This is a genomic window from Enterobacter sp. R4-368 (assembly GCF_000410515.1).
Classification (GTDB): Bacteria; Pseudomonadota; Gammaproteobacteria; order Enterobacterales; family Enterobacteriaceae; genus Kosakonia.
This window is the reverse complement of record NC_021500.1, coordinates 2473280-2583953: the sequence shown is the minus strand read 5'-3', so window position 1 is coordinate 2583953 and position 110674 is coordinate 2473280. Positions and strand designations below refer to the sequence as shown.

Sequence of the window (110674 nt, the reverse complement as noted above, 5' to 3'; positions counted from 1 at the left end):
CGCAACAAGGCTTTCCGCACATCATCAAGCTGGCGCTGCCGCAGTTGCAGCACAGCCGCCAGCGCGGCAGCAACGAAGCGCAGGCCAGGCTTGATGCGCTGATGGCCATCATGACCTCGCTCAGCGATACCTGCGTGCTTTCCCGCGCGGGTCTGGAGGGGCTGGATGCGATGCGCCAGGGCGCGAGCGCGGTGCTGCAAGCCGGGGGCGTTGCGTCGAAGGCCGGTCAGCAAGCGTTAGCCGAACTGGATGCGCGGATGCTGGCGCTGAACGCGTCGCCGGGCGGCGCGGCAGATTTACTCGCGGCGACACTGTTTCTCGATCGCATGACCACGCCTTATTTAGCGAATTAAGAGGAAGTTATGGAACACATTACGATAACCGTGCCTGCTGGCCGCGCATTACGCGGTAAAGCGCTGGCGGGCGTTGTGGGCTCCGGGGATATGGAGGTGTTATTCACCGCCGACCAGGGGCAAACACTGACAATTGAGATCACCACCTCCGTGGATAACAGCCGTGGACGCTGGGAAGCGTTGTTCAACCGTCTCGGTCTGGTAAGCACGCTGCCTGCGGGCCAGCTTGTGATCCACGATTTCGGCGCGACGCCCGGTGTGGCGCGCATCCGTATCGAACAGGTATTCGAAGAGGTGAGCTATGCGTGACGATCGCAGTTTTATCGAACTCAAAGCGCGCCAGCGCGCACAGGCACTGCTTGATGATGGCAGCTACCGCGAATTGCTGGATCCGTTTGAAGGCATTATTTCGCCGTGGTTAGGCCCGCAGGGCATTGTGCCGCAGGCCGATGACGGCATGGTGGTCGCCAAAGGCACCATCAACGGTCAGCCGGCGGTTGTGGTGGCGATTGAAGGCGCGTTCCAGGGCGGCAGCATGGGCGAAGTTTCCGGCGCGAAAATGGCGGCGGCACTTGAGCTGGCGGCGGAAGATAACCGTAACGGCATCCCGACTCAGGCGGTGCTGTGCCTCGAAACCGGCGGCGTGCGCTTGCAGGAAGCCAACCTTGGGTTGGCGGCGATTGCCGATATTCACGCGGCGATTGTTGACCTGCGCCGTTACACGCCGGTTATCGGCATCGTTGCCGGTACGGTTGGCTGCTTCGGCGGGATGTCTATCGCCGCTGCGCTCTGTAGCTACCTGATTGTGACGCGCGAAGCCCGTCTTGGTCTGAACGGCCCGCAGGTTATCGAACAGGAAGCCGGGATTGAAGAGTACGACTCCCGCGACCGTCCGTTTATCTGGAGCATGACCGGCGGCGATGTGCGTTATCGCAGCGGGCTGGTGGATGCGCTGGTCGGCGATGGCATCCAAGCGGTGAAACAGGCGATGAATGAGGCGATTGCCAAAGGCGTACCGGCCAAACATCGCACCGATAACTACGACGATTACCTGCAACGTCTGACCCACTTCGACACCCGCAAACAAGCGGATGCCGAACAGATCAGCGCGTTGTTTGCCGGGGAGGGGAAAGCATGAGTACGACAGTAAGCCGCGGCGCGTTATGGCTGGAAAAACTGGCGCCGAATGCAACACGTCTGAGCGGGCTGTGCCCGTCTGTACAGGCAGCCGATGGCAAGGTTAATGGCGAAGCGGTGCGTTTCATTGCCGTGGTGCCGGATGCCAACAACCATTATCCGCGTGCGGCAAAAGGTGAAGTTGGTCTGCTGGAGGGCTGGACGCTGGCGAAAGTGGTGAGCGAAACCATTGCCGCCGATGCCAACAACAGCGTGAAGCGCCCAATCATTGCGGTGATTGATGTGCCAAGCCAGGCCTATGGTCGTCGTGAAGAAGCCTTTGGTATTCACCAGGCGCTAGCCGGTGCGGCTGCGGCTTACGCCAATGCGCGGCTGGCGGGGCATCCGGTGATTGGTTTGATCGTCGGTAAAGCGATGTCCGGGGCGTTTCTGGCCCACGGCTACCAGGCGAACCGCCTGATCGCCTTTAACGATGCCGGTGTGCTGATCCACGCCATGGGCAAAGAGTCGGCGGCGCGCATTACCTTGCGTACCGTGGAAGCGCTGGAAAAACTGGCGGCCACCATTCCGCCGATGGCTTATGACATCAGTAACTACGCGACACTGGGGCTGCTTGCCGATCTGCTGAACATCAGCAACCCGGACGCGCCGTCAGACGCCGACCTGGCGCAGGTGCAGAGCACCTTACACCAGGCCATCAACGACGCTCGTCAGGACACCACGTTGAAAAACCGTCTGGGTGCCGACAACCGCCGCAGCTCCGCTCTTGTGCGCGAACGCATGAAAGCGAGCTGGTAAGTAAAAAGAAACCTGCCAGATAGCAACGCATGGGCGCGCACGCCGCGCTCATGCGCTACTGAAAATAATAACCATCGCGCTAGTGCTATTTCTTTTCCTTTTAAAGGCTTACAGGTGATTTATGACTTACGTAATTGTTCATGCCCTCGCACCGATATTTGTCATCATGTTGCTGGGTTTCTGGGCGGGAAAGGCCAAAATGGTCGACAACAAAAACGTTTCCCTGCTGAATATCTTTGTAATGGATTTTGCTCTGCCCGCTGCGCTGTTTAGCGCTACCGTGCAGACGCCGTGGACCGGGATCATCGCGCAGTCACCGCTGATTCTGGTGCTGACCCTCTCCATGTGGATTACCTATGCCGCCATCTATTTTCTGGCGACCTCGGTTTTCAAAAAATCGCCGCAGGATGCCGCCGTACTGACGCTGACTGTCGCGCTGCCGAACTACGCCGCGCTCGGCCTGCCAATTCTGGGCAGCGTGCTGGGTGAAGGCCCGTCGACATCGCTCTCCGTTGCAGTTTCCATCGCCTGTGGTTCCGTGCTGATGACGCCGTTCTGCTTACTGATCCTTGAGCGTGAAAAAGCGCGAGCCGCGGGTGACAACACCGGTTCTACGCTGGGCATGCTGCCGGTACTGATGTGGCGCTCGGTGAAAAAACCGATTGTCTGGGGGCCGCTGCTGGGCGTGGTGCTCTCCGCTATCGGTATCAAAATGCCGGAACTGGTACTGGCATCCATCAAACCGCTTGGTCTCGCTGCGACGGCTGCGGCGCTGTTCCTGACCGGTGTGATCCTCTCGGCGCGAAAACTGGCGATTAATACCATGGTTATTTCTGCCACCATCACCAAACTGCTGATCCAACCAGCGATTGCGTGGGGGATTGTGCTGGTGTTGGGTCTGCACGGTTCGGTGGCAATCACCGCTATCCTGATGATTGCCCTGGCGGCAGGTTTCTTCGGTGTGGTATTTGGTAACCGCTTTGGCGTGCAATCGCCGGATGCAGAAGCCGTGCTGCTGTTGAGCTCTGTGCTCTGTATCCTGTCGCTGCCGCTGTTTATCTCGCTGACTTCAGGAATGTAATCATGACCGCAACATTACGCCCGCACGATCTGCTCTGGCTTCGCGCACAAGATGCGCTGGAAGGGGTAACCGAACCCTGGGTCGCAGAGATCTGGCACGCCGGTTTACCGGTGGTGGTGCGGCGTGATGTTGCCCAAAACGGACGCATCCCCGTTGGCGTGCGCGGCCTGCGCCGCGACCAGCGCGCGGCGGGGTGGGTAAAGCCTGAACAGGTTATCCGTGTGGTCTCACCCGAACAACTGGTCGCACCGCAAGAACTGCCGCGTTCGCCGTTTATCTCCCAGCCGCCGGTACAACTGGCGCTGCAACTGGCGCAGTTTAGCTGGCCGTGGACGTGGGGAGTGACCGGCAGCAGCGGTTATGCGCTGGCGACCGGCATTCCGGTTATCCATGCGACCAGCGATCTCGACGTGCTGATCCGCGCGCCGGAACCGCTCTCCACCCGTGATCTGGCCCGTTGGCAACAGCAGCTTAGCGGCGGGCTTTGCCGGGCGGATACCCAGGTGGAAACGCCGAACGGCGGCTTTGCCTTAGCCGAGTGGCTGCGTGACGGGCGGGTGATGCTGAAAACCAACCACGGGCCGCGTATGGTGAGCGATCCGTGGCAAAGGGAGGATTCATGAAAATCATCTTTACTTTTCCGGGGCAGGGGACACAACGCCCGGGAATGTTACAAGCGCTTCCCGGCAGTGAAATGGACCAGGCCCGCGACCTGTTGGGCGCGGAGATCGACACCCTCGATACCGCCGAATCGCTAAAGCATACCCGCGCGGTACAACTGGCGCTGCTGATTGCCGGTGTCGCCTGGGCGCGCGAATTACAGCGGCGGGGCGTGCAAGCGGATATCACCAGCGGCCTGTCGATTGGCGCGTATCCGGCGGCGGTCGTGGCCGGCGCGCTCGATTTTCAGGATGCGCTGCGCCTGGTGGCCTTGCGTGGTGATTTGATGGAACAGGCGTATCCGCATGGTTACGGGCTGACGGCGATCATGGGGCTGACGTTGCCTACGGTGGAAACGCTGATCGAAGGCAGCGGATCCTATATCGCTAATCTCAATGCCGAAACGCAGATTGTTATTGCCGGCAGCGATGAGGCGATGGCGCAGGTGGCGCAACGGGCATTAGCAAAAGGGGCCAGCAAGGCGCAGCGCCTCGCGGTCAGCGTACCTTCCCACTGTGCATTGCTGGAAAAACCCGCCGAAAAACTGGCGCAGGCGTTTGCAGATGTGACGCTCCGCCGCCCGCAGTGCGCTTATTTAAGCGGTAGCACCGGGCGCGTGTTATGGCAGCCGGAGAAAATCGCTGACGATCTGGCGTGGAACATGGCGCGCACCGTGCGCTGGCAGGAGGCGGTCGTTGCCGCTAATGAACGTGACGCGCGGCTGGCAATTGAAATGCCGCCGGGCGGTATTCTGACCTGCCTGACCCGGCAAGCCGCGTGGAACGGCGAAAGCATTTCGCTGGAGCGCAGCGGTGTGGAGGTGGCGGTACATCTGGCGAATCGCCTCAGGATGCAGGCGTAATGTTTTCTTGCAGGCTGCGGGCGTACATGCGGCCTTCCGCCGCCAGCGCCAGCAAGTTGGGATCGCGCTCGCGATTGCGGGAAAAGACAATGGCGATCAACTGCTGCATTTGATACGGCTCGGCGAGGCGCAACATTTGCACTGATCCTTCGTAGACTTTCTTCATTCTTCCCGGTATCAGCGTAAAGCCGACGCCCGCCTGCACCAGGCTCAGCATAGAGAAGATGTCATTGACGCGGGTGACAATTTCCGGCTCAAAACCGGCAATATGAAACGCTTCCTGAAAACCGGCATAGGTGGCGAAGCCTTCGGCCAGCGAGACAAATTTTTGCGTGCGGTAGTCGCGCAGATCGGCCAGCGTATCGGTTTCAAGCGTTGCGCTCGCCGGTGCGGCAAGGAAGATGTCGTCATGAAACAGCGGCAGAACTTCGAGGTTGTTGCGGTCGATTTCGCTTTCTGAAATGGAGATCAAAATCGCGTCGAGCCTGCCTTCCTCAAGCATCTGCAACAGCGCTTCGTTTGAGCCCATCGTCAGATCCATCTCCAGATCCGGACGCCGCAATTTCATTCCCATTATCAGCCGCGGTACGGTTTCCAGCGTCAGGGAGTAGAGCGTGCCAACGCGCAACCGCCCCTGGCCAACGCCGGCAGTTTTACGCGCCTCATCCAGCCCACGCTCCATTAACTGCGTCACTTCCTGGCAATACTCCAGCAGCGTCCACGCGGCAGGCAGCGGGATGAGGTTACGGCCTTTGTGGGCAAACAGCGGGCAACGGACATTTTCTTCCAGCGTGTGCAGCGCACGGTGTACGCTCACGCCGCTGAGATTGAGCGCTTCGGCGGCGCGCGCAATATTGCCTTTTTCCATAAAGGCCATGAAGATGCCCAGCTTGCGAAACGTAATGTCGTTGGTGATATCCAGATTCATAAGCTCTCCCGCCGCCGTTGTTGCGTGTTACTCCCCTTGCAACATGGCTTCCAGTTGCTCGTGCGCTTCCAGCCAGGCCATCTCGCACGCTTCGAGGCCCGATTTTGCCGCCGCCTGCTGTTGCAGACAGGCGGTGAGCTCTGCTTTACGGCTTTGATCGTAAAGCCCGCTGTCACCGAGTTTCTCTTCGGCCTGAGCAAGCTGAGCGTTGAGTTTTTCCATCTCTTTTTCCAGCCGGGCAATCTCTTTTCGCAGCGGCTGAGTTTGCGTGCGCAGCTCGGCTTCCCGGCGCTTCTGATCTTTGCGCGCCTGAGCGCTGTTGGCGCTCTCTTTTACCGTATCCGCAGGCTGGCTCTCCTGTTTTTGCACGTCGCTCAGCCACTGCTGATAATCTTCCAGATCGCCTTCGAACGGCTCTACTTTGCCGTCGTGCACCAGGTAGAGATCGTCTGTGGTGGAGCGAATCAGGTGGCGGTCATGCGACACGACCACTAACGCGCCTTCAAACTCAATCAGCGCTTCGGTCAGTGCCTGGCGCATATCGAGATCGAGGTGGTTGGTCGGTTCATCGAGCAGCAGCAGGTTTGGACGCTGCCAGACGATCAATGCCAGCACCAGACGCGCTTTTTCCCCGCCGGAGAAGCGTTCGGTTATTTCCGTGACTTTATCGCCCTGGAAACCAAAGCCGCCCAGGTAATCGCGCAGTTTCTGCTCCAGCTCCTGCGGTGCGAGGCGCGCCAGGTGCTGCAACGGCGACTCGTCGGCGCGTAAAAATTCCAGTTGATGCTGGGCGAAGTAACCGAGCTTAATACCTTTCGCCAGCCCGATTTCACCGCTCTGCGCCGCCAGTTCACCGGCCAGCAGTTTGATAAGCGTGGATTTACCTGCGCCGTTACGCCCCAGCAGGCCAATGCGCGAACCCGGCACCAGGTTGAGCTTAATAGCGTTCAGAATGGTGCGATCGCCGTAACCGGCGCTCACTTTTTCCATCTTTAATAGCGGGTTAGGCAGACTTTCCGGCGGGCGGAAGCTGAAGTGGAACGGGTTATCAACATGCGCCGGGGCAATCAGCTCCATACGCTCAAGCATTTTGATACGGCTTTGTGCCTGCTTCGCCTTGCTGGCTTTCGCTTTGAAGCGGTCGATAAAACTTTGCAGATGGGCAACGCGCTGCTGCTGGCTTTCGTAAGTGGCCTGCTGCTGAGCAAGGCGTGTGGCGCGCTGGCGCTCAAACGAGCTGTAGTTGCCGGTATATTCGAACAGGTTTTGCTGCTCAATATGCAGAATTTTGTCCACCACCGGATCGAGGAAATCGCGGTCGTGGGAAATCAGGATCAGCGTTCCCTGGTAGCTTTTCAGCCATTTTTCCAGCCAGATCACCGCATCGAGATCGAGGTGGTTGGTCGGTTCATCAAGCAGCAGTAAGTCGGAGCGGCAAATCAGCGCCTGCGCGAGGTTTAAACGCATACGCCAGCCACCGGAGAAGTCGCTTACCGGGCGCTCCAGTTGCTCGTTGCTGAAACCCAGACCGTGCAGCAGACTGGATGCGCGCGCGCGAATGGTCCACGCGTCGATGGCGTCGAGCTTTCCGTGCACGGTGGCGATGGCGTGACCATCGTTACGTTCGTTGGCGGCGTTCAGTTCGGCTTCAAGCTGGCGGTATTCGCGATCGCCATCGATTACATAGTCTATAGCCGCTTCATTCAGCGCTGGCGTTTCCTGGTTCACCCATGCCAGTTGCCAGGTGCCGGGAAACGTGAAGCTGCCGCCGTCGGCACCGATCTCGTTTTTCAATAGCGACAGCAGCGTTGATTTGCCGCAGCCGTTTTTACCCACCAGGCCTACTTTCTGGCCCGGGTTAATGGTGGCTGTGGCGTTATCCAGCAGGACACGCACGCCGCGACGAATTTGTAACGAGGAGAAAACAATCATAAGGCGCCGTATGTTCAGACTATGTTAATTTGTCATTATGATAATGTAAGAGTGCGGCCAAAAGACGCACCGGGGCCGCAATGGTAGCCCAAAATGAAGATGATAGACAAAATCATTCTGGCAGCGCCCACAGGCCGCTCGCCAGAGTTTGACACCCGGGAGGGGAATGATGTCGCAGACAGCGAAAGTGTTGCTGCTGTATGCCCATCCGGAATCACAGGACTCGGTGGCTAACCGGGTTTTGCTTAAGCCGGCAACGCAGCTGCAAAATGTCACGGTGCACGATCTTTATGCCCGTTACCCTGACTTTTTTATCGATATTCCTTATGAACAGGCGTTGCTGCGTGAGCATGACGTCATTGTGTTTCAACATCCGTTATATACCTACAGTTGCCCGGCGCTGCTCAAAGAGTGGCTTGATCGTGTGTTAAGCCGTGGCTTTGCCAGCGGCATTGGCGGGAACCAACTCGCGGGAAAGTATTGGCGTAGCGTGGTCACCACCGGGGAACCGGAGGCCGCGTATCGCCACGATGGGCTTAACCGCTACTCCATGAATGATATTTTGCGCCCGTTTGAGCTGACTGCCGCCATGTGCCGCATGCACTGGTTAAGCCCGATTATTGTGTACTGGGCGCGCCGGCAACAGCCGCAGGAGTTGGCGAGTCACGCCAAAGCGTATGGTGACTGGCTGGCGTCACCGTTGCCTGTGGGAGGCCGTTAATGGAAGGTTCCGCGCTTTTACTGGCCGGTGTGTTATTTCTTTTTGCGGCGGTGGTCGCTGTTCCGCTTGCCGCGCGTTTAGGGATTGGCGCGGTGCTCGGCTACCTGCTTGCGGGTATCGCGATTGGCCCGTGGGGGCTGGGGTTTATCAGCGATGTTGATGAGATCCTCCATTTCTCCGAGCTGGGTGTGGTGTTTCTGATGTTTATCATCGGGCTGGAGCTGAACCCGCGAAAACTTTGGGAGCTTCGGCGCTCCATCTTTGGCGTCGGCGCGGCGCAGGTGCTGCTGAGCGCGGCGATCCTCGCCGGGCTGCTGATGCTGACGCAATTTTCCTGGCAGGCGGCGGTGATTGGCGGTATCGGCCTGGCGATGTCTTCCACCGCGATGGCGCTGCAACTGATGCGCGATAAAGGCATGAACCGCAGCGAATCCGGCCAACTGGGATTTTCGGTGCTGCTGTTTCAGGATTTAGCTGTGATCCCGGCGCTGGCGCTGGTGCCGTTGCTGGCGGGCAATGGTGATGAGCATCTCGACTGGATGAAGGTTGGCATGAAAGTGCTGGCGTTCGCGGGCATGTTGATTGGCGGGCGTTATTTGCTGCGGCCTGTGTTTCGCTTTATTGCCGGTTCCGGCGTGCGTGAAGTGTTTACCGCCGCGACCTTACTGTTGGTGCTTGGCTCGGCGCTGTTTATGGATGCACTGGGGTTATCGATGGCGCTGGGAACCTTTATCGCCGGTGTGTTGCTGGCTGAAAGTGAATATCGCCACGAGCTGGAGATCGCCATCGAGCCTTTTAAAGGGCTGTTGCTGGGGCTGTTTTTTATTTCCGTTGGCATGGCGCTGAACCTTGGGGTGCTCTATACCCATCTGTTATGGGTGGTACTGAGCGTTGCGGTACTGGTGGCGGTGAAATCACTGGTGCTGTACGGGCTGGCGCGAATATACGGTTTGCGCAGTTCGGAGCGTATGCAGTTCGCCGGTGTGTTAAGCCAGGGTGGTGAATTCGCGTTTGTCTTGTTCTCCTCGGCGACTTCTCAGCGCTTGTTCCAGAACGATCAAATGGCGCTGCTGCTGGTCACCGTCACGTTGTCGATGATGACCACACCGCTGCTGATGCGTGGCGTGGATAAACTTCTCTCCCGGCGTTTTAACACCCCGGAAGATGAAGATGAGACTCCATGGGTGGAAGACGACAAACCGCAGGTGATTGTGGTGGGGTTTGGGCGTTTTGGTCAGGTGATTGGCCGCTTGTTAATGGCGAACAAGATGCGCATTACTGTGCTTGAGCGCGATATCAGCGCCGTCAACCTGATGCGTAAATATGGTTATAAGGTCTATTACGGGGATGCAACCCAGGTGGAGCTGCTGCGCTCGGCGGGCGCGGAGGCGGCGCAATCGATCGTCATCACCTGTAATGACCCGCTGGATACGATGAAGCTGGTGGAGATTTGCCAGCAGCATTTTCCGAACCTGGCAATCCTGGCTCGCGCCCGTGGGCGTGTGGAAGCACATGAACTCCTGCAGGCCGGTGTGACGCAGTTTTCCCGCGAGACCTTCTCCAGTGCGCTGGAGTTAGGACGTAAGACGCTTATTTCGCTGGGGATGCATCCCCATCAGGCTCAGCGTGCGCAACTGCACTTTAAACGTTTAGATATGCGTATGCTGCGCGAGCTGATGCCGGTGCATACCGATACGATGCAAATTTCCCGTGTCCGCGAAGCGCGGCGCGAGCTGGAGGAGATTTTCCAGCGTGAAATGCAGCAAGAGCGTCGCCAGCTGGATGGCTGGGACGAGTTTGAATAAGGGGAATCGAATGGCTGTACGAAAACGTTTTATCGCCGGGGCGGTTTGCCCGGCATGCCAGGCGAAGGACTCAATGGCAATGTGGCGTGAGAATAATGTTGATATTGTTGAGTGCGTTAAGTGTGGGCACCAGATGCGTGAAGCGGATAAAGAAGCCCGCGAGCATGTTCGCAAAGATGAGCAAGTGATTGGCATTTTTCATCCGGACTAGCGAGATCGGGCAGCTTTTTTTAAGCTAGAGGGTACACGGGTGCAGAATTCCGCTACAATCTGCGCCAGTAATTTTCCCACGCTCAGGAGATATCATGAAAGTAGCAAAAGACCTGGTGGTCAGCCTGGCCTATCAGGTACGTACAGAAGACGGTGTATTGGTTGATGAGTCTCCGGTGAGTGCGCCGCTGGACTACCTGCACGGTCACGGTTCCCTGATCTCTGGTCTGGAAAACGCGCTGGACGGTCACGAAGTCGGCGACAAATTCGATGTGGCTGTTGGCGCGAACGACGCTTACGGTCAGTACGACGAAAACCTGGTGCAGCGCGTACCGAAAGACGTCTTTATGGGCGTTGATGAGCTGCAGGTTGGCATGCGCTTCCTGGCGGAAACCGACCAGGGCCCGGTACCGGTAGAAATCACCGAAGTGGAAGACGACCACGTTGTTGTTGACGGCAACCACATGCTGGCTGGCCAGAATCTGAAGTTCAACGTTGAAGTTGTCGCTATCCGCGAAGCAACCGAAGAAGAGCTGGCTCATGGCCACGTTCACGGCCCGCATGGTCACGATCATGACCACGACCACGATCATGACGGTTGCTGCGGCGGCCACGGTCACGATCACGGCCATGACCACGGGAAAGGTGGTTGCGGCGGTAACGGTGGCTGCGGCTGCCACTAATACGCGTCGTCTTTCGCGTCGCAGGGGCGTTGGCTTCGCTTTTAAACCCCGGTCGCATAGTTTTCTGTGCTCCCGGGGATTTTCAAGTTTGCCGCCTGCCTGCAACACGAAATCCATAGCGTTAGTGATGAGCGGGGAAACCCGCTTTTTTTTACGCCTTAATAATGGGGCGGCGGCGTCTCTTCGGAAGGGGAGGCCATGTGCGAAGGCTGGCTGGCTTTGAGCTTTTCTGCCATTAACCGCAGATGTTCGCGCAGCTTCGCCATTTCCAGTTCATGGGCGACAACCGTCTGGTTCAATTCCTCAATGGTCTTCTCCTGAAAAGCCAACCGGCTTTCCAGTTCCGCCAGTCGCGCTTCTATTGTTAACTCATGCATACATCACCTCTGGATTGCGTCCGGCCCGATTTTCATTAAACGGGCGAATTTTACTGAACTTTGCCGCCAGGTACAGCTCTGGCAAAGAAAAGCAGAAACTTATTTAAACAAAAATAGTCAGAAAACAGGTGAATTCAGGTGGTGTCCTTATGTTGATTTCCACCGCAACGCTTTATAGTACGTCTCTTACTTTTTGTTTAACCCTGGGGCGAGATGCCCCGGCCCCTGGAGAAATGGATGAAATCACTGTTTAAAGTCACGCTGCTGGCGACCACGATGGCCGTCGCCCTTCACGCACCGATCTCTTTCGCTGCCGATGCTGCTGCAAAGAAAGAACCGGCTGCAGCAGCTGACAGCAAAGCGGCATTTAAAAATGACGACCAGAAATCCGCCTATGCGCTGGGCGCTTCGCTGGGCCGCTACATGGAAAACTCGCTGAAAGAGCAGGAAAAACTGGGCATCAAACTGGATAAAGCTCAGCTGATCGCTGGTGTTCAGGACGCGTTTGCTGATAAGAGCAAACTGAGCGACCAGGAGATCGAACAAACCCTGCAAGCGTTTGAGACCCGTGTGAAAACTGCCGCGCAGGATCGCATGGAAAAAGACGCTGCTGACAACGAAGCGAAAGGCAAAGCCTTCCGTGACACCTTCGCTAAAGAGAAAGGTGTGAAAACGTCCGATACCGGTCTGCTGTACAAAGTAGAGAAAGAAGGTACCGGCGATGCGCCGAAAGACAGCGACACGGTTGTTGTGAACTACAAAGGTACGCTGATCGACGGTAAAGAGTTCGATAACTCTTACACCCGTGGTGAGCCGCTCTCTTTCCGTCTTGATGGTGTTATCCCTGGCTGGACTGAAGGCCTGAAAAACATCAAGAAAGGCGGCAAGATCAAACTGGTTATCCCGCCGGCACTGGCTTACGGAAAAACTGGCGTTCCGGGTATTCCGGCTAACTCCACGCTGGTATTCGATGTAGAGCTGTTGGATATCAAGGCCGCGCCGAAAGCCGATGCCGCAGCGCCGAAAGCTGACGCCCCGGCGGCAGATGCTGCTCCGGCAGCTGGTGATAAAGCTGCAGACGCGAAAGCCGCAGACACCAGTAAGAAATAAAATTTGCAATAACGCCGCCTTCGGGCGGCGTTTTTTTTTGCAGCAGGGATATAATTCTGGAAAGCTTAACCTACGATGTATTAATTTATATCCCCATATAAATACTGAGCCTGCCCTGAAAACATAACGACAGGTTCCTGAAAAGGAGTGTTTTTTTTCATGTCCAGGTCGCTATTAACCAACGAAACCAGTGAGCTTGATTTACTGGATCAACGTCCTTTCGATCAGACCGACTTCGATATCCTGAAATCCTATGAAGCGGTGGTGGACGGGTTAGCGATGCTCATTGGCAGCCACTGTGAAATTGTTTTGCACTCCCTGCAAGATTTGAAATGTTCCGCAATCCGTATTGCCAATGGCGAACACACAGGGCGTAAAATTGGCTCGCCCATCACCGATCTCGCCCTGCGCATGCTGCATGATATGACCGGTGCCGACAGCAGCGTATCGAAGTGCTACTTCACGCGTGCGAAAAGCGGTGTGCTGATGAAGTCCGTCACTATTGCTATCCGTAACCGCGATCACCGCGTGATTGGCCTGTTATGCATCAACATGAACCTTGATGTGCCGTTCTCACAGATCATGAGCACCTTTGTGCCGCCGGAAACGCCTGATGTTGGCTCTTCGGTGAACTTTGCTTCCTCGGTGGAAGATCTGGTCATGCAAACGCTGGAGTTCACCATTGAAGAGGTCAACGCGGATCGTAACGTTTCCAACAACGCCAAGAATCGCCAGATCGTACTGAACCTCTATGAGAAGGGAATCTTTGATATCAAAGATGCTATCAACCAGGTCGCCGATCGCCTCAATATTTCCAAGCACACCGTTTACCTCTATATCCGCCAGTTCAAAAGCGGCGATTTTTCCGTACAGGATCGTTAATGCGTTTTGCCCTGATGGTCACCGGCCCGGCGTATGGTACGCAACAGGCCAGCAGCGCGTACCAGTTTGCGCAGGCGCTACTGGATGCCGGGCATACACTAGCCAGCGTCTTTTTTTATCGCGAAGGGGTGAGCAATGCGAACGCGCTCACTGCGCCCGCCAGTGATGAATTTGACCTGGTTCGCGCCTGGCAACGCCTGCATGAGGAACATCAGGTCGAGCTGCATATCTGCGTTGCCGCCGCATTGCGTCGTGGCGTTGTTGATGATGCCGAAGCACAACGTCTGGCGCTGCCTGGTGCAAACCTGCAAGCCGGTTTTTCACTGACCGGCCTTGGCGCGCTGGCGGAAGCCGCGCTCTCTTGCGATCGGGTGGTGCAATTCTGATGCAACGTATCGCCTTTGTGTTTACTTCAGCGCCGCATGGCTCCTCTTCTGGTCGCGAAGGGCTGGATGCGTTGCTGGCGACTTCTGCGTTTACCGACGATATCGGCGTGTTTTTTATTGGTGATGGTGTATTCCAGTTGCTGGCCAATCAGCGGCCGGATGCGGTATTAGCGCGCGATTACATCGCGACGTTTAAAGTTCTGCCGCTTTATGACATCGAACAGTGCTGGCTGTGTGCAGATTCGCTACGTGAGCGTGGGTTAGGCGAGGAGACAACCTTCGTGTTGCCGGCTCAGCGCCTGGAACCGGACGCGCTGCGCGAAAAGCTCGATAGCTACACCGTCGTTCTGACCTTTTGAGGCATTTATGCTGCATACCTTGTCCCGCTCTCCCTGGCAGTATGATATGGCGTCGATGCTCCGTTTGCTGCGCCCCGGCGACGATCTGCTGCTGCTTTCAGATGGCGTAACGGCGGCCTTGCAAAACGGGCGCTATGTTGAGTTATTGCTAAACGCCCCCATAACTGTGCACGCGCTGAAAGAAGATATCGATGCCCGTGGTCTGGGTGGTCAAATTTCAAGCAGCGTTGTCAGGGTTGGCTATACTGATTTCGTTAGCCTGACGGTGAAAAACGCTGTTCAGATGCATTGGTAATGTGTGATCGCTGTATATTTCTTGACACCTTTTAAGCACAGCCATAAAATTCCGCGTCCTCATATTATATGAGGTCGTTTTATTACGTGTTTACGAAGCAAAAGCTAAAACCAGGAGCTATTTAATGGCAACAGTTAACCAGCTGGTACGCAAACCACGCGCTCGCAAAGTTGCAAAAAGCAACGTGCCTGCGCTGGAAGCATGCCCGCAAAAACGTGGCGTATGTACTCGCGTATATACTACCACCCCGAAAAAACCGAACTCCGCACTGCGTAAAGTATGTCGTGTTCGTTTGACCAACGGTTTTGAAGTGACTTCCTACATCGGTGGTGAAGGTCACAACCTGCAGGAGCACTCCGTGATCCTGATCCGTGGCGGTCGTGTAAAAGACCTCCCGGGTGTTCGTTACCACACTGTACGTGGCGCGCTCGACTGCTCCGGTGTTAAAGACCGTAAGCAATCTCGCTCCAAATACGGCGTGAAACGTCCTAAGGCTTAATGGTTCTCCGTTAAGTAAGGCCAAACTGTTTTAACTTTAATGTCAAACTAAACTCTTAGAGTTTTGGACAATCCTGAATTAACAACGGAGTATTTCCATGCCACGTCGTCGTGTTATTGGTCAGCGTAAAATTCTGCCGGATCCGAAGTTCGGATCAGAACTGCTGGCTAAATTTGTCAATATCCTGATGGTAGACGGTAAAAAATCTACTGCAGAAGCAATCGTATACAGCGCGCTTGAGACCCTGGCTCAGCGTTCTGGTAAAAATGAACTGGAAGCTTTCGAAGTAGCTCTCGAAAACGTGCGCCCGACTGTCGAAGTTAAGTCTCGCCGCGTTGGTGGTTCTACTTATCAGGTTCCGGTTGAAGTTCGTCCGGTTCGTCGCAATGCTCTGGCAATGCGTTGGATCGTTGAAGCTGCTCGTAAACGCGGTGATAAATCCATGGCTCTGCGCCTGGCGAACGAACTTTCCGATGCTGCGGACAACAAAGGTACTGCAGTTAAGAAACGTGAAGACGTTCACCGTATGGCCGAAGCCAACAAGGCGTTCGCACACTACCGTTGGTAATCCCTTCGGAGTTTTAGTCACATGGCGGGCGCTTCAAGCAAGTGGCCCGCCGTTTGGCAACTTAAATCTGAACGCCTAAAGAGACAAACGAGGAATCAAATGGCTCGTACAACACCCATCGCACGCTACCGTAACATTGGTATCAGTGCGCACATCGACGCCGGTAAAACCACGACTACCGAACGTATTCTGTTCTACACCGGTGTAAACCACAAAATCGGTGAAGTTCATGACGGCGCCGCAACCATGGACTGGATGGAGCAGGAGCAGGAGCGTGGTATTACCATTACCTCCGCAGCGACTACTGCATTCTGGTCTGGTATGGCGAAGCAGTATGAACCGCATCGCGTAAACATCATCGACACCCCGGGGCACGTTGACTTCACCATCGAAGTTGAACGTTCCATGCGTGTTCTTGACGGTGCGGTAATGGTTTACTGCGCCGTTGGTGGTGTTCAGCCGCAGTCTGAAACCGTATGGCGTCAGGCAAACAAATATAAAGTTCCGCGCATTGCGTTCGTTAACAAAATGGACCGCATGGGCGCTAACTTCCTGAAAGTTGTTGGTCAGATCAAAACCCGTCTGGGCGCGAACCCGGTTCCGTTGCAGCTGGCAATTGGTGCTGAAGAAGGTTTCACCGGTGTTGTTGACCTGGTGAAAATGAAAGCCATCAACTGGAACGATGCAGACCAGGGCGTTACCTTCGAATACGAAGATATCCCGGCTGAGATGCAGGATCTGGCTGACGAATGGCACCAGAATCTGATCGAATCCGCTGCTGAAGCTTCTGAAGAGCTGATGGAGAAATACCTGGGTGGTGAAGAACTGACTGAAGAAGAGATCAAAAAAGCTCTGCGTCAGCGTGTTCTGAACAACGAAATCATCCTGGTAACTTGTGGTTCTGCATTTAAGAACAAAGGTGTTCAGGCGATGCTGGATGCGGTAGTTGACTACCTGCCGTCCCCGACTGACGTACCTGCGATCAACGGTATCCTGGACGATGGTAAAGATACTCCGGCTGAGCGTCACGCAAGTGATGAAGAGCCGTTCTCTGCGCTGGCGTTCAAAATCGCTACCGACCCGTTCGTTGGTAACCTGACCTTCTTCCGTGTTTACTCCGGTGTGGTTAACTCTGGTGATACCATCCTGAACTCCGTGAAAGCTGCACGTGAGCGTTTCGGTCGTATCGTTCAGATGCACGCTAACAAACGTGAAGAGATCAAAGAAGTTCGCGCTGGCGACATCGCTGCTGCTATCGGTCTGAAAGACGTGACCACTGGTGACACCCTGTGTGACCCGGATCATCCGATCATTCTGGAACGTATGGAATTCCCGGAACCGGTAATCTCCATCGCGGTAGAACCGAAAACCAAAGCTGACCAGGAAAAAATGGGTCTCGCTCTGGGCCGTCTGGCGAAAGAAGACCCGTCATTCCGCGTATGGACTGATGAAGAATCTAACCAGACCATTATCGCCGGTATGGGTGAGCTGCACCTCGACATCATCGTTGACCGTATGAAACGTGAATTCAACGTTGAAGCGAACGTCGGTAAACCTCAGGTTGCTTACCGCGAAGCGATTCGTGCGAAAGTTACCGATATCGAAGGTAAACACGCTAAGCAGTCTGGTGGTCGCGGTCAGTACGGTCATGTTGTTATCGACATGTATCCGCTGGAGCCGGGCTCTAACCCGAAAGGTTACGAGTTCATCAACGACATCAAAGGTGGTGTAATTCCTGGCGAATACATCCCGGCCGTTGATAAAGGTATCCAGGAACAGCTGAAATCTGGTCCGCTGGCGGGTTACCCGGTAGTTGATCTCGGTGTGCGTCTGCACTTCGGTTCTTACCACGACGTTGACTCCTCTGAACTGGCGTTTAAACTGGCTGCGTCTATTGCCTTTAAAGATGGCTTTAAGAAAGCGAAACCAGTTCTGCTTGAGCCGATCATGAAGGTTGAAGTAGAGACTCCGGAAGAGAACACCGGTGACGTAATCGGTGACCTTAGCCGTCGTCGCGGCATGCTGCGCGGTCAGGAATCTGAAGTTACTGGCGTTAAGATCCACGCTGAAGTTCCGCTGTCTGAAATGTTCGGATATGCAACTCAGCTGCGTTCTCTGACCAAAGGTCGTGCGTCTTATACTATGGAATTCCTGAAGTATGATGACGCGCCGAACAACGTTGCTCAGGCCGTAATTGAAGCCCGTGGTAAATAAGCCGCAGGGTTAAAACCAAAGTCCCGTGCTCTCTCCAAAGAGGGAGAGCACTATAGTAAGGAATAAAGCCGTGTCTAAAGAAAAATTTGAACGTACAAAACCGCACGTCAACGTCGGTACTATCGGCCACGTTGACCATGGTAAAACTACTCTGACCGCTGCAATCACTACCGTTCTGGCTAAAACCTACGGTGGTTCTGCTCGCGCATTCGACCAGATCGATAACGCGCCGGAAGAAAAAGCTCGTGGTATCACCATCAACACGTCTCACGTTGAATATGACACCCCGACTCGCCACTACGCACACGTAGACTGCCCGGGCCACGCCGACTATGTTAAAAACATGATCACCGGTGCTGCGCAGATGGACGGCGCGATCCTGGTTGTTGCTGCGACTGACGGCCCGATGCCGCAGACCCGTGAGCACATCCTGCTGGGTCGTCAGGTAGGCGTTCCGTACATCATCGTGTTCCTGAACAAATGCGACATGGTTGATGACGAAGAGCTGCTGGAACTGGTAGAGATGGAAGTTCGTGAACTGCTGTCTCAGTACGATTTCCCGGGCGACGACACGCCGATCGTTCGTGGTTCTGCTCTGAAAGCGCTGGAAGGCGAAGCAGAGTGGGAAGCGAAAATCATCGAACTGGCTGGCTTCCTGGATTCCTACATTCCGGAACCAGAGCGTGCGATTGACAAGCCGTTCCTGCTGCCGATCGAAGACGTATTTTCCATCTCCGGTCGTGGTACCGTTGTTACCGGTCGTGTAGAGCGCGGTATCATCAAAGTGGGTGAAGAAGTTGAAATCGTTGGTATCAAAGACACCGCGAAATCAACCTGTACCGGCGTTGAAATGTTCCGCAAACTACTGGACGAAGGCCGTGCTGGTGAGAACGTAGGTGTTCTGCTGCGTGGTATCAAACGTGAAGAAATCGAACGTGGTCAGGTACTGGCTAAGCCGGGTTCCATCAAGCCGCACACCAAATTCGAATCTGAAGTGTACATTCTGTCCAAAGATGAAGGCGGCCGTCACACTCCGTTCTTCAAAGGCTACCGTCCGCAGTTCTACTTCCGTACAACTGACGTGACTGGCACCATCGAACTGCCGGAAGGCGTAGAGATGGTAATGCCGGGCGACAACATCAAAATGGTTGTTACCCTGATTCACCCGATTGCGATGGACGATGGTCTGCGTTTCGCAATCCGTGAAGGCGGCCGTACCGTTGGCGCGGGCGTTGTAGCAAAAGTTCTGGGCTAATTAATTAGCTTTGAATTGAAAAAAGGGCGCATCGGCGCCCTTTTTGCTGTCCGCTATTTACGGTCGAAATACTTTTTCGAAATTAAGCTACGCACCGGGCGAGCAGCTTTACAGTTGCGCTATTGTAATCGCAACTATTCTCATTTACACTTTGCGCAGAAATTGAACGGGAGTGATCATGTACGTTTGTTTGTGTAATGGTGTGAGTGATAAAAAAATTCGTCAGGCAGTGCGCCAGTTTCATCCTCAATCATTTCAGCAACTCCGCAAATTTGTTCCGGTTGGAAATCAGTGTGGTAAATGTGTTCGCGCAGCAAGAGAGATCATGCAAGACGAACTTACCCGGATGCCGGAATATAAAGAGATTGCCTGAGTCCGTATCTTTTTTTTGACATCCTTGTAGCCCCATCTACGCTTCAATGAGTGGAAGCGGAGGGACTACATAATGAAAGGTGATGTTAAAATCATAAATTATCTCAATAAATTATTGGGAAATGAGCTTGTCGCAATAAACCAGTACTTTCTCCATGCGAGAATGTTCAAAAACTGGGGTCTGACGCGCCTCAACGATGTCGAATACCATGAATCTATTGATGAAATGAAACACGCCGATCTCTACATCGAGCGTATTTTATTTCTTGAAGGTATCCCTAATTTGCAGGATTTGGGCAAACTGGGCATTGGTGAAGACGTTGAGGAGATGCTGCAATCGGACCTCCGACTGGAACTGGAAGGCGCGAAGGATCTGCGCGAAGCCATCGCTTATGCGGATAGTGTCCATGACTACGTTAGCCGCGACATGATGATCAAGATCCTTGCTGAAGAAGAGCATCATATTGATTGGCTGGAAACAGAACTGGATATGATAAGCAAAATTGGTATTCAGAACTATCTCCAGTCGCAAATCAAAGTGGAAGAGTAGTTGGTATCACAGAATGGTATCCTGTCAGTAAACCCGCTGCCGCCAGAAATGGCCCGAAAGGCAGTGGGTTTTTTAATGCCTGCAAACTTCGCAATCGGAGCGCGTTAATACTTACCACACTGCAGGCCAACAAGGCGGCTATAAAAACCAGTCCAGGTAAACTCTGCCAGCCATGCCAGGCCCCGAGAGCCGAAAGATATTTTACGTCACCGTAGCCAAGCCCTTCCTTACCGCGCAACATTTTGTAGCCCCAATAAATAACAGCAAACCCTATGTAACCTGCCGCTGCGCCGATAACCGCTTGCTTCAATAATTCAGCATTTGCGAAGCAGTGCCAAAGTAGTCCCGCCCAAAGAAGAGGGCAGGTGAAACGATCTGGCAATAACCCGTTACGGATGTCGTACCAGGCAAGCATTAGATTGAGTAACAAGTAAACCGCGAGAAAAAACATGGCGTCCTGCCAGAGTCAGTAACGGGTGGCATGCAGAATGCGAAATTGCGGTGTGAAAGCCAATTAACTATTACTGATGTTGCGTGGCAGCTCGTGAGAAATGATGCCGACTTTATTGTCGTTATGTTCGTTCTGCGAGCATGCTCGCAGCACTGCTTAATTTCTAAACTACGCTTGCGTCTGGCTCAGATTTACGTATAATGCGCGGGCTTGTCGTAAATGACGGCGGGTTCAATCTGAACCACAACGGTGCTGTTTGGCCGTTACAATGCTCCCAATCGGGGGGCTACGTAAGAACGATTACACTCCCCCATCAATCGTAATGGGTGTGAGGAGTAATTATTTTCGTCTATAAATAATTGGAGCTCTGGTCTCATGCAGAACCAAAGAATCCGTATCCGTCTTAAAGCGTTTGATCATCGTCTGATCGATCAATCAACCGCGGAAATCGTCGAGACTGCTAAGCGCACTGGTGCGCAAGTCCGTGGTCCGATCCCGCTGCCGACCCGCAAAGAGCGCTTCACCGTTCTGATCTCCCCGCACGTTAACAAAGACGCGCGCGATCAGTACGAAATCCGCACTCACAAGCGTCTGGTTGACATCGTTGAGCCAACCGAGAAAACCGTTGATGCTCTGATGCGTCTGGACCTGGCTGCCGGTGTAGACGTGCAGATCAGCCTGGGTTAATCAGGTCATCGAGCGATTGAGAGGTTGAAACAATGATTGGTTTAGTCGGTAAAAAAGTGGGCATGACCCGCATCTTCACTGAAGATGGCGTATCTATCCCAGTAACCGTAATCGAAGTTGAAGCAAACCGCGTTACTCAGGTTAAAGATCTGGCTAACGATGGCTACCGCGCAATCCAGGTTACCACCGGTGCTAAAAAAGCTAACCGTGTAACCAAACCGGAAGCGGGTCACTTCGCTAAAGCTGGCGTTGAAGCTGGCCGTGGTCTGTGGGAATTCCGTCTTGCTGACGGCGAAGAATTCACCGTAGGTCAGGACATTAGCGTTGAGCTGTTTGCTGAAGTTAAAAAAGTTGACGTAACTGGCACCTCTAAAGGTAAAGGTTTCGCAGGTACCGTTAAGCGCTGGAACTTCCGTACCCAGGACGCTACCCACGGTAACTCCCTGTCTCACCGCGTTCCGGGTTCTATCGGTCAGAACCAGACTCCGGGCAAAGTGTTCAAGGGCAAGAAAATGGCAGGTCAGCTGGGTAATGAGCGCGTAACCGTTCAGAGCCTGGACGTAGTACGTGTTGACGCTGAGCGCAACCTGCTGCTGGTTAAAGGTGCTGTCCCGGGTGCAACCGGTAGCGACCTGATCGTTAAACCAGCTGTGAAGGCGTGAGGAGATAGCAATGGAATTAGTATTGAAAGACGCGCAGAGCGCGCTGACTGTTTCCGAAACTACCTTCGGTCGTGACTTCAACGAAGCGCTGGTACACCAGGTTGTCGTTGCTTATGCAGCTGGTGCTCGTCAGGGTACTCGTGCTCAGAAGACCCGTGCTGAAGTAACTGGTTCCGGTAAAAAACCGTGGCGCCAGAAAGGCACCGGCCGTGCTCGTTCTGGTTCTATCAAGAGCCCGATCTGGCGTTCTGGTGGCGTGACCTTCGCTGCGCGTCCGCAGGACCACAGTCAAAAAGTTAACAAAAAGATGTACCGCGGCGCGCTGAAAAGCATCCTGTCCGAACTGGTACGTCAGGATCGTCTGATCGTTGTCGAGCAGTTCTCTGTTGAAGCACCGAAAACCAAGCTGCTGGCTCAGAAACTGAAAGACATGGCTCTGGAAGATGTGCTGATCATCACCGGTGAGCTGGACGAGAACCTGTTCCTGGCCGCGCGCAACCTGCACAAGGTTGATGTTCGCGACGCGACTGGTATCGACCCGGTTAGCCTGATCGCCTTCGACAAAGTCGTAATGACTGCTGATGCTGTTAAGCAAGTTGAGGAGATGCTGGCATGATTCGTGAAGAACGTCTGCTGAAGGTGCTGCGTGCACCGCACGTTTCTGAAAAAGCGTCTACTGCGATGGAAAAAACAAACACCATCGTTCTCAAAGTTGCTAAAGACGCGACCAAAGCAGAAATCAAAGCTGCTGTGCAGAAACTGTTTGAAGTCGAAGTCGAAGTCGTTAACACCCTGGTAGTTAAAGGGAAAGTTAAACGTCACGGACAGCGTATCGGTCGTCGTAGCGACTGGAAAAAAGCTTACGTCACCCTGAAAGAAGGCCAGAATCTGGACTTCGTTGGCGGCGCTGAGTAAGTCGGAGGAGTAATACAATGGCAGTTGTTAAATGTAAACCGACATCTCCGGGTCGTCGCCACGTTGTTAAAGTGGTTAACCCTGAGCTGCACAAGGGCAAACCTTTTGCTCCGTTGCTGGAAAAAAACAGCAAATCCGGTGGTCGTAACAACAATGGCCGTATCACCACTCGTCATATCGGTGGTGGCCACAAGCAGGCTTACCGTATTGTTGACTTCAAACGCAACAAAGATGGTATCCCGGCAGTTGTTGAACGTCTTGAGTACGATCCGAACCGTTCCGCGAACATCGCGCTGGTTCTGTACAAAGATGGCGAACGCCGTTACATCCTGGCCCCTAAAGGCCTGAAAGCTGGCGACCAGATTCAGTCTGGCGTTGATGCTGCAATCAAAGCAGGTAACACCCTGCCGATGCGCAATATCCCGGTTGGTTCTACCGTTCATAACGTAGAAATGAAACCAGGTAAAGGCGGTCAGCTGGCTCGTTCCGCTGGTACTTACGTTCAGATCGTTGCTCGTGATGGTGCTTATGTCACCCTGCGTCTGCGTTCTGGTGAAATGCGTAAAGTCGAAGCAGAATGCCGCGCGACTCTGGGCGAAGTTGGCAATGCTGAGCATATGCTGCGCGTTCTGGGTAAAGCAGGTGCTGCACGCTGGCGTGGTGTTCGTCCTACCGTTCGCGGTACTGCGATGAACCCAGTCGACCACCCACATGGTGGTGGTGAAGGTCGTAACTTTGGTAAGCACCCGGTAACTCCGTGGGGCGTTCAGACCAAAGGTAAGAAGACCCGCAGCAACAAGCGTACTGATAAATTCATCGTACGTCGCCGTAGCAAATAATTTTAGAGGATAAGCCATGCCACGTTCTCTCAAGAAAGGTCCTTTTATTGACCTGCACTTGCTGAAGAAGGTAGAGAAAGCGGTGGAAAGCGGAGACAAGAAGCCCCTGCGCACTTGGTCCCGTCGTTCAACGATCTTTCCTAACATGATCGGTTTGACCATCGCTGTCCATAATGGTCGTCAGCACGTTCCGGTATTTGTTTCCGACGAAATGGTCGGTCACAAACTGGGTGAATTCGCACCGACTCGTACTTATCGCGGCCACGCTGCTGATAAAAAAGCGAAGAAGAAATAAGGTAGGAGGAAGAGATGGAAACTTTAGCTCAACATCGCCATGCTCGTTCTTCTGCTCAGAAGGTTCGCCTTGTGGCTGACCTGATTCGCGGTAAGAAAGTGTCGCAGGCCCTGGATATTCTGACCTACACCAATAAGAAAGCGGCTGTACTGGTCAAGAAAGTTCTGGAATCTGCCATTGCTAACGCTGAACACAACGATGGCGCTGACATTGACGATCTGAAAGTTGCGAAAATTTTCGTAGACGAAGGCCCGAGCATGAAGCGCATTATGCCGCGTGCAAAAGGTCGTGCAGATCGCATCCTGAAGCGCACCAGCCACATCACTGTGGTTGTGTCCGATCGCTGAGACTCTGGAGACTAGCAATGGGTCAGAAAGTACATCCTAATGGTATTCGCCTGGGTATTGTAAAACCATGGAACTCAACCTGGTTTGCGAACACCAAAGAATTCGCTGACAACCTGGACAGCGATTTTAAAGTACGTCAGTACCTGACTAAGGAACTGGCTAAAGCGTCTGTATCTCGTATCGTTATCGAGCGTCCGGCTAAGAGCATCCGTGTGACCATACACACCGCTCGCCCGGGTATCGTTATCGGTAAAAAAGGTGAAGACGTTGAGAAACTGCGCAAGGTCGTAGCGGATATCGCTGGCGTTCCTGCTCAGATCAATATCGCCGAAGTTCGTAAACCTGAACTGGACGCAAAACTGGTTGCTGACAGCATCACTTCTCAGCTGGAACGTCGTGTTATGTTCCGTCGTGCTATGAAGCGTGCTGTACAGAACGCAATGCGTCTGGGCGCTAAAGGTATCAAAGTTGAAGTTAGCGGCCGTCTGGGCGGCGCGGAAATCGCACGTACCGAATGGTACCGTGAAGGTCGCGTTCCGCTGCACACTCTGCGTGCTGACATCGACTACAACACCTCCGAAGCGCACACCACTTACGGTGTAATCGGCGTAAAAGTGTGGATCTTCAAAGGCGAGATCCTTGGTGGTATGGCTGCAGTTGAACAACCGGAAAAACCGGCTGCTCAACCTAAAAAGCAGCAGCGTAAAGGCCGTAAATAAGGAGCGTCGCTGATGTTACAACCAAAGCGTACAAAATTCCGTAAAGTGCACAAAGGCCGCAACCGTGGTCTCGCGCAGGGCACGGATGTGAGCTTCGGCACTTACGGTCTGAAAGCTGTTGGCCGTGGTCGTCTGACCGCTCGTCAGATCGAAGCAGCACGTCGTGCTATGACTCGTGCTGTTAAGCGTCAGGGTAAGATCTGGATCCGTGTATTCCCGGACAAACCGATCACCGAGAAGCCGCTGGAAGTTCGTATGGGTAAAGGTAAAGGTAACGTAGAGTATTGGGTTGCCTTGATTCAGCCGGGTAAAGTCCTGTACGAAATGGACGGTGTTCCGGAAGAGCTGGCCCGTGAAGCCTTCGAGCTGGCAGCAGCAAAACTGCCGATTAAAACCACCTTTGTAACTAAGACGGTGATGTAATGAAAGCAAAAGAGCTGCGTGAAAAGAGCGTTGAAGAGCTGAACACCGAGCTGCTTAACCTGCTGCGCGAGCAGTTCAACCTGCGTATGCAGGCTGCAAGTGGCCAGCTGCAACAGACTCACCTGTTGAAGCAAGTGCGTCGTGATGTCGCACGCGTTAAGACTTTACTGACTGAGAAGGCGGGTGCGTAATGACCGATAAAATCCGTACTCTGCAAGGTCGTGTTGTTAGCGACAAAATGGAGAAATCCATTGTTGTAGCTATCGAGCGTTTCGTGAAACACCCGATCTACGGTAAATTCATCAAACGTACGACTAAACTGCACGTACATGACGAGAACAACGAATGCGGTACCGGCGACGTGGTTGAAATCCGCGAATGCCGTCCGCTGTCCAAGACTAAGTCCTGGACGCTGGTTCGCGTTGTAGAGAAAGCGATTCTGTAATAGAGTACGCGTTCTCAAACGAATAAACGGCTCAGCGATGGGCCGTTTATTTTTTCTACCCATATCAAGGAAGCGGTGTTATAATGCTGCGCCCCCGATATGGGGCTTTTTATCGACCCTGATTTTAGGGTCTTCAGTAGTAGTTGACATTAGCGGAGCACTGAAATGATCCAAGAACAGACTATGCTGAACGTCGCCGACAACTCCGGTGCACGTCGCGTAATGTGTATCAAGGTTCTGGGTGGCTCGCACCGTCGCTACGCAGGCGTAGGCGACATCATCAAGATCACCATCAAAGAAGCAATTCCGCGTGGTAAGGTCAAAAAAGGTGATGTGCTGAAGGCGGTAGTGGTGCGCACCAAGAAGGGTGTTCGTCGCCCTGACGGTTCTGTCGTTCGCTTCGATGGCAATGCTTGTGTTCTTCTGAACAACAACAGCGAGCAGCCTATCGGTACGCGTATTTTTGGGCCGGTTACTCGTGAACTTCGTTCTGAGAAGTTTATGAAAATCATCTCTCTGGCACCAGAAGTACTCTAAGGAGCGAATCATGGCAGCTAAAATCCGTCGTGATGACGAAGTTATCGTGTTAACCGGTAAAGATAAAGGTAAGCGCGGTAAAGTAAAAAATGTTCTGTCTTCCGGCAAGATCATTGTTGAAGGTATCAACCTGGTTAAGAAACATCAGAAGCCGGTTCCGGCCCTGAACCAACCTGGTGGCATCGTTGAGAAAGAAGCTGCAATTCAGGTTTCTAACGTTGCAATCTTCAATGCGGCAACCGGCAAGGCCGACCGTGTAGGCTTTAGATTCGAAGACGGCAAAAAAGTCCGTTTCTTTAAATCTAACAGCGAAACTATCAAGTAATTTGGAGTAGTACGATGGCGAAACTGCATGATTACTACAAAGACGAAGTAGTTAAGAAACTCATGACTGAGTTTAACTACAATTCTGTCATGCAAGTCCCTCGGGTCGAGAAGATCACCCTGAATATGGGTGTTGGTGAAGCGATCGCTGACAAGAAACTGCTGGATAACGCAGCAGCTGACCTGGCAGCAATCTCCGGTCAAAAACCGTTGATCACCAAAGCGCGCAAATCTGTTGCGGGCTTCAAAATCCGTCAGGGCTATCCGATCGGCTGTAAAGTGACTCTGCGTGGCGAACGCATGTGGGAGTTCTTTGAGCGCCTGATCACTATTGCTGTACCGCGTATCCGTGACTTCCGTGGCTTGTCCGCTAAGTCTTTCGACGGTCGTGGTAACTACAGCATGGGTGTCCGTGAGCAGATCATCTTCCCAGAAATCGACTACGATAAAGTCGACCGCGTGCGTGGTTTGGATATTACCATTACCACTACTGCGAAATCTGACGAAGAAGGCCGTGCTCTGCTGGCTGCCTTTGACTTCCCGTTCCGCAAGTAAGGTAGGGTTACTTCATGGCTAAGCAATCTATGAAAGCACGCGAAGTTAAACGCGTAGCTTTAGCTGAAAAATACTTCGCGAAACGCGCTGAACTGAAAGCGATCATTTCTGATGTGAACGCTTCCGACGAAGATCGTTGGAATGCTGTTCTCAAGCTGCAGAGTCTGCCGCGTGATTCCAGCCCGTCTCGTCAGCGTAACCGCTGCCGCCAAACTGGTCGTCCGCACGGTTTCCTGCGGAAGTTCGGGTTGAGCCGTATTAAGGTCCGTGAATCCGCTATGCGCGGTGAAATCCCGGGTCTGAAAAAGGCTAGCTGGTAATTGTCACCAATTGAATCACGGGAGTAAAGACAGATGAGCATGCAAGATCCGATCGCGGATATGCTGACCCGTATCCGTAACGGTCAGGCCGCGAACAAAGCTGCGGTCACCATGCCTTCCTCCAGGCTGAAAGTGGCAATTGCCAACGTGCTGAAGGAAGAAGGTTTTATTGAAGATTTCAAAATTGAAGGCGACACCAAGCCGGAACTGGAAGTGACTCTTAAATACTTCCAGGGTAAAGCTGTGGTAGAAAGCATTCAGCGTATCAGCCGCCCAGGTCTGCGCATCTATAAGAAAAAAGATGAGCTGCCGAAAGTTATGGGTGGTATGGGTATCGCAGTTGTTTCTACCTCTAAAGGTGTTATGACTGATCGTGCAGCGCGCCAGGCTGGTCTTGGTGGCGAAATTATCTGCTACGTAGCCTAATCGGAGGAAAAAATGTCTCGTGTTGCTAAAGCACCGGTCGTTATTCCTGCCGGCGTTGACGTAAAAATCAACGGTCAGGTTATCACGATCAAAGGTAAAAACGGCGAGCTGACTCGTACTCTCAACGATGCTGTTGTAGTTAACCAGGCAGACAATGCTCTGACTTTCGGTCCGCGTGATGGTTACGCAGACGGTTGGGCTCAGGCTGGTACCGCGCGTGCCCTGCTGAACTCAATGGTTATCGGTGTTACCGAAGGCTTCACTAAGAAGCTGCAGCTGGTTGGTGTAGGTTACCGCGCAGCGGTCAAAGGGAATGTAGTAAACCTGGCTCTGGGTTTCTCTCATCCTGTTGATCATCAGCTGCCGGCCGGTATCACTGCAGAATGTCCGTCACAGACTGAAATCGTGCTGAAAGGCGCGGATAAGCAAGTGATTGGCCAGGTTGCAGCAGATCTGCGCGCCTACCGTCGTCCTGAGCCTTACAAAGGCAAGGGTGTTCGTTACGCCGACGAAGTCGTGCGTACCAAAGAGGCTAAGAAGAAGTAAGGTAACACTATGGATAAGAAATCTGCTCGTATCCGTCGTGCGACCCGCGCACGCCGCAAGCTCAAAGAGCTTGGTGCGACTCGCCTGGTGGTACATCGTACCCCGCGTCATATCTACGCCCAGGTAATCGCATCGAATGGTTCTGAAGTTCTGGTAGCTGCTTCTACTGTAGAAAAAGCTATCTCTGAACAACTGAAGTACACCGGTAACAAAGACGCGGCTGCAGCTGTGGGTAAAGCTGTAGCTGAACGCGCTCTGGAAAAAGGCATCAAAGATGTTTCCTTTGACCGTTCCGGGTTCCAATATCATGGTCGCGTCCAGGCACTGGCAGATGCTGCCCGTGAAGCTGGCCTTCAGTTCTAAGGTAGAGGTGTAAGATGGCTCACATCGAAAAACAAGCTGGCGAACTGCAGGAAAAGCTGATCGCGGTAAACCGCGTATCTAAAACCGTTAAAGGTGGTCGTATTTTCTCCTTCACAGCTCTGACTGTTGTTGGCGATGGTAACGGTCGCGTTGGTTTTGGTTACGGTAAAGCCCGCGAAGTTCCGGCAGCGATCCAGAAAGCGATGGAAAAAGCCCGTCGCAATATGATTAACGTCGCGCTGAACCACGGCACCCTGCAGCACCCGGTTAAGGGTACTCACACGGGTTCTCGTGTATTCATGCAGCCGGCTTCCGAAGGTACCGGTATTATTGCCGGTGGTGCAATGCGCGCCGTTCTGGAAGTCGCTGGGGTTCATAACGTTCTGGCTAAAGCATATGGTTCCACCAACCCGATTAACGTGGTTCGTGCAACGATTGATGGCCTGGAAAATATGAAATCCCCGGAAATGGTCGCTGCCAAGCGTGGTAAATCCGTTGAAGAAATTCTGGGGTAATTGACCATGGCAAAGACTATTAAAATCACTCAAACCCGCAGTGCAATCGGTCGTCTGCCGAAACACAAGGCAACGCTGCTTGGCCTGGGTCTGCGTCGTATTGGTCATACAGTTGAACGTGAGGATACTCCTGCGGTTCGCGGTATGGTCAACGCGGTTTCCTTCATGGTTAAAGTTGAGGAGTAAGAGATGCGTTTAAATACTCTGTCTCCGGCCGAAGGCTCCAAAAAGGCGGGTAAACGCCTGGGTCGTGGTATCGGTTCTGGCCTCGGTAAAACCGGTGGTCGTGGTCACAAAGGTCAGAAATCTCGTTCTGGCGGTGGCGTACGTCGCGGTTTCGAGGGTGGTCAGATGCCACTGTATCGTCGTCTGCCGAAATTCGGTTTCACTTCTCGCAAAGCAATGATCACGGCAGAGATTCGTCTGTCCGATCTGGCTAAAGTAGAAGGCGACGTAGTTGACCTGAACACGCTTAAAGCGGCTAACATTATCGGCATCCAGATCGAGTTCGCGAAAGTGATCCTGGCTGGTGAAGTAGCTCGTCCGGTAACTGTTCGTGGCCTGCGTGTGACGAAAGGCGCTCGTGCTGCTATCGAAGCTGCTGGCGGTAAAATTGAGGAATAAGTAGCAGATGGCTAAACAACCGGGATTAGATTTTCAAAGTGCCAAGGGTGGAATTGGCGAACTGAAACGCAGACTGCTGTTTGTTATCGGTGCGTTGATTGTTTTCCGTATTGGCTCTTTTATTCCGATCCCTGGTATTGATGCCGCTGTACTTGCCAAACTGCTTGAGCAACAGCGTGGCACCATCATTGAGATGTTTAACATGTTCTCTGGTGGTGCTCTTAGTCGTGCTTCTATCTTTGCATTGGGTATCATGCCGTATATTTCGGCATCGATTATTATCCAGCTGTTAACGGTCGTTCATCCGGCCTTGGCAGAGCTGAAGAAAGAAGGGGAGTCTGGTCGTCGTAAGATCAGCCAGTACACCCGTTACGGCACTCTGGTGTTGGCGATATTCCAGTCGATCGGTATTGCTACCGGTTTACCGAATATGCCTGGTATGCAAGGTCTGGTTATGAATCCAGGCTTTGCATTCTACTTCACCGCTGTTGTGAGTCTGGTTACAGGAACCATGTTCCTGATGTGGCTCGGTGAACAGATTACTGAACGTGGTATCGGTAACGGTATCTCGATCATTATCTTTGCCGGTATTGTGGCGGGTCTTCCGCCAGCCATTGCCCATACTATCGAGCAAGCGCGTCAAGGCGACCTGCACTTCCTCCTGTTGCTGTTGGTTGCAGTATTAGTATTCGCAGTGACGTTCTTTGTTGTATTCGTTGAACGTGGTCAACGCCGCATCGTGGTGAACTACGCAAAACGCCAGCAGGGTCGTCGTGTCTATGCTGCTCAGAGCACACATTTACCGCTGAAAGTGAATATGGCGGGGGTAATCCCGGCAATCTTCGCTTCCAGTATTATTCTGTTCCCTGCAACCATCGCGTCATGGTTCGGGGGCGGTACTGGTTGGAACTGGCTGACAACAATTTCGCTGTATTTGCAGCCTGGGCAACCGCTTTATGTGTTACTCTATGCGTCTGCAATCATCTTCTTCTGTTTCTTCTATACGGCGTTGGTTTTCAACCCGCGAGAAACAGCAGATAACCTGAAGAAGTCCGGTGCATTTGTACCAGGAATTCGTCCGGGAGAGCAAACGGCGAAGTATATCGATAAAGTAATGACCCGCCTGACTTTAGTCGGTGCGCTTTATATTACTTTTATCTGCCTGATCCCGGAGTTCATGCGTGATGCGATGAAAGTACCGTTCTACTTTGGTGGGACGTCACTGCTTATCGTTGTTGTCGTGATTATGGACTTTATGGCTCAAGTGCAAACTCTGATGATGTCCAGTCAGTATGAGTCTGCATTGAAGAAGGCGAACCTGAAAGGCTATGGCCGTTAATGGTCGCCCGAGAAGTTACGGAGAGTAAAAATGAAAGTTCGTGCTTCCGTCAAGAAATTATGCCGTAACTGCAAAATCGTTAAGCGTGATGGCGTCATCCGCGTGATTTGCAGTGCCGAGCCGAAGCATAAACAGCGCCAAGGCTGATTATTTCGCATATTTTTCTTGCAAAGTTGGGTTGAGCTGGCTAGATTAGCCAGCCAATCTTTTGTATGTCTGTACGTTTCCATTTGAGTATCCTGAAAACGGGCTTTTCAGCATGGTGCGTGCAAGTAAAATTATAGGAGTGCATAGTGGCCCGTATAGCAGGCATTAACATTCCTGATCAGAAACATGCTGTGATCGCATTAACTTCGATCTATGGCGTCGGTAAAACCCGCTCTCAAGCCATTCTGGCTGCTGCGGGCATCGCTGAAAATGTTAAGATCAGTGAGCTGTCTGAAGAACAAATCGACACGCTGCGTGACGAAGTTGCCAAATTTGTCGTTGAAGGTGATCTGCGCCGTGAAATTAGCATGAGCATCAAGCGCCTGATGGATCTTGGTTGCTATCGCGGTTTGCGTCATCGTCGTGGTCTCCCGGTTCGCGGTCAGCGTACCAAGACCAACGCACGTACCCGTAAGGGTCCGCGCAAACCGATCAAGAAATAATCGGGGTGATTGAATAATGGCAAAGGCACCAATTCGTGCACGTAAACGTGTAAGAAAACAAGTCTCTGACGGCGTGGCTCATATCCATGCTTCTTTCAACAACACCATCGTTACTATTACTGATCGTCAGGGTAACGCGCTGGGTTGGGCAACAGCCGGTGGTTCCGGTTTCCGTGGTTCTCGCAAATCCACTCCGTTTGCAGCTCAGGTTGCAGCAGAGCGTTGCGCTGAAGCCGTAAAAGAATACGGTATCAAGAATCTGGAAGTTATGGTTAAGGGACCGGGTCCGGGCCGCGAATCTACTATTCGTGCTCTGAACGCCGCTGGTTTCCGCATCACTAATATTACTGATGTGACTCCGATCCCTCACAACGGTTGTCGTCCGCCGAAAAAACGTCGCGTATAACGCGGTCGTTTTCTAGGATTGTTGGAGAAAGAAAATGGCAAGATATTTGGGTCCTAAGCTCAAGCTGAGCCGTCGTGAGGGCACAGACCTGTTCCTTAAGTCTGGCGTTCGCGCGATCGATACCAAGTGTAAAATTGAACAAGCTCCTGGCCAGCACGGTGCGCGTAAACCGCGTCTGTCTGACTATGGTGTGCAGTTGCGTGAAAAGCAAAAAGTTCGCCGTATTTACGGTGTGCTGGAGCGTCAGTTCCGTAACTACTACAAAGAAGCAGCACGTCTGAAAGGCAACACCGGTGAAAACCTGTTGGGTCTGCTGGAAGGTCGTCTGGACAACGTTGTATACCGTATGGGCTTTGGCGCCACTCGTGCTGAAGCACGCCAGCTGGTTAGCCACAAAGCAATCATGGTAAACGGTCGTGTTGTTAACATCGCTTCTTATCAGGTTAGTCCGAATGACGTTGTTAGCATTCGTGAGAAAGCGAAAAAGCAGTCTCGCGTGAAAGCCGCTCTGGAGCTGGCTGAGCAGCGTGAAAAGCCAACCTGGCTGGAAGTTGATGCTGGCAAGATGGAAGGTACGTTCAAGCGTAAGCCGGAGCGTTCTGATCTGTCTGCGGACATTAACGAACACCTGATCGTCGAGCTTTACTCCAAGTAAAGCTTAGTACCAAAGAGAGGACACAATGCAGGGTTCTGTGACAGAGTTTCTAAAACCGCGCCTGGTAGATATCGAGCAAGTGAGTTCGACGCACGCCAAGGTGACCCTTGAGCCTTTAGAGCGTGGCTTTGGCCATACTCTGGGTAACGCACTGCGCCGTATTCTGCTCTCATCGATGCCGGGTTGCGCGGTGACTGAGGTTGAGATTGATGGTGTACTTCATGAGTACAGCACCAAAGAAGGCGTTCAGGAAGATATCCTTGAAATCCTGCTCAACCTGAAAGGGCTGGCGGTGAGAGTTCAGGGTAAAGATGATGTTATTCTTACTCTGAATAAATCTGGCATTGGCCCTGTGACCGCAGCCGACATTACCCACGACGGTGATGTCGAAATCGTCAAGCCGCAGCATGTGATCTGCCACCTGACCGATGAAAACGCATCTATCAACATGCGTATCAAAGTTCAGCGCGGTCGTGGTTATGTTCCGGCGTCTGCCCGAATTCATTCGGAAGAAGATGAGCGCCCAATCGGCCGTCTGCTCGTTGACGCCTGCTACAGCCCTGTAGAGCGTATTGCCTACAATGTTGAAGCAGCACGTGTTGAACAGCGTACCGACCTGGACAAGCTGGTCATCGAAATGGAAACCAACGGCACAATCGATCCTGAAGAGGCGATTCGTCGTGCGGCAACCATTCTGGCTGAACAACTTGAAGCTTTCGTTGATTTACGTGATGTACGTCAGCCGGAAGTTAAAGAAGAGAAACCAGAATTCGATCCGATTCTGCTGCGCCCTGTTGACGATCTGGAATTGACTGTCCGCTCTGCTAACTGCCTCAAGGCAGAAGCTATCCACTATATCGGTGATCTGGTACAGCGTACCGAGGTTGAGTTGCTGAAAACGCCGAACCTGGGTAAAAAATCTCTTACTGAGATTAAAGACGTGCTGGCCTCCCGTGGTCTGTCTCTGGGCATGCGCTTGGAAAACTGGCCGCCGGCAAGCATTGCTGACGAGTAACCGGATCACAGGTTAAGGTTTTACTGAGAAGGATAAGGTCATGCGCCATCGTAAGAGTGGTCGTCAACTGAACCGCAACAGCAGCCATCGCCAGGCCATGTTCCGTAACATGGCAGGCTCTCTGGTTCGTCATGAGATCATCAAGACGACCCTGCCGAAAGCGAAAGAGCTGCGTCGCGTAGTTGAGCCGCTGATTACTCTTGCCAAGACGGATAGCGTTGCTAATCGTCGTCTGGCATTCGCCCGCACTCGTGATAACGAGATCGTGGCAAAACTGTTTAACGAACTGGGCCCGCGTTTCGCGAGCCGTGCCGGTGGTTACACTCGTATTCTGAAGTGTGGTTTCCGTGCTGGTGACAACGCGCCGATGGCATACATCGAGCTGGTTGATCGCTCTGAATCGAAAGCAGAAGCTGCTGCAGAGTAATCTGTAGTAACGTAAAGAAACCCGCTTCGGCGGGTTTTTTTATACCAGTAGTTCGGCCTCTTCCCTACAATATATGCATCTTTTTTGTTCATTCCGTCGAGAGCCGTTATGTGGTTACTAGATCAGTGGGCAGAACGCCATATTCTCGATGCTCAGCAAAAAGGCGAGTTTGTTAATCTACCCGGCAGCGGTGAGCCGTTGTTGCTGGATGATGATTCTCATATCCCTGCGGAGCTCCGCGCTGGGTATCGCTTGCTCAAAAATGCTGGCTGCCTGCCACCAGAACTCGAATACCGTAAAGAAGCCGTGATGCTTATCGATCTGCTCAATAGCGTGCAGCACGATCACCCGGATTTTCAGCTTTTACATCGCCGTTTGTCGTTACTGGAAATGAAGCTGCGCCAGGCTGGCTTAAGCACCGATTTCCTGCGAGGCGATTATGCCGCCAAACTGCAGCAAAAAATTAATGAGGTGTAATCATGTATCGCATTGGTGAAATCGCGAAACTCGCAGAAGTCACGCCAGATACGATCCGTTACTACGAAAAGCAGCAAATGATGGATCATGAGGTCAGAACCGAAGGCGGATTTCGGCTTTATACGGACAAAGATCTGCAACGGCTCAAATTTATTCGCCATGCCCGACAATTAGGATTTACCCTCGAATCCATCCGCGAACTGTTGTCGATCCGTATTGATCCTGAACACCACACCTGCCAGGAGTCGAAAAGTATTGTGCAGGCTCGCCTGAGCGAGGTTGAAGCCCGCATCGAAGAGTTACAGTCCATGCGCCGCTCGTTGCAAAAACTGAATGATGCATGTTGTGGTACAGCACACAGCAGTGTTTATTGTTCTATTCTTGAGGCGCTTGAACAAGGCGCGAGTGGTAAACCGACCACAACGGCCTGTTGATCTTCTGCATAGAGAGAGCTACACTCCGGCCGTTTTAATACACAATCTGGAGGCGTTATGAGCCGCTATCAGCATACTAAAGGGCAGATCAACGATAACGCTATTGAAGCTTTGTTACATGATCCGCTATTTCGCCAGCGTATTGAGAAAAACAAAAAAGGGAAAGGAAGTTATTTACGGAAAGCCAAACATGCAAAAAAAGGCTTTCAGGAGGCCAGTGGCAAGCAAGCGAATCGCTTATTTACCACTGGCCTTCTTGCATTTGCTTAACTGCGATTATTTTGCTCTTTCAGCAAATCGCGAATTTCACTCAGCAACACTTCCTCTCTACTCGGTGCCGGTGGCGCTTTCGGTTCTTCTTCTTGCTTACGTTTCAGCTTATTGATCAGCTTGATTGCAATGAAAATCGCAAAAGCGACGATGATGAAGTCAAAAATGTTCTGAATAAACACGCCATAGTGCATGACGACAGCCGGAACGTCGCCCTGCGCGTCGCGTAGCGTCCAGGCAAATGATTTGAAATCAATCCCGCCAATTAATAACCCCAGCGGCGGCATAATGATATCTGCAACCAATGACGACACAATTTTGCCGAAAGCTGCACCGATAATGACCCCAACCGCCAAATCCACCACATTTCCGCGCATTGCAAATTCACGGAACTCTTTCAAAATGCTCATATCCCTTCTCCATGTGCAGACTGTCGGATTAAGTCTAACAAATTACCGATCAATTTCCATTTGGGCAGGGTGATTGTAATGATTTCTTAAACCCTGATAAAAGCGGGGAATAATGTGTGGGCGCATCTAATTGCGCCCGGGTTATTACAGGAAGAATGGGCTCGGCTGGAATAAGCGCTCGACGTCCGTGATATATTTTTTGTCCGTTAAAAACATAATCACATGGTCGCCTTGCTCAATACGCAAATTATCATTGGCAATCATGACATCATTTCCACGTACCACCGCACCGATGATTGTGCCTGGCGGCAATTTAATTTCATCAATAACACGGCCGACAACGCGGGACGTCGTTTCGTCTCCGTGTGCAACTGCTTCAATTGCCTCTGCGACACCGCGACGTAACGATGAAACGCCAACGATATCCGCTTTACGCACATGGCTAAGCAGAGCGGAAATAGTTGCCTGTTGTGGCGATATGGCAATATCAATCACACTGCCCTGAACCAAATCGACATAAGCGCGGCGTTGAATGAGCACCATCACTTTCTTGGCTCCCATCCGTTTGGCCAGCATTGCAGACATAATGTTGGCTTCGTCGTCATTGGTGACAGCAATAAAGAGATCCACCTGATCGATATGTTCTTCGGCCAGTAATTCTTGATCGGAGGCGTCGCCATAAAACACGATCGTATTTTGCAGTTTCTCGGCCAGCTCCGCCGCACGTTGTTGATCGCGCTCGATCAACTTCACGCTGTAGTCTTTTTCCAGCTGACGAGCCAGACCGGCGCCGATATTACCACCGCCAACCAACATAATGCGTTTATACGGTTTTTCCAGCCGCTGAAGTTCACTCATAACGGCACGGATATGCTGCGATGCGGCAATAAAGAATACTTCATCACCTGCTTCAACAATCGTTGAGCCTTGCGGGCGAATAGGTCTGTCGTGGCGAAAAATAGCCGCAACGCGAGTATCAATATGCGGCATATGCTCGCGCATGGTTGACAACGCATTTCCCACCAACGGGCCGCCATAATAGGCTTTCACCACAGCCAGGCTGACTTTTCCTTCGGCGAAATTCACGACCTGCAATGCGCCGGGATATTCGATGAGGCGATAAATACTGTCGATAACCAACTGCTCCGGCGCGATCAAATGATCGATGGGAACGGCTTCTGAGTGAAAAAGCTTATCCGCGTCGCGAACATAATCTGGCGAGCGGATGCGGGCAATACGGTTTGGCGTATTAAACAGCGAATACGCGACCTGACAGGCAACCATATTGGTTTCATCCGAGCTGGTCACCGCAACCAGCATATCGGCATCGTCAGCGCCAGCTTCGCGTAGCACGCGGGGGTGAGAACCGTGGCCTTGTACGACGCGGAGATCGAATTTGTCCTGCAAACTACGCAGACGGTCGCCATTAGTATCAACAACGGTAATATCGTTATTCTCTCCGACCAGGTTTTCTGCCAGCGTGCCACCAACCTGCCCTGCACCCAGAATAATTATTTTCATCTGTTGTGACCCGTTGTTCCCATCACTGTTTGATTATCTTAGCGTAAAAGAAACCATCGCCTTCTTCCGCACCTGGCAGTTTCTGCAAGCCAGGGTTTTCCGGCGTACCCGTTTCGCTCAGTTGCGCATCAGTTGTGCGTTTGAGAAAAGCGGCAACCTGCTGACTGTTCTCTTCCGGCAAGATGGAGCATGTTGCATACACCAGCGTACCGCCTGGTTTCAAATGCGGCCAGATAGCATCCAGAATTTCAGACTGTAACTGCGCTAACTCGGGAATATCGCGATCGCGACGCAGCCATTTGATATCTGGATGGCGTCGAATAACACCCGTCGCTGAGCAAGGCGCATCCAGCAGGATACGATCGAATTGTTCATCACCGCACCATTGTCCCGGGAAACGCCCATCGCCCTGTTTTACCTGCGCTTTCATGCCCAGTCGTTTCAGGTTGTCGTAAACACGCGACAAACGTTGCTCGTCTATGTCTACCGCCAACACGCTGGCCTCGGGAGCGGCTTCGAGTATATGCGTGGTTTTGCCACCGGGTGCTGCACATAGATCGAGAATGCGCTCACCGTTTTTCGGCGTAAGGAAAGCAATGCAGCCCTGAGCAGAAGCATCCTGTACCGTAACCCAACCCTCGGCAAAACCCGGCAGAGCGGTGACTGGTGCTGGGCTCGCCAGGCGTACCGCATCGGGATAATCCGGATGCGGGGATCCTTGCAAACCGGCCTCTTCCAGCAATCTTAACCAGCCATCGCGTGAATTGTGCTGACGATTGACACGCAGCCACATCGGCGGTCGCTGGTTGCTGGCTTCGACAATGTGTTGCCATTGGTGTGGATAGGCTTTTTGCACACGGTGTAACAGCCACTTCGGGAACAGAAAATGATTTTCGCTTTGGGCGAACTCTGCCAGTAATTCTTCCTGTTGCCGCAGGAATTGACGTAATACGCCGTTAATCAAGCCTTTAAGCTGCGGACGCTTAATGACCACTGCACCTTCTACGGTTTCTGCCAGCGCCGCATGGGCAGGGATGCGCGTATGCAGAAGCTGATAAAACCCAACCATGATCAGATAGTGCACCGCGCGCTGCTTGCCCGTCATTGGGCGCGACATCAATTTATTGATGAGCCAGTCGAGCTGTGGCAATACGCGTAAAACACCAAAGCACAGCTCTTGCAGCAGCGCTTTATCTTTGTCGGAAACCTTTTGTTGCAACGGCGGCAGGATATTGCTGAGCGATTGCCCTTGTTCTATGACCTGCTCAACTGCCTGCGCAGCCATGCTGCGTAAATTTATTTGTTTTTTCATCGCGATAAAAATAAAAACGCCCGGCAAGCCGGGCTAAAAATACTCTCAGGCCAGAGGGTTACCAGGGACAAACCATTCCCGCCGTGAATTCAGCAGATCCTGCGCGCTCATTGCTTTCTTACCGGCAGGCTGCAGCGATTCAAGATTCAATATTCCATCGGCAGTTGCAACCTGAATACCCGCTTTCGACACTTCCACGATCGTACCGGGTTTCTCTGTTGTCTTAGACGGAATAACCGACGCTTTCCAGACTTTCACTGGTTGCTCATCAACCACAAACCAGCTCATTGGCCAGGGGGTGAAGGCGCGAATGCATCGTTCAAGCTGGGCGGCGCTGAGCGACCAGTCCAGGCGCGCTTCCTCTTTGCTGAGCTTCTCTGCGTAAGTGACCTGCGCTTCGTCTTGCACCTGCGGTTGTGCTGTGCCCTGAGCAAGCTGTTGCAGCGTCGCAATTAATCCCTGCGGACCGAGCTCTGCCAGTTTGTCATACAGCGTGGCGCTAGTGTCTTCATCGGTGATCGGGCAGGCGAGTTTAAACAGCATGTCGCCAGTATCCAGTCCCACATCCATTTGCATGATAGTGACGCCGGTTTCCGCATCACCTGCCCATAGTGAGCGCTGAATAGGCGCCGCGCCACGCCAGCGTGGCAGCAGTGAACCGTGAACATTTATGCAACCCAGGCGCGGCATGGCCAGCACTGCTTTGGGCAGGATCAGTCCGTATGCCACCACCACCATCACATCGGCGTTGAGGCTGGCAACCAACTGCTGGTTTTCCTCTGCACGTAACGATGCAGGTTGAAACACCGGCAGGCCTTTTTCTTCCGCCAGCACTTTGACTGGGCTTGGCATCAGCTTTTTACCGCGACCAGCAGGGCGGTCTGGCTGGGTGAAAACCCCCACCACCTGATGCTCAGAAGACAACAGCGCGTCAAGATGACGCGCTGCAAAGTCCGGAGTGCCGGCGAAAATAATACGTAGAGAATCTGACACGTTTATCCTTTTCAGCCCGTTTTATGCGCGGGCGTTCATACGATCCAGTTTTTCAACTTTCTGGCGAATGCGCTGACGTTTCATCGGCGACAAGTAATCAATAAACAGCTTACCTACCAGATGATCCATCTCATGCTGAATACAGATTGCCAGAAGACCGTCGGCTTCCAGTTCGAATGTTTTTCCGTCACGATCCAGCGCGCGGATTTTTACTTTTTCGGCGCGAGGTACCAGTGCACGCTGTTCCGGAATAGACAGGCAACCTTCTTCAATACCTGTTTCTCCGCTTTTTTCCAGCAGCTCAGGGTTAATCAACACTAATTGCTCGTCGCGATTTTCGGAAACGTCGATCACGATGATGCGCTGGTGAATATCAACCTGCGTTGCTGCCAGCCCAATACCTTCTTCTGCGTACATCGTTTCAAACATATCATCGACGATACGTTGAATGTCCGCATTCACTTCTTTTACCGGCTCGGCGACTTTGCGAAGGCGCTCGTCCGGAATATGTAACACATGCAAAACTGCCATAAATATCCAGAGTCGTGTTCAGGAGTTGGTGAGAATATTACCTCTATTCTAGACAAATCCCCCCGCGATTGACAGCATCAGTGACCAATCGCAAGGATTGCTAAAGCGGCTTATGGCAGGGGATAAAGGATGACGAGCACGGAGATTTGGCTACGGTTGTTACAGGTGACCACGCTATGTGGCGATCAATGGCTGAAAGCAGCACAGTGGCTGGAACAAAACCAGAGCGCATCCTTCGCTGAACTTCGACTCATCGGGTTTACAGAAGCGCAAACGCAGCGCTTTTTCTCTCTTTCTGCATGTGAGCTTGAAAAGAGCCTTAACTGGCTTGCACAACCGGGTAATCATTTAATTATTGCCAGCGATCCGGCGTATCCTGCACCTTTGCGTGCTATTCCTGATTTTCCCGGTGCTATTTTTGTTAAAGGCAATCCAGCGGTACTGGCAACACAACAACTGGCCGTTGTTGGGAGCCGCGCACATTCATGGTATGGCGAGCGATGGGGGCGGATTTTTTGTGAAGTGCTTGCTCGTGCTGGGCTAACGATTACCAGTGGCATGGCGTTGGGGATCGATAGCGTGGCGCACCGGGCGGCTTTACAGGTTAATGGAAAAAGCATTGGCGTACTGGGGAACGGTTTATACAGCCTCTATCCGCGCAAGCATGCTTCGCTTGCAGCAGAAGTAATTGAAAGCGGTGGTGCACTGGTATCCGAATTTCCCCTCGCGACTATGCCGAAGCCGGGTAATTTTCCGCGCCGAAACCGCATCATCAGTGGGCTCAGCCGTGGGGTACTGGTTGTAGAAGCCGCTTTGCGTAGTGGTTCGCTGGTGACCGCGCGGATTGCGCTTGAACAAGGCCGTGATGTTTTTGCATTACCCGGTCCTATTGGTAGCCCGGGAAGCGAAGGGCCGCACTGGTTAATCAAACAAGGGGCAATACCGGTAACATCGGCTGATGAGATCCTCGAAAATTTGCAATATGGGCTGAATTGGCTGTCTGAGGTACGCGAAAATGCAATTTATTCTCCAGATCAAGAAGAGGTGGCATTGCCATTTCCTGAGCTCCTGGCTAACGTAGGAGATGAGGTAACACCTGTTGACGTCGTCGCTGAACGTGCCGGCCAACCTGTGCCAGTCATCGCAGCTCAATTGCTTGAACTGGAGTTAGCAGGATGGATCGCAGCTGTACCCGGCGGCTATGTCCGATTGAGGAGGGCAAGCCATGTTCGACGTACTAATGTACTTGTTTGAGACTTACATCCATAACGAAGCGGAATTGCGTGTGGATCAGGACAAACTGGAACGGGATCTTACCGACGCCGGATTTGATCGTGAAGACATCTACAATGCACTTTTGTGGCTAGAAAAGCTGGCTGATTATCAGGAAGGCCTCGCCGAACCGATGCAGCTTGCTTCTGATCCGCTTTCTGTCCGTATTTATACGGCGGAAGAGTGTGAAAGGCTGGATGCCAGTTGCCGGGGATTCTTGTTATTCCTGGAGCAGATTCAGGTGCTAAACCTCGAAACGCGAGAAATGGTGATTGAACGGGTGCTGGCGCTGGATACGGCAGAGTTCGAGTTGGAAGATCTGAAATGGGTCATTCTGATGGTGCTCTTCAATATCCCTGGGTGTGAAAACGCCTACCAGCAAATGGAAGAATTACTCTTTGAAGCGAATGAAGGTATGCTGCACTAATCATTTTTGCAGCTTCAAGAGTCGTTATGGCCAAATCAGCACTCTTTTCGGTGCGTAACAACGAGCCCTGCCCACAATGCGGGGCTGAACTTGTTATCCGTTCCGGGAAACACGGTCCGTTTCTCGGATGTTCTCAATATCCGGAATGCGATTATGTTCGCCCACTGAAAAGCCAGGCGGATGGACATATTGTTAAAGTTCTGGACGGGCAGCAGTGCCCTGTGTGTGGGGCCGCGCTAGTGCTGCGTCAGGGACGCTTCGGTATGTTCATTGGCTGCAGCCAGTATCCTGAATGCGAACATACTGAGTTGATTGATAAGCCCGACGATACCGCAATCACTTGCCCACAATGCCGAAGCGGGCATCTTGTTCAGCGCCGCTCCCGATATGGTAAAACCTTTTATTCCTGCGATCGTTACCCAGATTGCCAGTTCGTTATAAATTTCAAACCGGTGGCGGGTGAATGTCTTGTTTGCCACTACCCGCTACTTATCGAGAAGAAAACCGCGCAAGGCGTGAAACGCTTCTGCGCCAGTAAACAATGTGGACAGCCGGTAACGGCGGAACAAACTCGTGAAGAATAACCTGCCAACAGATCCTATCGCTGCGGCGGTGGAGATCCTGAAGAAAGAACACGTCATCGCTTATCCAACAGAAGCTGTTTTCGGTGTCGGTTGCGACCCGGACAGTGAGATTGCGGTTTATCGCTTGCTTGAACTAAAGCAACGCCCGGTTGATAAAGGCCTCATCCTTATCGCTGCCAGCTTTGATCAACTTAAACCCTATATTGATGACAGCATGCTGACTGACGAACAGCGTCAGACGATTTTTGCCTGCTGGCCCGGACCGGTAACGTTTGTCTTCCCGGCGAAACCGAACACGCCGCGCTGGCTAACCGGGCGCTTTGACTCGCTGGCCGTGCGCGTGACTGACCATCAAACGGTGATTGCGCTGTGTGAGGCTTACGGAAAACCGCTGGTATCAACGAGCGCTAATTTATCGGGCTTGCCGCCTTGCAGAACAGCGCAGGAAGTTATCGACCAATTTGGTCCAGACTTCCCGGTTGTCGATGCCCCGACCGGAGGACGGCAAAATCCTTCTGAAATTCGTGACGCCCTTACCGGCGAACTTTTCCGTCAGGGGTAACTGTATGGAATCCTATGCCGTCTTTGGCAATCCTATTGCGCACAGCAAGTCTCCGTTTATTCATCAGCAATTTGCCCGACAACTGGGTATTGAACATTCTTATGGTCGGGTTCTGGCACCGGTAGATGGCTTTGTGCAGACGCTGGATGCTTTTTTTACTGCTGGTGGAAAAGGCGCGAATGTTACCGTGCCTTTTAAAGAGGAAGCATTTGCTCGCGCGAATGAACTCACAGAACGTGCCGCGATGGCTGGGGCGGTAAACACGCTTAAACGCCTTGAAGATGGTCGGTTACTGGGCGATAACACGGATGGGATTGGCTTGTTGAGCGATCTCGAACGCCTCTCTTTTATTCGCCCGGGGTTTCGTATTCTGCTTATCGGGGCGGGTGGGGCAGCGCGCGGCGTCATTCTTCCTTTATTGTCTCTGGATTGCGCCGTGACTGTTACCAACCGTACTTTTTCTAAGGCGCAAACGCTGGCTAAGCTCTTTGCACACACCGGTAGCATTGATGCTGTTGCTATGGATAATTTAGCGAGCCATGAATTCGATTTGATCATTAACGCGACTTCCAGTGGTATTGGTGGGGAGATCCCCGCGTTACCGAATGCGCTTATCCATCCCGAGCTTTATTGCTATGACATGTTCTATCTGAAAGGATCGACGCCATTTCTGAGTTGGTGTGAAAATTCAGGTGCGAAAAAATGTGCGGATGGTTTAGGCATGCTGGTCGGGCAGGCTGCGCATGCGGTGCTGCTATGGCATGGTGTATTGCCGGACGTTGAACCGGTAATCACTCTGTTGAAACAGGAACTGGCAAAATGAATCAGGCCATTCAGTTTCCGGATCGCGAAGGGTGGGATGACGCGGCTGGTGCTGTCTGTTTTCCTGCGTTGGTCAATGGTATGCAAATTACTTGCGCCGTAAAAGGAGAGACGCTAGCAAAGCGCTTTGGTGGCAAAACACCAGAACACTACCTGGCGGTATTTCGTGAACATCGTTGGGATCTGGAAGAGGAGGCGGAACAGTTGATCCGCCAGCAAGAAGAGGATGATCAGGGGATTGTCTGGTTACCTTGATCCAGATATTCATCTTTCCATTTCACGTAATTCCCGGCTGAGTATTTCAACCCTTCAAGCTCCGCTTCCGTCAGGGGGCGGATCTGTTTTACCGGGCTGCCCAGATAAAGGTAGCCACTTTCCAGACGTTTATTTTGGGGAACCAGGCTTCCTGCGCCGATCATCACATCATCTTCGACAACAGCACCGTCGAGTAAGATCGATCCCATGCCAACGAGTACACGATTGCCGATAACGCAGCCGTGCAACATTACCTTATGCCCAACAGTAACATCTTCGCCAATGAGCAGCGGATCGCCTTCAGGATTATAAGAAGATTTGTGCGTAACATGGAGAACGCTACCGTCCTGAATGTTGCTGCGCGCGCCAATCTCAACATAATTCACATCACCACGAATCACGACTAATGGCCAAATGCCCACATCATCAGCAATTCTGACGTCACCAATCACCACGCTGGTGGCATCAATCATTACCCGCTGGCCTAATTGGGGCCGCAGATCCTTATAAGGGCGTAAAACGGTAGACATAATTACCTCATCATAAACAGGCCGGGATAATGACTTTGATCGCAAGAAAGGCCTTCTGCAACCCTTTTACGTACCATTATTTGAGCAGATCGTACGGGATCGCAGCGAAAAGAATGAAAAAACAGCAGTCAGAAAAAAAGATCGCAAAAAGACTTGTGCAAAAAATTGGGATCCCTATAATGCGCCTCCGTTGACCCGACAATGTGAATCACTTCACGAGATAGTCGAGAAAACGAAAGAGAAAAAATCCTGAAAATCAGGGTTGACTCTGAAAGAGGAAAGCGTAATATACGCCACCTCGCGACAGAGCGCTAAAGCGCGTCGCACCTGCTCTTTAACAATTTATCAGACAATCTGTGTGGGCACTCAGGGTGACATGGATTCTTAACGTCGCAAGACGAAAAATGAATACCAAGTCTCAACGAGTGAACACGTAATTCATTACGAAGTTTAATTCATTGAGCATCAAACTTTTAAATTGAAGAGTTTGATCATGGCTCAGATTGAACGCTGGCGGCAGGCCTAACACATGCAAGTCGAACGGTAGCACAGAGAGCTTGCTCTCGGGTGACGAGTGGCGGACGGGTGAGTAATGTCTGGGAAACTGCCTGATGGAGGGGGATAACTACTGGAAACGGTAGCTAATACCGCATAACGTCGCAAGACCAAAGAGGGGGACCTTCGGGCCTCTTGCCATCAGATGTGCCCAGATGGGATTAGCTAGTAGGTGGGGTAACGGCTCACCTAGGCGACGATCCCTAGCTGGTCTGAGAGGATGACCAGCCACACTGGAACTGAGACACGGTCCAGACTCCTACGGGAGGCAGCAGTGGGGAATATTGCACAATGGGCGCAAGCCTGATGCAGCCATGCCGCGTGTATGAAGAAGGCCTTCGGGTTGTAAAGTACTTTCAGCGGGGAGGAAGGGAGTAAGGTTAATAACCTTATTCATTGACGTTACCCGCAGAAGAAGCACCGGCTAACTCCGTGCCAGCAGCCGCGGTAATACGGAGGGTGCAAGCGTTAATCGGAATTACTGGGCGTAAAGCGCACGCAGGCGGTCTGTCAAGTCGGATGTGAAATCCCCGGGCTCAACCTGGGAACTGCATCCGAAACTGGCAGGCTTGAGTCTCGTAGAGGGAGGTAGAATTCCAGGTGTAGCGGTGAAATGCGTAGAGATCTGGAGGAATACCGGTGGCGAAGGCGGCCTCCTGGACGAAGACTGACGCTCAGGTGCGAAAGCGTGGGGAGCAAACAGGATTAGATACCCTGGTAGTCCACGCCGTAAACGATGTCTATTTGGAGGTTGTGCCCTTGAGGCGTGGCTTCCGGAGCTAACGCGTTAAATAGACCGCCTGGGGAGTACGGCCGCAAGGTTAAAACTCAAATGAATTGACGGGGGCCCGCACAAGCGGTGGAGCATGTGGTTTAATTCGATGCAACGCGAAGAACCTTACCTGGTCTTGACATCCACAGAACTTTCCAGAGATGGATTGGTGCCTTCGGGAACTGTGAGACAGGTGCTGCATGGCTGTCGTCAGCTCGTGTTGTGAAATGTTGGGTTAAGTCCCGCAACGAGCGCAACCCTTATCCTTTGTTGCCAGCGGTTAGGCCGGGAACTCAAAGGAGACTGCCAGTGATAAACTGGAGGAAGGTGGGGATGACGTCAAGTCATCATGGCCCTTACGACCAGGGCTACACACGTGCTACAATGGCGCATACAAAGAGAAGCGACCTCGCGAGAGCAAGCGGACCTCATAAAGTGCGTCGTAGTCCGGATTGGAGTCTGCAACTCGACTCCATGAAGTCGGAATCGCTAGTAATCGTGGATCAGAATGCCACGGTGAATACGTTCCCGGGCCTTGTACACACCGCCCGTCACACCATGGGAGTGGGTTGCAAAAGAAGTAGGTAGCTTAACCTTCGGGAGGGCGCTTACCACTTTGTGATTCATGACTGGGGTGAAGTCGTAACAAGGTAACCGTAGGGGAACCTGCGGTTGGATCACCTCCTTACCTTAAAGAACCTGCCTCTGCAGTGTCCACACAGATTGTCTGATGAAATACGAGCAGTAAAAATCTCTGCAGGCTTGTAGCTCAGGTGGTTAGAGCGCACCCCTGATAAGGGTGAGGTCGGTGGTTCAAGTCCACTCAGGCCTACCAAATTTTCCCTGAATACTGCGTTGTAAAATGACTCGCATACTGGTTGTATGCTTCGCCATTTGACGCCTTGTCTCAGGAAAAATTACGGGTATACGGGATTTAACTACGATGGGGCTATAGCTCAGCTGGGAGAGCGCCTGCTTTGCACGCAGGAGGTCTGCGGTTCGATCCCGCATAGCTCCACCATCTTTACTGTTCGGCACAAGAAAACTTCAGAGTACACATTCTGTGTGTGCTGCGAAGTTTTGCTCTTTAAAAATCTGGATCAAGCTGAAAATTGAAACACTGAACAGTGCGAACTGTTCTGTGAGTCTCTCAAATTTTCGCGACACGCGGATGTTCACGAAACATCTTCGGGTTGTGAGGTTAAGCGACTAAGCGTACACGGTGGATGCCCTGGCAGTCAGAGGCGATGAAGGACGTGCTAATCTGCGAAAAGCGCCGGTAAGGTGATATGAACCGTTATAGCCGGCGATGTCCGAATGGGGAAACCCAGTGTGACTCGTCACACTATCATTAACTGAATCCATAGGTTAATGAGGCGAACCGGGGGAACTGAAACATCTAAGTACCCCGAGGAAAAGAAATCAACCGAGATTCCCCCAGTAGCGGCGAGCGAACGGGGAGCAGCCCAGAGCCTGAATCAGCTTGTGTGTTAGTGGAAGCGTCTGGAAAGTCGCGCGATACAGGGTGACAGCCCCGTACACAAAAGCACACAGGCTGTGAGCTCGATGAGTAGGGCGGGACACGTGGTATCCTGTCTGAATATGGGGGGACCATCCTCCAAGGCTAAATACTCCTGACTGACCGATAGTGAACCAGTACCGTGAGGGAAAGGCGAAAAGAACCCCGGCGAGGGGAGTGAAAAAGAACCTGAAACCGTGTACGTACAAGCAGTGGGAGCATCCTTCGGGGTGTGACTGCGTACCTTTTGTATAATGGGTCAGCGACTTATATTCTGTAGCAAGGTTAACCGCATAGGGGAGCCGAAGGGAAACCGAGTCTTAACTGGGCGTTAAGTTGCAGGGTATAGACCCGAAACCCGGTGATCTAGCCATGGGCAGGTTGAAGGTTGGGTAACACTAACTGGAGGACCGAACCGACTAATGTTGAAAAATTAGCGGATGACTTGTGGCTGGGGGTGAAAGGCCAATCAAACCGGGAGATAGCTGGTTCTCCCCGAAAGCTATTTAGGTAGCGCCTCGTGAATTCATCTCCGGGGGTAGAGCACTGTTTCGGCTAGGGGGCCATCCCGGCTTACCAACCCGATGCAAACTACGAATACCGGAGAATGTTATCACGGGAGACACACGGCGGGTGCTAACGTCCGTCGTGAAGAGGGAAACAACCCAGACCGCCAGCTAAGGTCCCAAAGTCATGGTTAAGTGGGAAACGATGTGGGAAGGCCCAGACAGCCAGGATGTTGGCTTAGAAGCAGCCATCATTTAAAGAAAGCGTAATAGCTCACTGGTCGAGTCGGCCTGCGCGGAAGATGTAACGGGGCTAAACCATGCACCGAAGCTGCGGCAGCGACACTATGTGTTGTTGGGTAGGGGAGCGTTCTGTAAGCCTGCGAAGGTGGCCTGTGAGGGTTGCTGGAGGTATCAGAAGTGCGAATGCTGACATAAGTAACGATAAAGCGGGTGAAAAGCCCGCTCGCCGGAAGACCAAGGGTTCCTGTCCAACGTTAATCGGGGCAGGGTGAGTCGACCCCTAAGGCGAGGCCGAAAGGCGTAGTCGATGGGAAACAGGTTAATATTCCTGTACTTGGTGTTACTGCGAAGGGGGGACGGAGAAGGCTATGTTAGCCGGGCGACGGTTGTCCCGGTTTAAGCGTGAAGGTGTGTGCTCCAGGCAAATCCGGAGCACTTTAACACTGAGGCGTGATGACGAGGTACTACGGTGCTGAAGTAACAAATGCCCTGCTTCCAGGAAAAGCCTCTAAGCTCCAGGTAACACGAAATCGTACCCCAAACCGACACAGGTGGTCAGGTAGAGAATACCAAGGCGCTTGAGAGAACTCGGGTGAAGGAACTAGGCAAAATGGTGCCGTAACTTCGGGAGAAGGCACGCTGATACGTAGGTGAAGTCCCTCGCGGATGGAGCTGAAATCAGTCGAAGATACCAGCTGGCTGCAACTGTTTATTAAAAACACAGCACTGTGCAAACACGAAAGTGGACGTATACGGTGTGACGCCTGCCCGGTGCCGGAAGGTTAATTGATGGGGTCATCCGTAAGGAGAAGCTCTTGATCGAAGCCCCGGTAAACGGCGGCCGTAACTATAACGGTCCTAAGGTAGCGAAATTCCTTGTCGGGTAAGTTCCGACCTGCACGAATGGCGTAATGATGGCCAGGCTGTCTCCACCCGAGACTCAGTGAAATTGAACTCGCTGTGAAGATGCAGTGTACCCGCGGCAAGACGGAAAGACCCCGTGAACCTTTACTATAGCTTGACACTGAACACTGGTCCTTGATGTGTAGGATAGGTGGGAGGCTTTGAAGCGTGGACGCCAGTCTGCGTGGAGCCGCCCTTGAAATACCACCCTTTAATGGCTGGTGTTCTAACGTGGACCCGTAATCCGGGTTGCGGACAGTGTCTGGTGGGTAGTTTGACTGGGGCGGTCTCCTCCTAAAGCGTAACGGAGGAGCACGAAGGTCAGCTAATCCTGGTCGGACATCAGGAGGTTAGTGCAATGGCATAAGCTGGCTTGACTGCGAGCGTGACGGCGCGAGCAGGTGCGAAAGCAGGTCATAGTGATCCGGTGGTTCTGAATGGAAGGGCCATCGCTCAACGGATAAAAGGTACTCCGGGGATAACAGGCTGATACCGCCCAAGAGTTCATATCGACGGCGGTGTTTGGCACCTCGATGTCGGCTCATCACATCCTGGGGCTGAAGTAGGTCCCAAGGGTATGGCTGTTCGCCATTTAAAGTGGTACGCGAGCTGGGTTTAGAACGTCGTGAGACAGTTCGGTCCCTATCTGCCGTGGGCGCTGGAGAATTGAGGGGGGCTGCTCCTAGTACGAGAGGACCGGAGTGGACGCATCACTGGTGTTCGGGTTGTCATGCCAATGGCACTGCCCGGTAGCTAAATGCGGAAGAGATAAGTGCTGAAAGCATCTAAGCACGAAACTTGCCCCGAGATGAGTTCTCCCTGAGACTTTAAGTCTCCTGAAGGAACGTTGAAGACGACGACGTTGATAGGCCGGGTGTGTAAGCGCAGCGATGCGTTGAGCTAACCGGTACTAATGAACCGTGAGGCTTAACCTTACAACGCCGAAGATGTTTTGGCGTGAGAGACAGAGAAGATTTTCAGCGAGATACAGATTATGTCAGGGCGTGAGAACGGTCTGACAACAGAATTTGCCTGGCGGCAGTAGCGCGGTGGTCCCACCTGACCCCATGCCGAACTCAGAAGTGAAACGCCGTAGCGCCGATGGTAGTGTGGGGTCTCCCCATGCGAGAGTAGGGAACTGCCAGGCATCAAATTTAGTGTGCTGATATGGCTCAGTTGGTAGAGCGCACCCTTGGTAAGGGTGAGGTCCCCAGTTCGACTCTGGGTATCAGCACCAGTTATAACGGTTAAAGTTCGGCACTTAGAAAAGAATTTGCCTGGCGGCACTAGCGCGGTGGTCCCACCTGACCCCATGCCGAACTCAGAAGTGAAACGCCGTAGCGCCGATGGTAGTGTGGGGTCTCCCCATGCGAGAGTAGGGAACTGCCAGGCATCAAATAAAGCAAAAGGCCCAGTCGAAAGACTGGGCCTTTTGCTTTTCTGCTTACAACCTTGCACATGATGGTCGCACTCAAACCATTTCCACCAGGTCAGTAGCACTTTGAGCATGAATAAATTTAAGCGCCACAGACCCAAAGAGGTAGCGATCAAGCCGTTTCCCTTCAACAGCCAGACATCTAACACCCTCACTCAGAAGTGTAACGCGTAGCGCCAATAATAGTGTGGTTTCCCCTGCGAGAGTCAGGAACGTCGGGCAAACAAGCAAGTACATACCATGCAAAGCACCACCTATATGTAAGGCGGTATTGATTAGCGTGCCCCAGAATCCGTAAGAAGTGCGTTCGGCCAACTCAGTGAGATAGATAGCCGGTCCCCAACTTTTTGCTAAGCATACTTGCACGACGCGCTTTTGCGTAGGCAATAAAAAAGGCCACCCGCATGAGTGGCCTGTAACAATCGGGGAGAGATCAATGAATAACCTGCGACAAAAACGCGCGGGTACGTTCTGATTTCGGGTTCGCGAAGAACTCTTCCGGCGGTGCCTGTTCAACGATTTCACCCCGATCCATAAAGATCACGCGATCGGCAACGGTGCGCGCAAAACCCATTTCGTGGGTGACACACAACATCGTCATGCCGGACTGCGCCAGCCCAATCATGGTATCCAGCACCTCTTTTACCATCTCCGGATCCAGCGCTGAAGTTGGCTCATCGAACAGCATGATTTTAGGCTTCATACATAATGAACGGGCGATCGCCACACGTTGCTGCTGTCCACCGGAAATCTGCCCCGGAAACTTATGCGCATGCTCGGCAATGCGCACACGTTCAAGATAATGCATTGCCAGCGCTTCAGCCTCCTTCTTGGGCATCTTACGTACCCAAATCGGTGCCAGCGTACAGTTTTGCAAGACGGTCAGATGCGGGAATAAATTAAAGTGCTGGAACACCATTCCCACTTCCTGGCGGATCTTTTCGATATTGCGGATATCTTCATTTAACTCAATGCCATCAACGACAATACGCCCTTGTTGATGCTCTTCCAGATGGTTAATACAGCGGATCGTTGTCGACTTTCCAGAACCGGACGGGCCGCAAAGCACAATGCGCTCGCCCTGTTTAACATTGAGATTAATGTCTTTCAGTACATGGAACTGCCCGTACCACTTATTCACATTTTCGAGCGTAATCATCGCGTCGCCAGATTGCATAGTTGTATTACTCATGGGGATCCTCAGTGCGGTGTACGCCCGGTGTTAAAGCGCTTCTCCAGATGTTGGCTGTAGCGCGACATGCTAAAACAGAAAACCCAATAAACTAAGGCAGCAAAAACATAGCCTTCGGTGGACATCCCAAGCCATGCAGGATCGACCGTGGCTTGCTGTACGCTGCTGAACAGATCAAACAAGCCGATGATGATCACCAGACTCGTATCTTTGAACAGAGCAATGATGGTGTTCACAAGCCCCGGGATCACCAGCTTCAGCGCCTGCGGTAAGATCACCAGCCCTTGCGTTTTCCAGTATCCCAGTGCCAGAGATTCCGCCGCTTCATATTGCCCCTTCGGCAGCGCCTGCAAGCCGCCACGCACCACCTCTGCCACATAAGCGGACTGAAACAAGATCACACCGACCAGCGCACGGATCAGTTTATCGATACTGGTACCTTCCGACATAAACAGCGGCAGCATCACCGAGGACATAAACAGCACGGTAATTAAGGGAACGCCGCGCCAGAACTCAATGAAAATGACCGATAACACGCGAACCACCGGCATTTTCGAACGGCGTCCCAACGCCAGCAAAATCCCCAGTGGCAGTGCGCCAGCAATACCAACAGAGGCGATGATCAATGTCAGGGTCAGACCGCCCCACTGGCGGGTTTCAACCCGTTCCAGCCCCAGAAATCCGCCAAACAACAACCACCACACGACAAGCGGATAAATTACCGCCCAGCAAGCGATATAACGCCCGCGACGCGGCAGCGCCTTCCAGAACATCGGTGCGATAGAGAGCAGGCCAACGAGCAGCGCCACATTAATACGCCAGCGTTGATCATGCGGGTAGAGGCCATACATAAACTGGCCAAAACGCTCGTGGATAAACACCCAGCATGCGCCTGCTTTCGTACAATCGGCACGTGTCGAACCAAACCAGTTCGCCTGAAACAGCGCCCAGTCCAGCAAAGGGGGAATCAACTCCCACATTAACCACAGACACAGCAGCGTCAGCAGCGAGTTTGACCAACTGGAGAACAGATTTTTTCGTACCCACACTATCGCGCCATTGCTTCCTGCAGGTGTCTGGCGCGTGGAGGGAGACAGAATTGCTTTTGTCATCAAGGTTCCTTAGCGCTCAATCAGGGCAATGCGGCGGTTATAGATGTTCATCAGTAACGAAATCGACAGGCTGATGAGCAAGTAAACCGACATGGTAATAGCGATAGTTTCAATCGCCTGGCCGGTCTGATTCAGCACCGTTCCGGCAAACAGCGACACCATATCCGGATAACCAATTGCCGCTGCCAGCGAGGAGTTTTTGGCGATATTCAGATACTGGCTGGTCAGCGGAGGGATAATCACGCGCAGCGCCTGCGGAATAATCACCTGCCGCAGCGTGACCGGATTAGGCAAGCCGAGAGAACGTGCCGCTTCGTGCTGCCCATAGGGCACTGACTGAATACCTGAACGAATAATCTCAGCGATAAACGCGGAAGTGTAGACCGACAGCGCAATGGTAAGCGCGGCGAGTTCCGGGATCAGCACCATACCGCCCTGGAAGTTGAAGCCGCGCAGATGCGGAACGTCCCAGTGCAGCGCTGCGCCAAACACCCAGTGCGCTACCAGCGGCAGCAGAATAATCAACCCCAGCGCGGCAGGCCATGTACGGCGTAGCTGCCCGGTTTTGATTTGATGCATTTTATTAAAGCGAAACAGACCGACGGAGATAGCCACCGCCAGGATTATCGCGCCCACGAACGCCAGCATGCCCTCGCCCATTTGTGGGGAGGGTATATACAGGCCCCGGTTGCTCAGAAACACCAGCTCCATTGCGTTGACCGCCTGGCGCGGGCCGGGTAGGTTACGCAGCACCGCGAAGTACCAGAAAAAGATCTGCAACAGCGGCGGGATATTACGGAACGTTTCGATATAGATGGTCGATAGCTTCCGCAGTAGCCAGTTTTCAGACAGACGAGCGAGGCCGAGGAAAAAACCGAGAAACGAAGCGAACACAATGCACAGCGCGGAAACCAGCAGCGTGTTAAGTAAGCCTACAAGAAATACACGGCCGTAGGTGTCACCTTGTTCATAATCAATAAGATGCTGAACAATACCAAATCCGGCTGCGCGATCCAGAAAGGCAAAGCCGGAGGTAATGCCGCGGTTATTCAGATTAGTAACGGTGTTGTGTATCAAATAAATGGCGACAACGACCACGGCGATAATCGCAAGGATTTGAAACAGCCAGGCGCGAACCGCAGGGTTAGAAAGGGAGATAGCGCCTTTCACGGTTGGGCGGCGATGGGACATAGGAAAACCTCAGTAACCTTGACTCTGGGCTGGGCGCCACGCAAGCGTAGCGCCCGTTACAGCACTTACGTATTAGCGCACTGGCGGAGCGTATTGAATACCGCCGTTGTTCCAGAGGTTGTTCTGGCCGCGTTTGATTTTCAGCGGGCTTTCAGAACCGACGTTACGTTCAAAGATTTCTGAATAGTTACCGACTTTCTTAATGATGTTGTAAGCCCACTTGTTATCCAGCTTCAGGTCTTTACCGAAGTCACCTTCTTTACCTAACAGGTGTGCCATATCCGGCGTTGCTGGGTTAGCGGCTTTCTCATCGACGTTTTTCGAGTTAACACCCATCTCTTCTGCGTTCAGCATGGCGAACAGCGTCCAGCGAACAATCGAGAACCAGTCATCATCACCACGGCGAACCACCGGCCCCAGCGGCTCTTTCGAGATCACTTCCGGCAATACGATCCACTCTGCCGGGTTGCTCAGTTTGATACGCAATGCATACAGCTGAGACTGGTCGGAAGCGAGTGTATCGCAACGGCCTGATTCCAGCGCTTTCGCGGATTCATCGGAACGGTCGAAGGTCACCGGAGTATATTTCATTTTGTTGGATTTAAAATAATCCGCCACGTTCAGTTCAGTATCGGTACCCGCCTGAATACAAACGGTTGCGCCGTCCAGCTCTTTAGCGCTTTTCAGGCCTGCTTTGTTGTGGGTCAGGAAGCCGATACCGTCGTAATAGGTTACGCCAGTGAATGACAGGCCCATGCCGCCATCGCGGGAAGAGGTCCAGGTGGTATTACGGGAGAGCATATCCACTTCGCCAGATTGCAGAGCGGTAAAACGCTCTTTGGCCGTCAGCGGGGTATATTTTACTTTCGTGTCGTCACCGAATACGGCGGCGGCAACGCCGCGGCAAACGTCCACGTCGATACCGGTGAATTTACCGCTCGCATCCGCGTAGGAAAAGCCAGGCAGACCGTCGCTGATACCGCATTGTACGAAACCTTTCTTTTTAACGGCATCCAGCGTTGCGCCTGCATGTGCCTGATTTGCGACAGCAAACAGTACACCGGCAGCGGCCAGGCTGGCGATCATCATCTTTTTCATAATGCATCCTGTGTGGCGAAAAATTTATCGTTATATAAGGCGTTCGGGAAACGCCTGAACCTGTCTGTGGCGATGGCCATACTCTTTAAAGCAAAGGTAGTGCCAGTTTTGCGCGTGCCGTTATTTGGCTAGCACAGGCGCAATATTGAGAGTGTAGACAGGAAAAAATAAAACCATTGCCCCGTTGTGGTGCAAAAATACAACCTACGCCACAAAACAGAGCAAAAAGAGAGCGCCGTTAAGAGGGAATTAACAGACAAGTTTCCTGCGTGAATATAAGCAATATCTTGATTGGCATCGCTTTGTGAAATGGGTCACGCAAAAATAGAGAAAAAGAGGAAAAAGTGAAAAACAGTAGGGGCAGATAAAAGGAAATCTGTACTTATTTTTTTATTACTGCTTGCTTATAGGGCTGAAAATTTACTTATGCAAAATTAACTGCACCTTAATAAAGCAAAAGCGCGGCGAACCGCGCTTTTTATAACTTTTGGCCTTTTAAACTATTTCGTCAGCGCTACGATACCGAGCGTCAGACCGGCAATCGCCGCTGCGCCGCCAGCAATTGCGCCGGCAGTTTCCCAGTTATCTTGAGTTGTGCCTTTCATACAGGTATTGGTATGTACCAGACGACCTTGATCATCGTACACCGGAACACAAGGAGAATCGTGGGCACAGCCTGCCAGGAAGGTCGCCAGTAATGCCACGGAAATGAATTTTTTCATAATATTACCTCGAAATAATCACGATCCCCGATATCAATAATTACGATATCTGTCCAGAATCGATAAAGCATATTTTACCATTGGCATGCGCAAATTCCCGGGTGCAATAATCTCAAATTATGTTCTTTGTAAAAATCATGAAGACAAAACTACGTCGCAGGTTAAATAGTGCAGAAAAGATGAAGGATGAAATAAAAATTCTATTGCAATGCGTAAGAGCTTGATTAAATAGGGATGGTGCATAGCATTATTTTTATAAGAATAATCTAGTTTACGGCTTTGGTAAAACAAAAGCGCCTGCAGGCGCTTTATTTAAATCAATCCATCTTCAGGAGAGGGGCTCGGGAGGGGAAAGTTTATTTCCGTAAGAAGTAATAGACTCCGCGCTCACCGGTTTACCTAATAAATACCCCTGCAACGTATTACAGCCCAGCTCAGTAAGAAATTTTTGTTGTTCTTCTGTTTCCACACCTTCCGCTACAACTTTTAAATTCAGCGTCCTGGCTAACGCTACGATGGCGGAGACGATGGTGGCATCTTCGCCTTCCCGGCTTAACTCACGAACAAACGCACGATCGATTTTTAATTCGCAGGCCGGAAGACGTTTCAGATACAGCAGGCTGGAGTAGCCTGTACCAAAATCATCGATTGAGGCTTGAACGCCCGCATCTGTCAGCTCCGTCAACACGCGCACACTCTCATCCGGATTGCTCATTGCCGTGGTTTCGGTCACTTCCAGGATTAATTTTTGCGGCGGCACATCATGTTTTTTCAGCGCCTCCATAATTGTTGCCACCAGAGAACTCTGTTCAAATTGCAGGGTGGAAAGGTTCACCGCCACAGACCAGTCAAGGTGCCCCATTTTACGCCATTCGCCAAGCTGACGGCAGGCTTCGTCCACTACCCAGTTACCAAGCGGCACAATCAGACCGGTTTTCTCCGCCAGCGGCAAAAAAACATCCGGAGTGAGCACGCCCTGGTAAGGGTGATGCCAGCGCAACAGCGCCTCAAAGCCGATAACCGGCCCCGCGGGGGCTTTAAATTTGGGCTGATAAACCAGCCGGAACTCCTGGCGCTCCAGTGCCATCCACAAATCATTGAGTAACTGCAGCTGTGTTTGCGCCAGCGTGTTCATCGAGGGCTGAAAGAAGTGGTAACCGTTACGTCCCATATGCTTGGTGTGATACATCGCCGCATCAGCGTTGAACATCAGTTCCCGTTCGTTCTTGCCGTCATGCGGATAAAGCGCAATACCGACGCTCAGCGTCACCATCACGTCATAGGGATCGATAGTGAAGGGCTTATCGATCACGCGTACCAACGAACTGGCAAGCGTTGCTGCTTCATCTGGCGCGCTGACTTCTGCCAGCAGAACAAACTCGTCACCACCAATGCGCGCCAGCGTGTATTGCCCTTTTAATTTTTGCGTCAGGCGATCGGTCACCGCGACCAGCAATTTATCGCCGACATCGTGGCCCCAGGCGTCGTTGACGGTTTTGAAACCGTCGAGATCCATAAACATCAGCGCGAAGAACGAGCCTTCGCGTTTGGCTTTGTTGATGGCCTGTTCAAGGCGATCTTCCAGCAACACGCGGTTAGGCAGACGCGTTAAGGTATCGTGCAACGCCAGCCGCGCCAGTTCGCGGTTTGCGGCCGCCAGTGAAGTTGCCAGTAGCGAGGTTTTCGCCTGCAGACGCGCATCAAACATCGACACCAGTAGCGTAATGCCCAGCACCGAGAAGGCCATCATGCCGACCAGTACGGCTAACCAGTTATTGTTAAAACCGTTATGCCCCATGGCATGTTGGTGAGGGATTTGAGCCGCCATCATGCCGGTGTAATGCATACCAGCAATGGCGACGCCCATTAAAATTGCCGCACCAAAACGCATCAGCGCAACCTGGGCCGCTTCATGACGTAGATGAAATGTGAGCCACAGAGCGGCGAAAGAGGCGACCAGCGCGATCGCTAACGATAAGGCGACCCAGTTCAGATTCCAGATAATGGCCGGGGAGACCTGAAGCGCCGCCATGCCGGTATAGTGCATCGCTGCAATACCCAGGCCCATGACAATTGCGCCCGGGATCAGGCGACGCAGATGCAGATGCGGGGCGCTCACCAGCCACAGCGCGAACAACGAAGAGCCGATCGCGATAACCATGGAGAGGGCCGTGAGAAACGGTTCGTAGCGCATGTTCATCGACATGTTCATCGCCAGCATGCCGATAAAATGCATCGCCCAGATGCCTATCCCCATCGCTACGCCGCCACCGCTGAGCCAGACCCATGACGATCCCTTGCTGCTGGTGGAAACTCGGCCGGCCATATTCAGGGCGGTATAAGAGGCTAAAATGGCTACGATAAAAGAAACAACAACAAGGATATAGTCGTATTGGCTATCCAGCATGGTGTCATCAACTCATTCACTAAGGGCGTTACGCATTACTACGATCGGACTGGCGAAAAGGGCTGAGACATTAGCATCGTATGGAGATGGCTCAAAATGATTTAAATCCCTGCGTTAATCAGGGTGATGGCTGCATTTTCGCGAATTTTCGCTACAAGCAATCACTTACAGATTATTGCAGTTAACCAGTTTGAGCGGATTTACGGAGTTCATATTGCGGCACTTATCGATCTCGGTGGTCATATACTCAACCCAGTACATGATTAAGCTATCCAGCATGAGAATCGACAGGGCGAAAGCCACCAGCCACCAATACTTGCGAATCATTCCGTATCTCCCTTTCTTGCAACCATTTGTTGAAATATACACGAATCCGTAACCCCGGAATGACAGGGAAAGCGGGGTTTTTAGCGCTATTTCAGGCAATAAAAAAGGCGCTGTCCCATGCCGGTTAGCGCCTTTTTATCAATACAACTCACTGATTAAAAATCAGTTCATGCCGTATTTTTTCAGTTTTTTACGCAGCGTACCGCGGTTGATGCCCATCATCAGCGCCGCGCGGGTCTGATTACCACGGGTGTATTGCATCACCATGTCCAACAGTGGCTGTTCTACTTCAGCCAGTACCAGCTCATACAGATCATTAACATCTTGACCATTCAGTTGAGCAAAATAGTTCTTCAGTGCCTGTTTTACCGAGTCACGGAGCGGTTTTTGGGTTACCTGATCCTGAGAGTTAACGGTAGAAACGGTCAGTACGTCAGAATTTACGCGTTGTTCGAACATAGTTCTGTCAGCTCTTTATTTCTGTTTACGCAAAATTTTCGAAGTATGCCTCCAACGCCTCCAGCTGTTCGCTGGCATTCTCAATGGCGTTGAATGTGCGCCGAAACTGGTCATTCGGAGCGTGCTCCTGGAGATACCAGGAGACGTGTTTGCGTGCAATTCGGTAACCTTTCGCCTGACCGTAAAAGTCATGCAGTTCCCGAACGTGCGCGCAAAGCAAGCGCTTAACCTCTGCCAAAGGCAGCGGGGCCAGCAGCTCCCCAGTGTCCAGATAATGCTGGATTTCCCGGAAGATCCAGGGTCTTCCCTGAGCTGCGCGGCCTATCATCAGGGCATCCGCCCCTGTATAGTCGAGCACAGCTCTGGCTTTAAGCGGGTCAGTAATGTCGCCATTCGCGATAACCGGAATGGAAACTTTCTGCTTAACTGCCCGAATACTGTCGTACTCAGCGTCTCCGTTGAACAAACAGGCGCGGGTGCGTCCATGAATGGTCAGAGCCTGAATACCACACTCTTCAGCCAGTTGGGCAATTTCTACGCAGTTACGGTGTTCTGGAGCCCAACCCGTGCGAATCTTCAGAGTGACAGGAACATCCACTGCATTAACTACCGAGGTCAGGATCGACTTCACCAGATCCGGGTATTGCAGCAGGGCGGAACCTGCAAGCTTGCGATTCACTTTTTTAGCCGGGCAACCCATATTGATATCAATAATCTGGGCGCCGCTTTCCACGTTAATACGTGCGGCTTCCGCCATTTCATCCGGGTCGCTGCCGGCAATTTGCACGGTGCGAATACCGGGTTCATCAATGTGCACCATCCGCAGTCGGGACTTGTCGCTTTCCCACACTTGTGGGTTAGAAGACATCATCTCGGATACGGTTAAACCGGCTCCCATCTCGTAGCACAACGTCCGGAATGGTCTGTCAGTAATGCCAGCCATGGGCGCTGCGATCAGGCGATTTCTGAGCTGGTGGTGTCCGATGCGCATGAGTTAAGAAATGACCATACTGTGACTGCAAGGCGGCGTATATTACGCATTTTTTGCACGAGATGAAAGGCCAAACTTTGAGCAATCCTCTGTTGTAGATCAAGGAATAGCCAGTCCATCGGGGCAATAAACGTATTAAATCATGTTTTTCATAGGGTTATGTAAAAGATAAAAATTTCACATAACGCATAAATTCGCACAAGTTATCGTTTTTTCGCGGGTGATAAGCGGCTGAACTGCTGTTTTTTCAGACAAAAATGACGATTTTTGCGAAGCTGCTCGCAATTTTTTGATCGGCATTTTGGCTGGTTTTTTCGACAGTTCAGCGCGCTGGCTCCGCGAAACGTGGCCCGCAGGCCGCGTTCAGTTTTACCTTTTCTGTCCCGTGATACGGCACCACTCTTCTTTCTCGACCACCGGATCCAGGGTAAAGAGTTCTGCATAGGCTTCGCACACGCTGTCTGCCTGGCTGGCAAGGATACCAGAGAGCCCCAGCAAGCCGCCCTCGACGGGCAATACGCTGATTAACGGCGCCAGTTCACGCAACGGGCCAGCCAGAATATTGGCAACCACCACATCGGCTTTCATCGCGTCTGGCTGGTCTTTCGGCAGGTACAACTCGAGACGCTCGGAAACGCCGTTGCGCTCGGCGTTATCACGGCTTGCCTGGATCGCTTGCGGATCGATATCAATACCGATCGCTTTAGCCGCACCCAGTTTCAGGGCGGCGATCGCAAGGATCCCGGAACCGCAGCCAAAATCGATCACAGTTTTGCCGACAAGATCCAGGCCATCGAGCCATTGCAGACACAACGAGGTGGTTGGGTGCGTGCCGGTTCCGAATGCCAGACCCGGATCGAGCATCACATTCACTGCATTGGCATCCGGCACTTCGCGCCAGCTCGGGCAGATCCACAGGCGTTCGCCAAAGCGCATCGGGTGGAAGTTGTCCATCCATTCGCGCTCCCAGTCTTTATCTTCCAGTTGCTCAATTTTATGGGCGAAACCTTCGCCGAGCAGCGGGTGTAGAGCGAGTTGGGCAACGACGTCCGCCATCTCGGTTTCCGCATCGAACAGGCCGATAACGTCGGTATCGCCCCACAGACGGGTTTCACCCGGCAGCGGTTCAAATACGGGCGTGTCGTGCGTGTCCTGGAAGGTAATGGACACCGCGCCTGCTTCCATCAGAGCATCGCTCAGATCTTCCGCATTCGCGCCGGTGGTGTTCAGTTTCAGTTGGATCCAAGGCATGGCATAACTCTTTATTCATTAATAGAAATAGGTGGGGCCTGCGGCGCGGGTTGACCGAAACGGTTCCCGACAATGAAGGCCAGCAAACTTAACAGCAGCGAGGGCACAATCGGATGGAAGCCCAGGTACTGAATATTAAAGGTGGCGAGCACGGCATACAGCGCACCGCCAACAATCATGGCGCTGAGCGCGCCGGTGGAATTAGCGCGATCCCAGTAAAGACCCAGCACCAGCGGCCACAGAAATACCGCCTCAAGCCCACCAAACGCTAACAGGTTCAGCCAGATGATCATCTCTGGCGGACGCCATGCCGCCAGCATCATCAAAATGCCGAGTACCAGCGTTGTCACGGTGGAAATGCGTTTTAAGCGTGGCTCATGACGAATTTTAGTCGGCTGCGCGCTTAACCACAGATCTTTGATGATCGTCGCGGAAGCCTGCAACAGATGCGCGTTGACATTGGACATGATCGCGGCCATCGGTGCGGCAAGGAACAACCCTGCGGCCCACGGTGGCAACACTTCGACCATCAATGTGGGAATAACCTGATCCGGCACCGACAGATTCGGTAGCACAGCACGACCCAGCGCTCCCGCCAGATGCATTCCCAGCATCAACAGCGCGATGACAATGGTGCCGATAATGATCCCACGGTGCACCGACTTGCTGTCTTTATACGAAATACAGCGCACAGCGGTATGCGGCAGACCGATAACGCCAAAACACACCAGCACCCAAAACGAGGTCATAAACGCCGGGGAAAGAATGTCGTGCGCGCCCTGCGGGCTAACCAGTTTCGGATCGATATGCTGCAAGGTAGCAACGGCGTTATGCAATCCGCCCGCCGCATGGATCACACCGACCAGTAACACTAGCGTACCAATCAGCATCACCAGACCTTGCATGGTGTCGTTTAACACACTGGCGCGAAAACCGCCAAACGCCGTATACAACGCGATAGTAATGCCGAAGATCAGCAGGCCCGATTCGTATTTGATGCCGGCCGCTGTCTCCAGCAGACGCGCGCCGCCGATAAACTGCACGGCAATCGCACCGACAAAGGCCACCAGCAGGCTGACGCTGGCGATCCACACGACCGCGCGGCTCTGGTAGCGTGCCATCAGCATGTCGTTGAGCGTAATGGCATTGTAGCGACGTGCCAGAATTGCGAATTTTTTGCCGAGAATGCCCAGCGACAGCCAAATGGTGGGAACCTGGATCATCGCCAGCAGCACCCAGCCAAGGCCGAATTTGTACGCGGCTCCTGGCCCGCCAATAAACGAACTGGCGCTGACATAGGTTGCGGTCAGCGTCATCGCCAGCACAAATCCGCCCATGGAACGGCTACCGAGGAAGTACTCGCTCAGGAAAGTACCGCTGCTACGCTGGCGCATCGCATAGAAAGAGAGGCCGAAGACAACGATCAGGTAGATTATCAGCACGGCGATAATTTCAGTTTGCATCGTTATCCTCCAGAGAGATATCGCGGAAGATAAAACGCACCATCGCCCAGCAAAGTAAAACAAATACCAGCGGCGTAAGCAGGCAGGCCAGTTCAAACCAACGCGGCAGCCCGGTGAAGCCCTGCTCTGTACCTGGTAGGTAAGCGCATACTAACCAGGCGGCAAGATAAAGAAGGGTCAGCCACAGCGCCCAACGGGCTTCTTTGTGAGCCTGAACAAAACGGTTGTCCATTTTTGTCCCTTGTAAATGAAGAAAGCGGGGATTGTACCCTATGGGCAGGTTCCGGGGAGAGAAAAACAAAAAAGGCCGGAAGATCCGGCCTTTTGCGCTGATTGCAGATTATTTTTCCTGCAAACCGAGTTTTTTCTCCAGATAGTGGATGTTGGTGCCACCATGCTGGAAGTTCTCGTCGCTCATAATACGCATCTGCAGATCAACGTTGGTTTTGATCCCGTCGATAATCAGCTCCTGCAACGCATTCTTCATGCGCGCAATCGCCACATCGCGGCTCTCGCCGTAGCAGATAAGCTTGCCAATCATTGAATCGTAATACGGCGGTACGGTGTAACCGGCGTAAATATGCGATTCCCAGCGCACACCAAACCCACCAGGGGCATGGAAGCGAGTGATTTTGCCCGGGCTAGGCAGGAAGGTGTTCGGATCTTCGGCGTTAATACGGCATTCCACCGCATGGCCTTTCACCACCACTTCTTCTTGCTTAATGGACAGCGGCTGACCGGCTGCGATACGCAACTGCTCTTTGATCAGGTCAACGCCGGTAATCATTTCGGTAACCGGGTGCTCAACCTGAATACGGGTGTTCATCTCGATGAAGTAGAACTCGCCGTTTTCGAACAGAAACTCAAACGTACCCGCTCCGCGATAGCCGATATCGACACAGGCTTTCGCACAGCGCTCGCCGATATAGCGACGCAGTTCCGGGGTGATGCCCGGTGCTGGTGCTTCTTCGACCACTTTCTGGTGGCGGCGCTGCATGGAGCAGTCGCGCTCTGCCAGATAGATAGCGTTACCCTGACCATCGGCCAGCACCTGGATCTCGACGTGGCGAGGATTTTCCAGGTATTTTTCCATGTACACCATGTCGTTGTTGAAAGCGGCTTTCGCTTCCGCACGCGTCATGCTGATGGACTGCGCCAGGTCGGCGTCTTTGCGCACAACGCGCATACCGCGACCGCCGCCGCCGCCGGAGGCTTTGATGATAACCGGGTAACCGATGCGCTTAGCATGGGCGCGGTTTGCATCCATATCGTCGCCCAGCGGGCCGTCTGAACCCGGTACGGTCGGTACGCCAGCTTTCTTCATGGCGGTGATTGCCGACACTTTGTCGCCCATCAGGCGGATGGTGTCTGCTTTCGGGCCGATGAAGATAAAGCCGGAGCGCTCAACCTGCTCAGCGAAGTTGGCGTTCTCAGAGAGGAAGCCATAACCCGGATGAATCGCCACCGCGCCGGTAATTTCGGCGGCGGAGATAATTGCCGGGATATTCAGATAGCTTTTTACTGATGGCGCTGGACCGATACATACGGTCTCATCTGCCAGCAGTACGTGTTTTAAATCGCGATCCGCAGTGGAGTGCACGGCGACAGTCTTGATGCCCAGCTCTTTACAGGCACGAAGAATACGCAGTGCAATCTCGCCGCGGTTGGCGATAACAATTTTATCCAGCATGTGCGCCTCGTTTACTCGATGACGACCAGCGGCTCGTCAAATTCAACCGGTTGGCCACTTTCAACCAGAATGGCTTTCACCACGCCTGATTTATCGGCTTCGATCTGGTTCATCATTTTCATGGCTTCAACGATGCACAGGGTATCGCCCACGTTGACTTTCTGGCCGATTTCGATAAACGCTTTCGCGTCCGGGCTCGGGGTGCGATAGAAGGTTCCGACCATCGGGGAACGTACGATGTGACCACTGATTTCCGCTGCGGCTGCAGGGGCTTCCGGCGCTGCGGCAGTTGCGACAGCGTTAGACAGGGCTGGTTGCTGTTGCATCATCGGCGCAGCATAAGCCTGCTGCATCACCGGGAAGCCAGCATTCGGCGCGCTGCGGCTGATGCGCACAGACTCTTCGCCTTCAGAAATTTCCAGTTCGGAGATGCCTGATTCTTCAACCAGCTCGATCAGTTTCTTAATCTTACGAATATCCATGAGTGGGTTCCGTACTCTTGTTTAGTGTGATTGTGACAGGCGTTTTACCGCCGTCTGTAAAGCGTATGAATAACCTTCCGCACCCAGCCCGCAAATAACGCCTTCGGCGATATCTGACAGATACGAGTGGTGGCGGAATGGCTCCCGCGCATGCACGTTGGTCAGGTGGATCTCGATAAACGGGATGTCGACTGCCAACAATGCGTCGCGGATAGCAACACTGGTGTGCGTAAACGCGGCCGGATTGATCAGGATGAAGTCCATAATGTCTTTAGCCTGATGAATACGGTCGATGATTGCGTACTCCGCGTTTGACTGAAAATGCGCCAGTTCCACATCAAGCGCTGCCGCTTCGGTGCTCAAACCGTTAACAATCTCGCTGAGCGTAAGCGTGCCGTACTTATCCGGCTCGCGGGTGCCAAGCATGTTCAGGTTCGGTCCGTTCAAAACTAATATGTGGAACTTGCCAGCCATTGTGCCGCTATCTCCTGCGATTCTCGGGTAAAAAACAAAATATACCTTCGATTCGCGATTGTCACCTTTTCAGAGGCTAAAAACCCCTGTCAGGAAAACCAAAGTCGCACATTATAACGATTTCGTAGCAATTGGCAGCTAAATACTGGTCTTATCAGGGAAGATTATCAACCACCGCCCGGAATCTGGCGGTGAATGATAGTAGATCTGCGGAGAACTGCACACAATGAGCGTGTTAACGCCACCATTGGCGAAACTTCTTATAGCGCCACGCTAACAGCCCAATCGCGGCGGCAGCGTAAAGGATCGGCTGCGGTGACAATATTTTCACCGACCAAAGGTAGTGAATCGGCGCGAGGATCGCCACCAGATAGACGAAATTGTGTAGTTGTTGCCAGCGTTTTCCCAGCTTGCGCTGCGCCCATTGCGTTGAGGTCAACGCCAATGCCAGCAAAATCAGCCAACTTACGGCACCCAGCGTTAAATAAGGGCGCGTTACCAACTCTTGTCCTAATAATGAAAGATTATTAATACCCAGTTCCAGCAAGGTGTAGCTGGTCAGGTGCAGCGTCGCCCAGGCAAAGCACCACAGTCCCAGCAAACGCCGGGTTCTGATCAATAAAGGTTGTTTCGCGTAGCGTGCGAGCGGTGCTACCAGCAAACTGGCGAGCAGGAATTTAAGCGCCATTCTGCCCGTAAAATGCTGGATGTCTTTCGCCGGATCGGCGCTGAAATAGCCCTGATTCGCCGCCCAGAAAAGCCAAAGTAAAGGCAGCAGACCCGCCAGATGCAATGCGACTTTTAACCATGTCACCTGTTTTGCCGTTAAGCGCACTCAGAAATTCTCCCGCAGATCTAACCCGTGATAAAGCGAAGCCACTTCTTCAGCGTAGCCATTAAACAGCAGCGTTGGCTGACGTTTTACATCCAGCGCGCCGCCGGATCCAATAAAACGTTCCGTTGCTTGTGACCAGCGTGGGTGATCCACATGCGGGTTCACGTTGGCGTAGAAGCCATATTCATCGGGCGCGGCAAGGTTCCAGGTGGTCGGCGGTCGTTTACTGGTGAGCTTGATACTGACTATCGATTTGATGCCTTTAAAACCATATTTCCACGGCACAGTCAGGCGGATCGGTGCGCCGTTTTGCGGCGGCAGCGCTTTGCCATACACCCCGACAGTAAGCAGCGTGAGCGGATGCATCGCTTCATCTATACGTAGCGCTTCAACATACGGGTATTTAAGGCCACCGCCGATAAATCGGTCTTTTTGCCCCGGCATCTGATCCGGTGCGTAAAGTGTCTGGAACGCGACATATTTTGCGTTGCTGGTGGGTTCAACTAACGCCAGCAGTTTATGCAGCGGGAAGCCGATCCACGGCACCACCATCGACCAGGCCTCTACGCAGCGCATCCGGTAGATTCGCTCTTCCAGCGGGAAACGCGAGGTCAGCGCCGCGTGGTCGAGGGTTAACGGTTTCGCCACTTCACCATCAATGGTCAGTGTCCAGGGATCGGTTTTCATTCCCCCGGCGTTGGCGGCAGGATCGGCTTTATCGAGGCCAAATTCATAGAAGTTGTTATAGCCGGTGACTTTCTCTTCCGGTGTCAGCGGGAGAGAGGCTTTCCACTGCGCAGGTTGCGTAAAATCGAGCGCTTTTCCTGATGGCGCTTTTGGCCGGTCATGGCCTTTAAACCAGTCCAACAGATCGGCCCGCGCGCCGGGTGCCAGGGTCAATGCCGAGGCGCTAATTCCCAGCATTTTCAGCACCTGGCGGCGCTGTAACATGAAAACGGATTCCGCAGTGACATCGGCTTCAGTTAGTTTTTTCTTCATCACATCCTCCGTTAGTCTCTCGTCAAGCATGGTGTAAGCGAAGCGTGAGCGCGAGCATGAGTGTGTTACCAAACATTGTAAATAGTCAGGTTAAGACATTTTTCAGGCTTATTGATTGTTGGCAAAAAATTTCTGAGGGCTATACTCGCAGATATGAAACGCGGTGCCAGTTTTCCCTGCCGCCTCCACACTATCCCGGGACGCGGGTAGACACCAAAGTTAGCACTTACTTCTATGACGTAACCCTGAGCGGTATCGTTTCGTTCTTTATACAAGCGGAGTTAACACAAGGATGCGATTAACGACGAAATTTTCAGCTTTTGTGACGCTACTGACAGGGCTGGCGTTTTTCGTCACCCTGATTGGATGTTCACTGAGCTTCTATAACGCGATTCAAAATAAGGTTGCCAATCGTGTGGAAGCGGTGGCGGCAATTATTGATACGCGCTTGATCTCAACGCCGGTTTCCCGGTTGTTGCCGCAGCTTGATGAATTAATGGTGCCGGTAGACATTATTGAGATTCAGATTAAGCAAGGCCAGCGCACGGTGCTCAGTTATTCGCATAACGGAAGTTATCGCCCGGCGGGCAGCAACTATCAATATCGGGAGCTGCATATTCCCTCCCTGAAAAATCCCGGTTTCACCTTCACGCTGGTTTACCAGGATCCTATGGCGAACTACTTTCGTTCGTTGTTAACCACCGCGCCGCTGACGGTGGCGATCGGTTTTATGATTGTGATCCTCTTTCTCTCCGTTCGCTGGTTGCGGCGACAGCTTTCCGGGCAGGAACTGCTGGAGACACGCGCGACGCGGATCCTCAACGGCGAGCGCGGGCCGCAGGTTCGCGGCAGCATTTATGAGTGGCCATCACGCACCAGCAGCGCGCTGGATGTGCTGCTGACCGATATCCAGTTTGCCAGCGATCAACGTAGCCGCATGGATACGCTTATCCGCTCCTATGCGGCGCAGGACAAGCGAACGGGCCTCAATAACCGTCTGTTTTTTGATAACCAGCTCGCCACGCTGCTGGAAGATCAGGAAAAGGTGGGTTCGCACGGCGTGGTGATGATGATCCGTTTGCCGGACTTTGATCTGCTGCGCGATAGCGGCGGAACCACCACCGAAGAGTATCTCTTTACCCTCATTAACCTGCTTTCTACCTTTATTATGCGTTATCCCGGCGCGTTACTGGCTCGCTACCATCGCAGCGACTTCGCCGTACTGCTGCCGCACCGCACATTAAAGGAAGCGGAGAGCATCGCCGGGCAGATCCTGAAAGCAGTGGACGGGTTACCCCCAAATAAAGCGCTGACCCGCGAAGACATTATGCACATTGGTATTTGTGCCTGGCGTAGCGGGCAAGCCGGTGTGCAAGTCATGGAGCATGCCGAAGCTGCAGCGCGCAACGCGGTGTTGCAGGGCGGAAACAGCTGGTCAGTGTACGACGACACATTGCCGGAGCAAGGGCGTGGAAATGTGCGCTGGCGGACGCTGATTGAGCAGATGCTGAGCCGCGGCGGGCCGCGCGTGTATCAGAAACCGGCGATCAACCGTGATGGCCAGGTTCATCACCGCGAGCTGATGTGCCGCATTTTCGACGGCGAACAAGAAGTGATTGCCGAAGAGTATATGCCCATGGTGCAGCAGTTTGGTCTGGCTGAAGAGTATGACCGCCTGCAGGTGACGCGGCTGATTCCGTTTATGGGTTTTTGGCCGGAAGAAAACCTCGCCATGCAAATAACAGTGGAATCATTGATCCGTCCCCGTTTTCAACGCTGGCTACGCGATATATTAATGCAGTGCGAAAAATCTCAACGTAAACGGATTATTTTTGAACTTGCTGAGGCGGATGTTTGTCAACATATCAGCCGGTTACAGTCGGTGGTGCGTTTAATCAACGCATTAGGCGCCCGCGTGGTGGTAAATCAGGCGGGTCTGACGTTGGTGAGCACCAGTTGGATTAAAGCGTTGGATGTTGAATTATTAAAGCTGCATCCGGGGCTGGTCAGGAACATTGAAAAGCGCACCGAAAACCAGCTTCTGGTGCAGAGCCTCGTGGAAGCGTGCAAAGGCACGCGAACGCGAGTTTTCGCGACCGGTGTTCGCTCTCGTGGCGAATGGCAGACGCTGGTAGAACGGGGTGTTGCGGGTGGGCAGGGCGATTTTATCGCGGCTTCCCAACCGCTCGATACCAATGTGAAAAAATATTCGCAAAGATACTCGGTTTGAACTGCTGTTTAAGTCGTTTTCACGTAGAATAATGCGCGCTGCCATGTTTGGGGGTGTGCGTGCCTGCCCGCCGGATTATCGCAGTGAACAAAGCCGGTTTGTCCTTATGAAAAACTGCAAACGCAACAGACTGGAAGATGAGCTTTTTTTACTTCCGGGCAGAATCATGTCGTTTTGCAACAAAGGAAACAAACTGCACTAATTTTCACCGTAGCAGATGATTCTTATGCCTTGTCGCTGCTACGTGTGGTTGGTAAAGTAAGCGGATTTTGTTTCCGCCCCAGCTTTCAGGATTATCCCTTAGTATGTTGAAAAAATTTCGTGGCATGTTTTCCAATGACCTGTCCATTGACCTGGGTACCGCGAATACCCTGATTTATGTAAAAGGACAAGGCATCGTACTGAATGAGCCTTCCGTGGTGGCCATTCGCCAGGATCGTGCCGGTTCACCGAAAAGTGTGGCCGCAGTCGGTCATGAAGCGAAACAGATGCTTGGTCGTACGCCGGGCAATATCGCAGCCATCCGCCCGATGAAAGACGGCGTCATCGCCGACTTCTTCGTGACCGAAAAAATGCTTCAGCACTTTATCAAACAAGTGCACAGCAACAGCTTTATGCGTCCGAGCCCGCGCGTTCTGGTTTGTGTGCCGGTTGGCGCCACTCAGGTTGAACGCCGCGCAATTCGTGAATCCGCGCAGGGCGCTGGTGCTCGTGAAGTGTTCCTGATTGAAGAACCGATGGCGGCCGCAATTGGCGCTGGCTTACCGGTTTCTGAAGCGACCGGTTCAATGGTGGTGGATATCGGTGGTGGTACCACTGAAGTTGCCGTTATCTCCCTGAACGGCGTGGTTTACTCCTCTTCTGTTCGTATTGGTGGTGACCGCTTCGATGAGGCGATCATTAATTACGTTCGTCGTAACTACGGCTCCCTGATTGGTGAAGCGACCGCAGAACGTATCAAACACGAAATTGGCTCTGCTTACCCGGGCGATGAAGTGCGTGAAATCGAAGTGCGTGGCCGTAACCTGGCTGAAGGTGTTCCGCGTGGCTTCACGCTGAATTCCAACGAAATTCTGGAAGCGCTGCAGGAACCGCTGACCGGCATCGTGAGCGCAGTTATGGTTGCGCTGGAACAGTGCCCGCCGGAACTGGCTTCTGATATCTCCGAGCGCGGTATGGTATTGACCGGTGGTGGCGCGCTGCTGCGCAACCTTGACCGCCTGTTGATGGAAGAAACGGGTATTCCAGTTGTAGTTGCAGAAGATCCACTGACTTGCGTAGCGCGCGGCGGCGGCAAGGCGCTGGAAATGATCGACATGCACGGCGGCGACTTGTTCAGCGAAGAATAGTCCGCGTCAGATGCGAAGCGGATAGTCGCTTCGCATCTGTCTGGCCTGAGAATACGCAAAGCCTATGAAGCCAATTTTTAGCCGTGGCCCGTCACTGCAGATTCGCCTTTTCCTGGCGGTTGTGGTGGCGCTCGGAGTCATTATTGCCGACAGCCGCCTCGGTACGTTCAGTCAAATCAGAACGTACATGGATACTGCCGTCAGTCCTTTCTATTTTATTTCCAATGGTCCCCGCGAATTATTAGATAACGTTTCCCAGACGTTGGCTTCGCGCGACCAGCTTGAGCTTGAAAACCGGGCATTACGTCAGGAACTGCTGCTAAAAAACAGTGAACTGCTGATGTTAGGGCAGTACAAGCAGGAGAACGCGCGCCTGCGTGAACTGCTGGGCTCTCCGCTGCGTCAGGATGAGCAGAAAATGGTGACCCAGGTGATCTCGACGGTTAACGATCCTTACAGCGACCAGGTGGTTATCGACAAAGGCAGTGCGAACGGGGTGTACGAAGGCCAGCCGGTGATCAGCGATAAAGGTGTTGTCGGCCAGGTAGTGGCGGTAGCGAAACTGACCAGCCGCGTCCTGTTGATTTGCGATGCCACTCATGCGCTGCCGATTCAGGTGCTGCGTAACGATATCCGCGTGATTGCCGCCGGTAACGGCTGCACAGACGATCTGCAACTCGAACATTTACCGGCGAATACGGATATTCGTGTTGGCGATGTGCTGGTGACATCAGGTCTGGGCGGGCGTTTCCCGGAAGGGTATCCGGTTGCGGTGGTCTCGTCGGTTAAGCTGGATACCCAGCGTGCTTATACCGTGATTCAGGCGCGTCCAACCGCAGGCCTGCAACGTTTGCGTTATCTGTTGTTGCTGTGGGGCGCGGATCGTAACGGTACTAACCCAAGAACACCGGAAGATGTGCATCGTGTGGCGAACGAACGTCTGCTGCAGATGATGCCGCAGGTACTTCCTTCTCCTGATGCGATGGGTCCGCCTGCGCCAATGCCCGCTCCGGCGACTGGCATTACGCAGCCGCCGCCGCAAGTCTCTCCGGGAGGGCAATAGTGGCAAGTTACCGTAGCCAGGGGCGCTGGGTTATCTGGCTCTCGTTTTTAATTGCACTGTTGCTTCAAATCATGCCCTGGCCGGATGACATCATTGTCTACCGGCCAAACTGGGTATTGCTCATTTTGCTTTACTGGATCCTCGCGCTGCCGCACCGCGTAAATGTTGGCACGGGTTTCGCGATGGGTGCCATACTGGATCTGATTAGCGGATCCACCCTCGGTGTACGCGCGCTTTCGTTAAGCATTGTCGCCTATCTGGTCGCACTGAAATTCCAGTTGTTCCGTAATCTGGCGCTCTGGCAACAGGCGCTGGTGGTGATGCTGTTGTCGCTGGCGACAGAAGTTATTGTCTTCTGGGCGGAGTTTCTGGTTATTAATGTTTCGTTTAAACCAGAAATTTTCTGGAGCAGCCTGGTCAATGGCGTGCTATGGCCGTGGCTCTTCCTGTTAATGCGTAAGATCCGCCAGCAGTTTGCGGTGCAATAAGGCGTTTATGACTGATATCTGGCTTGCTTCCGGTTCTCCTCGTCGCCAGGAGTTGCTCACCCAACTGGGCGTCACTTTCACGCGTATTGTTCCGGGTATTGAGGAACAGCGTCAGGCGCAGGAGAGCGCCCGCCAGTATGTGTTACGCCTCGCGCGCGAAAAAGCGCAGGCCGGTGTGGCGATGGCCACAAGCGATCTGCCTGTGCTGGGCGCGGACACAATCGTCATATTTAATGGTGAAGTGCTTGAAAAACCAAAAGACTCCTCGCATGCTGCCAGTATGTTGCGCCAGCTTTCCGGGCAAACACATCAGGTGATGACGGCGGTTGCGTTGGCAGATAGCCAGCATGTGCTTGATTGTCTGGTGGAAACAGAAGTGACTTTCAGAGTGTTATCGGAAAAGGATATCGCCGATTACGTCGCCAGCGGGGAACCGCTGGATAAAGCCGGTGCTTATGGCATTCAGGGGCTGGGTGGCTGTTTCGTGAGAAAAATAAACGGTAGTTATCATGCCGTTGTGGGTTTACCGCTGGTGGAAACCTGGGAATTGCTGAGCAATTTTAACGCACTGCGCGAGGGAAAAGATAATCATGACGGCTGAATTGTTGGTCAACGTTACTCCATCGGAAACACGCGTCGCTTATATTGACGGCGGCATCCTGCAGGAAATTCACATCGAGCGCGAAGCACGGCGCGGGATAGTAGGCAATATCTACAAAGGTCGGGTCAGCCGGGTTCTGCCGGGCATGCAGGCGGCTTTTGTAGATATTGGTCTGGAAAAGGCAGCGTTCCTGCACGCCTCCGACATTATGCCGCACACCGAATGCGTTGCCGGGGAAGAGCAGAAAAACTTCACCGTGCGCGACATCTCCGAACTGGTCCGCCAGGGGCAGGACTTAATGGTGCAGGTGGTAAAAGATCCGCTGGGTACTAAAGGTGCGCGCCTGACCACGGATATCACACTGCCATCCCGTTACCTGGTCTTTATGCCGGGCGCTTCGCATGTCGGTGTTTCCCAGCGTATTGAGAGTGAAGCCGAGCGTGAACGCCTTAAGCAGGTCGTTGCGGCGTATTGCGATGAGCAGGGCGGTTTTATTATCCGTACTGCGGCTGAAGGCGTGTGCGAAGAGGATCTCGCCTCCGATGCGGCGTACCTGAAGCGCGTCTGGACGAAGGTGATGGAGCGTAAAAAGCGCCAACAAAGCCGCTGCAAACTGTACGGTGAACTGGCGCTGGCGCAGCGCGTGCTGCGCGATTTCGCCGACGCTCATCTGGATCGTATCCGTGTGGATTCGCGTCTGACGTTTGAAGCGCTGCTGGAGTTCACGGCGGAATACATCCCTGAGATGACCAGCAAGCTCGAACACTACAGCGGCCGCCAGCCGATTTTCGATCTTTACGATGTGGAGAATGAAATTCAGCGCGCGCTGGAGCGCAAAGTGGAACTGAAATCGGGCGGCTATCTGATCATCGATCAAACCGAAGCGATGACCACCGTTGATATCAACACCGGTGCGTTTGTCGGCCATCGCAATCTTGACGACACCATCTTCAACACCAACATTGAAGCCACGCAGGCCATTGCCCGCCAGCTGCGCTTACGCAATCTGGGCGGCATTATCATCATCGATTTTATCGATATGAATAATGACGATCATCGCCGTCGCGTGTTGCACTCGCTGGAGCAGGCGCTGAGCAAAGATCGGGTTAAAACCAGCATTAATGGTTTCTCCCAGCTTGGTCTGGTCGAAATGACGCGTAAACGCACGCGCGAAAGCGTGGAACATGTCCTCTGCAATGAATGCCCCACCTGTCATGGCCGCGGCACCGTTAAAACGGTGGAAACCGTGTGCTATGAAATCATGCGCGAGATCGTTCGTGTGCATCATGCTTATGATTCCGATCGTTTCCTGGTTTACGCTTCCCCGGCGGTGGCGGAAGCGCTGAAAGGTGAAGAATCGCACGCGCTGGCGGAGGTGGAAATCTTCGTTGGCAAGCAGGTAAAAGTGCAAATCGAGCCGCTCTATAATCAGGAGCAGTTTGACGTAGTAATGATGTAATTCGTAGCGTGCTGCGACATGAGCGGGTCTGGGTTTGGTTGACAAGGAGAGAGGCGTGAGGCGACTGCCGGGGATATTGCTGCTTACAGGCGCGACGCTGATTGTTATCGCGGCGCTGCTGGTAAGTGGGCTGCGCCTTGTCCTGCCCCATCTGGATAGCTGGCGCGAGCCCATTCTGGCGCGTATCACCGCACAAACCGGCGTTCCTGTCTCGGCCAGCCAGATACAGGCGCGCTGGGAAAATTTCGGCCCTGAACTGGATGTGCGCGATATTAACGCGACGCTGCCCGATGGCGGCGAGCTGTCGGTCAAACGCGTGACGCTGGCGCTGGATGTCTGGCAAAGCCTGCTACACATGCGCTGGCAGTTTCGCAATCTCACCTTTTATCAACTGGTCGCACATAGCAATACCCCGCTACAGCGCAATGACACCGGCGAACCTATCACCACGGATCGCATCAGCGATCTGTTTTTACGCCAGTTCGATCACTTTGATCTGCGCGACAGCCGCATCAGCTTCTTAACGCTTTCCGGACAGCGCGCTGAGCTGGCGATCCCGCAACTTACCTGGCTTAACGGCAACGATCGTCACCGTGCGGAAGGGCAAGTCAGCCTTTCGAGTCTCACCGGCCAGCACGGCATTATGCAGGTACGCATGGATCTACGCGACGACAACGGGCTGTTGAATAATGGCCGCGTGTGGTTGCAGGCGGACGACATTGATGTCAAACCCTGGCTCGCCAAATGGATGCAGGATAAGGTCGCGCTGGATACCGCGCGCTTCAGCCTTGAAGGTTGGATGACATTAAGCAAAGGCGTGGTGGAAAGCGGCGACGTATGGCTGAAAAAAGGCGGTGCCAGCTGGCAGGGCAATAATACGCAGCACCGCATGACGGTGGATAATCTTACCGCCCATGTCTCTCGTCAGCAGCAGGGCTGGCAGTTTGATGTACCAGTAACGCGTATCGCAATTGATGATCACCCCTGGCCGCAGGGCGCGCTGAGTTTTGCCTGGGTTCCGGCACAGGAAGTGGGCGATACCAGCAGCGTGCGCAGCGATGAATTGCGCGTACGTGCCAGTAACCTTGAGCTCAGTGGCTTAGAGGGGCTACTGCCGATTGCGCAGAAAATCTCACCGGAACTGTATGACATCTGGCATACCATGCAGCCTCGCGGCAAGCTGGAGCAGCTGGCGCTGGATATCCCTTTGCAGGTGACAGAAAAAACGCGCTTCCACGCGCAGTGGCAGGATATTGCCTGGCAACAGTGGGAACTGCTGCCCGGTGTTGAACATCTCAGTGGAACGCTTGCCGGCAGCCTGGAAAACGGGCGCTTAACCGCTGATATCGCGCAGGCGAAGATGCCGTATAAGACGGTATTCCCCGAACCGCTGGAGATTGAAAAAGGCGTTGCCACGCTGAACTGGCAGAATAACGAACACGGCTTCCAGTTGGATGGGCGCAATATCGACGTTCAGGCTAATGCCCTGCGCGCACGCGGTGATTTCCGCTATCTCCAGCTGCAAGGTGATGAGCCCTGGTTAGGTATCCTGGCTGGCATCAATGTGACAGATGCCGGGCAAGCCTGGCGCTACTTCCCGGAAAATTTGATGGGTAAAGAGCTGGTAGCGTATCTGAGCTCGTCGATCAAAGGCGGGCAGACGCAAGATGCCACGCTGCTGTTTGGCGGTAATCCTAAGCTCTTCCCGTTTAAGCACAATGAAGGCCAGTTTGAAGTTGCGGTGCCGCTGCGCAACGCGACTTTTGCTTTCCAGCCTGACTGGCCGGCGCTGCAAAACCTCGATATCGATCTCGACTTCCTCAATGACGGCTTGTGGATGAAAAGTAGTCAAGTGGCGCTGGGTGGTGTAACGGCCAGCAACCTGACTGCCAACATCCCGGATTACGTCAAAGAGAAGCTGTTGATTGATGCCGACATTAACGGGTCGGGCAAAGCCGTTGGGCCCTATTTCAAAGAGACGCCGCTGCACGATACGCTGGGTAGTGCGCTGGATGAGCTGCAAATCGATGGTGATGTAAGCGCTCGCTTACATCTTGATATCCCGCTGGACGGCGAGCAGACCGTCGCCAAAGGTGACGTGGCGCTGAACAACAACAGCCTGTTTATCAAGCCGCTTAACAGCACACTGAAGAACCTCAGCGGCAAATTCAGTTTCGAGAACGGTACGCTGAAAAGCGAACCACTACAGGCAACCTGGTTTAACCAACCGGTGAACCTCGATTTCTCCACCACCGAAGGGGATAAAGCCTATCAGGTGGCGGTGAATCTCAACGGAAACTGGCAACCGGCAAAAACCGGCGTTTTACCCCCACAACTTAATGATGCGCTGCGCGGCAGCATCGCATGGAAAGGCGATGTCGGCGTAGAGTTGCCGCACCGTGGCGGCACTACTTACAAGGTCAATATTGACGGCGATCTGGGCAGCCTTGCCAGCACGTTACCGCCGCCGCTGGATAAACCCGCAGGCAAAGCGTTGCCGCTGAAGGTAAAGGTAGAAGGGAACCTGCACAGTTTCGATTTAACCGGTAATGCTGGTGGTAACAACCATTTTAACAGCCGCTGGTTGCTGAATAATAAGCTGACGCTCGATCGCGGGATCTGGACCTCAGACAGCCGTACGCTACCACCGCTGCCGGATCAGGCCGGGCTTGAACTCAACTTGCCAGCAATGAACGGCGCGCAGTGGCTGGGTCTGTTCAGGCAGGGCGTGGCAAATAATGTCAGCAGTGCAACCACCTTCCCGCAGAGCATTACGCTGCGTACGCCAGCCCTGACGCTGGGCGGGCAGCAGTGGAATAACCTCAGCATTGTTTCGCAGCCGCAAGATTCGGGTTCGACCATTGAAGCGCAGGGGCGCGAAATCAGCGGTACATTGACGATCCATGATAATGCGCCGTGGCAGGCCGCGATCCGCTACCTCTACTACAACCCGTCGAACACGGCACCGAATGATGATGACATCTCTTCCCCTTCAACGCTGTTGCGCGGTCAGACTCGGATCGATTTTACCGGCTGGCCGGATCTGCAACTGCGTTGCGCAGAGTGCTGGCTGTGGGGGCAAAAATATGGTCGCATCGATGGCGATTTCGCCATTCAGGGCGATACGCTGACGCTAGCGAACGGCCTGGTGGACAGCGGCACTGCGCGGCTCACCGCCGACGGTGAATGGGTCAACCGTGAAGGCGCGGAGCGTACTTCACTGAAAGGCGTGCTGCGCGGCGAGAAAATTGATTCTGCGATGGGCTTCTTTGGCATACCGACACCGGTGCGTGATTCGTCGTTTGATATTAATTATGACCTGCACTGGCGCAGCACTCCGTGGCAACCGCAGGAGGAGTCGCTCAATGGCATCCTGCGTACGCGTCTTGGCAAAGGCAAAATTACCGATATCAGCACCGGCCATGCCGGGCAGTTGCTGCGCCTGTTCAGCGTCGACTCGCTGTGGCGTAAATTGCGTTTTGATTTCAGCGATACCTTCAGCAGCGAGGGGTTCTGGTTTGATTCCATTCGTAGCACGGCGTGGATCAAAGATGGTGTGCTGCATACCGACGATACGCTGGTGGACGGCCTGGAAGCGGATATCGCCATGAAAGGCTCGGTGAATTTGGTGCGCCGCGAGCTGGATATGGAAGCGGTGGTTGCGCCAGAAATTTCCGCGACTGTCGGTGTGGCGGCGGCCTTTGCCGTTAACCCGATTGTCGGTGCGGCGGTGTTTGCCGCCAGCAAAGTGCTGGGGCCTCTGTGGAACAAAGTCTCGATTCTGCGCTACCGCATTACCGGCCCGGTCGATCAGCCGCAAATCAACGAAGTCCTGCGCCAGCCGCGTACGGACAAAAAGCAATGATTTGACGGCATCGGCGAATTGCCTCAAGCTCCTTATATCGCACTTTTTATTGCCCGCAGTGGCGGCAACGACGAGAAAAAATGATGAGTCTTAATCTGGTAAGTGAACAACTTCTGGCAGCGAACGGCCTGAGCCATCAGGATCTGTTTGCTATCCTCGGTCAATTGACCGCGCGTCGTCTTGATTACGGCGATCTCTATTTCCAGTCGAGCTATCACGAATCCTGGGTTTTAGAAGACAGCATCATTAAAGATGGTTCTTACAATATCGACCAGGGCGTGGGCGTGCGCGCCGTCAGCGGTGAGAAAACCGGTTTTGCGTATGCAGACCAAATCAGCCTGCTGGCACTGGAACAGAGCGCGCAGGCTGCGCGTACCATCGTGCGGGAAGAGGGCGATGGCAAAGTGAAAACGCTGGGCGCGGTTGAGCATCAAAGCCTTTATACCAGCATCGATCCGCTGCAAAGCATGAGCCGGGAAGAGAAGCTCGATATTCTGCGTCGCGTGGATAAAACAGCGCGCGCGGCGGATAAACGCGTGCAGGAAGTGACCGCCAGCCTGACTGGCGTTTACGAACTCATTCTGGTGGCGGCGACCGATGGTACGCTGGCGGCAGACGTTCGCCCGCTGGTGCGGCTTTCTGTGAGCGTACAGGTTGAAGACGACGGCAAACGCGAGCGCGGCTCCAGCGGCGGCGGCGGTCGTTTTGGTTATGACTGGTTCTTGCAGGATGTGGATGGCGACGTTCGTGCGGATGCGTGGGCGAAAGAAGCCGTGCGTATGGCGTTGGTCAACCTTTCTGCCGTTGCCGCGCCTGCGGGCACGCTGCCGGTGGTGCTTGGCGCGGGCTGGCCGGGCGTATTGCTGCACGAAGCGGTTGGACACGGGCTGGAAGGCGACTTCAACCGCCGTGGAACATCGGTATTTAGCGGCCAGATGGGGCAACTGGTGGCCTCAGAACTCTGTACCGTTGTGGACGACGGCACCATCGCCGATCGTCGCGGTTCTGTGGCGATTGATGATGAAGGAACGCCGGGCCAGTACAACGTGCTTATCGAAAACGGCGTGTTGAAAGGCTATATGCAGGACAAACTCAACGCGCGTCTGATGGGCGTCAAGCCGACCGGTAACGGGCGTCGTGAATCTTACGCGCATCTGCCGATGCCGCGTATGACCAACACCTATATGCTGGCGGGCAAATCAACGCCGCAGGAGATTATCGAATCTGTCGACTACGGCATCTACGCCCCGAATTTTGGCGGCGGCCAGGTCGATATCACTTCCGGTAAATTCGTCTTCTCCACTTCTGAGGCGTACCTGATTGAAAAAGGTAAGGTCACCAAAGCGGTGAAAGGCGCAACGCTGATTGGCTCCGGTATTGAAGCGATGCAGCAGATCTCCATGGTGGGTAACGATCTGAAGCTGGATAATGGCGTTGGCGTCTGCGGCAAAGAGGGGCAGAGCCTGCCAGTGGGGGTGGGCCAACCGACGCTGAAAGTCGATAACCTGACCGTCGGCGGTACGGCTTAACGCTCTTCCCACCCTCTTCGCACGAAGAGGGTGACTCTCTCACACGCTGCGTCCCTGCATTCCCTGATACACCTTCGCCACTTCAATAAAGTAATCCGTCAGATAGTTAATACACACCTGCACTTTTAGCGGCAGCTTATCTTTTTCGGTATAGAGCGCATAAACCGGGCGCGGATCCGACTGGTAGCGCGGCAGCAGGATCTCAAGTTGACCGCTGTTGATCTCGTCGATCACCCACATTAACGGCACGAATGCGATCCCGGCGCCTGCCGTCAGCCAGCGCGTGAGCGTCATCGGATCGTTAGTGACAAAACGCCCTTGTGGAATCAATCGCGTGGCGATCCCTTCTGGTGCCACCAGCTCAAATTCGTTATCCGGACGCACGCTGTATTCCAGCCATGAGTGGTTAACCATATCCGCTGGCTTTTCAGGAATGCCGTACTGGGCGAGGTAACTTTTTGCCGCGCAAACCACCATTGGCATCGCCCCAAGGCGGCGGGAGAAGAGGCTGGAATCTTGCAATGCGCCGACGCGGATCACCAGATCCAGACCGTCAGCGATAAGATCCGGGGCCGGGATCCCCGTGACGAGATTTACCGACAAACCCGGATGCTCTTTGAGCATGTCGGCGGTCATTTTTGCCAGCACATTTTGCGCCATGGTTGAAGAACTGCCGATACGCAGCGTACCGATGGGGGTGTTGTTAAAGGCGTAAAGCTGCTCGTGAACATCCTGCACTTCATGCAGCATCCGGCGGCAACCCTGATAGTAAATCTTCCCCGCTTCGGTGAGGCCCAGACTGCGCGTGCTGCGGTTTAGCAGCTTTACCTGCAACTCATCTTCAAGTTTGGCGACGGTCTGGCTGATGGAGGAAACACTCATTTGTAGCTGTCGGGCAGCGGCGGTAAACGAACCTAATTCCACCACTTTGGCAAACACCGACATGCGTTTTAGTCGTTCCATTATTCACTCTGAGTTAAAAGTGATTTAGATCACATAATATAGATAACAGCATAACAGTTACGTTAATATACTATCTATTAAGAATATTCACGTCACTCTCGCCTGGCTCTCCTTGCCCTTACTCCTGCGGTGACGTTAGAACGAATTGTCACCTGCACGCTGTCTAATCAAGGTCAACATGAGTCTGTTTCCCGTCATCGTGGTGTTCGGTTTGTCGTTCCCACCGATTTTTGTCGAATTAATTTTGTCACTGGCGATCTTCTGGCTGGTGCGCCGGATGCTGGTCCCCACCGGGATCTATGACTTTGTCTGGCACCCGGCGCTGTTTAATACTGCGCTGTATTGCTGCCTTTTTTACCTGCTGTCGCGCCTGTTTGTTTGAGGTAGAAGTGAAAACACTAACAAGAAATATCTCTCGCACCGCTATCACTATGGTGCTGGTGATCCTGGCGTTCATCGCGATTTTCCGCGCCTGGGTTTATTACACCGAATCGCCCTGGACGCGCGACGCGCGCTTTAGTGCCGACGTCGTCGCTATCGCGCCAGATGTCACTGGCCTTGTCACCGCCGTCAATGTGCATGACAACCAACTGGTGAAAGAGGGCCAGGTGCTGTTCACCATCGATCAACCGCGTTACCAAAAAGCGCTGGCGGAAGATGAAGCCGATGTCGCTTACTACGAAGCGCTGGTGGCGGAAAAACGCCGGGAAGCCGGGCGGCGTAATCAGTTAGGCGTACAGGCCATGTCGCGCGAAGAGATCGACCAGGCCAATAACACCCTGCAAACCGAGCTGCATCAGCTGGCCAAAGCCCAGGCGGCACGCGATCTGGCGAAGCTGGATCTGGAGCGTACGATCATTCGAGCACCGGCCGATGGTTGGGTCACGAACCTGAATGTGTACGCCGGTGAATTTATTACCCGGGGTTCCACCGCGGTGGCGCTGGTGAAACAACACACGTTCTACGTTCTGGCGTACATGGAAGAGACCAAGCTGGAAGGCGTGCGTCCGGGTTATCGCGCGGAGATCACCCCGCTTGGCAGCAACCTGGTATTGAAAGGGACGGTGGATAGCATCGCCGCAGGCGTCACGAACGCCAGCAGCAGCAATGACAGCAAAGGCATGGCGACCGTCGATTCCAACCTTGAATGGGTGCGGCTGGCGCAGCGTGTGCCGGTGCGCATTCGTCTTGACAAACAACAAGGCAACCTGTGGCCAGCGGGAACGACCGCAACGGTGGTGGTGACGGGTAAATCCGATCGTGATGAAAGCCAGGATTCGTTCTTTCGCAAAATGGCGCATCGCCTGCGTGAGCTGGGGTAATCGCTATGGGGCTGTTATCCATTGCCAGCCAGCATTTGCGTTTTGCTTTCAAGCTGGCCTTTGCCGTCGTACTGGCACTGTTTGTTGGCTTTCACTTTCAGCTTGAAACCCCGCGCTGGGCGGTGTTAACCGCGGCGATTGTCGCGGCGGGACCCGCTTTTGCCGCCGGTGGCGAGCCCTATTCCGGGGCGATTCGCTACCGGGGGATGTTGCGTATTGTCGGCACCTTTATCGGCTGTATCGCCGGGCTGGCCATTATCATCATGCTGATCCGCACCCCGCTTCTGATGTTAATGGTGTGCTGTGTCTGGGCCGGGTTTTGTACCTGGGTCTCGTCGCTGGTGCGCGTTGAAAACTCTTACGCCTGGGGGCTGGCGGGTTATACCGCGTTAATTATTGTCGTTACCATTCAGACGGAACCACTGCTGGCACCGCAATTTGCCGTTGAGCGGTGCAGTGAAATCGTGGTGGGCATCCTCTGCGCGATTGTTGCCGATCTGCTCTTTTCCCCGCGCTCCGTCAAACAGGAAATTGACCGCGAGCTGGATAGCCTGCTGCTGGCGCACTATCAACTGATGCAGTTGTGTATCAAACATGGTGACAGCGAAGAGGTGGACAAAGCCTGGGCTGCGCTGGTGCGCCGTACCACGGCACTTGAAGGGATGCGCAGCAATCTGAATATTGAGTCTTCCCGTTGGGGACGTGCTAACCGCCGCCTGAAAGTGATCAATACCCTGTCGCTGACGCTCATCACCCAGGCGTGTGAAACCTATCTGATTCAGAACACCCGTCCGGAGCTTATCACCGACACGTTTCGCGAGCTGTTTGCCGAGCCGGTCGATAACGTGCAGGAGATGCACAAGCAGTTAAAAAGAATGCGCCGGGTCATTGCCTGGACCGGTGAGAGGGAAACGCCAGTTACTATTTATAGCTGGGTTGGTGCAGCGACCCGCTATCTGCTGCTAAAACGCGGTGTGATTGGCAACGCGAAAATCAGCGCTGTTGAAGAAGAGGTTCTGCAGGGCGAAGTGGTGGTGAAAGCAGAATCAGCCGAACGCCACCATGCGATGGTTAACTTCTGGCGCACCACGCTTTCTTGCATGCTGGGCACCTTGTTCTGGCTGTGGACCGGCTGGACATCCGGCAGCGGTTCGATGGTGATGATCGCGGTGGTCACGTCGCTGGCGATGCGTCTGCCCAACCCGAAAATGGTGGCGAAAGACTTTATTTACGGCATGTTATGGGCGCTGCCGATTGGTTCGTTTTATTACCTGGTTATCCTGCCATCGACGCAACAAAGCATGCTGCTGCTGTGTATTAGCCTGGCGGTACTGGCATTCTTTATTGGTATTGAAGTGCAAAAAAGGCGGCTGGGTTCAATGGCGACGCTGGCGGGCACCATTAATATTCTGGTGCTCGATAATCCGATGACCTTTAAATTCAGCCAGTTTCTTGATAACGCGCTGGGTCAGTTGGTTGGCGTGGTTCTGGCGATGGTCGTGCTTTTGCTGGTGCGCGATAACTCCCAGGCGCGCACCGGGCGCATGCTGTTGAACCAGTTTGTTTCTGCTGCTGTCTCGGCAATGACCACCAATACTGCGCGGCGCAAAGAGAACCATCTGCCCGCGCTGTATCAACAGCTTTTCTTGCTGCTGAATAAATTTCCTGGTGATATAGCGAAGTTTCGCCTCGCGCTGACGTTGATTATTGCGCATCAGCGCCTGCGGGATGCGCCGGTGCCGATTAATGATGATCTTTCGGCTTTTCATCGCCAGTTACGGCGTACGGCGTCACAAGTGATATCCGCAGGTAACGACACGAAACGTCGCCGTTACTTCACCCAGTTGCTCGAAGAACTGGATATCTACCAGCACAAGCTACATCACTGGAACGCACCGCCGCAGGTTACCGAGCCGGTACACCGGCTAACAGGTATGTTGCACAAATATCAACATGCACTGACCAGCAGTTAATGCCAAACCGACGCCAAAAGCGTCGGTTTTTTTATAGCTATACTTTCCAGAAGTTTTTATAAACCGCAGATCGGGAGGACAAATGACAACGCAGTCACTGCAGGACAACGCGCTTTTTCAGACCGGCTATCTGGTTGATGGGGTCTGGAAAACGCTGGACACCACCTTTGACGTTCTGAATCCGGCTACGGGTGAAACTATCGCGAAAGTTGCCAAAGCAGGTAAGAAAGAGACAGAAGAAGCCATTGCCGCCGCAACGCGCGCTTTTCCCGCATGGCGGGCGAAAACCGCGAAAGAGCGTTCGACCATTTTGTACCGCTGGTATGAATTGATCATTGAAAACAAAAGCTGGCTGGGCAGATTGATGACCACTGAGCAGGGCAAACCATTGAAAGAAGCGGAAGGTGAAGTCGACTATGCCGCCAGCTTTATTCAGTGGTTTGCTGAGCAGGCGAAACGCGCAAACGGTGAAATTATCCCGCCCATTAAACCAGGCTCACGCATTCTGGCGACGCGAGAACCGATTGGCGTGGTGGCCGCGATTACACCGTGGAATTTCCCGATGGCGATGTTGACCCGCAAACTGGGACCCGCGCTGGCGGCAGGCTGTACCGGCGTTATCAAACCGGCAAATAACACGCCGCTTAGCGCTTTTGCATTGCTGGCGCTGGCGAAAAAAGCCGGTGTGCCGGATGGCGTGCTGAATGCCGTTGCCGGGAACACGTCTGAAATCAGCGATGCCATTATGGCCAGCCAAGACGTGCGCAAAATCTCGTTCACCGGCTCGACGGCGGTGGGGAAAACGCTGGTGCGCAACGCGGCTGAAACCATGAAAAAAGTGTCGATGGAGCTGGGGGGGAATGCGCCTTATATCGTGTTTGAGGATGCTGACATTGACGCTGCGGTGCAGGGCGCTATCGCCAATAAATTCCGTAATGCGGGGCAGGTGTGCGTCAGCGTTAACCGCTTCTATATCCATGAATCTGTCTACGACACCTTTACGCAAAAACTGACAGAGGCTGTAAATGCATTAAAAGTGGGGAATGGTCTGGATGAAGGGGTGGTTGTCGGACCGCTGATTGAACGCGCTGCGGTGGATAAAGTGCGCGAGCACGTCGACGATGCCGTCGCCAAAGGGGCGAAAGTATTGGCCGGCGGTAAACCGCACAGCCTTGGCGGAAACTTCTGGCAGCCAACGGTGCTGGGTGATTGCAGCGATGGCATGAAACTGGCGCAGGAAGAGACGTTTGGTCCGGTAGCTGCCTGTTTCCGTTTCACCAGCGAAGAGGAGGTGGTGCAGCGCGCCAACGCAACACCGTTTGGTCTGGCCGCCTATTTCTATACGCAGAACCTGCAGCGGGTATTCCGCGTTTCGCAGGCGATCGAAAGCGGCATGATCGGCATTAACGAGTGCGCGGTATCAACGGAGCTGGGGCCGTTTGGCGGGGTGAAAGAGTCCGGTCTTGGCCGGGAAGGTTCTGTGCTGGGGCTGGAAGAGTTTCTGGAAGTGAAAACTCTGCACCTTGGGGGATTGTAATCATGCGGGCGGCGTCTGCCGCCCTGTTGGGCTGATGGCGGAAAATGAATATCTACACTTTCGATTTTAAACATATTGACGATCAAAGTGCTTTCTACCGCGAGTTTAGCCGCCAGTTCGCTATTGAGCGCGAGAAAGTTCACGATCTGGATTCCCTGTGGGACACGGTGATGGATGGCGCGCTGCCTTTGCCGCTGGAAATTGAATTTATTCATCTACCGGAAAAACAGCGCCGCCGTTTTGGGGCATTGATCCTGCTATTTGATGAAGCGGAAGAGGAGCTGGAAGGCGAGCTGCGGTTTAATGTGCGGTGAGCGAAGGCAAAAAAAAGCCCCTGACAGGCAGGGGCAAGTCGTCGGACAAGACGACGAGGGTTTATTTATACAGTTCAGCCGTAACGTGGGTGCTATCCCCCGTACGTGCTTCAATAATACGGTAGCTGCTCGCGCCAGCCTGATCGGCTTTAGCAGAGAGCTCCTGGCGAATGTCCATCGGGACGCCCGCTCTTTGGGAAATAGAAACACTGCCGATAGATTGCAGGTTGCTGGCTTGATCGCTGTTAACAAGCGTTGCGGCGCTCGCGCCGAAAGAGATCAGTGATGCAAGGCCAAGGGATGCGATGATGAGATTACGTTTCATTGTCTGTCTCCTTTAGAGAGGCTCAACGGCGAGAAGGATTAAACTGCTATTTTTGTGCCTGGTGCCGTTGAGGGACGAATACATAGGGTTATCGGTAAAACTTATTTGTACAGCTCTGCGGTTGCGTGCCACTGGTCGCCGCTACGTGCTTCAATAATGCGGTAAGCTGACGCACCTTGTTCTTCCGCTTTTTTGCTCAGTTGCGCGTTCATGTCCATCGGTGATGCGGTGACAGAACCGATAGAAACAGTACCCAGCGACTGGCGAGATTGCGCCTGTTCCGCGTTGATGGAATCCGCCGCGAAAGCGCCAAATGACAGGGCTGAAAGGATACTCAGTGTTGCAACGGTTGATTTGATATTCATGTCTCTTACCTCGTCGTATTCTTTTCTTTAAATTTTTCGGAGGGCCTCGTTTCGTGACCCTCATCACAAAATCAAGTATACACTAGTCACGCGAATAATTAATACCAAGCTAATTATAACTATGATTAATGGGAATATGATTTGTGGTTTTATATTGCTTAAAGGCATAAAAAACAGCATTCAGGTAAGAATTTAGTTAACGATAGTTAAGAAAATCATATGGATAGCTGAATTTGATTTTTTGTGCGGTGGTATACGCTGGGAAAGGGAGGTGAAACCATAAATCGCACTAACTGCTAAGTTAGCGGTAGGTGAAAAGTCGAATTGTGGAGCGAAAAGCCGAACATTCCCCCGCGAGCGAAGCCGGGGGAGAGATGTTAATTACAGTTCTTGTTCGAACAGTACCAGAATCGCTTCGTAGAGATCTTTCACCGTGAAGCCTTTGGCTGGTGTGGTGAAAATGGTGTCATCCCCGGCGATGGTACCAAGGATGCCTTCCGCTTTACCCAGAGAGTCCAGCAGACGCGCAATCAGTTGCGCAGCGCCGGGGCTGGTGTGGATCACCACGACGGCATCGTTGTAATCGATATCCAGCACCAGGTTTTTCAGCGGGCTGGAGGTCGTGGGAACGCCCAGTTCGATTGGCAGGCAGTAAACCATTTCCATTTTCGCGTTGCGCGTGCGCACCGCGCCGAATTTGGTCAGCATGCGAGAGACTTTAGACTGATTGATATTGTCGAAGCCCTCTTCTTGCAGAGCCTGAACAATTTCTCCCTGAGAACTGAATTTCTCTTCTTTAAGAAGCGCCTTAAACGCTTTAACTAATTCTTCTTGTTTTGCCGAGCTTCGCATAAGTCACCCGTAATATGGCCGTGAAAACAACATTATTATGCATATTGATGAATTTTTATGCAAATATTCTCGCGAGGGAATTTCTGAAAACTGCTGAGAAGGCGCGAAGTTTATCAAATCCTGTGATGAAGCACAGCCACATGTGTCTTACGTCGCAAATAAGATTAAAAAGTAAATTAAATGTTATAAAGTTGATGTTATTTTGGTGAATATCGCAGCTATATTATAGACTCTGAGTGTTAGTTGCTTAGCTTGCCGATCTGACGGTCATATCCATCCTTATATAAGATCTTAACAGTGGGCTGCGCCGCACTATTTTGGCGCGTTTACTGTCATAATTACCAGGGTGGATTAAGGTCGCCGCAACGGAGTAACAAAATATTTAGCTAACCATAATAAGGAGTTTAGGATGAAAGTCGCAGTCCTCGGCGCGGCCGGCGGTATCGGTCAAGCGCTCGCCCTACTACTGAAAACACAACTGCCTTCAGGTTCAGAACTCTCCCTGTATGATATTGCACCTGTAACCCCTGGGGTTGCCGTTGACCTCAGCCATATTCCTACCGCTGTAACCATTAAAGGCTTCTCCGGCGATGATGCGACGCCTGCGCTGGAAGGCGCCGATGTGGTGCTGATTTCCGCGGGTGTGGCGCGTAAACCGGGTATGGATCGCTCCGACCTGTTTAACGTCAACGCCGGTATCGTGAAAAACCTGGTCGCTCAGGTGGCGAAAACCGCGCCGAAAGCCTGTATTGGCATCATCACTAACCCGGTAAACACGACAGTCGCGATTGCCGCTGAAGTGCTAAAAAAAGCCGGTGTTTACGATAAGAACAAGCTGTTTGGCGTTACCACGCTGGACATCATCCGTTCCAACACCTTCGTGGCAGAGTTGAAAGGCAAACAGCCAACGGATATCGAAGTCCCGGTTATCGGTGGTCACTCTGGTGTAACAATCCTTCCGCTGCTGTCGCAAATCCCGGGCGTAAGCTTCAGCGAACAGGAAGTGGCCGATCTGACAAAACGCATTCAGAACGCCGGTACCGAAGTGGTCGAGGCGAAAGCGGGTGGCGGTTCAGCAACGCTTTCCATGGGCCAGGCCGCCGCACGTTTTGGTTTGTCGCTGGTGCGCGCGCTGCAGGGCGAGCAAGGCGTTGTTGAGTGCGCTTATGTGGAAGGTGACGGCGAATACGCGCGTTTCTTCTCGCAGCCGCTGCTGCTGGGCAAAAACGGTATCGAGGAGCGTCACGCTATCGGTAAGCTCAGCGCGTTTGAACAGCAGTCGCTGGAAGGCATGCTGGATACGCTGAAAAAAGATATTCAGCTTGGTGTCGATTTCGTTAATCGTTAAGCCTTGTTGTCCTGCACGTGCAGGAAGAAAAAACCGGAGCCTGTAGCTCCGGTTTTTTTATGGCACTCAGTTGGTCGCCGGGTATTCCTGAATCGTGACCTTGAAGGTGAGTTTCTTGTCGTCGCGCATGACCTCGACCGGAATTTCAGACCCTGGCCGGATTTCCGCCACTTGATCCATGGTTTCGAGGGCGGAAACAGCCGGTTTTCCGTTCACCGAGGTGATCACATCATTGACCTGAATCCCCGCGCGTGCCGCCGGGCCATCCGGCGAGACTTCGTTGACGACAATCCCCTGGATCGGATCGATACCGCCGCCCTGAGTATGCAACGGCGCGATCTCCCGGCCGCCAATGCCGATATAGCCACGGATCACGCGGCCATCACGGATCAACTTATCCATGATTTTGGTCGCCAGCTGGAAGGGAATGGCGAATCCGATACCTTCCGGCGTTTCGCCGTCATTACTTTTATCAAACGACAGGGTGTTGATACCCATCAGTTCGCCCAGCGAATTCACCAGCGCGCCGCCGGAGTTACCGTGGTTAATGGATGCATCGGTCTGCAAAAAGTTTTGCCGCCCGCTGGGATTCAAACCAATACGACCTGTGGCACTGATAATCCCCTGGGTCGTCGTTTGACCAAGGTTATACGGGTTGCCGATCGCCAGCACCACATCGCCGATATGCGGTGTGCGCTTTGTGTTGATGGGGATCACCGGCAGGCCGCCGTTCGCATTAATCTTCAATACCGCAAGATCAGTCAACGTATCCGAGCCCACCAGTAACGCCTCAAACACCCGACCATCCTGCAGCGCGACAATGATTTGGTCCGCATCGTTGATCACATGTTTGTTGGTGATGATATAGCCGCGTTGATCCATGATGACGCCGGAACCGAGCGTACGTATTTCGAGGCGATCATGGGTGGAGCTATTCAGGCTACGGTTATAGACGTTCACGACCGCAGGCGCTGCGCGACGAACTGCCGGGTTATAGCTGGCAGGCGTTTCATCGGCGCTGTCGATTTGCGGCGTCGCGAGCGGAATATTTTTACGCAGCGAAGGCATGGCGGCGATGATCAGACCACCGACGACCAAACCGATTGCCACGGAACGTAAAAGCTTCACATACATGATGGGATAGTCATTAAAAGGAGAACGGCAGCAGCATAACATGAGTTATCCGGACATCACACGCAGGCGGTGATGTCCGGCGGCAGAATTACTTAGCGCAGCAGCAGATAGATACTGTCGTTGCCCCGCACGATATGCAGTGCCATAACGGAAGGTTTCGCTTCCAGCACTTTGCGCATTTCAGCAATCGACTGAACACGATCGCGGTTAACGCCAATGATCATATCATCTTTATGCAGGCCAGCCTGCGCGGCGGCGCTGCCTTTTTCCACATTACCAACGGTGATGCCTTTGGTGCCATCTTTCAACTGACCATCGCTCAGCTCCGCGCCTTGCAGTGATGGAGAGATCAGTTCTGCGCTGGCGGAAGATGAGGTGCTTTTATCAAGCGTCACTTCAACATCCATTGGTTTGCCATCGCGTAACAGGCCTAACTTCACTTTGGCACCTGGTTCGGTGGTCGCAATACGCGAACGCAGTTCAGCGAAGCTGCTCAGGGGCTTACCGTTCAGGCTAACAATCACATCACCCGATTTGATCCCTGCTTTCGCCGAACCCGAATTCGGCAGCACTTCACTGACAAATGCGCCGCGCTGCACGTTCAGGTTAAAGGCTTTGGCGATATCCGCGCTCATTTCGGTGCCTTTAATGCCCAGCAGACCGCGTTTGATTTCACCAAACTGAATCAACTGGCGGGAGAGGGTTTGCGCCATGTTACTTGGGATCGCGAAGCCGATGCCGACGCTACCGCCGCCCGGTGCGAGTATCGCCGTGTTAATGCCGATAAGTTCGCCGTTCAGGTTGAGCAGCGCGCCGCCGGAGTTGCCACGGTTAATGGAAGCATCGGTCTGGATAAAGTTTTCCAGCCCTTCAAGGTTCAGGCCGCTGCGACCGAGCGCAGAGACAATCCCGGATGTGGCGGTTTGCCCTAGGCCGAAGGGGTTGCCGACGGCAATAACGAAGTCGCCAACGCGCAGTTGATCGGAATCGGCGATGGCAATTTGCGTCAGATTGCTCGCATTTTGTAATTGCAGCAGCGCGATGTCGCTCTGGTCGTCCCCGCCAATCAATTTGGCTTCGAATTCGCGTCCGTCATTCAACTGCACATTGATTTTTTGTGCCTGGTTAATCACGTGGTTATTGGTCAGCACGTAACCTTTAGCGGCGTCGATAATCACCCCGGAGCCAAGACCTTCAAACGGCTGAGGCTGCTGCTGGGGTTGATCCGGCATCTCTTCGCCGAAATATTTTTTCAGTTCTTCAGGGACTTTCTGACCTTGTACCGCCGTGCCTTCTACCTGCACGCTAACAACCGCTGGCAGAACCTTTTCCAGCACCGGCGCGAGGCTGGGTAACGCTCCCTGACCAGGGACTTGTGACGGCATTGCCGCAAGGGTCTGAAAGGGTGCCGAGAGAGTTAACCCGACACTTAACGCAAATGCACTCAACAGCTGGGTTTGTTTCTTCATTGATGCTGGCTCTCGTAACCTGAAGTGGAAGGAATGACGCCCCAAAACAGTTTGATGTTATTGAAATTTCAACCGGGTAACAATGAGGTGAATGACTAAATAATAGCTGCGATGCGCAAGAAGGGACGGGCGCAAGGAGCGCGCCCGTAAATATTTATGATGTGTTCGATTACTTACGGCTGGCGCCGCCGCGCAGCAGGCCGGAAGCACCTTCAGAATAGTCACGCGGGATCTGCACCGGTGCCTGATCGTTGCTGGCTTCAGATTCAGCCAGACGGTTGCGGAACGGGTTCTCTTCCGCAGACATTTCCGGCAGCAGGCTGGACGAACTTTTCGCCATATGCTGATAAAGCTGGCGGTAGTCGTGCGCCATGTTATCCAGCAGTTCAGCGCTGCGGGCAAAATGGCTTACCAGCTCTTCGCGATACTCTTCGAGCTCCGCTTTGTTTTTCTCCAGCTCATACTGCAAGGCCTGCTGTTGGCGCAATTTGCGGTTTCCGAAACGCATACCCACGGCACCAATAATAATGCCGACAACCAACCCAATTAGCGCATATTCCCAGGTCATGAACTTCTCCCGTTGTTTTTTGATTCCGTAGGGTGTGGGCTGCAAGCTCCTGCCTGCGCCTGATTGTGCCACTATAACCGCTAATCGTGCAGAAGTGGAATCCTGACGCAGCATCGCGTAGTGTAGAACGGCCTTTTTTTCGTCAACCCTGTGGGGGCGGATCGATTTTCAAGGAATAACAACAACACCATGCAGAGCCTTTCCCCAACATCGCGATATTTAAATGCCCTGAACGAGGGTAGCCATCAACCGGATGATGTGCAAAAAGAAGCCGTCTCACGGCTGGATGTCATTTACCAGGCATTAATTAGCCGCAGCGAACCCGCCGCGCCGCAAGGTGGTGGCTTGATGGCGAAATTTAGCAAGCTGCTCGGCAAACGTGAGCCTAAAGAAGCCGCACCTGTACGTGGTCTCTATATGTGGGGCGGCGTCGGGCGGGGAAAAACCTGGCTGATGGACATGTTCTATCAAAGTCTGCCCGGCGAGCGTAAACAGCGTCTGCACTTTCACCGCTTTATGCTGCGCGTCCATGAAGAACTGACCTCGCTACAGGGGCAAAGCGATCCGCTGGAAATCGTGGCCGACCGCTTTAAAGCCGAAACCGATGTGCTGTGCTTTGACGAGTTTTTTGTCTCGGATATCACGGACGCCATGCTGCTTGGTGGGCTGATGAAAGCGCTGTTCGCACGTGGTATCACGCTGGTGGCGACATCGAACATTCCGCCGGATGAACTGTACCGTAACGGTTTGCAGCGGGCGCGGTTTTTACCTGCGATTGACGCTATTAAGCAGTTTTGCGACGTCATGAATGTCGACGCGGGTGTGGACTACCGGCTGCGTACACTAACGCAGGCGCACCTGTGGTTAACGCCGTTAGATGCCAGTACCGCTCAGCAGATGGACAAATTGTGGCTGGCGTTGGCGGGCGCGGCACGACAAAACGCGCCGGAACTGGAGATTAATCATCGGCCATTGCCAACGCTGGGTATGGAAAACCAGACGCTGGCGGTGTCGTTTTCAACCCTCTGCGTGGATGCCCGCAGCCAGCATGACTACATTGCGCTTTCACGGCTCTTTCATACGGTGATGTTGTTTGATGTGCCGGTGATGACGCCGCTGATGGAGAGCGAAGCGCGGCGGTTTATCGCGCTGGTGGATGAGTTCTACGAGCGTCACGTGAAGCTGGTGGTGAGCGCAGCGGCAGCGTTGCATGACATCTATCAGGGTGAGCGGCTGAAGTTTGAATTCCAGCGCTGTTTATCTCGCTTGCAAGAGATGCAGAGCGAAGAATATCTGAAACGCGCACATATGCCCTGATGCGGCCTTGCCTTCTTTTATTGCCAGAGGGCGACAAAACCTGCGTCAAATCACGAAAAGGGGTCGATCTTTGACCCCGACTTCTCTATAATCCTGCGACCCCACGTTACAAGAAGGTTTTTTTCCCGAAACTTTCTCTGCGCCGGCATAGGCTATTCGAAGGGGTAGGTTTGCTGGACAATGTCGTGTGAACCTCAACTGACTAAACGTTTGGGTGTTCACCAACGTGTAACTAATTATTTGGGTAAGCTTTTAATGAAAACTTTTACAGCTAAACCAGAAACCGTAAAACGCGACTGGTATGTTGTTGACGCGACCGGTAAAACTCTGGGCCGTCTGGCTTCCGAACTGGCTCGTCGCCTGCGCGGTAAGCATAAAGCGGAATACACTCCGCACGTTGATACGGGTGATTACATCATCGTTCTGAACGCAGAAAAAGTTGCTGTAACCGGCAACAAGCGCGAAGACAAAATGTATTACCACCACACCGGCCACATCGGTGGTATCAAAGAAGCGACCTTTGAAGAGATGATTGCTCGCCGTCCTGAGCGTGTGATTGAAATCGCGGTTAAAGGCATGCTGCCAAAAGGCCCGCTGGGTCGTGCTATGTACCGTAAACTGAAAGTTTACGCTGGCAACGAGCACAACCACGCGGCACAGCAACCGCAAGTTCTTGACATCTAATCGGGATTATAGGCAATGGCTGAAAATCAATACTACGGCACTGGTCGCCGCAAAAGCTCCGCCGCTCGCGTGTTTATCAAACCGGGCAACGGTAAAATCGTAATCAACCAGCGTTCGCTGGAACAGTACTTCGGTCGTGAAACTGCCCGCATGGTAGTTCGTCAGCCGCTGGAACTGGTCGACATGGTTGAAAAATTGGACCTGTACATCACCGTTAAAGGTGGTGGTATCTCCGGTCAGGCTGGTGCGATCCGTCACGGTATCACCCGCGCTCTGATGGAGTACGACGAGTCCCTGCGTTCCGAACTGCGTAAAGCTGGCTTCGTCACTCGTGACGCGCGTCAGGTTGAACGTAAAAAAGTCGGTCTGCGCAAAGCACGTCGTCGTCCGCAGTTCTCCAAACGTTAATTGGTTTCTGCTTCGGCAGAACGATTGGCGAAAAAACCCGGTGCGAGCCGGGTTTTTTTATGGATAAAGATCGTGTTATCCACAGCAATCCATTGATTATCTCTTCTTTTTCAGCATTTCCAGAATCCCCTCACCACAAAGCCCGCAAAATCTGGTAAACTATCATCCAATTTTCTGCCCAAATGGCTGGGATTGTTCATTTTTTGTTTGCCTTATAACGAGAGTGACAGTACGCGCGGGTAGTTAACTCAACATCTGACCGGTCGATTAAGTCCGGTAGCAGTAAATTCTGAATATATACCTGGAGGTTTTCATGGCTGTCGCAGCCAACAAACGTTCGGTAATGACGCTGTTTTCTGGTCCTGTGGACATCTATAGCCATCAGGTCCGTATCGTGCTGGCCGAAAAAGGTGTCAGCTTCGAAATTGAGCACGTGGAAAAGGATAATCCTCCTCAGGATCTGATTGACCTCAACCCGAATCAAAGCGTACCGACACTTGTAGATCGTGAACTCACCCTGTGGGAATCACGCATCATTATGGAATATCTGGACGAGCGTTTCCCGCACCCGCCGTTAATGCCGGTTTACCCGGTGGCGCGCGGTGAGAGCCGTCTGTACATGCACCGTATTGAGAAAGACTGGTATTCGCTGATGAATACCATCCAGAACAGCAGTGGCGCACAGGCGGACGCGGCGCGTAAACAGCTGCGTGAAGAGCTGCTGGCGATTGGCCCGCTGTTCACCCAGAAACCGTACTTCCTGAACGACGAGTTCAGCCTGGTTGACTGCTACCTCGCACCGCTGCTGTGGCGTCTGCCGGTACTGGGTATCGAACTGAGTGGTGCCGGTGCGAAAGAGCTGAAAGGGTATATGACACGCGTTTTCGAGCGTGATTCCTTCCTTGCCTCTCTGACAGAAGCCGAGCGCGAAATGCGCCTGGGCCGGGGTTAACTGCATGGATTTGTCACAACTGTCTCCACGCCGTCCGTATTTACTGCGGGCCTTCTACGAATGGCTGCTGGATAACCAGCTTACGCCGCATCTGGTTGTTGATGTGACGTTGCCGGGCGTACGCGTGCCGATGGAGTATGCGCGTGACGGGCAGATCGTGTTGAACATTGCGCCGCGTGCGGTTGGCAACCTGGAACTGGCGAATGACGAAGTGCGTTTCAACGCGCGCTTCGGCGGCGTGCCGCGTCAGGTTGAAGTGCCAATGGCTGCCGTGCTGGCGGTTTATGCCCGTGAAAACGGCGCCGGTACGATGTTTGAACCGGAAGCCGCGTACGATGAAGAGGTCGTCAGCCTGAACGATGACGATCATACTTCAGCGCAGGAAAGCGAGACGGTGATGTCGGTTATCGACGGTGATAAACCCGATCACGAAGACGATCACGATAACAGCCCGGATGACGATCCGCCGCCGCGCGGTGGGCGTCCATCGCTGCGTGTGGTGAAGTAACCTGGAAAGCAGAACCTGATGGTTCTGCTTTTTTTTGTGTTTAATATGCGCATAAAAAAGGAGGCCGAAGCCTCCTTTTTGGTCGCTACATGGGTATTACACTTCGAGGTAGTTCAGGATGCCGTCCGCCGCCTTACGGCCTTCGGCAATCGCCGTTACCACCAAATCGGAGCCACGCACGATGTCGCCGCCAGCAAAGATTTTTGGATTGCTGGTCTGGAACGCATTTTCGCTGCCCTCTGGCGCAATCACGCGGCCCTGCGAATCCAGCTCAACGCTGTGTTTCGCCAGCCACTCCATGCTATGCGGGCGGAAACCAAACGCCATAACAACCGCGTCGGCCGGAACCACATGTTCAGAACCGGCAACAATTTCCGCACGACGACGGCCTTTCGCATCCGGCGCGCCCATTTCCGTGCGTGCCATCTTCACGCCGCACACTTTACCGTTGGCATTGATTTCAATGCCCAGCGGCTGCACGTTGAACTGGAACTCCACGCCCTCTTCGCGCGCGTTTTTCACTTCGCGTTTCGACCCCGGCATGTTCTCTTCGTCACGGCGATAGGCACAGATAACGTGCGTCGCGCCCTGGCGCACTGACGTACGCACACAGTCCATTGCGGTATCGCCACCGCCAAGCACCACAACACGTTTGCCTTCCATGCTGACATACGGTTCTTCCGGCGTTTCACCGAAGCCCATAATCTGCTTGGTGTTAGCGATGAGGAACGGCAGCGCGTCAAACACGCCGTTTGCGTCTTCATTTTCCAGCCCGCCGCGCATCGACTGATAAGTCCCGACGCCAAGAAACACCGCATCGTACTCTTTCAGCAACTCGTCAATCTGTACGTCGCGACCCACTTCGGTATTGAGTTTGAACTCAATACCCATACCGGTGAAAATTTCACGACGGCGTGTCATTACCTCTTTTTCCAGCTTAAAGGCCGGAATACCAAAGGTCAGCAGGCCGCCGATCTCCGGGTGACGATCGAACACCACCGCTTTCACGCCGTTGCGGGTCAGTACATCGGCACAGGCCAGACCTGCCGGACCTGCACCAATTATCGCCACACGTTTATCGGTCTGTTTCACGCCGGTCAAATCCGGACGCCAGCCCATTTCGAACGCTTTATCATTGATATAGCGTTCAATGTTGCCGATGGTCACCGCGCCAAACTCGTCGTTCAGCGTACAGGAACCTTCACACAACCTGTCTTGCGGGCAAACGCGGCCGCACACTTCCGGCAAGGTGTTGGTCTGATGCGACAGTTCAGCCGCTTCAAAAATACGCCCCTCATTTGCCAGCTTCAGCCAGTTCGGGATGTAGTTATGGACCGGACATTTCCACTCACAGTAAGGGTTGCCGCAGGAGAGGCAGCGATCTGCCTGTGCTTTGGCCTGGCCTTCTGAAAACGGCTCATAGATTTCAACAAATTCAATTTTACGGATCTTCAGCGCTTTCTTCGGCGGATCAACGCGCTGCAAGTCGATAAACTGGTATACGTTCTGACTCATTGCTACCCCTTACTGCGCCTGCACACGCAGCTCTGCTGCGCTACGACTACGGTGACCCAACAGTGCTTTCACATCGCTGGACTTCGGCTTAACCAGCGCGAATTTGCTGGAGAAGGCTGGCCAGTTCGCCAGGATCTCTTCGCCGCGCTGCGAACCGGTATGCTGCACATGCTCGGTGATAAGACCGCGCAGGTGCTCTTCGTGGATGGCGAGGTCATCGACGCTCAGCACTTCCACCAGCTCCGGGTTCACACGTTTACGGAATTCACCATCTTCATCCAGCACATAGGCGAAGCCGCCCGTCATTCCCGCACCAAAGTTAACACCGGTTCGACCCAATACGCAGACGATACCGCCGGTCATGTATTCACAGCCGTTATCGCCGATACCTTCCACCACGGTGATAGCGCCAGAGTTACGTACCGCGAAACGCTCACCCGCACGGCCTGCGGCGTACAGACGACCGCCGGTTGCGCCATACAGGCAGGTGTTACCAATAATGCTCGCTTCGTGGCTGCGGAAGGCAGAACCAACCGGTGGACGTACCGCCAGCAAGCCGCCAGCCATACCTTTGCCCACGTAGTCGTTAGCGTCGCCAGTCAGATAGAGTTCCACGCCGCCTGCGTTCCACACGCCGAAGCTCTGGCCTGCGGTACCGCTAAAGTGCGCTTTGATCGGATCTGCCGCCAGCCCCTGGTCGCCATGTGTTTGCGCGATATAACCCGACAGCAGCGCGCCGACGGAACGATCGGTGTTGCGAATATCGAACCAGAAGGTTTTGCTCTGCTTCTCATCGACAAACGGTTTCGCCTGTTGCAGCAACTGCGCGTTCAGCACGCCATTATCAAACGGCGGGTTGTTTTCGGTGCAGTAGAGCGCTTTGCCCGGATGCGGCTCCGCTGTTTCCAGCAGTTTCGACAGATCGAGTTTTTGCTGTTTGGCAGTGAAGCCATCCAGCTCTTTGAGCAGATCGGTACGGCCAATCAAGTCCACCAGACGTTTAACGCCCAGTTGCGCCATCAGCTCACGGGTTTCACGGGCGATAAATTCAAAGTAGTTGGTCACTTTGAACGGCAGACCGTGATAATGGTTTTTACGCAGCTTCTCATCCTGGGTAGCCACACCGGTCGCGCAGTTGTTCAGGTGACAAATTCGCAGATATTTACAGCCCAGCGCCACCATCGGGCCGGTACCAAAACCAAAACTTTCCGCACCCAGAATCGCCGCTTTAATGATGTCCTGGCCGGTTTTCAGACCGCCATCCACCTGCAAACGGATCTTATGACGCAAGCCATTAGCCACCAGCGCCTGCTGGGTTTCTACCAGGCCAAGCTCCCACGGACAACCGGCATATTTCACCGAAGAGAGCGGGCTTGCACCGGTACCACCGTCATAACCGGCGATAGTGATAAGGTCAGCGTAGGCTTTCGCCACGCCGGTCGCGATGGTGCCAACGCCCGGTTCGGAAACCAGTTTGACGGAAATCATCGCTTTCGGGTTGACCTGTTTCAGATCGAAAATCAGCTGCGCCAGATCCTCGATAGAGTAAATATCGTGGTGCGGCGGCGGAGAGATCAGCGTAACGCCAGGCACGGAGTAGCGCAGTTTAGCGATATACGGCGTGACTTTATCACCCGGTAACTGACCGCCTTCGCCCGGTTTTGCCCCCTGAGCCACTTTGATCTGAATAACATCCGCGTTGACCAGGTACGCAGGCGTAACGCCGAAACGACCAGAGGCCACCTGTTTGATGCGTGACACTTTATTGGTGCCGTAGCGCGCCGGATCTTCGCCGCCTTCGCCGGAGTTAGAGAACCCGCCGAGGCTGTTCATCGCTTCCGCCAGTGCTTCGTGCGCTTCCGGGCTCAGGGCGCCGATGGACATCGCTGCGGTATCGAAGCGTTTAAACAGCTCCGTCGCCGGTTCAACATCTTTCAGGCTCACCGCTTCGCCATTCGGCGTAATCGCCAGCAGATCGCGCAGCGTTGCCGCCGGGCGCTCATTCACCAGCTTCGCGTATTGCTGGTAATCGCTGTATTCGCCGCTCTGTACCGCCTGTTGCAGCGTGCGCACCACATCCGGGTTGTACGCATGGTACTCGCCGCCGTGAACATACTTCAGCAAACCACCTTGCTCCAGCGGCTTACGTGCCAGCCATGCGCGTTTGGAAAGGTTCAGCAGATCCTGCTGGAAGTCAGCAAAACCGGCGCCGCCGATACGGCTGACCACGCCCTGGAAGCACAGCCCGGAAACATCATCGTGCAGGCCGACGGCTTCAAACAGTTTCGAACAGCGGTAAGAGGCGATAGTCGAAATGCCCATTTTGGACATGATCTTGTACAGCCCTTTGTTGATGCCGTTACGGTAGTTCAGCATCACCGTGCGGTAATCTTTTTCGATGGCTTTACTGTCCACCAGTTTCGCCAGCGTCTCATATGCCAGGTACGGGTAGATTGCCGTCGCGCCGAAGCCCAGCAGCACCGCGAAGTGGTGCGGATCACGGGCGCTTGCGGTTTCAACAATAATGTTGGCGTCGCAGCGCAGGCTCTTATCAACCAGGCGGGTCTGAATCGCGCCAACGGCCATCGGTGCCGGAACTGGCAGACGGTTTTTGGCGATATTACGGTCAGAGAGCACCAGCAGAACCGTGCCGTTACGCACCATCTGCTCAGCTTTATCGCACAGCGCTTTAATGGTCTCTTCCAGCGTGGTTTCGGTGACGTCGAAGGTGATATCGAGCGTATCAGCGCGATAGTGTTCCTCTTTCATCGTCGTCAGCTGTTTGAAATCAGAGAACAGCAGGATCGGCGATTTAAAGCTCAAACGGTGTGCCTGGCCTTCCGCTTCGCAGAAGACGTTCATCTCGCGGCCAATGCTGGTCGCCAGCGACATCACGTGCGCTTCACGCAGCGGATCGATAGGCGGGTTGGTGACCTGCGCGAACTGCTGGCGGAAGTAGTCATAAATGATGCGCGGCTGGCTGGAAAGCACGGCAAATGGCGTGTCATCGCCCATTGAGCCGACCGCTTCCTGGCCGTTTTCGCCCAGCACACGAATTACTGAATCGAGCTCTTCGAAGCTGTAATTAAACTGTTTCTGGTAGCTTGTCAGCAGGTCGTCGTCCATTTCGCGCATGCCGACTTCTTCATCCGGCAGGTCTTCGAACGGCACCAGACGGCGGACGTTTTTCTCCATCCACTCTTTGTACGGGTGGCGGCTTTTCAGATCGTCATCGGTTTCAGCGGAGTGCAGAATGCGTCCGCCGCGGGTATCAATAACCATCAGCTCGCCAGGGCCAACGCGGCCTTTTTCGACCACTTCGTCCGGCTGGTAATCCCAAATCCCCACTTCAGAGGCGCAGGTGATCAGCTTGTCTTTGGTGATGACGTAGCGCGCCGGGCGCAGGCCGTTACGGTCGAGGTTACAGGCGGCGAAACGACCATCGGACATCACGATGCCCGCCGGGCCGTCCCACGGCTCCATATGCATGGAGTTAAAGTCAAAGAAGCTGCGCAGATCCGGATCCATCTCCGGGTTGTTCTGCCATGCTGGCGGCACCAGCAAACGCATGGCGCGCACAATATCCATCCCGCCCGCCAGCAGCAGTTCAAGCATGTTATCCATGGAACTGGAGTCGGAGCCGGTTTCGTTGACGAATGGCGCGGCGTCATGCAGATCCGGGATCAGCGGCGTCTGGAATTTGTAAGTACGCGCACGCGCCCACTGGCGGTTACCGGTAATGGTGTTGATTTCACCGTTGTGCGCCAGGTAGCGGAACGGCTGCGCCAGCGGCCAGCGCGGTACGGTGTTGGTGGAGAAGCGTTGGTGGAACAGGCAAATGGCCGATTCCAGACGCAGATCCGCCAGGTCCAGGTAGAAGCGCGGCAGATCCGCCGGCATACACAGACCTTTATAGATGTTCACCAGATTCGAGAGGCTACATACGTAGAACTCTTTATCTTCCTGCAGGCGCTTTTCGATGCGGCGACGGGCGATAAACAGGCGGCGCTCCATATCGCGCGGACGCCAGCCCGCAGGGGCGTTAACAAAAATTTGCTCAATACGAGGCAGCGAGGAGAGGGCGATTTCACCGAGCACCCCTTCGTTGGTTGGCACATCGCGCCAGCCGACAATCGACAGGGTTTCGCGTTGAAGTTCTTCTTCTACAATACGGCGCGACGCGTTGGCTTTTTCGGCATCCTGATTCAGGAACAGCATACCAACGGCGTAGTTTTTAGCTAAGCGCCAGCCGCGTTCTTCCGCAACGATACGGAAAAAACGATCGGGTTTTTGCAGCAGCAGGCCACAACCGTCACCGGTTTTGCCATCGGCGAGAATCGCGCCGCGGTGCTGCATTCGGGCCAGTGCGTGAATAGCGGTACGCACTACCTTGTGGCTAGGTTCGCCTTCTATGTGGGCGATCAGGCCGAAACCACAGTTATCTCTCTCAAGAGATTTATCGTACAACATATCAGTGAACCTCCCCAGGCTCTACGAGAGCCCCTCCAGAACGTTACGCACAGGCACAAAAAGAGCATGGCGACGGGGCAATTGCCTCGCATGTCGCCCTCTTTAATTTCCTTTTCGCATCGATACACAAGTGTTGAGGACTTGCTTAAGAGGGAATCTCAATTACTGCATAAATATGATGAGCAGACTGCTCATCCAGAAAGCTTCCAGCGGATTCCCAAGTTATCGGGAATCCGTACACAGGTCAAATGCCGAGCTTATTTATACAAAAATGTGCTAAAACATATTTATGTTATTGATATTTATGGTTATTTAAGGATTTTTACATTCAATGAACGCGTTACCAGGCGGCAGCATAGTGTGATCTGACTCACTATCTAAAAGCGCTGTTTCTGATGTTCTATTCTGAGTGGGGTTTTATTGGCAGATTTTTATTCTGCTATGTGCGTCAGAGTCGCATGAACGCACTGTTTTTCACGCGTGATAGTATTTCTGCAAAATAACGCAGCGACATAAGGAAAAGTAATCGTCTTTAGGGTGCATGAAATTGCGATTATATTGACTGATTATGCAATGAATAAAAGCCTTCCAGGGCGATTGATCCAGGTCATCGCCGACGAAAGCTAAAAGTGGCAGGCTACGCCCTTTTATTTGGGCGGCCTTTCAGATTATGCAGTTACAGAAATTAGTCAATATGTTTGGTGGGGATCTTGCCCGCCGCTATGGCGAAAAAGTCCATAAACTGACATTGCATGGCGGATTTAGCTGCCCTAACCGTGATGGCACCATTGGTCGCGGCGGTTGCACTTTCTGTAATGTCGCCTCTTTTGCTGACGAAGCGCAGCAGCATCAATCCATTGCCGCACAACTTGCTCACCAGGCACAGTTGGTGAACCGCGCCCGGCGCTATCTCGCCTATTTCCAGGCGTACACCAGTACCTGGGCAGAAGTGCAGGTGCTGCGCTCGATGTACCAGCAAGCAGTCAGTCAGGCGAATATTGTTGGCTTGTGTGTGGGAACACGCCCGGATTGCGTACCGGAGGCTGTGCTGGATTTGCTGTGCGAATACCGTGAGCAGGGTTATGAAGTGTGGCTGGAGCTGGGTTTGCAGACTGCGCATGATAAAACGCTGCATCGTATCAATCGCGGGCACGACTTCGCCTGTTATCAACACACGACGCAGCAAGCCCGTGAGCGCGGCCTGAAAGTCTGCGCTCATCTTATCGTCGGATTACCCGGCGAGCGCCACGTAGAGTGCCTGGAGACGATACAGCGCGTTGTAGAAACCGGTGTCGACGGCATCAAGTTACATCCTTTACATATCGTGAAAGGCAGCACTATGGCGAAGGCCTGGGAAGCGGGGCGCCTGAATGGAATCGGGCTGGAAGAGTTCACCGTCATCGCTGGCGAAATGATTCGCCATACGCCGCCGGAGGTGATTTTTCACCGTGTCTCCGCCAGCGCACGTCGCCCGACGCTGCTTGCCCCGCTGTGGTGTGAAAACCGCTGGACGGGAATGGTCGAGCTGGATCGCTACCTGAAAGAGCAGGGCGGGCAAGGTTCTGCGCTGGGGCGTTGCTGGCAATTACCCGTCTGATCTCATCACGAAACGCTAATCATCCCTGCATTTTTTGCACAAGCTTCAACGCGTTGCTCAGAATTGAGTATTATTGAGCGGAATTGTTCGAGGAAATCTCTATGAAGCAAATCCGTTTACTGGCGCAATATTACGTCGACCTGATGATGAAGCTGGGTCTGGTGCGTTTTTCCATGCTGCTTGCTTTGGCGCTAGTGGTGCTGGCAATCGTGGTGCAGATGGCCGTTACCATGGTGTTGCAGGGGAAAGTGGAAAGCATTGATGTTATCCGCTCCATCTTTTTTGGCTTGCTGATCACGCCATGGGCGGTTTATTTCCTGTCGGTGGTGGTTGAGCAGCTCGAAGAGTCGCGCCAGCGGTTATCGCGGCTGGTTGAAAAACTGGAAGAGATGCGCGATCGCGACCTGAAACTCAATGTGCAGTTGAAAGACAATATTGCCAAGCTTAACCAGGAGATCAGCGACCGCGAGAAAGCGGAAGCCGAGCGCCAGGAAACCTTTGAACAGCTAAAAATAGAGATGCAGGAGCGCGAGCAGACGCAAATTCAGCTTGAGCAGCAATCCTCTTTTCTGCGTTCCTTCCTCGACGCTTCGCCGGATCTGGTGTTCTATCGCAACGAAGATAAAGAATTCTCCGGCTGTAACCGGGCGATGGAGTTGCTGACCGGTAAGAGCGAGAAGCAGCTTATTCACCTCAAGCCGCAGGATGTCTATTCACCGGAAGCAGCGGAAAAAGTGATTGAGACCGATGAAAAAGTTTTTCGTCACAACGTCTCTTTAACCTACGAACAGTGGCTGGATTACCCGGACGGCCGCAAAGCCTGTTTCGAGATCCGCAAAGTCCCTTATTACGATCGCGTCGGTAAACGCCACGGGCTGATGGGCTTTGGTCGCGATATCACTGAGCGTAAACGCTACCAGGACGCGCTTGAGCGCGCCAGCCGGGATAAGACCACCTTTATTTCCACCATCAGCCACGAGCTGCGTACGCCGCTGAATGGCATTGTTGGATTAAGCCGTATTCTGCTGGATACCGATTTGACGCAAGAGCAGGAAAAATACCTGAAGACGATCCATGTTTCCGCCGTAACGCTCGGCAATATTTTCAACGATATTATCGACATGGATAAGATGGAGCGGCGTAAAGTCCAGCTGGATAACCAACCGCTTGATTTCACCAGCTTCCTGGCGGATCTGGAAAACCTCTCGGCTCTGCAGGCGCACCAGAAAGGGTTGCGCTTTGTTCTTGATCCAACGTTACCGCTGCCACATCAGGTGGTTACGGACGGTACGCGTTTGCGCCAGATCCTTTGGAACCTTATCAGCAACGCCGTTAAATTTACCCGTGAAGGGCAGGTCGTGGTGCGTGTGCGTTATGACGAAGGCGATATGCTGCACTTTGAAGTGCAGGATTCCGGGATCGGTATTCCCCGCGATGAGCAGGATAAAATTTTCGCCATGTATTACCAGGTGAAAGACAGCCACGGCGGTAAACCGGCGACGGGAACCGGTATAGGTCTGGCCGTTTCGCGCCGTCTGGCGAAGAACATGGGCGGCGACATAACCGTCAGCAGTGAGCCAGGGGCGGGTTCGATATTTACCTTGACCATTCACGCTCCGGCGGTAGCGGAAGAAGTTGAAGACGCGTTTGAAGATGATGACATGCCGCTTCCGGCGTTACATGTGCTGCTGGTAGAAGATATCGAGCTGAACGTGATCGTCGCACGCTCGGTGCTGGAAAAACTGGGCAGCAGCGTGGATGTCGCCATGACCGGTACTGCCGCGCTGGAGATGTTCACGCCGGGTGAATACGATTTAGTGTTGCTGGACATTCAGTTGCCGGATATGACCGGGCTGGATATTTCGCGAGAGTTGACCCGCCGTTACGCGCGTGAGGATTTACCGCCGCTGGTGGCGCTTACCGCCAACGTGCTGAAAGACAAACAGGAATACCTTGATGCGGGCATGGATGATGTATTAAGCAAACCGCTGGCAGTCCCGGCATTAACTGCCATGATTAAAAAGTTCTGGGATGCGAGTGAAAGTGAGGAGGAACCTGTGACAGCCATGGACAACAGTAAAGTACAAACGCTGCTTGATACCGCCATGCTTGAGCAGTATATCGAGCTGGTCGGGCCGAAATTGATTACCGACGGGCTGGATGTGTTTGAAAAAATGATGCCGGGTTATTTGAGCGTGCTCGAGTCAAACCTGACCGCGCGCGACCAAAAAGGGATTGTGGAAGAGGGCCATAAAATTAAAGGCGCCGCAGGTTCTGTCGGGCTGCGCCATCTTCAACAGCTTGGCCAGCAGATTCAGTCTCCCGATCTTCCTGCCTGGTGGGACAATGTTGGCGACTGGGTGGAAGAGATGAAGCAGGAGTGGCGCAATGATGTGGCGGTGTTAAAAGCCTGGGTGGCGGACGCTGGAAAAAAATGACCCCGGATTAACCGGGGTGCGCGAATACTGCGCCAACACCAGGGAAATCGTGGCTGCGCCGTAATAAATTATATTTTTTGCAAGGGCGTAGCCTGAAAAAATTCGACCACACGCACATAAGATAGCAAATCTTAAATGATTTGTTACATCAATCAGTGAAATGTGTGAAGCAAGGCTCCCTTATCAAAATTTTTAATTATCGTCAGTACGTTGCATAAAGGATGAGCAAAATGAAAAAAATCGGCGTGATTCTCAGCGGCGCAGGTGTGTATGACGGTTCTGAGATTCATGAGGCGGTGATTACGCTGTTAGCAATTGCCCGTCATGGTGCGCAGGCGGTCTGTTTCGCTCCCGATAAATGGCAAAGCGATGTGGTAAACCATCTCACGGGTGAGACGCTGGCTGAGCGCCGTAATGTACTGATTGAATCCGCCCGTATCGCCCGTGGCAATGTCCAGCCGTTATCGCAGGCATCTGCAAATGATCTGGATGCGCTGATTGTACCGGGTGGTTTTGGCGCAGCGAAAAACCTCAGTAATTTTGCCAGCCTCGGCAGTGAATGCACCGTTGACAGCAGCCTTAAAACACTGGCGCTGGAGATGCACGAAGCAGGTAAACCGCTCGGTTTTATGTGCATCGCACCGGCAATGTTGCCGAAAATCTTCGATTTTCCCCTACGTCTGACGATCGGTACGGATATTGATACCGCAGAAGTGCTGGAAGAGATGGGGGCCGAGCATGTGCCTTGCCCGGTCGACGATATTGTCGTGGATGAAGAGAACAAAGTGGTGACGACGCCGGCGTATATGCTGGCAGAGGACATCGCGCAGGCCGCTTCCGGTATCGAAAAGCTGGTGGCGCGCGTACTGGTACTGGCCGAATGAGGAAGTGGTTTCGCGGCCCGCTGAAAGCCACCTTAAAGCGCATTGCTCTGCGGGTTTTATGCGTACTGGCACTCTTCTGGGGTGGCGGCATTGTGCTGTTCAGTTTCCTGCCGGTACCTTTTTCCGCCGTGATGGTGGAACGCCAGCTGGGCGCGTGGTTTAGCGGCGACTTTGGCTATGTCGCGCATTCCGACTGGGTCGGTATGGATGATATTTCGCCGTGGATGGCGCTGGCGGTGGTGGCCGCTGAAGATCAGCGTTTTCCAGAACACTGGGGGCTGGATTTTAGCGCCATTGAGAAAGCGCTCTCGCATAACGAGCGCCATGAGAACCGTATTCGTGGTGCCTCGACGATCTCACAGCAGACGGTAAAAAATCTGCTGCTATGGGATGGAAAAAGCTGGGTGCGTAAAGGGCTGGAAGCCGGCCTGACGCTTGGGATGGAAGCGGTGTGGACCAAACGGCGGATCCTGACCGTTTACCTTAATATCGCTGAGTTCGGGGACGGCGTATTTGGCGTCGAGGAAGCATCACAGCGCTATTTCCATAAACCGGCGAGCCGCTTAAGTATGTCAGAAGCGGCGCTACTGGCCGCCGTATTGCCAAACCCGATCCGTTTTCAGGCCGCCGCGCCATCTGGCTATGTACGTAGCCGTCAGGCATGGATCCTGCGCCAGATGCGGCAGTTAGGCGGGGAAGCGTTCCTGGATCGCAATAAGCTGTACTGAATTAATCTTCATCAAACCCGGCGTTAAACAGCGCAATCACCGCCGCCAGCGCTTCTTCTTCCTGCGGGCCGCTGGCCTCCACTTCAATTTGCCGGCCTTTCGCAGAATCCAGCATCAGCAGCGCAATCACGCTGCTGGCTTCTGCTTCGGTGCCTTCATCATTGCGCAGCAGCACTTCCGCATCGAAGCCCTGTACCAGTTCAAACAGTTTCATGGCCGGGCGCGCATGCATTCCCAGCTTATTGGTGATCTCAACGGTTTGTTTTACGGTCATGTTTTGCGTTTTTCCAGCGTACGGTGACGGGATTGAACGTTCTTACCGCGCGAGCGGAAATAATCCGCCAGTTGTTCGGCGACATAGACGGAGCGGTGTTTACCACCGGTACAACCGATGGCCACGGTCAGATAACTACGGTTGTTGGTCTCCAGCATCGGTAGCCACAACTCGAGATAACTGCGCGTCTGGTAGATAAAATTGTGCACTTCCGTATGTCTGTCGAGGAACGCCGCGACGGGTTTGTCGAGACCAGTCATCGGGCGCAATTTAGGATCCCAGTGCGGGTTCGGCAGGAAACGCACGTCAAACACGTAATCCGCATCGATAGGAATACCGTGCTTGAAACCGAAGGATTCAAAAACCATGGTCAGCTCGCGTTCACGCTTACCTAACAGGCGCGTACGCAGCATTTCTGCCAGCTCATGCACCGACATTTCCGAGGTGTCGACAATCAGATCCGCTCGTGAACGCAGCGGTTCCAGTAAGTTGCTCTCTTCGTCAATCGCGCTTTCAAGCGACAGATTTTTGCTGGAGAGCGGATGCAGACGACGCGTATCACTGTAACGGCGGATCAGCGTGTTGCGATCGGCATCGAGAAACAATAATTGCGGTGAAAAGGCATCCGGCAGATTGCTCATCGCCTGTTCAAAAACTTCCGGTGACTCCGGCATATTTCGCACATCGATACTGACGGCAGCGGAAGTCTGACGCTCTGCAAGCGTCTGCGCCAGTTCCGGCAGTAGCACGACCGGCAGGTTGTCGACGCAATAAAAACCCATATCTTCCAGGGCGCGCAGAGCGACGGATTTCCCTGAACCCGAACGACCACTGACGATCATCAGGACCATGAACCATTTCTCCTCAGTACAACTGATAAAAAGGTTTCCTTCCCGTTACGCATCGTCGCTTTCACCTTCCGTCTGCGTGATGATTTGATACAGCTCTTCATCACTTTGCGCGCTGCGCAGGCGCCGACAGATAGTTTTGTCCGCCAGCCTTTTGGCGACCAGCGAGAGCGTATGCAGATGCGTTTTGGTTTGATCCGCTGGCACCAACAGGGCAAACAGCAGATCGACAGGCTGATTATCGATAGCGTCGAAGGCAATGGGCGTTTCGAGTTGCACAAAAACGCCAACGGCGCGAAGCGTGTCTTCTTCAAGCTTACCGTGCGGAATGGCGATACCGTTTCCAATGCCGGTGCTGCCCATTTTCTCGCGCGTAAGGATCGCTTCAAAGACGACTTGTGGCGGTAAGCCTAACTGTTTTGCCGCCAGTTCACTGATGATTTCCAGAGCGCGTTTTTTACTCTGGCAGTGAACGCCGCTACGGGTACATTCCTGGTTAAGGACATTGCTCAATTGAAGAGCGGAATCGTTATTCATCATAATTTCACCTGAGCGACGCCAGAGCCAGTCACCCTACCGGGTTACGGTAGGGTGCAACGCGCCAGACGGACGCTCGGACAATTAGTGCTGTTTCAGTTTATCTTTATGCTTCGTGAGCTGCCGCGCCAGTTTATCTATCAAACCGTCGATAGCAGCGTACATATCCTGCCCTTCCGCGCTGGCATGCAACTCGCCGCCATTGACATGGAGCGTCGCATCCGAGGTGTGAGTCACTTTCTCCACTTTCAACACAATATAGACCTGATTAATCCTTTCGAAATACTGTTCAAGCTTGGCGAATTTATTGGTCACAAATTCACGCAGAGCATCAGTGATCTCGACGTTTTGTCCTGTGATGTTAAGCTGCATAGTGTCTTCCTTATCGGTTGGGTCAAACCAGCTGTTTACGCTGATTCGACGGCGGAATGGATAAAGATTCTCGATACTTCGCAACGGTACGCCGCGCCACCATAATTCCCTGATCGGAAAGCAGGGTCGTCAGCTTACTGTCGCTCAGCGGTTTTGCAGGGTTTTCTGCGGCGATCAATTTCTTCACCAGCGCGCGAATAGCGGTAGAGGAGGCTTCGCCACCACCTTCGGTATTGACGTGGCTGGAGAAGAAATACTTCAGCTCGAAAATGCCGCGAGGACTGTGCAGGTACTTCTGGGTCGTTACACGAGAAATCGTCGACTCGTGCATCTCGACGGCCTGGGCGATATCGGCCAGCACCATCGGTTTCATAAATTCTTCGCCTTGTTCAAAGAAGGCTTGCTGCTGCTCAACAATGCAGCGGCTAACGCGCAACAGCGTATCGTTGCGGCTCTCGAGGCTTTTGATCAACCACTTTGCTTCCTGCAAATTGCTGCGGATGAACTGGTTATCGGCATCGTTACGTGCGCCGCCGCCCATCGAGGCATAATGCTGGTTGATTTGCAGACGTGGAATGCTGTCGGAGTTCAGCTCCACCGTCCAGCGACCGTTATGTTTACGTACCAGAACATCCGGAATCACATATTCCGGTTCGCTGGTCTGGATCGACTGGCCAGGGCGCGGATCCAGAGACTGGATCAGATTTACCGCCTCTTTCAGCACCTCTTCTTTCAGCCGCGTCACGCGCATCAGGGTGCGGAAATCATGGTTGGCGAGCAGATCCAGATGATCGCTAATGATAAGCCGAGCTTCTTCGCACCACGGTGTCTCTTTGGTGA

Annotated in this window: 123 protein-coding genes, 3 tRNA genes and 4 rRNA genes (2 of these 130 cut by a window edge); 89 read left to right on the top strand and 41 right to left on the bottom strand. The window is 53.3% G+C overall.

The window, feature by feature from the left end; translation table 11 throughout:
• The 7 genes from H650_RS12245 to mdcH all read left to right on the top strand — a co-directional run.
• Positions 1 to 353: the 3' end of a triphosphoribosyl-dephospho-CoA synthase gene (locus H650_RS12245; protein WP_020455513.1), read on the top strand. Its footprint begins 505 nt before the window's first position; the window shows 353 of its 858 coding nt (coding positions 506–858); its start codon lies off the left edge, out of view; the stop codon is at positions 351 to 353.
• Positions 354 to 362: 9 nt separating this feature from the next.
• The gene (gene mdcC, locus H650_RS12240; protein WP_020455512.1) at positions 363 to 662 is read left to right on the top strand and encodes a malonate decarboxylase acyl carrier protein; all 300 of its coding nucleotides are present in this window, start codon (positions 363 to 365) and stop codon (positions 660 to 662) included.
• Positions 655 to 1491, top strand: a complete 837-nt coding sequence (locus H650_RS12235) for a biotin-independent malonate decarboxylase subunit beta (RefSeq protein ID WP_020455511.1) — start codon at positions 655 to 657, stop codon at positions 1489 to 1491. The genes mdcC and H650_RS12235 overlap by 8 nt, the downstream gene beginning before the upstream one ends.
• On the top strand, positions 1488 to 2288 hold the full coding sequence (mdcE, locus tag H650_RS12230) for a biotin-independent malonate decarboxylase subunit gamma (protein WP_020455510.1): 801 nt from the start codon (positions 1488 to 1490) through the stop codon (positions 2286 to 2288). The genes H650_RS12235 and mdcE overlap by 4 nt, the downstream gene beginning before the upstream one ends.
• A 121-nt stretch (positions 2289 to 2409) precedes the next feature.
• A complete protein-coding gene (locus H650_RS12225; RefSeq protein WP_020455509.1) occupies positions 2410 to 3369 on the top strand; it encodes an AEC family transporter in 960 nt (319 codons plus the stop codon).
• Positions 3370 to 3371: 2 nt separating this feature from the next.
• Positions 3372 to 3992, top strand: a complete 621-nt coding sequence (locus tag H650_RS12220) for a malonate decarboxylase holo-ACP synthase (protein ID WP_020455508.1) — start codon at positions 3372 to 3374, stop codon at positions 3990 to 3992.
• Positions 3989 to 4891: a malonate decarboxylase subunit epsilon gene (gene mdcH, locus H650_RS12215; protein WP_020455507.1), complete on the top strand. Its 903-nt coding sequence runs from the start codon at positions 3989 to 3991 to the stop codon at positions 4889 to 4891. Before H650_RS12220 ends, mdcH begins: the two co-directional genes overlap by 4 nt.
• Here mdcH and H650_RS12210 read toward each other — a convergent pair.
• Positions 4875 to 5819 carry a LysR family transcriptional regulator gene (locus tag H650_RS12210; protein ID WP_020455506.1) on the bottom strand — a complete coding sequence of 315 codons (945 nt, stop codon included), beginning with the start codon at positions 5817 to 5819 and terminating at the stop codon, positions 4875 to 4877. The genes mdcH and H650_RS12210 overlap by 17 nt on opposite strands.
• A 27-nt stretch (positions 5820 to 5846) precedes the next feature.
• Positions 5847 to 7751 (bottom strand): ABC transporter ATP-binding protein, encoded by a 1905-nt coding sequence (locus H650_RS12205; protein WP_020455505.1) that lies wholly within the window; start codon positions 7749 to 7751, stop codon positions 5847 to 5849.
• 169 nt (positions 7752 to 7920) lie between these two features.
• Here H650_RS12205 and kefG point away from each other — a divergent pair, with 169 nt between their 5' ends.
• From kefG to slyD, 4 genes are all read left to right on the top strand, one after another.
• Entirely contained in the window at positions 7921 to 8472 is a 552-nt protein-coding gene (gene kefG, locus H650_RS12200) for a glutathione-regulated potassium-efflux system ancillary protein KefG (protein ID WP_017459889.1), read from the top strand.
• A complete protein-coding gene (kefB, locus tag H650_RS12195; protein ID WP_020455504.1) occupies positions 8472 to 10277 on the top strand; it encodes a glutathione-regulated potassium-efflux system protein KefB in 1806 nt (601 codons plus the stop codon). The genes kefG and kefB overlap by 1 nt, the downstream gene beginning before the upstream one ends.
• A 10-nt stretch (positions 10278 to 10287) precedes the next feature.
• Positions 10288 to 10488, top strand: coding sequence for a YheV family putative zinc ribbon protein (locus H650_RS12190; RefSeq protein WP_017459891.1), 201 nt, complete (start codon positions 10288 to 10290; stop codon positions 10486 to 10488).
• A 94-nt stretch (positions 10489 to 10582) separates the two neighbouring features.
• Positions 10583 to 11170 (top strand): peptidylprolyl isomerase, encoded by a 588-nt coding sequence (slyD, locus tag H650_RS12185; protein WP_017459892.1) that lies wholly within the window; start codon positions 10583 to 10585, stop codon positions 11168 to 11170.
• 158 nt (positions 11171 to 11328) lie between these two features.
• On the opposite strand, the gene H650_RS12180 is transcribed toward slyD, so the two are convergent.
• Positions 11329 to 11547, bottom strand: coding sequence for a protein SlyX (locus H650_RS12180; RefSeq protein WP_020455503.1), 219 nt, complete (start codon positions 11545 to 11547; stop codon positions 11329 to 11331).
• Positions 11548 to 11784: 237 nt separating this feature from the next.
• On the opposite strand from H650_RS12180, the gene fkpA reads away from it, so the two are divergent.
• From fkpA to bfr, 11 genes are all read left to right on the top strand, one after another.
• A complete protein-coding gene (gene fkpA / locus H650_RS12175; RefSeq protein ID WP_020455502.1) occupies positions 11785 to 12657 on the top strand; it encodes an FKBP-type peptidyl-prolyl cis-trans isomerase in 873 nt (290 codons plus the stop codon).
• Positions 12658 to 12816: 159 nt separating this feature from the next.
• Complete coding sequence (locus H650_RS12170) at positions 12817 to 13539, top strand: helix-turn-helix transcriptional regulator (RefSeq protein ID WP_017459895.1); 723 nt, start codon at positions 12817 to 12819, stop codon at positions 13537 to 13539.
• On the top strand, positions 13539 to 13925 hold the full coding sequence (gene tusD / locus H650_RS12165) for a sulfurtransferase complex subunit TusD (protein ID WP_020455501.1): 387 nt from the start codon (positions 13539 to 13541) through the stop codon (positions 13923 to 13925). Before H650_RS12170 ends, tusD begins: the two co-directional genes overlap by 1 nt.
• A complete protein-coding gene (tusC, locus tag H650_RS12160) occupies positions 13925 to 14284 on the top strand; it encodes a sulfurtransferase complex subunit TusC (RefSeq protein ID WP_020455500.1) in 360 nt (119 codons plus the stop codon). The genes tusD and tusC overlap by 1 nt, the downstream gene beginning before the upstream one ends.
• 7 nt (positions 14285 to 14291) lie before the next feature.
• Positions 14292 to 14579 carry a sulfurtransferase complex subunit TusB gene (tusB, locus tag H650_RS12155; protein WP_044489508.1) on the top strand — a complete coding sequence of 96 codons (288 nt, stop codon included), beginning with the start codon at positions 14292 to 14294 and terminating at the stop codon, positions 14577 to 14579.
• Positions 14580 to 14703: 124 nt separating this feature from the next.
• Positions 14704 to 15078, top strand: a complete 375-nt coding sequence (gene rpsL / locus H650_RS12150; protein WP_003023654.1) for a 30S ribosomal protein S12 — start codon at positions 14704 to 14706, stop codon at positions 15076 to 15078.
• Between the two features lie 97 nt (positions 15079 to 15175).
• Positions 15176 to 15646, top strand: a complete 471-nt coding sequence (gene rpsG, locus H650_RS12145) for a 30S ribosomal protein S7 (RefSeq protein WP_007369802.1) — start codon at positions 15176 to 15178, stop codon at positions 15644 to 15646.
• A gap of 99 nt (positions 15647 to 15745) precedes the next feature.
• Positions 15746 to 17860: an elongation factor G gene (fusA, locus tag H650_RS12140; protein WP_020455498.1), complete on the top strand. Its 2115-nt coding sequence runs from the start codon at positions 15746 to 15748 to the stop codon at positions 17858 to 17860.
• Between the two features lie 70 nt (positions 17861 to 17930).
• Positions 17931 to 19115 carry an elongation factor Tu gene (gene tuf, locus H650_RS12135; RefSeq protein WP_015742710.1) on the top strand — a complete coding sequence of 395 codons (1185 nt, stop codon included), beginning with the start codon at positions 17931 to 17933 and terminating at the stop codon, positions 19113 to 19115.
• A gap of 178 nt (positions 19116 to 19293) precedes the next feature.
• Positions 19294 to 19488: a bacterioferritin-associated ferredoxin gene (gene bfd, locus H650_RS24570; RefSeq protein ID WP_071925235.1), complete on the top strand. Its 195-nt coding sequence runs from the start codon at positions 19294 to 19296 to the stop codon at positions 19486 to 19488.
• Between the two features lie 72 nt (positions 19489 to 19560).
• Positions 19561 to 20037 (top strand): bacterioferritin, encoded by a 477-nt coding sequence (gene bfr / locus H650_RS12130; RefSeq protein ID WP_020455497.1) that lies wholly within the window; start codon positions 19561 to 19563, stop codon positions 20035 to 20037.
• On the opposite strand, the gene H650_RS12125 is transcribed toward bfr, so the two are convergent.
• Entirely contained in the window at positions 20021 to 20488 is a 468-nt protein-coding gene (locus H650_RS12125) for a prepilin peptidase (RefSeq protein ID WP_020455496.1), read from the bottom strand. The two genes, bfr and H650_RS12125, sit on opposite strands and share 17 nt — an antisense overlap.
• Positions 20489 to 20863: 375 nt before the next feature.
• Between H650_RS12125 and rpsJ the strand changes: the two genes are divergently transcribed.
• The 31 genes from rpsJ to H650_RS11970 all read left to right on the top strand — a co-directional run bounded on the left by rpsJ (position 20864) and on the right by H650_RS11970 (position 35703).
• Positions 20864 to 21175 (top strand): 30S ribosomal protein S10, encoded by a 312-nt coding sequence (rpsJ, locus tag H650_RS12120; RefSeq protein ID WP_001181005.1) that lies wholly within the window; start codon positions 20864 to 20866, stop codon positions 21173 to 21175.
• A gap of 32 nt (positions 21176 to 21207) precedes the next feature.
• Positions 21208 to 21837 carry a 50S ribosomal protein L3 gene (rplC, locus tag H650_RS12115; protein ID WP_017460069.1) on the top strand — a complete coding sequence of 210 codons (630 nt, stop codon included), beginning with the start codon at positions 21208 to 21210 and terminating at the stop codon, positions 21835 to 21837.
• Positions 21838 to 21847: 10 nt separating this feature from the next.
• Complete coding sequence (rplD, locus tag H650_RS12110) at positions 21848 to 22453, top strand: 50S ribosomal protein L4 (protein ID WP_007369811.1); 606 nt, start codon at positions 21848 to 21850, stop codon at positions 22451 to 22453.
• A complete protein-coding gene (gene rplW / locus H650_RS12105) occupies positions 22450 to 22752 on the top strand; it encodes a 50S ribosomal protein L23 (protein ID WP_000617546.1) in 303 nt (100 codons plus the stop codon). The genes rplD and rplW overlap by 4 nt, the downstream gene beginning before the upstream one ends.
• A gap of 17 nt (positions 22753 to 22769) precedes the next feature.
• Entirely contained in the window at positions 22770 to 23591 is an 822-nt protein-coding gene (rplB, locus tag H650_RS12100; protein ID WP_007369812.1) for a 50S ribosomal protein L2, read from the top strand.
• Positions 23592 to 23607: 16 nt separating this feature from the next.
• The gene (gene rpsS / locus H650_RS12095) at positions 23608 to 23886 is read left to right on the top strand and encodes a 30S ribosomal protein S19 (RefSeq protein ID WP_001138115.1); all 279 of its coding nucleotides are present in this window, start codon (positions 23608 to 23610) and stop codon (positions 23884 to 23886) included.
• A 14-nt stretch (positions 23887 to 23900) separates the two neighbouring features.
• Entirely contained in the window at positions 23901 to 24233 is a 333-nt protein-coding gene (gene rplV / locus H650_RS12090) for a 50S ribosomal protein L22 (protein ID WP_002919773.1), read from the top strand.
• A 17-nt stretch (positions 24234 to 24250) separates the two neighbouring features.
• Entirely contained in the window at positions 24251 to 24952 is a 702-nt protein-coding gene (gene rpsC / locus H650_RS12085; protein ID WP_000529945.1) for a 30S ribosomal protein S3, read from the top strand.
• 12 nt (positions 24953 to 24964) lie between these two features.
• On the top strand, positions 24965 to 25375 hold the full coding sequence (gene rplP / locus H650_RS12080; protein WP_007369814.1) for a 50S ribosomal protein L16: 411 nt from the start codon (positions 24965 to 24967) through the stop codon (positions 25373 to 25375).
• A complete protein-coding gene (gene rpmC, locus H650_RS12075; RefSeq protein WP_004388609.1) occupies positions 25375 to 25566 on the top strand; it encodes a 50S ribosomal protein L29 in 192 nt (63 codons plus the stop codon). The genes rplP and rpmC overlap by 1 nt, the downstream gene beginning before the upstream one ends.
• Positions 25566 to 25820, top strand: coding sequence for a 30S ribosomal protein S17 (gene rpsQ, locus H650_RS12070; RefSeq protein ID WP_017460070.1), 255 nt, complete (start codon positions 25566 to 25568; stop codon positions 25818 to 25820). Before rpmC ends, rpsQ begins: the two co-directional genes overlap by 1 nt.
• Positions 25821 to 25985: 165 nt before the next feature.
• Complete coding sequence (gene rplN, locus H650_RS12065; protein ID WP_004388611.1) at positions 25986 to 26357, top strand: 50S ribosomal protein L14; 372 nt, start codon at positions 25986 to 25988, stop codon at positions 26355 to 26357.
• 10 nt (positions 26358 to 26367) lie between these two features.
• A complete protein-coding gene (gene rplX, locus H650_RS12060; protein WP_007369816.1) occupies positions 26368 to 26682 on the top strand; it encodes a 50S ribosomal protein L24 in 315 nt (104 codons plus the stop codon).
• Positions 26683 to 26696: 14 nt separating this feature from the next.
• Complete coding sequence (gene rplE, locus H650_RS12055) at positions 26697 to 27236, top strand: 50S ribosomal protein L5 (protein ID WP_001096200.1); 540 nt, start codon at positions 26697 to 26699, stop codon at positions 27234 to 27236.
• A gap of 14 nt (positions 27237 to 27250) precedes the next feature.
• On the top strand, positions 27251 to 27556 hold the full coding sequence (gene rpsN, locus H650_RS12050; protein ID WP_007369817.1) for a 30S ribosomal protein S14: 306 nt from the start codon (positions 27251 to 27253) through the stop codon (positions 27554 to 27556).
• A gap of 33 nt (positions 27557 to 27589) precedes the next feature.
• On the top strand, positions 27590 to 27982 hold the full coding sequence (gene rpsH, locus H650_RS12045; RefSeq protein ID WP_017460071.1) for a 30S ribosomal protein S8: 393 nt from the start codon (positions 27590 to 27592) through the stop codon (positions 27980 to 27982).
• A 12-nt stretch (positions 27983 to 27994) separates the two neighbouring features.
• Complete coding sequence (gene rplF / locus H650_RS12040; RefSeq protein WP_017460072.1) at positions 27995 to 28528, top strand: 50S ribosomal protein L6; 534 nt, start codon at positions 27995 to 27997, stop codon at positions 28526 to 28528.
• A gap of 9 nt (positions 28529 to 28537) precedes the next feature.
• On the top strand, positions 28538 to 28891 hold the full coding sequence (gene rplR / locus H650_RS12035) for a 50S ribosomal protein L18 (protein WP_017460073.1): 354 nt from the start codon (positions 28538 to 28540) through the stop codon (positions 28889 to 28891).
• A gap of 14 nt (positions 28892 to 28905) precedes the next feature.
• Entirely contained in the window at positions 28906 to 29406 is a 501-nt protein-coding gene (gene rpsE, locus H650_RS12030) for a 30S ribosomal protein S5 (protein ID WP_007369821.1), read from the top strand.
• 6 nt (positions 29407 to 29412) lie between these two features.
• Positions 29413 to 29592: a 50S ribosomal protein L30 gene (rpmD, locus tag H650_RS12025; RefSeq protein ID WP_001140434.1), complete on the top strand. Its 180-nt coding sequence runs from the start codon at positions 29413 to 29415 to the stop codon at positions 29590 to 29592.
• A gap of 3 nt (positions 29593 to 29595) precedes the next feature.
• Positions 29596 to 30030, top strand: a complete 435-nt coding sequence (gene rplO / locus H650_RS12020) for a 50S ribosomal protein L15 (RefSeq protein WP_007369822.1) — start codon at positions 29596 to 29598, stop codon at positions 30028 to 30030.
• Between the two features lie 7 nt (positions 30031 to 30037).
• A complete protein-coding gene (gene secY, locus H650_RS12015; RefSeq protein ID WP_007369823.1) occupies positions 30038 to 31369 on the top strand; it encodes a preprotein translocase subunit SecY in 1332 nt (443 codons plus the stop codon).
• 30 nt (positions 31370 to 31399) lie between these two features.
• Positions 31400 to 31516 (top strand): 50S ribosomal protein L36, encoded by a 117-nt coding sequence (gene rpmJ / locus H650_RS12010; protein ID WP_000868187.1) that lies wholly within the window; start codon positions 31400 to 31402, stop codon positions 31514 to 31516.
• Positions 31517 to 31662: 146 nt separating this feature from the next.
• The gene (gene rpsM / locus H650_RS12005; protein WP_007369824.1) at positions 31663 to 32019 is read left to right on the top strand and encodes a 30S ribosomal protein S13; all 357 of its coding nucleotides are present in this window, start codon (positions 31663 to 31665) and stop codon (positions 32017 to 32019) included.
• A gap of 16 nt (positions 32020 to 32035) precedes the next feature.
• A complete protein-coding gene (rpsK, locus tag H650_RS12000; RefSeq protein WP_002919257.1) occupies positions 32036 to 32425 on the top strand; it encodes a 30S ribosomal protein S11 in 390 nt (129 codons plus the stop codon).
• Between the two features lie 34 nt (positions 32426 to 32459).
• Complete coding sequence (rpsD, locus tag H650_RS11995; RefSeq protein ID WP_003031138.1) at positions 32460 to 33080, top strand: 30S ribosomal protein S4; 621 nt, start codon at positions 32460 to 32462, stop codon at positions 33078 to 33080.
• A 25-nt stretch (positions 33081 to 33105) separates the two neighbouring features.
• A complete protein-coding gene (locus H650_RS11990; RefSeq protein WP_007369825.1) occupies positions 33106 to 34095 on the top strand; it encodes a DNA-directed RNA polymerase subunit alpha in 990 nt (329 codons plus the stop codon).
• Positions 34096 to 34135: 40 nt separating this feature from the next.
• Positions 34136 to 34522, top strand: coding sequence for a 50S ribosomal protein L17 (rplQ, locus tag H650_RS11985; RefSeq protein WP_001216372.1), 387 nt, complete (start codon positions 34136 to 34138; stop codon positions 34520 to 34522).
• Between the two features lie 108 nt (positions 34523 to 34630).
• The gene (locus tag H650_RS11980) at positions 34631 to 34999 is read left to right on the top strand and encodes a DnaJ family domain-containing protein (protein WP_020455494.1); all 369 of its coding nucleotides are present in this window, start codon (positions 34631 to 34633) and stop codon (positions 34997 to 34999) included.
• Positions 35000 to 35001: 2 nt separating this feature from the next.
• Positions 35002 to 35433, top strand: coding sequence for a Zn(2+)-responsive transcriptional regulator (zntR, locus tag H650_RS11975; protein ID WP_020455493.1), 432 nt, complete (start codon positions 35002 to 35004; stop codon positions 35431 to 35433).
• A gap of 57 nt (positions 35434 to 35490) precedes the next feature.
• Complete coding sequence (locus H650_RS11970; RefSeq protein WP_020455492.1) at positions 35491 to 35703, top strand: alternative ribosome-rescue factor A; 213 nt, start codon at positions 35491 to 35493, stop codon at positions 35701 to 35703.
• On the opposite strand, the gene mscL is transcribed toward H650_RS11970, so the two are convergent.
• The 5 genes from mscL to def all read right to left on the bottom strand — a co-directional run bounded on the left by mscL (position 35700) and on the right by def (position 40470).
• Positions 35700 to 36113 carry a large-conductance mechanosensitive channel protein MscL gene (gene mscL, locus H650_RS11965; RefSeq protein ID WP_020455491.1) on the bottom strand — a complete coding sequence of 138 codons (414 nt, stop codon included), beginning with the start codon at positions 36111 to 36113 and terminating at the stop codon, positions 35700 to 35702. The two genes, H650_RS11970 and mscL, sit on opposite strands and share 4 nt — an antisense overlap.
• Positions 36114 to 36257: 144 nt before the next feature.
• Positions 36258 to 37634 (bottom strand): Trk system potassium transporter TrkA, encoded by a 1377-nt coding sequence (gene trkA / locus H650_RS11960; protein ID WP_007369830.1) that lies wholly within the window; start codon positions 37632 to 37634, stop codon positions 36258 to 36260.
• Positions 37635 to 37656: 22 nt separating this feature from the next.
• Positions 37657 to 38946, bottom strand: a complete 1290-nt coding sequence (gene rsmB / locus H650_RS11955; protein ID WP_044489745.1) for a 16S rRNA (cytosine(967)-C(5))-methyltransferase RsmB — start codon at positions 38944 to 38946, stop codon at positions 37657 to 37659.
• Between the two features lie 45 nt (positions 38947 to 38991).
• Positions 38992 to 39939 carry a methionyl-tRNA formyltransferase gene (gene fmt, locus H650_RS11950; protein ID WP_020455489.1) on the bottom strand — a complete coding sequence of 316 codons (948 nt, stop codon included), beginning with the start codon at positions 39937 to 39939 and terminating at the stop codon, positions 38992 to 38994.
• Between the two features lie 21 nt (positions 39940 to 39960).
• The gene (gene def / locus H650_RS11945; protein WP_007369833.1) at positions 39961 to 40470 is read right to left on the bottom strand and encodes a peptide deformylase; all 510 of its coding nucleotides are present in this window, start codon (positions 40468 to 40470) and stop codon (positions 39961 to 39963) included.
• Between the two features lie 129 nt (positions 40471 to 40599).
• Between def and dprA the strand changes: the two genes are divergently transcribed.
• Genes dprA through H650_RS11915 form a run of 6 tightly spaced genes read left to right on the top strand, consistent with a single transcriptional unit; the run spans position 40600 to position 44392 of the window.
• The gene (dprA, locus tag H650_RS11940) at positions 40600 to 41724 is read left to right on the top strand and encodes a DNA-protecting protein DprA (protein WP_020455488.1); all 1125 of its coding nucleotides are present in this window, start codon (positions 40600 to 40602) and stop codon (positions 41722 to 41724) included.
• Complete coding sequence (smg, locus tag H650_RS11935) at positions 41696 to 42169, top strand: DUF494 family protein Smg (protein WP_017460081.1); 474 nt, start codon at positions 41696 to 41698, stop codon at positions 42167 to 42169. Before dprA ends, smg begins: the two co-directional genes overlap by 29 nt.
• A gap of 26 nt (positions 42170 to 42195) precedes the next feature.
• A complete protein-coding gene (locus tag H650_RS11930; RefSeq protein WP_020455486.1) occupies positions 42196 to 42753 on the top strand; it encodes a DNA topoisomerase family protein in 558 nt (185 codons plus the stop codon).
• Positions 42743 to 43315, top strand: coding sequence for an L-threonylcarbamoyladenylate synthase type 1 TsaC (gene tsaC, locus H650_RS11925; protein ID WP_020455485.1), 573 nt, complete (start codon positions 42743 to 42745; stop codon positions 43313 to 43315). Before H650_RS11930 ends, tsaC begins: the two co-directional genes overlap by 11 nt.
• Before the next feature lie 4 nt (positions 43316 to 43319).
• Entirely contained in the window at positions 43320 to 44138 is an 819-nt protein-coding gene (gene aroE / locus H650_RS11920; RefSeq protein WP_020455484.1) for a shikimate dehydrogenase, read from the top strand.
• Complete coding sequence (locus H650_RS11915; RefSeq protein ID WP_020455483.1) at positions 44135 to 44392, top strand: DUF1488 family protein; 258 nt, start codon at positions 44135 to 44137, stop codon at positions 44390 to 44392. The genes aroE and H650_RS11915 overlap by 4 nt, the downstream gene beginning before the upstream one ends.
• Here the strand turns inward: H650_RS11915 and H650_RS11910 are convergent.
• Positions 44368 to 44922, bottom strand: a complete 555-nt coding sequence (locus H650_RS11910) for a gamma carbonic anhydrase family protein (RefSeq protein WP_044489507.1) — start codon at positions 44920 to 44922, stop codon at positions 44368 to 44370. The two genes, H650_RS11915 and H650_RS11910, sit on opposite strands and share 25 nt — an antisense overlap.
• Before the next feature lie 475 nt (positions 44923 to 45397).
• Here H650_RS11910 and H650_RS11905 point away from each other — a divergent pair.
• From H650_RS11905 to rrf (H650_RS11875), 7 genes are all read left to right on the top strand, one after another.
• Positions 45398 to 46937, top strand: a 16S ribosomal RNA gene (locus tag H650_RS11905).
• A 70-nt stretch (positions 46938 to 47007) separates the two neighbouring features.
• Positions 47008 to 47084 (top strand) — tRNA-Ile (locus H650_RS11900).
• 110 nt (positions 47085 to 47194) lie between these two features.
• Positions 47195 to 47270 (top strand) — tRNA-Ala (locus tag H650_RS11895).
• Positions 47271 to 47448: 178 nt separating this feature from the next.
• Positions 47449 to 50355 (top strand): 23S ribosomal RNA (locus tag H650_RS11890).
• A gap of 96 nt (positions 50356 to 50451) precedes the next feature.
• Positions 50452 to 50567: ribosomal RNA gene (gene rrf, locus H650_RS11885) — 5S ribosomal RNA — on the top strand.
• Between the two features lie 14 nt (positions 50568 to 50581).
• Positions 50582 to 50657: transfer RNA gene (locus H650_RS11880), tRNA-Thr, on the top strand.
• 39 nt (positions 50658 to 50696) lie between these two features.
• A 5S ribosomal RNA gene (gene rrf / locus H650_RS11875) occupies positions 50697 to 50812 on the top strand.
• The 16S, 23S and 5S rRNA genes sit together here with 3 tRNA genes alongside, the layout of an rRNA operon.
• A gap of 476 nt (positions 50813 to 51288) precedes the next feature.
• Here the strand turns inward: rrf (H650_RS11875) and H650_RS11870 are convergent.
• The 17 genes from H650_RS11870 to msrP form a co-directional block, all read right to left on the bottom strand.
• Positions 51289 to 52047: an amino acid ABC transporter ATP-binding protein gene (locus tag H650_RS11870; RefSeq protein ID WP_044489506.1), complete on the bottom strand. Its 759-nt coding sequence runs from the start codon at positions 52045 to 52047 to the stop codon at positions 51289 to 51291.
• 8 nt (positions 52048 to 52055) lie between these two features.
• Positions 52056 to 53159: an amino acid ABC transporter permease gene (locus H650_RS11865; RefSeq protein ID WP_017457272.1), complete on the bottom strand. Its 1104-nt coding sequence runs from the start codon at positions 53157 to 53159 to the stop codon at positions 52056 to 52058.
• Positions 53160 to 53168: 9 nt separating this feature from the next.
• Positions 53169 to 54350 carry an amino acid ABC transporter permease gene (locus tag H650_RS11860; protein ID WP_020455479.1) on the bottom strand — a complete coding sequence of 394 codons (1182 nt, stop codon included), beginning with the start codon at positions 54348 to 54350 and terminating at the stop codon, positions 53169 to 53171.
• A gap of 72 nt (positions 54351 to 54422) precedes the next feature.
• The gene (locus tag H650_RS11855; RefSeq protein WP_020455478.1) at positions 54423 to 55448 is read right to left on the bottom strand and encodes an amino acid ABC transporter substrate-binding protein; all 1026 of its coding nucleotides are present in this window, start codon (positions 55446 to 55448) and stop codon (positions 54423 to 54425) included.
• A gap of 500 nt (positions 55449 to 55948) precedes the next feature.
• Complete coding sequence (locus H650_RS11850) at positions 55949 to 56170, bottom strand: lipoprotein (protein ID WP_017457276.1); 222 nt, start codon at positions 56168 to 56170, stop codon at positions 55949 to 55951.
• 328 nt (positions 56171 to 56498) lie between these two features.
• Positions 56499 to 58577 carry a putative bifunctional diguanylate cyclase/phosphodiesterase gene (locus H650_RS11845; protein WP_020455477.1) on the bottom strand — a complete coding sequence of 693 codons (2079 nt, stop codon included), beginning with the start codon at positions 58575 to 58577 and terminating at the stop codon, positions 56499 to 56501.
• A 165-nt stretch (positions 58578 to 58742) separates the two neighbouring features.
• Positions 58743 to 58904: a DUF2556 family protein gene (locus H650_RS24565; RefSeq protein ID WP_020455476.1), complete on the bottom strand. Its 162-nt coding sequence runs from the start codon at positions 58902 to 58904 to the stop codon at positions 58743 to 58745.
• Positions 58905 to 59066: 162 nt separating this feature from the next.
• On the bottom strand, positions 59067 to 59363 hold the full coding sequence (gene fis, locus H650_RS11835) for a DNA-binding transcriptional regulator Fis (protein ID WP_000462905.1): 297 nt from the start codon (positions 59361 to 59363) through the stop codon (positions 59067 to 59069).
• Between the two features lie 25 nt (positions 59364 to 59388).
• Positions 59389 to 60354, bottom strand: a complete 966-nt coding sequence (gene dusB / locus H650_RS11830) for a tRNA dihydrouridine synthase DusB (protein ID WP_044489505.1) — start codon at positions 60352 to 60354, stop codon at positions 59389 to 59391.
• Positions 60355 to 60723: 369 nt separating this feature from the next.
• The gene (prmA, locus tag H650_RS11825) at positions 60724 to 61605 is read right to left on the bottom strand and encodes a 50S ribosomal protein L11 methyltransferase (protein WP_020455474.1); all 882 of its coding nucleotides are present in this window, start codon (positions 61603 to 61605) and stop codon (positions 60724 to 60726) included.
• An 11-nt stretch (positions 61606 to 61616) separates the two neighbouring features.
• Positions 61617 to 63068, bottom strand: coding sequence for a sodium/pantothenate symporter (gene panF, locus H650_RS11820; RefSeq protein WP_020455473.1), 1452 nt, complete (start codon positions 63066 to 63068; stop codon positions 61617 to 61619).
• Positions 63058 to 63300, bottom strand: coding sequence for a YhdT family protein (locus H650_RS11815; RefSeq protein ID WP_017457282.1), 243 nt, complete (start codon positions 63298 to 63300; stop codon positions 63058 to 63060). Before H650_RS11815 ends, panF begins: the two co-directional genes overlap by 11 nt.
• Before the next feature lie 108 nt (positions 63301 to 63408).
• Positions 63409 to 64758, bottom strand: coding sequence for an acetyl-CoA carboxylase biotin carboxylase subunit (accC, locus tag H650_RS11810; RefSeq protein WP_017457283.1), 1350 nt, complete (start codon positions 64756 to 64758; stop codon positions 63409 to 63411).
• A gap of 11 nt (positions 64759 to 64769) precedes the next feature.
• The gene (gene accB / locus H650_RS11805; RefSeq protein ID WP_020455472.1) at positions 64770 to 65240 is read right to left on the bottom strand and encodes an acetyl-CoA carboxylase biotin carboxyl carrier protein; all 471 of its coding nucleotides are present in this window, start codon (positions 65238 to 65240) and stop codon (positions 64770 to 64772) included.
• A 21-nt stretch (positions 65241 to 65261) separates the two neighbouring features.
• Positions 65262 to 65714, bottom strand: a complete 453-nt coding sequence (aroQ, locus tag H650_RS11800) for a type II 3-dehydroquinate dehydratase (protein ID WP_020455471.1) — start codon at positions 65712 to 65714, stop codon at positions 65262 to 65264.
• Positions 65715 to 65949: 235 nt separating this feature from the next.
• Positions 65950 to 66549 carry a protein-methionine-sulfoxide reductase heme-binding subunit MsrQ gene (msrQ, locus tag H650_RS11795; protein ID WP_020455470.1) on the bottom strand — a complete coding sequence of 200 codons (600 nt, stop codon included), beginning with the start codon at positions 66547 to 66549 and terminating at the stop codon, positions 65950 to 65952.
• The gene (msrP, locus tag H650_RS11790) at positions 66550 to 67551 is read right to left on the bottom strand and encodes a protein-methionine-sulfoxide reductase catalytic subunit MsrP (protein ID WP_110093621.1); all 1002 of its coding nucleotides are present in this window, start codon (positions 67549 to 67551) and stop codon (positions 66550 to 66552) included. It lies immediately after the preceding gene.
• Between the two features lie 289 nt (positions 67552 to 67840).
• On the opposite strand from msrP, the gene csrD reads away from it, so the two are divergent.
• The 8 genes from csrD to tldD all read left to right on the top strand — a co-directional run bounded on the left by csrD (position 67841) and on the right by tldD (position 80132).
• Entirely contained in the window at positions 67841 to 69778 is a 1938-nt protein-coding gene (gene csrD / locus H650_RS11785; protein ID WP_020455468.1) for an RNase E specificity factor CsrD, read from the top strand.
• 305 nt (positions 69779 to 70083) lie between these two features.
• Positions 70084 to 71127: a rod shape-determining protein MreB gene (gene mreB / locus H650_RS11780; protein WP_006818047.1), complete on the top strand. Its 1044-nt coding sequence runs from the start codon at positions 70084 to 70086 to the stop codon at positions 71125 to 71127.
• Between the two features lie 64 nt (positions 71128 to 71191).
• Positions 71192 to 72190 (top strand): rod shape-determining protein MreC, encoded by a 999-nt coding sequence (mreC, locus tag H650_RS11775; protein ID WP_017457289.1) that lies wholly within the window; start codon positions 71192 to 71194, stop codon positions 72188 to 72190.
• Positions 72190 to 72678 (top strand): rod shape-determining protein MreD, encoded by a 489-nt coding sequence (gene mreD / locus H650_RS11770; RefSeq protein WP_020455466.1) that lies wholly within the window; start codon positions 72190 to 72192, stop codon positions 72676 to 72678. The genes mreC and mreD overlap by 1 nt, the downstream gene beginning before the upstream one ends.
• Positions 72679 to 72685: 7 nt before the next feature.
• Complete coding sequence (locus tag H650_RS11765; protein ID WP_020455465.1) at positions 72686 to 73279, top strand: Maf family protein; 594 nt, start codon at positions 72686 to 72688, stop codon at positions 73277 to 73279.
• Positions 73269 to 74738, top strand: coding sequence for a ribonuclease G (rng, locus tag H650_RS11760; protein ID WP_017457292.1), 1470 nt, complete (start codon positions 73269 to 73271; stop codon positions 74736 to 74738). The genes H650_RS11765 and rng overlap by 11 nt, the downstream gene beginning before the upstream one ends.
• 55 nt (positions 74739 to 74793) lie before the next feature.
• Positions 74794 to 78603 carry an AsmA2 domain-containing protein YhdP gene (yhdP, locus tag H650_RS11755; RefSeq protein WP_044489504.1) on the top strand — a complete coding sequence of 1270 codons (3810 nt, stop codon included), beginning with the start codon at positions 74794 to 74796 and terminating at the stop codon, positions 78601 to 78603.
• Between the two features lie 83 nt (positions 78604 to 78686).
• Entirely contained in the window at positions 78687 to 80132 is a 1446-nt protein-coding gene (gene tldD, locus H650_RS11750; protein WP_044489503.1) for a metalloprotease TldD, read from the top strand.
• Between the two features lie 39 nt (positions 80133 to 80171).
• On the opposite strand, the gene aaeR is transcribed toward tldD, so the two are convergent.
• The gene (aaeR, locus tag H650_RS11745; RefSeq protein WP_044489502.1) at positions 80172 to 81095 is read right to left on the bottom strand and encodes an HTH-type transcriptional activator AaeR; all 924 of its coding nucleotides are present in this window, start codon (positions 81093 to 81095) and stop codon (positions 80172 to 80174) included.
• A gap of 178 nt (positions 81096 to 81273) precedes the next feature.
• Here aaeR and aaeX point away from each other — a divergent pair, with 178 nt between their 5' ends.
• The 5 genes from aaeX (at position 81274) to H650_RS11720 (ending at position 86241) form a co-directional block, all read left to right on the top strand.
• On the top strand, positions 81274 to 81477 hold the full coding sequence (aaeX, locus tag H650_RS11740; RefSeq protein WP_020455461.1) for a p-hydroxybenzoic acid efflux pump operon protein AaeX: 204 nt from the start codon (positions 81274 to 81276) through the stop codon (positions 81475 to 81477).
• Positions 81478 to 81484: 7 nt separating this feature from the next.
• Entirely contained in the window at positions 81485 to 82417 is a 933-nt protein-coding gene (gene aaeA, locus H650_RS11735) for a p-hydroxybenzoic acid efflux pump subunit AaeA (RefSeq protein ID WP_044489501.1), read from the top strand.
• A gap of 5 nt (positions 82418 to 82422) precedes the next feature.
• Positions 82423 to 84390, top strand: coding sequence for a p-hydroxybenzoic acid efflux pump subunit AaeB (gene aaeB / locus H650_RS11730; RefSeq protein WP_020455459.1), 1968 nt, complete (start codon positions 82423 to 82425; stop codon positions 84388 to 84390).
• A gap of 82 nt (positions 84391 to 84472) precedes the next feature.
• Positions 84473 to 85927, top strand: a complete 1455-nt coding sequence (locus H650_RS11725) for an NAD-dependent succinate-semialdehyde dehydrogenase (RefSeq protein WP_020455458.1) — start codon at positions 84473 to 84475, stop codon at positions 85925 to 85927.
• Between the two features lie 44 nt (positions 85928 to 85971).
• A complete protein-coding gene (locus H650_RS11720; protein WP_017457300.1) occupies positions 85972 to 86241 on the top strand; it encodes a barstar family protein in 270 nt (89 codons plus the stop codon).
• 61 nt (positions 86242 to 86302) lie between these two features.
• Here H650_RS11720 and yhcN (H650_RS11715) read toward each other — a convergent pair whose 3' ends face one another.
• The 3 genes from yhcN (H650_RS11715) to argR all read right to left on the bottom strand — a co-directional run bounded on the left by yhcN (H650_RS11715) (position 86303) and on the right by argR (position 87783).
• Positions 86303 to 86566: a peroxide/acid stress response protein YhcN gene (gene yhcN / locus H650_RS11715; protein ID WP_017457301.1), complete on the bottom strand. Its 264-nt coding sequence runs from the start codon at positions 86564 to 86566 to the stop codon at positions 86303 to 86305.
• Positions 86567 to 86667: 101 nt separating this feature from the next.
• Positions 86668 to 86931 (bottom strand): peroxide/acid stress response protein YhcN, encoded by a 264-nt coding sequence (yhcN, locus tag H650_RS11710; protein WP_017457302.1) that lies wholly within the window; start codon positions 86929 to 86931, stop codon positions 86668 to 86670.
• Positions 86932 to 87312: 381 nt separating this feature from the next.
• The gene (argR, locus tag H650_RS11705) at positions 87313 to 87783 is read right to left on the bottom strand and encodes a transcriptional regulator ArgR (RefSeq protein WP_017457303.1); all 471 of its coding nucleotides are present in this window, start codon (positions 87781 to 87783) and stop codon (positions 87313 to 87315) included.
• 409 nt (positions 87784 to 88192) lie between these two features.
• On the opposite strand from argR, the gene mdh reads away from it, so the two are divergent.
• The gene (gene mdh / locus H650_RS11700; RefSeq protein ID WP_020455457.1) at positions 88193 to 89131 is read left to right on the top strand and encodes a malate dehydrogenase; all 939 of its coding nucleotides are present in this window, start codon (positions 88193 to 88195) and stop codon (positions 89129 to 89131) included.
• A 66-nt stretch (positions 89132 to 89197) separates the two neighbouring features.
• On the opposite strand, the gene degS is transcribed toward mdh, so the two are convergent.
• The 3 genes from degS to zapG form a co-directional block, all read right to left on the bottom strand.
• Complete coding sequence (degS, locus tag H650_RS11695) at positions 89198 to 90265, bottom strand: outer membrane-stress sensor serine endopeptidase DegS (protein WP_020455456.1); 1068 nt, start codon at positions 90263 to 90265, stop codon at positions 89198 to 89200.
• Positions 90266 to 90357: 92 nt separating this feature from the next.
• Complete coding sequence (gene degQ / locus H650_RS11690; RefSeq protein ID WP_044489500.1) at positions 90358 to 91734, bottom strand: serine endoprotease DegQ; 1377 nt, start codon at positions 91732 to 91734, stop codon at positions 90358 to 90360.
• 169 nt (positions 91735 to 91903) lie between these two features.
• Positions 91904 to 92302 (bottom strand): Z-ring associated protein ZapG, encoded by a 399-nt coding sequence (gene zapG / locus H650_RS11685; protein WP_017457307.1) that lies wholly within the window; start codon positions 92300 to 92302, stop codon positions 91904 to 91906.
• 189 nt (positions 92303 to 92491) lie between these two features.
• On the opposite strand from zapG, the gene zapE reads away from it, so the two are divergent.
• The 5 genes from zapE (at position 92492) to sspB (ending at position 96171) form a co-directional block, all read left to right on the top strand.
• The gene (gene zapE, locus H650_RS11680) at positions 92492 to 93619 is read left to right on the top strand and encodes a cell division protein ZapE (protein WP_020455454.1); all 1128 of its coding nucleotides are present in this window, start codon (positions 92492 to 92494) and stop codon (positions 93617 to 93619) included.
• 255 nt (positions 93620 to 93874) lie between these two features.
• Complete coding sequence (rplM, locus tag H650_RS11675) at positions 93875 to 94303, top strand: 50S ribosomal protein L13 (RefSeq protein ID WP_004868222.1); 429 nt, start codon at positions 93875 to 93877, stop codon at positions 94301 to 94303.
• Between the two features lie 15 nt (positions 94304 to 94318).
• Positions 94319 to 94711, top strand: coding sequence for a 30S ribosomal protein S9 (rpsI, locus tag H650_RS11670; protein WP_000829818.1), 393 nt, complete (start codon positions 94319 to 94321; stop codon positions 94709 to 94711).
• 313 nt (positions 94712 to 95024) lie between these two features.
• Positions 95025 to 95663, top strand: a complete 639-nt coding sequence (gene sspA, locus H650_RS11665) for a stringent starvation protein SspA (protein ID WP_017457310.1) — start codon at positions 95025 to 95027, stop codon at positions 95661 to 95663.
• A gap of 4 nt (positions 95664 to 95667) precedes the next feature.
• Positions 95668 to 96171 carry a ClpXP protease specificity-enhancing factor gene (gene sspB / locus H650_RS11660; protein WP_020455453.1) on the top strand — a complete coding sequence of 168 codons (504 nt, stop codon included), beginning with the start codon at positions 95668 to 95670 and terminating at the stop codon, positions 96169 to 96171.
• Between the two features lie 96 nt (positions 96172 to 96267).
• On the opposite strand, the gene H650_RS11655 is transcribed toward sspB, so the two are convergent.
• A complete protein-coding gene (locus H650_RS11655) occupies positions 96268 to 97686 on the bottom strand; it encodes a glutamate synthase small subunit (RefSeq protein WP_020455452.1) in 1419 nt (472 codons plus the stop codon).
• A gap of 9 nt (positions 97687 to 97695) precedes the next feature.
• Complete coding sequence (gltB, locus tag H650_RS11650) at positions 97696 to 102156, bottom strand: glutamate synthase large subunit (RefSeq protein WP_071925234.1); 4461 nt, start codon at positions 102154 to 102156, stop codon at positions 97696 to 97698.
• Positions 102157 to 102826: 670 nt separating this feature from the next.
• Here gltB and mnmL point away from each other — a divergent pair.
• The 4 genes from mnmL (at position 102827) to mtgA (ending at position 107803) form a co-directional block, all read left to right on the top strand.
• Positions 102827 to 103753, top strand: coding sequence for a tRNA modification radical SAM protein MnmL/YtqA (mnmL, locus tag H650_RS11645; protein WP_020455450.1), 927 nt, complete (start codon positions 102827 to 102829; stop codon positions 103751 to 103753).
• A gap of 101 nt (positions 103754 to 103854) precedes the next feature.
• Positions 103855 to 106191 carry an aerobic respiration two-component sensor histidine kinase ArcB gene (gene arcB / locus H650_RS11640; RefSeq protein WP_020455449.1) on the top strand — a complete coding sequence of 779 codons (2337 nt, stop codon included), beginning with the start codon at positions 103855 to 103857 and terminating at the stop codon, positions 106189 to 106191.
• 230 nt (positions 106192 to 106421) lie between these two features.
• The gene (gene elbB / locus H650_RS11635; protein WP_020455448.1) at positions 106422 to 107075 is read left to right on the top strand and encodes an isoprenoid biosynthesis glyoxalase ElbB; all 654 of its coding nucleotides are present in this window, start codon (positions 106422 to 106424) and stop codon (positions 107073 to 107075) included.
• Positions 107072 to 107803, top strand: a complete 732-nt coding sequence (mtgA, locus tag H650_RS11630; RefSeq protein WP_020455447.1) for a monofunctional biosynthetic peptidoglycan transglycosylase — start codon at positions 107072 to 107074, stop codon at positions 107801 to 107803. Before elbB ends, mtgA begins: the two co-directional genes overlap by 4 nt.
• Before the next feature lies 1 nt (position 107804).
• Here mtgA and npr read toward each other — a convergent pair whose 3' ends face one another.
• The 5 genes from npr to rpoN all read right to left on the bottom strand — a co-directional run.
• Positions 107805 to 108077 (bottom strand): PTS phosphocarrier protein NPr, encoded by a 273-nt coding sequence (npr, locus tag H650_RS11625; RefSeq protein WP_007369893.1) that lies wholly within the window; start codon positions 108075 to 108077, stop codon positions 107805 to 107807.
• Positions 108074 to 108928: an RNase adapter RapZ gene (gene rapZ, locus H650_RS11620; protein ID WP_020455446.1), complete on the bottom strand. Its 855-nt coding sequence runs from the start codon at positions 108926 to 108928 to the stop codon at positions 108074 to 108076. The genes npr and rapZ overlap by 4 nt, the downstream gene beginning before the upstream one ends.
• A gap of 45 nt (positions 108929 to 108973) precedes the next feature.
• Positions 108974 to 109465 (bottom strand): PTS IIA-like nitrogen regulatory protein PtsN, encoded by a 492-nt coding sequence (ptsN, locus tag H650_RS11615; RefSeq protein WP_017457319.1) that lies wholly within the window; start codon positions 109463 to 109465, stop codon positions 108974 to 108976.
• A gap of 81 nt (positions 109466 to 109546) precedes the next feature.
• Positions 109547 to 109834 (bottom strand): ribosome hibernation promoting factor, encoded by a 288-nt coding sequence (gene hpf / locus H650_RS11610; RefSeq protein ID WP_020455445.1) that lies wholly within the window; start codon positions 109832 to 109834, stop codon positions 109547 to 109549.
• A 22-nt stretch (positions 109835 to 109856) separates the two neighbouring features.
• On the bottom strand, positions 109857 to 110674 hold the 3' portion of the coding sequence (gene rpoN / locus H650_RS11605; protein ID WP_044489499.1) for an RNA polymerase factor sigma-54. 616 nt of this gene lie beyond the right edge of the window; the window shows 818 of its 1434 coding nt (coding positions 617–1434); its start codon lies off the right edge, out of view; the stop codon is at positions 109857 to 109859.

What these genes read in the sequence shown, in the direction of transcription:
- mdcC (WP_020455512.1), top strand. Translation starts at nt 363, where the DNA reads ATGGAACACATTACGATAACCGTGCCTGCTGGCCGCGCATTACGCGGT.
- H650_RS12235 (WP_020455511.1), top strand. Translation starts at nt 655, where the DNA reads ATGCGTGACGATCGCAGTTTTATCGAACTCAAAGCGCGCCAGCGCGCA.
- mdcE (WP_020455510.1), top strand. Translation starts at nt 1,488, where the DNA reads ATGAGTACGACAGTAAGCCGCGGCGCGTTATGGCTGGAAAAACTGGCG.
- H650_RS12225 (WP_020455509.1), top strand. Translation starts at nt 2,410, where the DNA reads ATGACTTACGTAATTGTTCATGCCCTCGCACCGATATTTGTCATCATG.
- H650_RS12220 (WP_020455508.1), top strand. Translation starts at nt 3,372, where the DNA reads ATGACCGCAACATTACGCCCGCACGATCTGCTCTGGCTTCGCGCACAA.
- mdcH (WP_020455507.1), top strand. Translation starts at nt 3,989, where the DNA reads ATGAAAATCATCTTTACTTTTCCGGGGCAGGGGACACAACGCCCGGGA.
- H650_RS12210 (WP_020455506.1), bottom strand. Translation starts at nt 5,819, where the DNA reads ATGAATCTGGATATCACCAACGACATTACGTTTCGCAAGCTGGGCATC.
- H650_RS12205 (WP_020455505.1), bottom strand. Translation starts at nt 7,751, where the DNA reads ATGATTGTTTTCTCCTCGTTACAAATTCGTCGCGGCGTGCGTGTCCTG.
- kefG (WP_017459889.1), top strand. Translation starts at nt 7,921, where the DNA reads ATGTCGCAGACAGCGAAAGTGTTGCTGCTGTATGCCCATCCGGAATCA.
- kefB (WP_020455504.1), top strand. Translation starts at nt 8,472, where the DNA reads ATGGAAGGTTCCGCGCTTTTACTGGCCGGTGTGTTATTTCTTTTTGCG.
- H650_RS12190 (WP_017459891.1), top strand. Translation starts at nt 10,288, where the DNA reads ATGGCTGTACGAAAACGTTTTATCGCCGGGGCGGTTTGCCCGGCATGC.
- slyD (WP_017459892.1), top strand. Translation starts at nt 10,583, where the DNA reads ATGAAAGTAGCAAAAGACCTGGTGGTCAGCCTGGCCTATCAGGTACGT.
- H650_RS12180 (WP_020455503.1), bottom strand. Translation starts at nt 11,547, where the DNA reads ATGCATGAGTTAACAATAGAAGCGCGACTGGCGGAACTGGAAAGCCGG.
- fkpA (WP_020455502.1), top strand. Translation starts at nt 11,785, where the DNA reads ATGAAATCACTGTTTAAAGTCACGCTGCTGGCGACCACGATGGCCGTC.
- H650_RS12170 (WP_017459895.1), top strand. Translation starts at nt 12,817, where the DNA reads ATGTCCAGGTCGCTATTAACCAACGAAACCAGTGAGCTTGATTTACTG.
- tusD (WP_020455501.1), top strand. Translation starts at nt 13,539, where the DNA reads ATGCGTTTTGCCCTGATGGTCACCGGCCCGGCGTATGGTACGCAACAG.
- tusC (WP_020455500.1), top strand. Translation starts at nt 13,925, where the DNA reads ATGCAACGTATCGCCTTTGTGTTTACTTCAGCGCCGCATGGCTCCTCT.
- tusB (WP_044489508.1), top strand. Translation starts at nt 14,292, where the DNA reads ATGCTGCATACCTTGTCCCGCTCTCCCTGGCAGTATGATATGGCGTCG.
- rpsL (WP_003023654.1), top strand. Translation starts at nt 14,704, where the DNA reads ATGGCAACAGTTAACCAGCTGGTACGCAAACCACGCGCTCGCAAAGTT.
- rpsG (WP_007369802.1), top strand. Translation starts at nt 15,176, where the DNA reads ATGCCACGTCGTCGTGTTATTGGTCAGCGTAAAATTCTGCCGGATCCG.
- fusA (WP_020455498.1), top strand. Translation starts at nt 15,746, where the DNA reads ATGGCTCGTACAACACCCATCGCACGCTACCGTAACATTGGTATCAGT.
- bfd (WP_071925235.1), top strand. Translation starts at nt 19,294, where the DNA reads ATGTACGTTTGTTTGTGTAATGGTGTGAGTGATAAAAAAATTCGTCAG.
- bfr (WP_020455497.1), top strand. Translation starts at nt 19,561, where the DNA reads ATGAAAGGTGATGTTAAAATCATAAATTATCTCAATAAATTATTGGGA.
- H650_RS12125 (WP_020455496.1), bottom strand. Translation starts at nt 20,488, where the DNA reads ATGTTTTTTCTCGCGGTTTACTTGTTACTCAATCTAATGCTTGCCTGG.
- rpsJ (WP_001181005.1), top strand. Translation starts at nt 20,864, where the DNA reads ATGCAGAACCAAAGAATCCGTATCCGTCTTAAAGCGTTTGATCATCGT.
- rplC (WP_017460069.1), top strand. Translation starts at nt 21,208, where the DNA reads ATGATTGGTTTAGTCGGTAAAAAAGTGGGCATGACCCGCATCTTCACT.
- rplD (WP_007369811.1), top strand. Translation starts at nt 21,848, where the DNA reads ATGGAATTAGTATTGAAAGACGCGCAGAGCGCGCTGACTGTTTCCGAA.
- rplW (WP_000617546.1), top strand. Translation starts at nt 22,450, where the DNA reads ATGATTCGTGAAGAACGTCTGCTGAAGGTGCTGCGTGCACCGCACGTT.
- rplB (WP_007369812.1), top strand. Translation starts at nt 22,770, where the DNA reads ATGGCAGTTGTTAAATGTAAACCGACATCTCCGGGTCGTCGCCACGTT.
- rpsS (WP_001138115.1), top strand. Translation starts at nt 23,608, where the DNA reads ATGCCACGTTCTCTCAAGAAAGGTCCTTTTATTGACCTGCACTTGCTG.
- rplV (WP_002919773.1), top strand. Translation starts at nt 23,901, where the DNA reads ATGGAAACTTTAGCTCAACATCGCCATGCTCGTTCTTCTGCTCAGAAG.
- rpsC (WP_000529945.1), top strand. Translation starts at nt 24,251, where the DNA reads ATGGGTCAGAAAGTACATCCTAATGGTATTCGCCTGGGTATTGTAAAA.
- rplP (WP_007369814.1), top strand. Translation starts at nt 24,965, where the DNA reads ATGTTACAACCAAAGCGTACAAAATTCCGTAAAGTGCACAAAGGCCGC.
- rpmC (WP_004388609.1), top strand. Translation starts at nt 25,375, where the DNA reads ATGAAAGCAAAAGAGCTGCGTGAAAAGAGCGTTGAAGAGCTGAACACC.
- rpsQ (WP_017460070.1), top strand. Translation starts at nt 25,566, where the DNA reads ATGACCGATAAAATCCGTACTCTGCAAGGTCGTGTTGTTAGCGACAAA.
- rplN (WP_004388611.1), top strand. Translation starts at nt 25,986, where the DNA reads ATGATCCAAGAACAGACTATGCTGAACGTCGCCGACAACTCCGGTGCA.
- rplX (WP_007369816.1), top strand. Translation starts at nt 26,368, where the DNA reads ATGGCAGCTAAAATCCGTCGTGATGACGAAGTTATCGTGTTAACCGGT.
- rplE (WP_001096200.1), top strand. Translation starts at nt 26,697, where the DNA reads ATGGCGAAACTGCATGATTACTACAAAGACGAAGTAGTTAAGAAACTC.
- rpsN (WP_007369817.1), top strand. Translation starts at nt 27,251, where the DNA reads ATGGCTAAGCAATCTATGAAAGCACGCGAAGTTAAACGCGTAGCTTTA.
- rpsH (WP_017460071.1), top strand. Translation starts at nt 27,590, where the DNA reads ATGAGCATGCAAGATCCGATCGCGGATATGCTGACCCGTATCCGTAAC.
- rplF (WP_017460072.1), top strand. Translation starts at nt 27,995, where the DNA reads ATGTCTCGTGTTGCTAAAGCACCGGTCGTTATTCCTGCCGGCGTTGAC.
- rplR (WP_017460073.1), top strand. Translation starts at nt 28,538, where the DNA reads ATGGATAAGAAATCTGCTCGTATCCGTCGTGCGACCCGCGCACGCCGC.
- rpsE (WP_007369821.1), top strand. Translation starts at nt 28,906, where the DNA reads ATGGCTCACATCGAAAAACAAGCTGGCGAACTGCAGGAAAAGCTGATC.
- rpmD (WP_001140434.1), top strand. Translation starts at nt 29,413, where the DNA reads ATGGCAAAGACTATTAAAATCACTCAAACCCGCAGTGCAATCGGTCGT.
- rplO (WP_007369822.1), top strand. Translation starts at nt 29,596, where the DNA reads ATGCGTTTAAATACTCTGTCTCCGGCCGAAGGCTCCAAAAAGGCGGGT.
- secY (WP_007369823.1), top strand. Translation starts at nt 30,038, where the DNA reads ATGGCTAAACAACCGGGATTAGATTTTCAAAGTGCCAAGGGTGGAATT.
- rpmJ (WP_000868187.1), top strand. Translation starts at nt 31,400, where the DNA reads ATGAAAGTTCGTGCTTCCGTCAAGAAATTATGCCGTAACTGCAAAATC.
- rpsK (WP_002919257.1), top strand. Translation starts at nt 32,036, where the DNA reads ATGGCAAAGGCACCAATTCGTGCACGTAAACGTGTAAGAAAACAAGTC.
- rpsD (WP_003031138.1), top strand. Translation starts at nt 32,460, where the DNA reads ATGGCAAGATATTTGGGTCCTAAGCTCAAGCTGAGCCGTCGTGAGGGC.
- H650_RS11990 (WP_007369825.1), top strand. Translation starts at nt 33,106, where the DNA reads ATGCAGGGTTCTGTGACAGAGTTTCTAAAACCGCGCCTGGTAGATATC.
- rplQ (WP_001216372.1), top strand. Translation starts at nt 34,136, where the DNA reads ATGCGCCATCGTAAGAGTGGTCGTCAACTGAACCGCAACAGCAGCCAT.
- H650_RS11980 (WP_020455494.1), top strand. Translation starts at nt 34,631, where the DNA reads ATGTGGTTACTAGATCAGTGGGCAGAACGCCATATTCTCGATGCTCAG.
- zntR (WP_020455493.1), top strand. Translation starts at nt 35,002, where the DNA reads ATGTATCGCATTGGTGAAATCGCGAAACTCGCAGAAGTCACGCCAGAT.
- H650_RS11970 (WP_020455492.1), top strand. Translation starts at nt 35,491, where the DNA reads ATGAGCCGCTATCAGCATACTAAAGGGCAGATCAACGATAACGCTATT.
- mscL (WP_020455491.1), bottom strand. Translation starts at nt 36,113, where the DNA reads ATGAGCATTTTGAAAGAGTTCCGTGAATTTGCAATGCGCGGAAATGTG.
- trkA (WP_007369830.1), bottom strand. Translation starts at nt 37,634, where the DNA reads ATGAAAATAATTATTCTGGGTGCAGGGCAGGTTGGTGGCACGCTGGCA.
- rsmB (WP_044489745.1), bottom strand. Translation starts at nt 38,946, where the DNA reads ATGAAAAAACAAATAAATTTACGCAGCATGGCTGCGCAGGCAGTTGAG.
- def (WP_007369833.1), bottom strand. Translation starts at nt 40,470, where the DNA reads ATGGCAGTTTTGCATGTGTTACATATTCCGGACGAGCGCCTTCGCAAA.
- dprA (WP_020455488.1), top strand. Translation starts at nt 40,600, where the DNA reads ATGACGAGCACGGAGATTTGGCTACGGTTGTTACAGGTGACCACGCTA.
- smg (WP_017460081.1), top strand. Translation starts at nt 41,696, where the DNA reads ATGTTCGACGTACTAATGTACTTGTTTGAGACTTACATCCATAACGAA.
- H650_RS11930 (WP_020455486.1), top strand. Translation starts at nt 42,196, where the DNA reads ATGGCCAAATCAGCACTCTTTTCGGTGCGTAACAACGAGCCCTGCCCA.
- aroE (WP_020455484.1), top strand. Translation starts at nt 43,320, where the DNA reads ATGGAATCCTATGCCGTCTTTGGCAATCCTATTGCGCACAGCAAGTCT.
- H650_RS11915 (WP_020455483.1), top strand. Translation starts at nt 44,135, where the DNA reads ATGAATCAGGCCATTCAGTTTCCGGATCGCGAAGGGTGGGATGACGCG.
- H650_RS11910 (WP_044489507.1), bottom strand. Translation starts at nt 44,922, where the DNA reads ATGTCTACCGTTTTACGCCCTTATAAGGATCTGCGGCCCCAATTAGGC.
- H650_RS11870 (WP_044489506.1), bottom strand. Translation starts at nt 52,047, where the DNA reads ATGAGTAATACAACTATGCAATCTGGCGACGCGATGATTACGCTCGAA.
- H650_RS11865 (WP_017457272.1), bottom strand. Translation starts at nt 53,159, where the DNA reads ATGACAAAAGCAATTCTGTCTCCCTCCACGCGCCAGACACCTGCAGGA.
- H650_RS11860 (WP_020455479.1), bottom strand. Translation starts at nt 54,350, where the DNA reads ATGTCCCATCGCCGCCCAACCGTGAAAGGCGCTATCTCCCTTTCTAAC.
- H650_RS11855 (WP_020455478.1), bottom strand. Translation starts at nt 55,448, where the DNA reads ATGAAAAAGATGATGATCGCCAGCCTGGCCGCTGCCGGTGTACTGTTT.
- H650_RS11850 (WP_017457276.1), bottom strand. Translation starts at nt 56,170, where the DNA reads ATGAAAAAATTCATTTCCGTGGCATTACTGGCGACCTTCCTGGCAGGC.
- H650_RS11845 (WP_020455477.1), bottom strand. Translation starts at nt 58,577, where the DNA reads ATGCTGGATAGCCAATACGACTATATCCTTGTTGTTGTTTCTTTTATC.
- H650_RS24565 (WP_020455476.1), bottom strand. Translation starts at nt 58,904, where the DNA reads ATGATTCGCAAGTATTGGTGGCTGGTGGCTTTCGCCCTGTCGATTCTC.
- fis (WP_000462905.1), bottom strand. Translation starts at nt 59,363, where the DNA reads ATGTTCGAACAACGCGTAAATTCTGACGTACTGACCGTTTCTACCGTT.
- dusB (WP_044489505.1), bottom strand. Translation starts at nt 60,354, where the DNA reads ATGCGCATCGGACACCACCAGCTCAGAAATCGCCTGATCGCAGCGCCC.
- prmA (WP_020455474.1), bottom strand. Translation starts at nt 61,605, where the DNA reads ATGCCTTGGATCCAACTGAAACTGAACACCACCGGCGCGAATGCGGAA.
- panF (WP_020455473.1), bottom strand. Translation starts at nt 63,068, where the DNA reads ATGCAAACTGAAATTATCGCCGTGCTGATAATCTACCTGATCGTTGTC.
- H650_RS11815 (WP_017457282.1), bottom strand. Translation starts at nt 63,300, where the DNA reads ATGGACAACCGTTTTGTTCAGGCTCACAAAGAAGCCCGTTGGGCGCTG.
- accC (WP_017457283.1), bottom strand. Translation starts at nt 64,758, where the DNA reads ATGCTGGATAAAATTGTTATCGCCAACCGCGGCGAGATTGCACTGCGT.
- accB (WP_020455472.1), bottom strand. Translation starts at nt 65,240, where the DNA reads ATGGATATTCGTAAGATTAAGAAACTGATCGAGCTGGTTGAAGAATCA.
- aroQ (WP_020455471.1), bottom strand. Translation starts at nt 65,714, where the DNA reads ATGGCTGGCAAGTTCCACATATTAGTTTTGAACGGACCGAACCTGAAC.
- csrD (WP_020455468.1), top strand. Translation starts at nt 67,841, where the DNA reads ATGCGATTAACGACGAAATTTTCAGCTTTTGTGACGCTACTGACAGGG.
- mreB (WP_006818047.1), top strand. Translation starts at nt 70,084, where the DNA reads ATGTTGAAAAAATTTCGTGGCATGTTTTCCAATGACCTGTCCATTGAC.
- mreC (WP_017457289.1), top strand. Translation starts at nt 71,192, where the DNA reads ATGAAGCCAATTTTTAGCCGTGGCCCGTCACTGCAGATTCGCCTTTTC.
- H650_RS11765 (WP_020455465.1), top strand. Translation starts at nt 72,686, where the DNA reads ATGACTGATATCTGGCTTGCTTCCGGTTCTCCTCGTCGCCAGGAGTTG.
- rng (WP_017457292.1), top strand. Translation starts at nt 73,269, where the DNA reads ATGACGGCTGAATTGTTGGTCAACGTTACTCCATCGGAAACACGCGTC.
- tldD (WP_044489503.1), top strand. Translation starts at nt 78,687, where the DNA reads ATGAGTCTTAATCTGGTAAGTGAACAACTTCTGGCAGCGAACGGCCTG.
- aaeR (WP_044489502.1), bottom strand. Translation starts at nt 81,095, where the DNA reads ATGGAACGACTAAAACGCATGTCGGTGTTTGCCAAAGTGGTGGAATTA.
- aaeX (WP_020455461.1), top strand. Translation starts at nt 81,274, where the DNA reads ATGAGTCTGTTTCCCGTCATCGTGGTGTTCGGTTTGTCGTTCCCACCG.
- aaeB (WP_020455459.1), top strand. Translation starts at nt 82,423, where the DNA reads ATGGGGCTGTTATCCATTGCCAGCCAGCATTTGCGTTTTGCTTTCAAG.
- H650_RS11725 (WP_020455458.1), top strand. Translation starts at nt 84,473, where the DNA reads ATGACAACGCAGTCACTGCAGGACAACGCGCTTTTTCAGACCGGCTAT.
- H650_RS11720 (WP_017457300.1), top strand. Translation starts at nt 85,972, where the DNA reads ATGAATATCTACACTTTCGATTTTAAACATATTGACGATCAAAGTGCT.
- yhcN (WP_017457301.1), bottom strand. Translation starts at nt 86,566, where the DNA reads ATGAAACGTAATCTCATCATCGCATCCCTTGGCCTTGCATCACTGATC.
- yhcN (WP_017457302.1), bottom strand. Translation starts at nt 86,931, where the DNA reads ATGAATATCAAATCAACCGTTGCAACACTGAGTATCCTTTCAGCCCTG.
- argR (WP_017457303.1), bottom strand. Translation starts at nt 87,783, where the DNA reads ATGCGAAGCTCGGCAAAACAAGAAGAATTAGTTAAAGCGTTTAAGGCG.
- mdh (WP_020455457.1), top strand. Translation starts at nt 88,193, where the DNA reads ATGAAAGTCGCAGTCCTCGGCGCGGCCGGCGGTATCGGTCAAGCGCTC.
- degS (WP_020455456.1), bottom strand. Translation starts at nt 90,265, where the DNA reads ATGTATGTGAAGCTTTTACGTTCCGTGGCAATCGGTTTGGTCGTCGGT.
- degQ (WP_044489500.1), bottom strand. Translation starts at nt 91,734, where the DNA reads ATGAAGAAACAAACCCAGCTGTTGAGTGCATTTGCGTTAAGTGTCGGG.
- zapG (WP_017457307.1), bottom strand. Translation starts at nt 92,302, where the DNA reads ATGACCTGGGAATATGCGCTAATTGGGTTGGTTGTCGGCATTATTATT.
- zapE (WP_020455454.1), top strand. Translation starts at nt 92,492, where the DNA reads ATGCAGAGCCTTTCCCCAACATCGCGATATTTAAATGCCCTGAACGAG.
- rplM (WP_004868222.1), top strand. Translation starts at nt 93,875, where the DNA reads ATGAAAACTTTTACAGCTAAACCAGAAACCGTAAAACGCGACTGGTAT.
- rpsI (WP_000829818.1), top strand. Translation starts at nt 94,319, where the DNA reads ATGGCTGAAAATCAATACTACGGCACTGGTCGCCGCAAAAGCTCCGCC.
- sspA (WP_017457310.1), top strand. Translation starts at nt 95,025, where the DNA reads ATGGCTGTCGCAGCCAACAAACGTTCGGTAATGACGCTGTTTTCTGGT.
- sspB (WP_020455453.1), top strand. Translation starts at nt 95,668, where the DNA reads ATGGATTTGTCACAACTGTCTCCACGCCGTCCGTATTTACTGCGGGCC.
- H650_RS11655 (WP_020455452.1), bottom strand. Translation starts at nt 97,686, where the DNA reads ATGAGTCAGAACGTATACCAGTTTATCGACTTGCAGCGCGTTGATCCG.
- gltB (WP_071925234.1), bottom strand. Translation starts at nt 102,156, where the DNA reads ATGTTGTACGATAAATCTCTTGAGAGAGATAACTGTGGTTTCGGCCTG.
- mnmL (WP_020455450.1), top strand. Translation starts at nt 102,827, where the DNA reads ATGCAGTTACAGAAATTAGTCAATATGTTTGGTGGGGATCTTGCCCGC.
- arcB (WP_020455449.1), top strand. Translation starts at nt 103,855, where the DNA reads ATGAAGCAAATCCGTTTACTGGCGCAATATTACGTCGACCTGATGATG.
- elbB (WP_020455448.1), top strand. Translation starts at nt 106,422, where the DNA reads ATGAAAAAAATCGGCGTGATTCTCAGCGGCGCAGGTGTGTATGACGGT.
- mtgA (WP_020455447.1), top strand. Translation starts at nt 107,072, where the DNA reads ATGAGGAAGTGGTTTCGCGGCCCGCTGAAAGCCACCTTAAAGCGCATT.
- npr (WP_007369893.1), bottom strand. Translation starts at nt 108,077, where the DNA reads ATGACCGTAAAACAAACCGTTGAGATCACCAATAAGCTGGGAATGCAT.
- rapZ (WP_020455446.1), bottom strand. Translation starts at nt 108,928, where the DNA reads ATGGTCCTGATGATCGTCAGTGGTCGTTCGGGTTCAGGGAAATCCGTC.
- ptsN (WP_017457319.1), bottom strand. Translation starts at nt 109,465, where the DNA reads ATGATGAATAACGATTCCGCTCTTCAATTGAGCAATGTCCTTAACCAG.
- hpf (WP_020455445.1), bottom strand. Translation starts at nt 109,834, where the DNA reads ATGCAGCTTAACATCACAGGACAAAACGTCGAGATCACTGATGCTCTG.